Here is a 102,628-nt window from a genome sequence, read left to right on the forward strand (position 1 = left end):
CCAAAGACAAATAAGGTGGCGCCGGCTAATAAAAACCCAAGTATATTTTTATTTCTAACAGAACGCAAGACTCCCCATAAAGCGAAAAGAGCGACAAGGCCGAAAATCACAACAAGTAACATAACACAGCCCCCTTTACATTGAAAAACCTGCAATTCTTTCCAGTTTTATTCTACCTGTTTTTTATAGGTTTGTCGATAGCGTTTTCATTGCGATTGTTTGAATCTTTTTTAAAAAACCCTCATAATAAGAGCATAAAAAAAGAAAGAGGTGATAATAGTGAAATGGAGACGAATGCCAGTAGGGCCGATTCAAGCGAACGCATATTTTCTCATCAGCGATGATCAATGCCTGATTTTTGATCCGGGCGGCGAAGGACATAAAATCAATCAATACATAAAAGAAAAAGGGCTGACGCCTTTAGCCATTTTGCTTACACATGCCCATTTTGACCACATCGGGGCGCTTGATGAAGTGAGAGAAAAATGGGGTATTCCTGTTTACTTACATCAAAATGAAAAAAATTGGCTTACGGATGCCTCTCTAAACGGCTCCGGTATGCTGCGAGGGATAGAAGTTACAGCTAAGCCTGCAGATCATTTGATTGAAGGCGACGGTGAGTTGAATATCGGGCCGTTTCATTTGGAAACATTATTTACGCCGGGACATTCACCAGGCAGTGTGTCTTACTACGTGAAAGATGCAGACTTGGTGATCTCTGGAGATGTCCTGTTTCAAGGCGGTATAGGGCGTACCGATTTAATAGGCGGCGATCAGGAGACGCTGCTGACATCCATTCATGAAAAACTGCTTACACTGCCGGAGCACACGCTGGTGTTAAGCGGCCATGGACCTGAAACAGACGTACTGACTGAGCAGGATCAAAATCCGTTTTTAAATGGGTTTTCATTGTGAAAAAAGAGACAAACCGATAAGGTTTGTCTCTTTTTGCATTTAATGGCCTCCGCCGCCGGGCACCATAATAAAAATTGAGTAATATGTAAAGCCGGCGAAGAAAATCGTTAAATAAGCGCCAAAAATATAAATATACATGCGTTCAGTTAAGTTCAAATACGATAGAAACACAAATAAGATCGTCTGTCCAAAAAATAAAAGGGAAGCATCTTTCATATCACCTAAATAAAACATGACTGCAAAAATTCCCGTCCAAAATCCTAACACCCGGAACATGCGATTCATTTTTATCCCCTCCCGAGAGTCTCTCTGACTGTTATTATAATAGATCACACCTAGAAATGTAAACATTTTCATGATTAATATACAAATGGAATTTGTCCTTTTGATTGCGTTCTCTATTGTATGAATGTTTTTAAAAAAATAATCCGAAAAAAGTTCTGAAAATGGTTTAAATGAAAAATGATCCGGGTAGTTATTCTACAAAGAGATGGTTAACTGAGGAGGAAAATAAACAATGGAACAACAATTAACTTTTTACTCATATCCAAGCTGCACGTCATGCCGAAAAACAAAACATTGGCTTAAAGCACATCAAATTGAATTTAACGAACGGCACTTATTCAGAGAAACCCCGACAATAGATGAATTAAAGTACATCTTATCGTTAACGACAGAAGGCATTGACGAAATTTTAGCGACACGAAGCCAGACCTTCAAAAATTTAAATTTAAACATCGAAGAAATGACGGTAAATGAGGTGCTGGAACTTTTAATCGAGAAGCCAAAGCTTTTGCGACGCCCGATTCTAGTGGATAACAAAAAGCTGGTGATCGGTTACAACCCGGGAGAACTGTTGAAATTATCAAAGAAGAAAACGGTTCATCAATCTGCATGATGAAAAACCGAAGATCCGCTGATTTATACGAATCAGCTTATCTTCGGTTTTTCACCTGTTCAGAAACTGGGCTAGCTGGATTCGAACCAACGATCACGGAGTCAAAGTCCATTGCCTTACCGCTTGGCTATAGCCCATTGAATGTAAACATAGTATGTGTAAAGGCAGATGCGTTATACATATAAAGCATAATTTTTCAAAAACAGGAGGTAACTCATTAAGATGGTAGCTCTTGATCAGCACTTAACAGAGCACAAAGAAGATATCACGCAACAATGGCTGGAAGTTTGTACGTCAAAAGGCAGCTGGCTGTATTCAGCGACAGATCAGCAAAAACTAGCACAAAATTTAAAAGACCAGCATGAATTATTGGTGACCATCGTAGCAAAATCCCTTAGAAAAGAAGATGTAACGGATGAGCTCAATCGATGGTCTCTTCAATGCGCCAGAGACCGTGCCGTTCATGAAGTGACGGTAACAGAAAGTGTAGGCCAGTTCAACGCCTTCAGGCACATCATGTTTGAATGGATTCAGAAATTCAGCGAAGCTTCTTCTCAAGAAATCAGCATTCGGGATTTTTATGAGTGGAGCCGGATCTTGAATCAAAACATTGATAGGATCATTGAAGTGTTTACGGAAGAATATCATCAGGTGACCATGATACAATTAAACGCGCAAAAAGAAATGATTAATGAATTGAGCGCGCCGATTATGCCGATTACAGAGGGAATAGGGATTCTTCCGCTTGTCGGTGAAATTGATACCTACAGAGCGAGGACGATTTTGGAGTCGGTGCTGGAGCAGTGCTCAGCGTTAAAGCTCTCCTATTTATTTTTAGATATTTCGGGCGTTCCAATCGTTGATACCATGGTGGCCTATCAAATTTTTAAAGTGATTGACAGCACCAAATTGCTCGGCATTGAGACAATTATTTCAGGAATCAGGCCGGAAATTGCCCAAACTGTCGTGAAGCTGGGGCTGGATTTTTCGAATGTGAAGACCGAGCAAAGTCTTGCTAAAGCTCTGGCCAATAAAGGATTTAAAATAAAAGAGTGTTGATGCTTTTGTCGTTCATCCTGAAAGTAGAAGCTGAACAGCCTTTCTCGGGCTATTCAGCTTTTTTTACTTCTATAAATAAAATGTGATGGCTGTCGATGTCTTTTACCTTAAAAGAGTAGCCATCATATTCAATGACACTTTCAGGCTCAGCGTCTATGTTTTGTGTCAGAAACCAGCCGCCCAAGGTGTCTACTTCTGCGTCTGATAAATCTGTACCAAGCAGGCTGTTAACGTCGCTGATTAATAATTTTGCATTTAATATATAGTGATCCTTTCCAAGTTCGCGTAGATGAGGCACTTCATCCGCATCAAATTCATCACGGATTTCTCCTACAATTTCTTCGATAATATCCTCGACAGTGACCAAACCGGAAGTCCCGCCATATTCATCTATTAGGATCGCCATATGAGTGCGTTCCTTTTGCATTTTCAGAAGCAGTTTATAAATAGGAATCGTCTCAATGACATGGATAACAGGCTGAACAAAAGGTTCAATTTGATGCTTCTTGAGTGAAAAATCTTTCGTCAGCATGGAAAACAACACTTCTTTCATATTGATCACGCCAATGACGTTATCTTTATCTTCTCTTACAACTGGATACCGTGTATATTTTGTTTGCTTGACTGTTTCCTGAAGATTTGAAATGGAGCCTTCATCTAGTGATAAACTGACCATTTCATTTCGCGGCACCATAATTTCCTTTGCCATTCGTTTATCAAAGGTGAAGATATTATTCATGTACTTTAATTCACTTTTTCTGATCTCACCGCTTTTATAGCTTTCAGCCAATAGGACCCGCAGCTCTTCTTCTGTATATGCCAGCTCATGCTCTGATGCCGGTTTCAGTCCGAACACTCCTGTAATCAATCGGGCAGAGTGGTTCAGCAGCCAAATGAATGGAAACATGATCTTATAAAACCAAATAAGCGGTTTAGCGAACAACAAGGTAATGCTTTCTGCCTTTTGAATGGCGAAACTCTTTGGCGCCAGCTCCCCGATAACGACATTTAAATACGTAACCGCTAAAAACGCGATGACGAGTGAAAGTAGGTGGGTAAGCGATTCATTTAAGCCTGCTTTATGAAAAAGCGGCCGAAGCAGAGTTTGCACAGTCGGCTCCCCAAGCCATCCCAATCCTAAAGCTGCGACTGTGATGCCCAGCTGACAGGCTGATAAATATTCATCAAGGTGAGTGATGACATGCTTTGCCGCTTTTGCACCTTTCTTTCCTTTTGCGACAAGCTGATCAATTCTGGATCGCCGCACTTTTACAATTGAAAATTCTACGGCAACAAAAAACCCTGTTAATAAAATGAGAATAGCGACTGCTAGTAAATTGACAAGTTCCAAAACAACTGCCTTCTCCAAGGAAGGCATGCACCTCCCTTTTCCGATGTCTTTCTCCATTCCATACCACCGGAAAATGCTCATAAAACATGTGTTAAAGCCGCACGATGGTTTAGTGACGCGGTTATTGGGCAATTAAAGAATAAAGAACAAAAGTTTGGAGGAGCTTGACATGAAGGCACATACGGGAAAAGATTGGTTTTGGTACCAAATGGGGCCTCAGGAAAGAAGTAAGGCAAGGGATCTCATCCACTTTTCTCACTGGCCTCAGTGTGAAAAGTGGTTTGAAAATAACCATCACGTTAATTTTTTGCGAGTAGATACAACTGAAACGGAAAATGAAGCGGTATTTGGGTCGATTGTTTATGATCAGGGGCTTGGTGAAGAAAAAGACCATACTGTTTTTCACTTTTATATCACCAGGCAATATTTTTTTACAATCAACTTTGACTTTTCGATTTTGAGAGAGATTAAAGGAAAAGAAGTTGTTAGGCAAATGGAAAGAGCGGACAATGCGATAGAGGGGTTTTTAATTCTTCTCGGCGAACTAATGAATGCGTATTTAATCGGTGTCGATGAATTTGAAGTAAAGCTGAGAAAGCTCCGCTGGCAAATTAAAGATGACAATAGCAAAAGCATTTTAAACCGTGTCCATCTCTTGCGCCATGAACTGATGATTTGGAAAAATTTAATATTAAGCGCCAAAAAAATTGAAATGGCATTGAAAGAAACCTTTTTACCTCAAAATGAAGGGAAAAAGGATTATCAGCGGACACACCAGAAAATTGACAGGGGATTTACATACATCAGCGAATTTGAAGGGGAGCTGAACAATCTGCTGCATTCAGAGGAAGTCATTACCTCACACAGGGGAAATGAAATTGTAAAAGCATTGACCATTTTCACGACGCTATTTACGCCGATCACAGCTCTGGGCGCCTTATGGGGAATGAACTTTTCAGTGATGCCGGAGCTGAATTGGAAATACGGATACCTCTTTTCTCTATTATTGATTGTCACATCTACGGTTCTGATCTACTTATATTTGAGGAAAAAAGGCTGGACGGGAGATATGCTGCAGGAGCGGAAGAAGAAAAGGAAATCTCGAAAAAGGCGGACCTTTTAGGATGTTTCATATTTTGTGCAGCGGATAAAGAATAAATAGAAAACGGTAAAGGAGGAATGGACATGAAAATAAGAGACATCATGACGAAGAATGTAGAATGCTGTGAGCCAGACGCTTCAATCACGGAACTAGCGAAAAAGATGAGAGACTCCAATGTCGGTTCTATTCCAATCTGTGAAAATGGCACACTTCAGGGGATTGTATCTGATCGGGATCTTGTGTCGAGATCCTTAGCTGAAAATCAGATGGATGTAAAAGCAAGTGACATCATGAGCACTGACATCGTATCCGGCCACCCTGATATGTCTGCTGAAGAAGCGGGGCAGCTTATGGCTGAGCATCAAATCCGCCGTTTACCGATCCTTGAAAATGGGCACATTACCGGTATTGTTGCCTTAGGCGATCTTTCTGTTGAGAAAGATACTGATCAAAAAGCCGGAGAAGCATTAAGTGAAATTTCTAAAACAGCATAATGAAAATGGAATGAAGCAGGCATGGTGACCATGTCTGCTTTTTTATATTGGGAAAATAAATATGAAAGGGGTACATTCCAGTTGAAAGTCTTTTTTCTGCCAGCACGAATTGATTTTTCAGCCTATAACGCCTTCATAAAATCACGTTTTTCCTGTTTGATTACCGCCTCTTCTTTTTCTATAATACGCATGGAAAGGAGAGGGAATCAAATTGGATTCAATAGAAAAGATAAGCAAAAACTTGATTGAAGAGGCATATCTAACAAAGGCTTCTGATATTCACATCGTGCCGAGGGAGCGAGACGCTATCATTCATTTTCGGGTCGATCATGCCTTGCTGAAAAAAAGGAATATGAAAAAAGAGGAGAGCGTTAGACTGATTTCACATTTTAAATTTCTTTCAGCAATGGACATAGGTGAAAGGCGAAAGCCGCAAAACGGTTCGCTTACGTTAAAGCTGAAAGAGGGAAATGTTCATTTAAGAATGTCAACGCTCCCAACAATTAATGAAGAAAGCCTCGTGATCAGAGTGATGCCTCAATACAATATCCCTTCGATTGATAAACTGTCGCTATTTCCGAAGACAGGAGCTACATTACTCTCATTTTTAAAGCATTCCCATGGCATGCTCATTTTTACCGGGCCGACTGGTTCAGGGAAGACTACCACATTATACTCTCTCGTTCAATATGCAAAAAAACACTTTAATCGAAATATTGTCACATTAGAGGACCCTGTTGAAACTAGGGACGAAGACGTTCTTCAGGTTCAGGTGAATGAAAAAGCCGGAGTAACTTATTCCGCAGGTCTGAAGGCAATTTTGCGCCATGACCCCGATATGATTATTTTAGGTGAAATCAGAGATGCGGAAACAGCTAAAATTGCGGTGCGGGCAGCGATGACGGGACATCTGGTACTGACGAGCCTTCATACGAGAGACGCAAAGGGCGCAATTTACAGGCTGCTTGAATTCGGTATCAATATGAATGAAATCGAACAGACTGTCATTGCAATAGCGGCTCAGCGCTTGGTTGATTTGGCTTGTCCATTTTGTGAAAACGGATGTTCATCAGTGTATTGCCGTCAGTCACGAAATACCAGAAGAGCTAGCGTTTATGAGCTTCTTTATGGGAAAAACCTTCAGCAATGTATCCAGGAGGCAAAAGGAAATCATGCAAATTACCAATATCAAACGCTTCGTCAAATTATCAGAAAAGGAATTGCGCTCGGCTATTTAACGACAAACAACTATGACCGGTGGGTTTATCATGAAAAAGATTAGAAAAACCTGGCCGTTAAAGGATCAGGCCCGGTTATTAAAGCGGCTCGGAGAAATGTCGGCAAGCGGCTATACACTTCTGGATGGATTACGCCTGATGGAATTTCAGATGAATAAGAGGCAGACAGCTGACTTGACTGATACGGTCACTCGTTTGAGGGAAGGGGCTCCGTTTTATCAAGTATTAAAGCGTTTGTCATTTCATAAGGAAGCTGTAGGTATTTGTTATTTTGCTGAAACACATGGTGAACTGCCTGTTTCCATGATCCAGAGCGGAGAGCTGCTTGAACGAAAAATTGCACAGGCAGACCAGCTGAAAAGGGTACTGCGCTATCCGCTTTTCCTTATCTTCACGGTTGCTGTCATGTTTTATATGTTACAGTCCATCATCATTTCTCAATTTTCCGGTATCTATCAATCGATGAATATGGAAACCTCACGTTCAACCGATATGCTTTTTGCTTTTTTTCAGCATATTGATATTGTGATCATTTTACTGCTATTTTTTTCAGCTGGTATCGGGATTTATTATTGGCTGGTGTTTAAGAAAAAATCACCTGCCAGGCAAATGCTTATTTGTGTCAGGATTCCTTTTGTTGGAAATCTTGTCAGGCTGTTTAACAGCTACTTTTTTTCTTTACAGCTAAGCAGCCTTTTAAAATCAGGCCTCTCCATTTATGACAGCCTTCATGCATTTAAACATCAAACGTTTCTCCCTTTCTACCGCTGCGAGGCAGAACACGTGATTGAACGGCTAAAAGCCGGTGAATCAATTGAAGCTGCTATTTGTGGGAGCCCTTTTTTTGAAACTGATTTTTCAAAAGTCATATCCCACGGTCAGCTGAGCGGCCGTTTAGATCGTGAGCTTTTCACATACAGCCAGTTCATATTGCAGCGGCTGGAACACAAAGCGCAAAAATGGACAGGCATCCTTCAGCCGATGATTTATGGATTTGTTGCTGCAATGATCTTACTTGTGTATTTATCTATGCTTTTGCCTATGTATCAAATGATGAATCAAATGTGAAAGGAAGAGGCTGATGAATGAAAAAGGATTTACACTTGTTGAAATGTTGATCGTGCTCTTCATTATTTCGATATTGCTTTTAATTACAATACCGAACGTGACGAAACATAATCAAACCATTCAAAAAAAGGGCTGTGAAGGCTTACAAAACATGGTTAAAGCACAAATGACTGCATTTGAGCTTGATCATGAAGGACAAACTCCAAGCCTTGCCGATTTGCAGTCAGAGGGCTATGTGAAAAAGGATGCTGTCTGTCCAAATGGGAAGCGCATTATCATCACTGGCGGAGAAGTTAAGGTTGAACATTAAATTAAACGGGGAGGAGGGGTTTACCCTTTTAGAAAGTTTGCTTGTGTTAAGTATAGCCTCTATCCTCCTAATTGCCGTCTTCACCACACTTCCTCCTGCTTATAACAATACAGCTGTCCGACAGGCAGCATGGCAGCTGAAAAATGATATGATGCTCGCACAGCAGACTGCTATTTCCAGTCAACAAAGAACAAAAATTCTCTTTCACAAAAAAGAATATCAAGTAGTCATGGGTGATACGGTAATTGAACGTCCTTATGCAACGGGACTTTCTATAAAACCGCTGACATTAAAAGACCGTTTGGAATTTAATGAGAAAGGGCACCCGAATGCAGGCGGAAAAATACAAGTAAAAGGCTATGCGACTTATAACATAACAGTTTATTTAGGGAGCGGGAGAGTCAATGTGGATAGGAAGTAAAGGTTTTTCTACAATAGAAACAATGTCTGCGCTAAGCCTATGGCTGTTTGTGCTGCTGACAGTTGTCCCCTTGTGGGACAAGCTGATAGCTGATGAAAATATGGCGGAATCACGAGAAATCGGTTATCAGATGATGAATGAGGGCATTAGCAAATATGTCATGACTGGTGAAGGAGCTACGTCAAAAACGATGACAAAGAACAACCATACCTATGCTATGACGTGGGAGGAGGAGGGCGAATATCAAAACGTATGCATCTCAGCGGCAGCTTATAAAGAAAAATCATTTTGCCTCAGCATTCTGCAGACAGACTGGCTACACGCTTCTTAACGTATTATTTTCTCTCTCTGTCTTTTTGCTCATATCAGGATCGTTAGCAACGATTTTCCATTTGTTTTTATCTCGACAGCAGGATCATGACGGTTTCACACAGCAAGAATGGATGATTTCGATAGAACAGATGATGAATGAATGCAAGGAGTCACAGGCAGTTAAGACAGCCGAGCGTGGGAGCGTTTTAATTTGCACCAACCTTTCCGGGCAAGACATCCGTTTTGAAGTTTATCATTCTATGGTAAGAAAAAGAGTGGATGGCAGAGGGCATGTTCCGATTTTAGATCATATTACAGCTATGAAAGCTGATATTGAAAATGGTGTTGTTTTGCTGAAAATTGAGAGTGAGAAAAAAGTGTATCAAACTGCTTTTCCGGTTTATTCGTATTTAGGAGGAGGGTGAATGTACCGTACGAGAGGGTTTATTTATCCAGCTGTTCTTTTTGTGTCAGCGCTTGTGCTGTTAATCGTGAACTTTACTGCTGCTCAATATATTTCACGCTGCATGTTTGAGAAGGAAACGAAAGAGTTATACACAGGAGAGAATTTGCTTCAGAATGGTGCGCTTCTTTCAATTCGGCATGTTCTTGAGCAACAGAAAGGCCAGAAGGGTACGCAGCAATTTCCATATGGACAGGTTTCTTATTACATTCACGATACATCGATAAAAGAGCAAAAAGAAATCAACTTAAAAGTGTTGACGGAGTCAGGAACAGAAAGAACTGCACTGATCGTGTTTGATCAAAAACAGAAAAAAATGCTGAGCTGGACAGAATAAAGCAGTGGAAAGGGTATAAAAAAAGTCATATGAGATAACACTTCATAATAATTGAATGATGAGGTGATCACGTGAAAACGAATGATTATGTGAAATATATGACGCAGCAATTTGTCAAATATATAGATACTCCTAGAGATGAGCGAAAAGAACGAAAAGAGGTGCGGAAAGAAACAAAAACGCCTGCTTCCCAGCAGTGGTTCGGTATTTTACCCTATGGCTTCCGACTTTGGCTGAAGCGGAAAAAATAACCGCAAATTAACGAATAAGGTCCTTCAAAAAAATGGAGGACCTTATTGATATTCTTCTAATATGGCAATTTTATTGACCTTTTGGCTATAAGGATCAAATGAAATCGTCACAAAAACGCCGAATTCTTTTGATCCTTCCCTCAGAGTTAAATGGTATTGCTTCACTGCTTCATCTTTTCTTTTGCGGTCCCATACTTTTTGTTTGAACAGTACCTGTGCGAGCGGGTACCTTTTTTTTGCTTCTTTTACAGCGATTTCTTCCCATTTGGACATGTGGCGGGCGGTTACGGGCGGTGCTTCTTCTGCGTAAGCGGCAGCGGTGCCGAAGACGAGAATAGAAAGACAAATCACACATTGTTTGATCATCATGCTGTCACCCTTTCTTTGTTTATTATTACCAAATTAGAACGGGATATGCATTTAATTTCTCACATAACAATCCCAAAAATTTCAAAAAAATTGAAAACATGAGCAATACTGAGCAAGATCTTGTAATATGGCGAAAATATTCTTTTAAACGAACGAAATGGTCGATTTTGATGTTTTTAAATCTATAAATCGTTGATTATACTCTATTTGTGCGGTTCTTTAAAGAGAACGATTGTCATATCAAGTTACAGTGTTTTACAGGAGGTAAGATATGGTTCGATTGTTTCGCAATCAGCAAAAGGCGAAGACAAAACTGAAAGTGCTGCTTATCTTTCAGCTTTCAGTCATTTTCAGTCTGACTGCTGCAATATGCTTACAATTTTCCGATGATACAAGCGCTGCTTTTCATGATATTGAAACATTGGATGTCTCACTTCAAACGTGTAAAGATTTTCAGCATACAGATAAAAACTGCCATTATGATAAACGCTGGGATCAAAGTGATTTGCACATATCAGATCAAACAAATACGAAAGGGACTGTATGCTCACCAATTACCTTATTTGCTGAGCTCAAAAATACAGGCGAGAAACTTAAGAAATCAAAGTGGAAGTGGGAGCTTCATAAGCTGGAAAATGCCCGCAAACCGTTAAAGAATGGGAATGTGATCGAAAAAGGGTTTGTCTCCAATCAAATTGCCGATTCACTTTATAAAATTGAGACGAAGAAAAAAATGAAACCCGGCATTTATGCATTTAAAGTATATAAACCGGCCGGCTACCCGGCAGACGGCAGTACATTTGAGTGGTCGGAGCCTATGACGCTTGCAAAATGCGATGAACAACCGACAGTTCCTAAAAAAGAAACGAAGTCGCACGTCAAAAAGGAAACAACACAAAAGGATATACAGAAAAAAACAATGATAGAAGAAACATCTCAAGAAGCTGTAACAAAAGAAAATGAAACTCAATCAGATCAGAAGGAAAGCGGGGAAGAGGATGAAAAAAGCAATGAAGCTGATCAGTAATATTCTATACGTGATCATCTTTACTCTTATTATTGTGCTGACACTTGTCGTGATTTCAACACGTTCATCCGGGGGAGAGCCGGCAGTGTTTGGGTACACGCTGAAATCAGTTCTGTCAGGTTCGATGGAGCCGGAGTTCAATACAGGTTCCTTAATATTGGTCAAAGAAATCACTGATGTGAAAGAGCTCCAAAAAGGTGACGTTATTACATTTATGCAGGATGCAAATACGGCGGTCACCCACAGAATTGTTGACATAACTAAGCAAGGAGACCATTTGTTATTTAAAACAAAAGGTGATAATAATGCTGCAGCCGATTCAGCACCTGTATCCGACGAAAATGTTCGCGCGCAATACACAGGTTTTCAGCTTCCATATGCCGGCTATATGCTTCATTTTGCCAGCCAGCCGATTGGAACGGCAATTTTATTAATTGTTCCCGGCGTGATGCTGCTAGTGTACGCTTTTGTGACGATCACCAGCGCCATTAGAGAAATTGAAAGAAAGACAAAAGCCTTGGAAACAGATACAAAGGACAGCACCATGTCCACTTAACTTCAGTTGTAAACCTGGCAACAGGTTTCGATATAAAAACATTCAATAAAAGGGGAGTTTGCCATGGGTATGAAAAAGAAATTGAGTTTAGGAGTTGCTTCTGCGGCACTAGGATTAGCTTTAGTTGGAGGAGGAACATGGGCTGCATTTAACGATATTAAATCAAAGGATGCTACTTTTGCATCAGGTACGCTTGATTTATCTGCTAAAGAGAATTCAGCGAGTGTGAACTTATCAAATCTAAAGCCGGGAGATAAGTTGACAAAGGATTTCCAATTTGAAAATAACGGCTCACTTGCGATCAAAGAAGTTTTAATGGCGCTTAATTATGGAGATTTTAAAGCAAACGGCGGCAACAATACATCTCCGGAAGATTTTCTCAGCCAGTTTGAAGTGACATTATTGACAGTTGGAAAAGAGGGCGGCAATGGTTACCCGAAAAACATTATTTTAGATGATGCGAACCTTAAAGACTTGTATTTGATGTCTGCTAAAAATGATGCAGCGGCTGCTGAAAAAATCAAAAAACAAATTGACCCTAAATTCTTACATGCAAGCGGTAAAGTCAATGTAGCAACAATTGACGGTAAAACCGCTCCTGAGTATGATGGCGTTCCAAAAACACCAACTGACTTCGATCAGGTTCAAATGGAAATCCAATTCAAAGATGATAAAACAAAAGATGAAAACGGGCTTATGGTTCAAAATAAATACCAAGGCAACTCCATTAAGCTTCAATTCTCGTTCGAAGCTACACAGTGGAACGGCCTGACAATCAAAAAGGACCATACTGATAAAAACGGTTACGTGAAAGAAAATGAAAAAGCGCACAGCGAGGATAAAAATTAAAAACAGCAATAAAAAGAGACGGCCCAGTATATCGTATACTGGGCCGTCTCGATGTTTATTGACAAAAGAGGAGTTAGTGCCTCTGCTCAGGCACTACTCCTCTTTTTGGGATTTTCTCCATTTTTGATAATCTAAAAATTCACGAAATTGTTTTTTCGATACCCCGGATGTCATTGCATCCCGAACCAATTTCTCCCATTCACTATCTAATTGACCATCGTATTCGGTTTCATGTTTCTCATCGAGCAAAGTATGAACCGAGACGTCCAGAACAGCGGAGACTTTTTCGAGAAATTGAATGGAGGGGTTCGTTTGTAGATTTCGTTCTATTGAGCTTAAATAAGACTTCGCTACCCCAGCTTTTTCAGCTAGTTCTGATAGTGAGTAGCCTTTTTCTTTACGGTATTGTTTAATACGCTGGCCAATCAATGTCATCACCTTCCTTGTGATATTATAGCACATTCAGAAAGGATTTACGGTATGACTTCTGGCTGCCGGACCAGGATGAGCAGACTTTTTGTTTAAAAGTAAATATTTTCGTATTTCTTCCGGGCTGATATTTGCCTCTTTGGCTTCCACCATTAATTCAACCCATTCTTGATCCAATTCAAAGTGCTCTTGTTTTGCATTTTTCATGCAGTTTCTCCTCCTAAAATACTTGTTTATGTATTTCAGCCAGTCCGGCCATGACTCATTGTATGCTTCATTAGTCTCTGGAAGTCATTTGCCATTACAATTACCAGAATTTTTTTCCAATATACTTTTATTATAATCGCATTTTCTCAAAAAAAACGAGAACGGTGTCGAATGGTAAAAAAGTTAGCATGAAATATTATTTTGCAGATAAAACAATCCGCCATTTTCAATTTCAACTGAAATCTTTGGTTGATACAACGTTTTCAGCGCCTGTTTTTCTAGATGGTATTCTTCTGGTTTTTCTTCTATATGCTCGTAAAACTTATCGAGCAATGTCATATCATTTCTCCACCTGTTAACCGCCTGTTCCGCCCAGTCGGACGGCTCCTGCATAGCGGATTTGGAAATATAGTTTTCCATACGTTTAAGCCCGCTTTCTGGTTTGATCATAGGTGAAATGGTGAAGCAATAGTCACATATTTGAGACGTCAGTGAAAGCTGGGTCAGCTTGCTTTGAAAATCTTCAATAATCGTTCCAGAGACTAGGTGAAGACCTAGTGACAATAGCTTATCCTTTTTCATGTCGGACTGGTATGAAATCGTGACATTTATACCAAGCCAAGGCTGAAGTGGGACTTTGGCTCCAACTGATTCAATTTTCTCATACATTCTGGTAAATCTCCCATTTTGTTTAACAGCTTTAAATATTTGAAAAAGGCGCGGGGCCCCAAAATATATAAATTCGCCATCTAGGTCTTTTGGCGCATTTTCTTTATCTGTAATAAAGGTGATTTTCATTGGATTCGGATCACCGCCTGTCTTCTCACGCCAATGCCAATAGAAAGGGCGGTTCATGATCTGTTTGTCCATTTCAACTGTAAGCTGTACTGTCATATAGCCTAAGCCTTGATCGACGATTTGGCAGCTGTTTGCTTGAAAAAAACGCAGCAGAAAATCGTGAACCTCTTGCTGTCTCACTACTAAAACCTCCTTACAGGCTAAGATCCTCTTTTTTCAGCAGGCTGCTGTTTTTTATAAGACAAAAATGAGGTTAAGTTATCCATTTTTATTTTCATTTCTTCTTCTGTTGCTGAGTGATACAAAATGTCATGAAGGTGCTCTTCAAAATTATTCACCTGAATTTTCGTTAAAATATCATCAAGTTCGCCAACCACTTTTTCAAACAAATGAATTTTTTCATATAAAAGCTTTAGAATATGCTCTTCCACCGTATGTTTTGTTGCCATGTTATAAATGTGCACGTCACGCTCCTGCCCGAGCCTGTGAATTCTTCCGATTCTTTGCTCAAGTCGCATCGGGTTCCATGGCAAGTCATAGTTGATCATGTGATTGCAAAATTGAAGGTTAATCCCCTCACCGCCTGCTTCAGTTGCAATAAGGACTTGAATCTTTCCGCGGAAAAGATCCTTCATCCAGTCTTTTTTCCCGCGTTTAAATCCGCCTCTAAACGGCACAGAACTGATCCCGTTTTGTTGAAGAAACCACTGCAAATAAATCTGGGTTGCCCGGTATTCTGTAAAAATGATGACTTTATCGTCAATCTTTTTGATTAAATCAACGACTTGAAGCGCTTTAGAATTTTGTGTCACTTGATTGATGCGCTCTATTAAAACTGAAATCGTATGCTCATCAATGGCAGGTGCTTGTTTCTCTTTTTGATCAAGCATTTTTTTCAGCGTCATATACACTGCTTCTCTGCTCGAACAGCATTCTCTTTGCAAGGTCATAATCGAGAACATGCTGGCCGGCTTATTGATACTTTCCTTCAAGCGGGAAATTTCATCATAAAGGGCCTGCTCTGAAGGAGAAAATTCAATCGGCACTGTTTCAACATGGCGCTGTTTCCAATTCAGCCCGGTATCATGCCGCCTATTACGGATCATGACTTTATTCACAAGATCTTTTAAATGTTCATGCGCTTCTAAACTGGTTTTCTTGTTGGCGAACTCCTCCTGAAAGTGATTCTGGCTGCCTAAATGCCCGGGTTTTAGTAAGGACACCAAATTGAAAATCTCTTCGATACGGTTCTGAATTGGCGTCGCGGTAAGAAGAAGGCAATATTTTTTTACGAGATTCCGGACAAATTCATAGTTCTTCGTTTTGCTATTTTTCAGTTTGTGTGCCTCATCAATAATGACAAGATCATATGGGATTGACAGAACGATTTCGCGATGGGGCGAGCGTTTCGCGGTATCGATTGATGAGACGACAATATCGCATTGCTCCCACACATAGCTTTTCTTTTGTTCAACAGCCGGAATCAAAAATTTTTCCTGAAGCTCTTTGACCCACTGTGACACAAGGGAAGCGGGCACAAGGATCAAAATTTTTTTTGCTAATCCGCGAATCATATATTCTTTTAAAATTAAACCGGCTTCAACCGTTTTCCCGAGACCAACCTCATCTGCTAAAATCGCTTTCCCGTTCATTTTTTCAACCACTTTTTGCGCCACCTCAAGCTGGTGTGGGAGCGGCGTAAAGGAAGGCAGGTATAAAGGAGCCCGTAAGCCTTCAAACTCTGGAATTGCTAACGTTTTCTGGATTTCTGCAGAGAGTTTGTACAGCTCCCAGTTTGCCCAAGGGCCATCGTTTTTCAGCCTTTCAGCAAATTCTTCAGGCCATTTTGCATCGTAGATCATTTCTGCATTCATTGCTTTGAAACCGCCTTTCTTATTCTTCGATTCTTAAGATGAACAATATAAGAAAAATCTGCCCAAATTGCTGTTGCCCAGCATATAGTGATGATGGTAGGATATGAGTATGTATTTGATGTAAGATATTGCTATAGTATGTCCACAACAGCATGAAAATATGAGCGAATGACAGCAAGGGGAGAGACCTGACCGATAACCTCGGGATACAGGCGCCGAAGGAGCAAACTGCGGAGTGAATCTCTCAGGCAAAAGAACTCTTGCTCGACGCAACTCTGGAGAGTGTTTGCGCGGATGCGCAAACCACCAAAGGGGACGTCTTTGCGTATGCAAAGTAAACTTTCAGGTGCCAGGACAGAGAACCTTCATTTTACATGAGGTGTTTCTCTGTCCTTTTTTGTATGTTTTTAAGCTGCGCCGTTGAAAAAGGGGAGGAATTAGATGCTGAAAAGAACGCCGTTATTTAACCTGTATAAGGAATATGGAGGAAAAACGATTGATTTCGGAGGCTGGGAGCTGCCTGTCCAATTTTCTTCTATAAAAAAAGAACACGAGGCTGTCCGAACTGCAGCTGGTTTGTTTGATGTATCCCATATGGGAGAAATCGAAGTATCAGGAAACGACAGTCTGTCTTTTTTGCAAAGGCTGATGACAAATGATGTTTCCGCATTAACACCGGGACGTGCTCAATATACGGCGATGTGTTATCCGGATGGCGGAACCGTCGATGATTTGCTTATCTATCAAAAAGAAGAAAACCGCTATCTGCTTGTCATTAATGCTTCTAATATAGATAAAGATTTGGCTTGGATGAAAGAACATGCAGCAGGTGATGTGCAGATTGACAATCAGTCAGATCAAATCGCGCTCTTGGCTGTACAGGGGCCGAAAGCGGAAGCAATCTTAAAAAATCTGACAGCTGCAGATGTGTCTGCATTAAAGCCGTTTGCGTTTATGGATGAAGCTCATATCAGCGGCTGCAAAGCACTTATTTCCCGAACTGGCTATACGGGTGAAGACGGGTATGAAATTTACTGCCGCAGTGATGATGCTGTTCATATTTGGAAAAAAATCATTGATGCAGGGGATGCATATGGACTGATTCCATGCGGTCTCGGTGCACGTGATACACTTCGATTTGAAGCGAAGCTCCCGCTGTATGGTCAGGAGCTGACCCGGGATATTACACCGATTGAAGCAGGTATAGGCTTTGCCGTAAAGCACAAAAAGGAGTCTGACTTTTTCGGCAAAGCAATATTGAGTGAACAAAAAGAAAACGGAGCGAAGCGTAAACTTGTCGGTCTCGAGATGATTGACAAAGGGATACCACGGCACGGATATGAAGTTTTCCATAATGGCAAATCCGTAGGAAAGGTGACAACTGGCACGCAGTCACCGACATTAGGGAAAAACGTCGGCCTTGCCTTAATTGCTTCGGAAGCGAGTGATATCGGGACTGTTGTAGATGTAGAGATTCGCAAAAAATTAGTGAAAGCAAAGGTTGTCAAAACACCATTTTATAAACGCTAATATTTTTTCTTGGAGAGAGGAGTCAACACATGAAGCACCGTTATTTGCCCGCAACAGAAAAGGATAAACAGGAAATGCTTGCCGCGATCGGCGTAAGCAGCATCGATGATTTATTTGCTGATATACCGGAAAACGTCAAATATAAAAAAGAGTATCAAATCAAAAAAGCGAAATCAGAAACGGAATTAACAAGAGAACTGACAAAACTGGCCTCTAAAAATCGTGATACCGTACAATACGCTTCTTTCTTAGGAGCGGGTGTATATGACCACTATCAGCCTGTCATTGTGGATCATGTCATTTCTCGCTCTGAGTTTTATACCGCATATACGCCTTATCAGCCAGAGATTTCACAAGGAGAGCTTCAGGCGATTTTTGAATTCCAAACGATGATCTGTGAGCTGACAGGAATGGATATCGCCAACTCCTCTATGTATGATGGCGGAACAGCTTTGGCAGAAGCAGCAATGCTTGCTTCAGGCCACACAAAAAAGAAAAAAATCGTAGTGTCAAAAACCGTGCATCCTGAATCGCGGGAAGTGCTGAAAACGTACGCAAAAGGTCAGTATATCGAAGTTGTTGAAGTACCCGCTGCAGATGGCGTTACAGATCTTGATGCATTGCGCCAAACCGTTTGCGAGGACACAGCCGCAGTGATCGTTCAATACCCGAATTTTTTTGGCCGGATTGAGCCGTTAAAGGATATTGAGCCTATCGCTCATCAAGGGAAATCCATGTTTATTGTATCAGCCAACCCGCTTGCGCTGGGCCTTCTCACGCCACCTGGCAAGTTTCACTCTGATATCGTCGTCGGTGATGCGCAGCCTTTCGGCATTCCTTCAGCATACGGCGGCCCGCATTGCGGCTTTTTTGCCGTTACGAAAAAATTGATGAGAAAGGTGCCGGGCCGCCTCGTCGGACAAACAGAAGACGAAAACGGAAAAAGAGGCTTTGTGCTTACCTTGCAAGCCAGGGAGCAGCATATTCGCCGGGATAAGGCAACTTCAAATATATGCTCGAACCAAGCGTTAAATGCGCTGGCGGCATCAGTGGCCATGACTGCTCTCGGAAAAAACGGTGTAAAAGAAATAGCCCGCCAAAATCTCTTAAAAGCCAACTATGCAAAGCAAGAAGCAAAAAAAGCTGGCCTTACCGTTATGTTTGACGGACCGATGTTTAATGAATTTGTCATCAAACTGGAGGAACCGGTGGGAGCTGTGAACCAGCGTTTGCTGGCAAAAGGCATGATTGGCGGATATGATCTTGGACTGACGTACCCGGAGCTGGACTGTCATATGCTGGTTGCTGTAACGGAGCTGAGAACAAAAGAAGAAATTGACGCACTCATTCAGGAATTGGGGGATCGCCATGAGTAATCAGGACCAGGCAATTATTTTTGAGCTTTCCAGAGAAGGCCGTATCGGCTACAGTCTGCCGGAGCTCGATGTACCGGAAATCGAATTGGAGAACCTCTTGTCAGACACCTATATTCGTGACGAAGACGCAGAGCTGCCGGAGGTTTCAGAGCTGGATATCATGCGCCATTATACGGCTCTGTCCAAACGCAATCACGGGGTGGATTCCGGCTTTTATCCTCTCGGTTCTTGCACGATGAAATACAATCCGAAAATCAATGAGAAAATCGCGCGTATTCCCGGTTTTGCTGCGATTCACCCCCTTCAGGATGAAAGCACGGTACAAGGCGCGTTAGAGCTTTTATATGATTTAAGCAAGCACCTTGAAGAAATAACAGGAATGGATGAAGTCACGCTTCAGCCTGCTGCCGGAGCGCACGGTGAATGGACGGGGCTGATGATGATCCGCGCCTATCATGAAGCGCGCGGGGATTTCAAGCGGACGAAGGTCATTGTCCCTGATTCCGCGCACGGGACGAATCCTGCATCAGCGACAGTAGCAGGCTTTGAAACCGTTACAGTGAAATCGAATGACAATGGGCTTGTTGATTTAGAGGATTTAAAAAGAGCAGTGAATCAAGAAACTGCAGCTCTTATGCTGACGAATCCGAACACGCTCGGCTTGTTTGAGGAACAGATTACAGAGATGGCGGAAATTGTACACAAAGCGGGGGGGAAATTGTACTATGACGGCGCTAATTTAAATGCCGTTTTAAGCAAAGCGAGACCTGGAGATATGGGATTTGACGTGGTGCACCTCAACCTGCATAAAACATTCACAGGCCCTCATGGCGGCGGAGGCCCCGGCTCAGGCCCTGTCGGCGTAAAACAAGAACTGATTCCTTATTTGCCAAAACCCGTTTTAGTCAAAAAAGAAGGCCGCTTTACGTTTGATTATGACCGCCCTCATTCGATCGGCCGCGTAAAGCCGTATTACGGCAACTTTGGCATTAATGTCAGAGCGTATACGTACATTCGTTCCATGGGGCCTGACGGGTTAAAGGCTGTTACTGAGAACGCAGTGTTAAACGCCAACTATATGATGAGAAAGCTCGCGCCTTATTACGATCTTCCGTTTGACCGCCATTGCAAGCATGAATTTGTATTGTCAGGGAAGCGGCAGAAAAAGCTGGGAGTGCGTACGCTTGATATTGCAAAACGGCTGCTTGATTTCGGCTATCATCCGCCGACAATTTATTTCCCGCTTAATGTTGAAGAATGCATCATGATTGAGCCGACAGAGACAGAATCAAAGGAAACACTGGATGCTTTTATTGATGCTATGATTCAAATCGCAAAAGAAGCGGAGGAGAATCCGGAACTTGTTCAGGAGGCGCCGCATACAACGATTGTAAAAAGAATGGATGAAACAAAAGCGGCGAGACATCCGGTGCTCAGATACGAGGCGGAAGAGAAATAAATAAAAACAGCTGTCTGCCAGACAGCTGTTTTGCTTTATTTCTTCGCTTTAATCTTTCCGCCCCATTTTTTAAAGCCGCCTTTTAGGTTATAAATCTCAGTGCAGCCGTTTTTGCGCAGGGTTTGTGCTGCACGTCCGCTTCGGACACTGTTTTGGCAGTATAGGTAAACAGGCTTGTCCGGACGGATTTCATTTTTTCTCTGTTTCAGCTGGGACAGCGGGATGTTGCGGGCGCCTAAAATATGTCCGCCCTCAAACTCATTCGGTTCACGAACGTCAATAAGCTGCGCTTTGCGGTAACCCGCTCGGAATTCTTCTTCGGTAAGTGTTTTCATAATACGCTGCTGATAAACATATGAAGCAATCATATAGACAATAAATGCAGCAAAAATAATCAAAACGATCATATTAGACAATGTGATTCTACTCCTTTAGCATATAAAATCAAAACCCTGCTTCATAAAACAAGGTCATAGAGCCGTTTTCGACAAATACTATTATAGTAAAGCACAGCGTGATTGTCATCCATAATGGAACTAAAATATTTTTCATTTTCCCGGCAGTTTGATAAACTGATTCTATTAAAATGGTAAGGAAGGTCTTAAAATGCAAAAAGAAACTTGGCGATTTATAGACTCAGGCAATGCAAGTCCTGAATTCAATATGGCGCTTGATGAAGCGCTTTTATATTGGCACAGCGAGAAGAAAATTCCCCCGGTTATCCGTTTTTACGGCTGGAATCCGGCGACGCTTTCTGTAGGGTATTTTCAAAATATTAAAAAGGAAATCAATTTTGAAGCAGTACATAAGTATAATCTCGGATTCGTCAGACGCCCGACCGGAGGGAGAGGCGTTCTGCACGATCAGGAATTGACATACAGCGTGATTGTTTCGGAAGAGCACCCCGAAATGCCGGCGACTGTTACTGAGGCATACCGGGTTATTTCAGAAGGCATACTTCAAGGCTTTAGAAATCTCGGTCTGGACGCTTACTTTGCCATCCCGAGAACCGAAAAAGAAAAAGAAAGCTTAAAAAATCCGCGGTCATCCGTTTGTTTTGACGCGCCTTCGTGGTATGAGCTAGTGGTTGAGGGCCGCAAGGTGGCGGGAAGCGCGCAAACGAGACAAAAAGGCGTGATTCTTCAGCATGGCTCGATTCTTCTTGATTTGGATGAGGACAAGCTGTTCGATCTGTTCTTATATCCAAGTGAAAGAGTAAGAGAGCGGATGCAGCGCAATTTCAAAAATAAAGCGGTTGCCATTAATGAACTCACCGAAAAACGGGTGACGATGGATGAGGCTCGTAAAGCCTTTAAAGAAGGGTTTGAAACAGGTCTTAACATTCATTTGGAACCGTACGAACTTTCTCAGGAAGAGCTTGATTTTGTTCATCACTTGGCTGAAACAAAGTACGCTTCAGATGAATGGAATTATAAGCGGTAAACAGGGCTTTTGACCCGCGGAGCATCCTTGTTTTTTCAAGTTCATTAGTGTAAACTTGTAATGGTTTATAAAGTTAAGGTGCTTTTTGGGAGGGTTTCGATGACAACACCAAGTATGGAAGATTATATTGAACAGATTTATATGCTGATTGAAGAAAAAGGATATGCACGAGTTTCCGATATCGCGGAAGCATTGGCAGTCCATCCCTCCTCTGTAACAAAAATGGTTCAAAAACTAGATAAAGACGAATATTTAATTTATGAAAAATATCGCGGTCTCGTGTTAACGTCTAAAGGGAAAAAAATAGGCAAACGGCTGGTATACAGACATGAATTGCTTGAGCAGTTTTTAAGAATCATTGGTGTTGATGAAGAGAAAATATATAACGATGTCGAAGGAATCGAACATCATTTAAGCTGGAACAGCATTGATCGCATCGGGGATCTTGTTCAATATTTTGAAGAAGATGATGTCCGTAAAAAAGATCTGAAATCAATCCAAAAGAAAACAGAACATCATAATCAGTAAAAAGGCGGTCTCAAAGGAGGCCGTCTTTTTTGATGCGATGCGCCGCCCGTCATTCGTTGGTCTATTTCTTCGCGTGTTTTCTTAAAATGGTAATAAACGATCGAATGGAGGGGGAGGGAATGAGATGTATATAGACGGTGTGTTTTCCGGCGGAGGAGTAAAAGGCATTGCGCTTGCAGGCGCTTATGAAACGCTTGAAGAAAAAGGCTTCCGCTTTAAAAGGGTTGCGGGAACAAGCGCGGGCGCCATTATTGCCGCTTTCATTGCGTCAGGTTACACCAGTAAGGAAATCCACGCTTTAATTGAAGAAGTGGACGGAGAGAAATTGCTGGATCAGAGGTACTCTTTTCTCCCCTTAAAACTGCTCCAGTGGGTGTCCATCTACTGGCGTCTTGGATTATACAAAGGTGATACGATAGAAAAATGGATTGCTGATCTGTTAAGAGCGAAAGGCATAAGGGTTTTCGGCGATTTGCAGAAAGGGTCTCTGCGCCTTATTGCTTCTGATCTGACAAACGGCACCATGATTGTTTTGCCGGACGATCTGGTCCGTTACGGGTTAAATCCTGATATGTTCCCGGTTGCCAGAGCGGTCAGAATGAGCTGCAGCATTCCGTATTTTTTTGAACCGATAAAATTAAAAACGGACACAGGCACCGCCACGGTTGTCGACGGAGGTGTGTTAAGCAATTTCCCGATCTGGCTGTTTTCAAAGGAACGAAAGCGCCCTGTGATTGGTGTGACGCTTGCGCCGCGTGAAAGGGAACGTCCGAAAAAAAATATCCGCAATGCTTTCGAACTGTTCGGCGCCCTGTTTGAAACGATGAAGGATGCCCATGACGCGAGACACATTGCATCACGCTATGAACAAAATATCATTTTTCTCCCGGTTGATGACGTAATGGCGACTGATTTTCATTTAACGCAACAAAAAAAACTAGCCCTGATTGAGCTAGGTAAAAGACGGACAGAGCTGTTTTTAAAGCAGTGGACCTATTAAAAAAGCGCTCTGTTTTTCTTTTTATTTTTTTTTCCTTCTATAACAGTCAGCTGAGTCTGGCTTTTTTTCTTGAGAATCATCGGCTTAGGCTTGCTGGCGCTCGGAACGCTTCGCAGGTGGCTGACACGTCCCTTATGTCCGGCGCGGTGTTTTGCTTTTTGTTCTTTCATCCGGCGCCGCGATTGTTTCGCCGCTTTTTTAAAGGCTGCTCCTTCGCTGCCCGCATTTCGATTCATTACATATTTCACAATAAAATAAATAATGATACCTGCCACGATGACGGTTACCGCCATTTTTGCCATTTCCCCGGGATTGGTTACCAGCACATAGAGGAAACCGAACGCTCCCAGCGCAATTAATACAGCAACAATAGGTTGTACACGATGATTCATAACTGTCCACCTCCGAAAGTAGTAGCAGGGCAACGGATTTTAGATGACGTTGTGAGAAGGCTTCTGATTTTGCTCAGACAATTCTTCGAGTCTGAGAAGTTCGTTAAAGCTTTCAATGGCAACTTCAACCTGGTCATCCTTAGGTTCCTTCGTAGTTAACAGCTGAAGCCAAAGTCCCGGGTACCCTAGTAATTTCAGACCGGGAATATCACGCACTTTGTTTGTCAGCTGCAGAACTTCAAAGGATATACCAAGTACGACCGGTATCAGTGCGACACGATCTATCACACGCAGCCAAAGCGGATCTGTCGGAACGAGTAAATAAACAAACATGCCGACAATAATCGTAAATAAAATAAAGCTTGATCCGCAGCGGTAATGAAGCCGAGATTGGTTTTGGACATTCTTCACAGTAATTGGCAAATTCTGTTCATAACAGTTTATGACTTTATGTTCGGCTCCATGATATTGAAACACTCTTTTAATGAGCGGTGTCATGGACAAAAAATAGATGTAACCGAGCAGCAAAATCAATTTAAACAGGCTTTCAACCGTGATTTGAGCTATGTCCGATGAAAAAATCGGCCTTGTCAGTTCAGCTAAGAAAACTGGAACCAATGTAAATACGAATTTACTGAACAAAAATGAAAGGACGCCTATAACCGCGAGGCTGAGATACATAGACAGCCCAGATGATTTTTTTTCTTCATGCTCAAGTGTCTCGTCTTCAGATGGATCGAGCCCATAACGTTCGCTTGAAAAATTCAAATGCTTTGTGCCGTTTGCACTCGCTTCGATAATGGCCGCGATCCCCCGTAAAAACGGTATCTTTTTTACAATGTTCAGTTTCGGGTTGTGTTTGCGGGGAAGCTTAAAAAAGTTAATGCTTCCATCCGTTCTTCTGATGGCTGTAACGTAATGATGCTTTCCGCCAAACATAACACCTTCCACAACAGCCTGCCCGCCGTAAGCGGGCGGAATTTTATGTTTTGACATATTATCAACCTGCCTATTTCTTTAGGATTGCTAACCATTTCCTTTCACTCTATTGTACAGGAAACAGCGCTAAACCTCTAGATTGACAGGCTGAAAAAATTGCCATAGCCTTGCTTTTTCTACATGCATTATACCCGTTATTTTCAAATTTTACTCGCAGCTGTCAAAAAGTGTGAGCTTTTTTATTGACATTTCATTTTTTGGGCACACTTTAACTGGAGGTGCCATGATGACAAGCGAAAAAGATACAGAACAAAATGATGAAGAATTGAATGAGAAGCAAAAGCCGCCTGTTTCAATGGCCGGCAGGGTGGCGGCAACAGGTTTTTGCGGAGGCGTACTTTGGAGTTTCGTTGCTTATATCGCATATTTGTTTCATTTTTCCGAAATCAGCCCGAATATGATATTGCAGCCGTTTGTGCTCGGAGAGTGGAAAAAACATGGGCTGGGAACGGTAATCAGCATCATTTTGATTGGAGTAATTTCAATTGGCGCAGCGTTTCTTTATTTTCTTCTATTGAAACGTTTAAAAACAATGTGGCCGGGTATTTTATACGGCTTGGTGCTTTGGCTGCTCGTGTTTTTTGTTTTTAATCCGATTTTTCCAGATGTGCGCAAGGTGACCGAACTGACATCAGATACCATCATTACGACGATTTGCATTTATTTGCTTTACGGGATGTTTGTCGGGTATTCCATTTCATTTGAATACAATGAGCTGAATTCGGAAAAGCTGGCACGTGCGCTGGGAATGCATAGAGAATAGTGTATAATCCTTTTCCAGTATGATAAAATGTTCACGAGAAGTGAACATTTTTTACATGAGAAACCCTCGCGAAAAGGAGAGATTATGTGCCTCATTTTTTGATTTTGAACGGGCCGAATGTCAATCGGCTTGGGAAGCGTGAGCCTGAAGTATTCGGCCGCCAGACGCTGACCGATATTGAAACAGATTTATTTCAATTTGCTGAAGCCTTACATATCCAGCTCACTTTCTTCCAGTCTAATCACGAAGGTGATTTGATCGATGCGATTCATGAGGCAGAGGAGCAATACAGCGGGATTGTTCTGAACCCCGGCGCCTTGAGCCATTACAGCTATGCGATCAGGGATGCTGTTTCAAGCATCAATCTTCCTGTGGTTGAGGTGCATTTATCAAACTTATACGCCAGGGAAGAATTCAGGCATCAGTCGGTTATCGCTCCGGTTGCGAAAGGGCAGATTGTCGGTCTTGGAGCTGAAGGCTACAAGCTTGCTGTTCGCTACTTATTAAGCCAGCAAGGGGGAGAATAAGCATGAAGCTAGAAAAATTAAGAAACCTGTTTGAACAGCTGGGAATTGACGGCATGCTGATTACAAGCAGCACGAATGTACGCTATATGACAGGGTTTACAGGTTCTGCGGGTTTGGCTGTTATATCGGGTGACAAAGCAGCGTTTATTACGGATTTTCGTTATACAGAGCAGGCGAAGGTTCAGGTAAGAGGTTTTGAGATCATTGAACATGGCGGCAGCCTGATTCAGACCACTGCCGACACTGTGGAATCATTCGGCATCAAGCGTCTCGGCTTTGAACAGAACAGCATGACATATGGCACTTACGCTTCATACAGCGCCGTTATCAGTGATGCCGAATTAGTGCCTGTGGCTGAATCCGTGGAAAAGTTGCGCTTGATTAAGTCTAGTGAAGAGATTAAGATATTAGAGGAAGCTGCGAAGATTGCAGATGATGCCTTCAAACATATCTTGACGTTTATGAAACCCGGCATTTCTGAAATCGCTGTTGCCAATGAGCTGGAATTTTATATGAGAAGCCAGGGAGCTGACAGCTCTTCTTTTGATATGATTGTCGCCTCGGGCCTTCGGTCAAGCCTTCCGCACGGTGTGGCCAGTGACAAACTGATTGAAAGCGGAGATCTTGTTACGCTTGATTTTGGCGCTTATTATAAAGGATATTGTTCTGATATTACCCGTACGGTCGCTGTAGGTCAGCCCAGTGATCAATTGAAGGAGATCTATCAGGTTGTATTTGATGCTCAGGCGCTCGGCGTCGCACATATTAAGCCGGGAATGACAGGAAAAGAGGCTGACGCCCTCACAAGGGATCACATTGCGGCAAAAGGCTACGGTGAATATTTCGGCCATTCAACCGGACACGGGCTCGGCATGGAAGTTCATGAATCGCCGGGATTATCCGTCAGATCTTCAGCTATCCTTGAACCGGGCATGGTGGTCACAGTGGAGCCGGGCATTTACATACCAGAAACAGGCGGTGTCCGTATTGAAGATGACATCGTGATTACAGAAAACGGCAACCGGACAATCACCCATTCCCCAAAAGAACTTATTATTTTGTGATTGTAATATAGGAGGACATTAAACATGATTTCAGTTAACGATTTCCGTACAGGATTAACAATCGAAGTAGATGGCGGCATTTGGCGCGTCGTTGACTTCCAGCACGTAAAACCTGGAAAAGGTGCGGCATTTGTCCGCTCTAAACTTCGCAACCTTCGCACTGGCGCCATTCAGGAAAAAACCTTCCGCGCTGGTGAAAAAGTAGCGAAAGCGCAAATCGAAACAAAAACAATGCAATATCTATATGCAAACGGAGATCAGCACGTATTTATGGATACTTCTTCTTATGAGCAGCTTGAACTGAGCGCAACTCAAATCGAAGAAGAATTAAAATACCTGCTTGAAAACATGTCTGTGCATATCATGATGTACCAGGATGAAACACTTGGTATCGAACTTCCAAACACAGTTGAGCTGAAAGTTGTTGAAACTGAACCTGGTATTAAAGGTGATACAGCATCAGGCGGTACAAAACCTGCGAAAACTGAAACCGGGCTTGTTGTAAACGTGCCGTTCTTTGTGAATGAAGGCGACACACTTGTTGTCAATACATCAGACGGTTCTTACGTTTCAAGAGCATAGAAAGAAAAAAGAAGTCTGTTCCCAAATGGGAGCAGGCTTTTTTTGTGCCCAAAACAGAATCTTTCTTTTATACGAAAATGACAAGACTACTTCAGCAAGCTAGAGCATATCATATAAAAAAACAGGAGGTTGGGAGAGTGCTATGAAATTTTTTCTTGGAAATATCAATTCTACTGTTTTAACAATGGCGGGATTACGAGTTTTATCCTCTATGATTGAGCTGACTGCAGCAATTATCATGCTTGTGACAAACGATGTCCGGAAGGCGGTTGTGGTTAACAGCATTCTTGCTATTGTAGGGCCGTTGATTTTTATCATTACTATGACTGTCGGAATCTACCAAATTGCCGGACAGCTTTCGTATGCAAAGCTGATTCTGATTTTCACGGGTGTTGTTTTGATTTTGGCGGGTGTTCATAAATAAGGAGGGGCTTGTCATAAAGTCTGCCTTACATCATACATTTTAAAGAAGCCAATCGGTAGAAAGGAGGAGGCTCTGTTGAATGAAATCGCTGAGGTTCTCCCTGAATCCATGAAAAACGCCCTTTCTGAAATACCGGAACAACAATGGCTGGAAATCGAAGAAGTCAGAATCCGGGTCAACCGCCCTATTGAATTGATTCGAAAAGGACAACCTGTTTTTTTATCCTATGCGGGTACGGCCGAGGATGCCCATCTGATCCTGAGCCGGCTCAGCAACTATAGCATGTATACTCTTGAAGAAGAGCTGAAGAAAGGGTATGTCACGATCAGAGGCGGCCACAGAGTCGGACTGGCAGGCAGAGTCATTACGGAAAACGGAGGTGTGAAAGGACTCCGTGACATCGCATCTTTTAATATACGAATTGCCAGGCAAAAGCTGGGAATTGCGGAGCCGCTGCTTCCGTACTTATATCAAACCAGCTGGCTGAATACGCTGATTATCGGACCGCCCCAAACCGGCAAAACAACACTTCTTCGGGACCTTGCGAGGCTCTCAAGCACCGGCAAAAACCGCATGCTGCCCGTAAAGACAGGAATCGTCGATGAACGATCAGAAATTGCCGGATGTCTGCGCGGCATTCCGCAGCATCAATTTGGACAGAGAATTGACGTATTAGACGCCTGTCCAAAGGCTGAGGGGCTGATGATGATGATTCGATCCATGAGTCCTGAGGTGATGATTGTCGATGAAATCGGGCGTATGGAAGATACAGATGCGCTTCTGGAGGCGTTGCATGCAGGTGTTTCAGTAATCGTATCGGCGCATGGCTGGAGCATATCTGATCTCATGAAGCGGCCTTCATTGAAGCGTTTGTGGGAAGAAAGAGCCTTTGACCGCTATTTGGAATTATCCAGAGCAAAAGGGCCGGGCACAGTGAGCCGCATTTATGACAAAGACGGACATGTGCTGTCTAGGACGACGGGCGTGAAAACATGCTGAAGCTGCTGGGCGCAGTATTCATTGTGGTAGCGACAACATGGACAGGTTTTGAAATGGCGAAGATTTATACAGAACGGCCGCGGCAAATCCGCCAGCTGCGTGCGGCGCTTCAATCTCTCGAGGCTGAAATCATGTACGGCCATACACCGCTTCATACCGCTTCACAGCAGATTGCCAAGCAGCTCGCCCAGCCTGTTTCAGCTCTTTTTTCCGCATTCAGTGATCAGCTGGAAAAGGGAAGCGATTCCGCGAAAACGGCGTGGGAGCAAAGCTTAAAAAAGGTATGGGACACCATGTCTTTGAAAAAAAGCGAATACGAGGTGCTAAAGCAGTTTGGCGAGACGCTCGGGATTCATGATCGAATCTCACAGCAAAAGCACATCAAGCTGGCGCTGACACATTTGGAAGCCTCAGAAGCGGATGCTGAGCAGGCGCAAGCGAAAAACGAAAAGATGATAAAAAGTTTGGGCTTTTTAGCGGGCTTGTTACTCATTCTTCTATTGATGTAAACGTGAGGGGAGCAAAAATAAAATGGGAGTAGACGTGAATGTCATATTTCAAATCGCCGGAGTGGGAATCGTGGTCGCTTTTTTACACACGATATTGGATCAGATGGGCAAGAAAGAATACGCTCAGTGGGTGACGCTGTTAGGTTTTATCTATATTTTATTTATGGTCGCCACGATTGTAGATGACCTATTTAAAAAGATAAAAGCTGTGTTTTTATTCCAAGGATAGGGGGGCTTGCAGATTGACATCGTTCAAATTGTAGGTTTAGGGCTGATCGCCACCTTCCTTTCTTTAATTGTAAAAGAACAAAAGCCGACTTTTGCGTTTTTAATCGTCGTTTTTGCCGGATGTGCCATTTTTCTTTATTTAGTAGACCAAATCTACGAGATTATACGAATGATAGAAAAAATCGCGATTAATGCAAATGTCAACATGGTCTATGTTGAAACCATTCTAAAGATTATCGGAATCGCCTATATTGCTGAATTCGGGGCACAGCTCACAAAAGATGCCGGTCAAGGAGCCATCGCCTCGAAAATAGAATTGGCGGGGAAAATTTTAATTCTCGTTATGGCTGTGCCTATTTTAACCGTCATTATCGAAACGATTCTCGGACTTATACCTTCTATGTCATAACTGAAAGGAGGCGGTAGATTGAAGCGTTTTCAATGGGTTTTGCTTTTGGCCGTGCTGATCATAGCAGGGCGTGCAGAAATTGTACAAGCAGCAGGTAATGACGAACAAACGGAAGATCATGCTGAAACGGCCGAGCAATTAGCGGAAAGGACAGCAGCCTCGCTAGAAACAGATAAGATCGGGGAATTTTGGAATGATATTATGACAGAATACGGCGGACTGCTGCCGGAAAGCCAAAAAGGCAGCTTAATCGAGTTTATCAACGGCGATAAATCATTCTCACCGCAAGAATGGCTGAAAGCTCTCTTTTCTTATTTGTTCCATGAAGTGCTAGCCAATGGAAAGCTGCTGGGCACATTGATTTTGCTCACGATTTTTTGCGTCATTCTGCAGCTTCTGCAAAATGCGTTTCAGCAAAGCACTGTCAGTAAGGTCGCTTACTCAATTGTGTACATGGTGCTGATTATCCTTGCGCTGAACAGCTTTCATGTGGCAATCAATTATGCAACTGAAGCCATTCAGACGATGACCAGCTTTATCCTGGCACTCATTCCGCTCCTCTTGGCGCTTTTGGCTTCCTCAGGCGGAGCTGTATCTGCTGCCTTCTTTCATCCTGTTATCCTCTTTCTGATGAACACGAGCGGTCTTTTGATTCAAAATATCGTCATGCCGCTGATTTTCTTATCAGCGATTCTGAGCATTGTCAGCACAATGACCGAACAATACAAAGTAACGCAGCTGGCCAACCTGCTCAGAAATATCGCCATCGGAGCACTGGCTGTTTTTCTTACCATCTTTCTCGGCGTCATCTCTGTTCAGGGAGCCTCGGCTGCAGTGACAGACGGCATTACGCTCAGGACGGCTAAATTCATAACCGGAAATTTTATTCCAGTACTTGGCCGAATGTTTACAGACGCAACAGATACAGTAATCAGCGCCTCCTTACTGCTGAAAAATACGGTAGGGATTCTGGGTGTCGCTATTTTGATCTGTATCGCGGCATTTCCGGCAATCAAAGTGCTTTCCCTCGCTTTTATTTATAAGCTGGCAGCCGCGATTCTTCAGCCGCTTGGAGGCGGGCCCGTCATCACCTGCCTCGACGTCATCAGCAAAAGCGTCATCTATATTTTTGCAGCTCTCGCCATTGTGTCTCTCATGTTTTTTTTAAGCCTTACTGTCATAATCACAGCCGGGAACCTCACGATGATGATGAAATAAAGGAGGCAGGCGAATGAGTTTTTTAACGGAATGGCTTACCACCATCGTGTTGTTTATCCTATTTGCAATTGTGATTGATATGCTGCTGCCAAGCTCCAGCATGCAAAAGTACGCAAAAATGGTAGTCAGCCTGCTCTTGATTGTCGTCATGCTTACGCCAATTTTTAAACTTTTCAAGACAGACCCCGAAGTCATCTTTGAATACCTCACAAAAAACGAGCAATCAGAGTCTGCCGACATAAAAAATCAAATCAATTCAAAAAAAATAGAAATACAAGCTTCCCAGCGCGCATATATTCTAGAAGAAATGGCTGTCCAACTAAAAAAGAAAGCGGAGGAGAGATTCAGTCATGATGAATATAAAGTAGGCAGCATCAAACTCACGGCAGGAGAAAAGGTAGATTCAGAAGAGGATATTAAAACAATCAGCGTGTATATGGCCCCGTCTTCTGAAAAAACGGTCCAAACGGTCGCGCCGGTCCACATTGATACAGATCATGCATACGTAACGAAAGAAGCAGCCGAACAAAAAGAAGCCAAACAGATCCAAACCCAGCTCGCGGACATTTGGGAAATCGGAAGTAAGAAAATTACGGTTCATATGGAAGGCGGGGAGAGTGTCGGCAATGAATAAAAACGGATTATGGAATGTATTGAAAAAGCAGTTTCTTCCGAGACAAACGAAGGACGGCGAAAAGCCGAAGCTGACCAAATATCATTACTTTCTGTTCGTTTTTGTTCTCGGAGTTTCCTTTATGCTTGTCAGCCAGCTGTTTTCTTCACCCGAGAAAACAGAAAACGCCAAAACAATAACGGCCGTATCCTCACAAAATTCTGAAGGCAGCAAAGAGAAAACAGCTGAAGTGTTTAAAGCCTCAAAATCTGATGAGCCTAAAAACTCGATCGATGATTATGAAAAAGAATACGAAAATCAGCTGAAAGAAATTCTTGAAACAATCATTGGAGTGGATGATGTCTCGGTTGTCGTGAATGTTGATGCAACGTCTCTGAAAGTATATGAAAAAAACAAATCAAACAAAAATACGACCACTGAAGAAACTGACAAAGAAGGCGGAACAAGAAGCGTTACAGACCAGACGTCGGAGGAAGAAATCGTCATGATCAAAAACGGCGATAAAGAAACACCAGTCGTCGTCCAAACGAAAAAACCGGATATACGCGGTGTACTCGTTGTTGCTCAAGGAGTGGACAACGTTCAAATAAAACAAACCATTATTGAAGCGGTGACACGGGTCCTGGATGTTCCAAGCCACCGGGTTGCGGTTGCCCCTAAAAAAATAAAGGAGGATTCATAAATGCTTAAAAAACAAACCGTTTGGCTATTAACAATGCTCAGTCTTGTCGTGGTGTTAAGCGTCTACTATATCATGTCGCCGGAAAGCAAAAACGCCGTGCAAATGCAAAGTGAAAAAAGCGCGTCTGACAGTGGAGAGGTCGCAACTGAAAAAGCGCCTGCCAAACAAGACACGAAGGAAAAAAGCGGTACAGAAACTGAAAAAGGAAAAGAAGATGGAACAAAGGGGACGAAAGATTCATCAGCAGACAAGGAAACATCCGCTGAAGCCAGTGAAAAAGGAACTGTTGTTACGGAAACAGCCGATGATGATCTGTTTACGACGTACCGTCTTGATTTAGAAGATGCCAGAAGCAAAGAAAGAGAAGAGCTGAATGCCATTGTGTCAAGCGATGATGCAACAGCCAAGGAGAAAAGCGAAGCATACGATAAAATGACGGCTCTCAGTGAAGTGGAAGGGACAGAAAAACAGCTGGAAACGCTTATTAAAACACAAGGTTACGAGGATGCGCTCGTCAATGCTGAAGGAGATAAAATCAATATTACAGTCAAATCAGACAAACACTCCAAATCGAAGGCGACAGCCATTATAGACCTTGTCGCAAAAGAAATCAAAACAATGAAAGATGTCGCTGTCACATTTGAACCCTCTAAATAAGAATGAGGGGAAAAAAGCCCGCTAAACAAGCGGGCTTTTTGCGTTGCTGTCATATTAGAGTTGAATTCAAAAGTCCGCTCCTGTAAGATGAACATAGTATGTACTTTTAGTAGTAACCTATAAAAAAAGAAATTTCATACATAGGAGTGCGATTGAATGTTAAATATCAAAGAAATCCACGAGCTGATTAAAGCAATTGACGAGTCTACAATTGACGAATTCGTATATGAAAATGAAGGTGTATCCTTAAAACTGAAAAAACACGAAGCAGGCACTGTTCAAGTCATGCAGCAGGCGCCGGCAACATCTGTACAGGCACAGGCTCCGCAGGCAGTTCAGCCGCAAGCGCAGCAAGCAGCGTCTGCACCTGCCCAAGAAGCACCAAAGCAGGATGAGAATCTACATAAAATCACTTCACCAATGGTAGGAACATTTTATGCATCTTCATCACCGGAAGCTGGCCCGTATGTAACAGCCGGTTCAAAAGTGAATGAAAACACAGTTGTCTGCATTGTAGAAGCGATGAAGCTTTTCAACGAAATCGAAGCAGAAGTGAAAGGCGAAATCGTTGAAGTATTAGTAGAAAACGGCCAGCTGGTCGAATACGGACAACCTCTATTTCTTGTAAAAGCAGAGTAAGGAGACTGAACATGATTAAAAAGCTATTGATCGCCAACAGAGGAGAAATTGCTGTCAGAATCATCAGAGCCTGCAGAGAGCTCGGTATTGAGACTGTCGCTGTTTATTCAGAAGCTGATAAAGATGCCCTTCATGTTCAAATGGCCGATGAAGCTTTTTGTATCGGGCCAAAAGCATCAAAAGACAGCTATTTAAACGTTACAAATATTGTGAGTGTTGCAAAGCTGACTGGCACGGACGCTATTCATCCGGGATATGGATTTTTAGCTGAAAATGCTGATTTCGCTGAATTATGTGAAGAAGTGAATGTCACGTTTGTCGGCCCAAGCGCTGACGCCATTTCAAAAATGGGAACAAAAGACGTTGCGCGGGAAACGATGAAACAGGCTGGCGTGCCAATCGTACCGGGTTCACAGGGAATTATAGAAAATGTGGAAGAAGCGGTTTCGCTTGCTAATGAAATTGGGTATCCTGTAATTATAAAAGCCACCGCAGGCGGAGGCGGAAAAGGAATCAGAGTTGCCCGCACTGAAGAGGAACTGATTAATGGCATTAAGATTACACAGCAGGAAGCTGCAACAGCATTCGGAAATCCAGGCGTATACATCGAAAAATACATAGAAGATTTTCGCCATGTTGAAATCCAAGTGCTTGCCGATAACTACGGAAATACCATCCATTTGGGAGAACGCGACTGCTCGATCCAAAGACGCCTGCAAAAGCTTTTGGAAGAATCACCATCTCCAGCCCTTGATTCAGAAATCAGGGAGCAGATGGGAGATGCAGCAGTAAAGGCTGCAAAAGCGGTTGGCTACACAGGTGCTGGAACAGTTGAATTTATCTATGACTACAATGAACAGCGCTATTATTTCATGGAAATGAACACGAGAATCCAGGTAGAGCACCCAGTCACAGAAATGGTGACGGGCACGGACCTGATTAAGGAACAAATCAAGGTGGCATCAGGAATGGAACTGAGCCTTAAGCAAGAAGATGTTGAATTTGAAGGCTGGTCCATCGAATGCCGAATTAACGCAGAAAACCCAAGTAAAAATTTCATGCCGTCACCTGGTGAAATTAAAATGTACCTGCCTCCTGGCGGTCTTGGTGTCCGCGTCGATTCAGCTGCGTACCCGGGCTATTCCATCCCGCCGTACTATGACAGCATGATTGCAAAGGTAATCACATACGGAAAAACGAGGGATGAAGCGATTGCCCGCATGAAACGCGCATTGAGCGAATTCGTCATCGAAGGCATTGAGACAACAATCCCGTTCCATTTAAAACTGCTTGAACACGAAACATTTGTGAGCGGAGAGTTTAATACGAAATTTTTAGAAACATATGATGTAATGGGCTCATAATTTTTACGGAGGTGAATTGAATGAAAGACAACAGCTTGCTTAAAATGGATCAAGAAGATACGCATTTGGGTAAGGTTGAGATTGCACCGGAGGTCATTGAGGTCATTGCCGGCATTGCAGCATCAGAAGTTGATGGGGTTGCCGAAATGCGCGGAAATTTTGCAACAGGCGTCGTCGAGCGCTTTGGCAAAGTGAATCATGGCAAAGGTGTCAAAGTCGACCTGGCGGATGACGGAATTACGATCGATGTATACTGTGTCGTTACATTTGGCGTTTCGATTCCGAAAGTTGCAGCGTCCGTTCAGGAAAACATTCGTCAAACCTTATTAAATATGACGTCTCTTTCGATTAACGAGATTAATATTCACATCGTCGGCATTCAATTTGACACAAAAGCCCAGGAAGTCCAAATCGACGAAGAAATGTAAATGGCTTAACACGAAACCAAGGGGAGGGCGGCCCTTTGGTTTTTTTACACGTTACCCTTTATTTCAAAGCATGAAGAAAGCCGGCTCAAAAGCCGAGTTTCTTCATGATCGTGAAATCCGAATGATCATATTAAGGTTTGTGAAAATATTCGGTAATAGGGTAAAAAAACCTTGATTTCAATATGCGGATACGAAAAAAATATGTTATGATCTCTTTGTGGCTTAACGACAAGCGGATAAAGAGGATCAAAGGAGAAAGAAAATGAAAAGAAGAACAGCAAGAGAAAAAGCTTTGCAGGCACTATTTCAAATTGATGTCAGCGATATTGCAGTGAATGAAGCCATAGAACACGCACTGGATGAAGAAAAAACAGATCCTTTCTTTGAACAGCTTGTACACGGGGTATTGGAACACCAAGACCAGCTGGATGAAATGATCTCCAAGCATCTGGTGAATTGGAAGCTCGATCGGATAGCCAATGTTGACCGTGCGATTTTGCGCCTGGCAGCATATGAAATGGCATATGCCGAAGACATTCCGGTGAATGTCTCCATGAACGAAGCGATTGAGCTGGCAAAACGGTTTGGTGATGACAAAGCGACAAAGTTTGTAAACGGGGTTCTTTCTAACATTAAATCTGATATTGAACAATCATAGGAGGAAAGAAAATGACTGCAACAATCATCGACGGAAAAGAAACGGCTAGAGAAAAACGCGAACAATTGGCAAAAGAGGTAGAAGAGCTTAAAAAGCAAGGCGTCACTCCCGGACTGGCGGTTATTTTGATTGGAGATGATCCTGCTTCTCACTCTTACGTGCGAGGAAAGAAAAAAGCGGCTGAAACAATGGGAATGAATTTCAAGCTCGATCAATTTGACAGCAGTCTCACAGAAGCTGAACTGCTTTCCATTATTGATCAATATAACCAAGACCCTGAGTTTCACGGGATTCTCGTTCAGCTTCCGCTTCCAGACCATATTTCTGAAAAAGCGGTGATCGAACGTATCTCTCCTGATAAAGATGTAGACGGGTTTCATCCGTTAAACGTAGGGAAAATGCTGCTTGGTGAAGATACGTTTCTCCCTTGCACGCCTCATGGAATTGTTGAGCTTTTGAAGAAAACCAATATCGACCTTTCCGGTAAAGAGGTTGTTGTAGTCGGCCGAAGCAACATTGTCGGCAAACCTGTCGGCCAGCTTTTATTAAATGAAAACGCGACGGTTACTTACTGTCATTCAAGAACAGAAAATATTACTGAGCATACGAAAAAAGCGGACATCCTGGTGGTGGCAGTCGGAAGAGCCAACTTCATCAGTGCAGACCAGATCAAAGAGGGGGCTGTTGTCATTGACGTCGGAGTTAACCGTCTGGAAAGCGGAAAGCTTTGTGGAGACGTTGAGTTTGAAGGGGCAAAGGAAAAAGCGTCCTTCATCACGCCGGTTCCAGGCGGAGTAGGTCCGATGACCATCACGATGCTTGCGCATAATACTGTTAAATCTGCGAAACGTACGTTATCATAGATAATTGGAGATATTCACAGGCGGGGCGTGTTGCCTGCCTTGAATATGAGCACGATACCCGCTTCTTCAGGCTCCTAAAGCCAGGGCGGGTTTTCTTTAGTTATGGTGCAGGAATGCTTAGGAGAGGAGTTTTTAGACATGGGTGAAGCAGCGTATGTTACCGTCTCAGCGCTGACAAAGTATATAAAACGAAAATTCGATGTAGATCCTCACCTTGAAAATATTTGGATTAAAGGCGAATTATCGAATGTAAAGATACACACACGAGGCCACATTTATTTCACTTTGAAAGACGAAAACGCAAGAATGCAGTCGGTGATGTTCGCGAGACAAAGCGAGCGTCTGCCTTTTAAACCTGAAAACGGTATGAAAGTGCTGGTCAGAGGCGGAATTTCCGTATATGAACCGAGCGGAAATTATCAATTATATGCCAAAGAAATGCAGCCTGACGGGGTCGGAGCGCTTTATTTAGCGTACGAAGAATTAAAAAAGAAGCTTGCCGGAGAAGGTTTATTTGACGACCGCTACAAAAAACAAATCCCCGCATTTCCAGCCACAATCGGGGTTGTGACATCTCCAACGGGTGCCGCTGTCAGAGACGTTATTACAACTCTAAAAAGAAGATATCCCCTTGTGAAAGTCATTGTTCTTCCAGCGCTCGTACAAGGCGAAAATGCGAGCAAATCCATCGTTACGCGCATTGAAGAAGCAAATGAAAAAGAAATGTGCGACGTATTAATTGTCGGGAGAGGCGGCGGTTCGATTGAAGAACTGTGGGCATTCAACGAAGAAATTGTAGCTCGCGCAATCTTTGCTTCCAATATTCCAATTATATCGGCAGTTGGGCATGAGACGGATTTTACGATCAGTGATTTTGTCGCAGATATCAGAGCAGCGACGCCGACAGGGGCAGCTGAGATTGCCGTGCCTCATACCACTGATTTAATCGAAAGGACAAAAACAGCGGAAGTCAGGATGACAAGAGCGATGCAGCAGCATCTCGGCCAGAAAAAAGAACGGATTCAAACGCTGCAATCGTCCTATGCCTTTCGTTTTCCAAAGCGATTGTATGCGCAAAAAGAGCAGCAGTTTGACCTCGCGTACCAGCAGTTTCAAGCACAGCTGACCGCTCTTTTAGATCGGAAAAGCAGACAGATGGAGCGTGAAACGTACAGATTAGAGGCGCTGCATCCTCATGAACAGCTGAAGCAAGCAAAAACACGATACGAGGAACAGACTAATCAGCTGAGAAAAAATATGAATATCCAAATGAAACAGCTGCATTCCCAATTCCAAACAGTTCTTGGCAAGCTGAATGCACTAAGTCCTCTTCAAGTGATGGAAAGAGGATACAGTCTTGCTTATAAAGAAAATAAACTCATTAAAAGTGTCAGTCAGATAGAAGAGAAGGAACAGCTTGAAGTTAAGCTGAAGGATGGCGTGCTGACCTGTGAAGTATTAGAAAAGAGAGGGGAAGAAAAATGACAGACGTGAAAAAAAATGAAAACATGACATTTGAAGAAGCGATGAAAGGGCTTGAGAGCATTGTCTCAAAGCTTGAAGAGGGGGATGTGCCTCTAGAGCAAGCAATTAACTATTTCCAAGAAGGCATGGCTTTATCAAAAATGTGCCATGAAAAGCTGCAAAAAGTCGAAAAGCAAATGGACTTCATTTTAAAAGAAGACGGCGAACTGGCACCTTTCAGTGTTCAGGAGGAAGACGAAGGTGACAAATAAATTAACGAGTTTTCTGGCGGACCGGAAAAAAACAATTGAAAATCAGCTTTCTGTCTATACAGAAAAGCTTGATATGCCGGACTCATTAAAGAAATCTATGTTGTATTCTCTAGAGGCCGGCGGAAAGCGGTTGCGTCCTCTGATTGTACTGGCTGTATTAAACGCATACGGAAAAAGTGAACAAGACGGTATTCCGGTTGGCTGTGCTGTCGAAATGATTCACACGTATTCGTTAATTCATGATGATCTTCCATGCATGGATGATGATGATTTGCGCCGCGGGAAGCCAACAAATCATAAAGTATTTGGTGAAGCGACAGCAGTATTAGCGGGTGACGGACTGCTCACGGAAAGCTTTAAGCTCATCACCTCCCACGTGTCAGACGAGGTGTCAGCAGAAAAGCGCCTTCGGCTTGTCAATGAACTGATTTCAGCGGCAGGCACCGAGGGCATGGTCGGGGGACAAGTAGCTGATATGGAAGCGGAAAACCGCCAAGTCACGCTTGAAGAGCTCGAATCTATTCATGAACGGAAAACTGCCAAGCTTCTAGGTTTTTGCGTAATCGCCGGCGCGATTTTGGCGGATGCACCTGAGGAAGACATTGAAACCCTGCGTACCTTCAGCAGCCACATTGGAATCGGTTTTCAAATCAGAGACGATATTTTAGATTTAGAAGGCAGTGAAGAAAAAATCGGCAAACGTGTCGGCTCGGATACCACAAATGACAAATCGACTTACCCGTCACTTCTTTCACTGGAAGGGGCCAAACGAAAATTGGAAGCTCATATAAAAGAGGCGAAGCGATTAATCGGCGGACTCTCTCTTCAAAAAGACCTTTTGTATGAGCTTTGTGATTTAATTGCGGCAAGAGATCACTAAAACGATCCTAATTTGAAGCGGCTGCACGAGATATGGTAAAATGTAAGCAGTTTATAAGAAAAATGAAAAGGAAAGCGCGTTTGTCTTTTTTTATGTCCGAGATGATTGTCCAGATCGGCATTCTGGAAGACATGTGTCATTGCAGAAATTCATGCTGAAAGTGAGTTGATCCGCTTTGGATCTTTTATCAATACAGGACCCGTCGTTTTTAAAAAACATGTCCATTGATGAATTAGAGAAATTAAGTGATGAAATCCGTCAGTTTTTAATTACAAGTTTATCCGCTTCCGGCGGCCACATCGGCCCAAACTTAGGTGTCGTAGAGCTTACTGTTGCATTGCATAAGGAATTTAACAGCCCGAAAGACAAATTTTTATGGGATGTAGGCCATCAGTCGTATGTCCATAAGCTGCTGACAGGTCGCGGTAAAGAATTTGCGACGCTTCGCCAGTACAAAGGGCTTTGCGGATTTCCAAAGCGGAGCGAAAGCGAGCACGATGTATGGGAAACCGGGCACAGCTCGACTTCTCTGTCAGGCGCGATGGGAATGGCAGCTGCGCGTGATATTAAAGGAACGGATGAATATATTATTCCGATTATTGGGGACGGCGCGCTGACCGGCGGAATGGCGCTTGAAGCCCTTAATCACATCGGCGATGAGAAAAAAGACATGATTGTCATCCTTAATGATAATGAAATGAGTATTGCACCGAATGTCGGTGCCATTCATTCTATGCTCGGACGGCTGCGCACTGCGGGGAAATACCAGTGGGTCAAAGATGAGCTTGAATACTTATTTAGAAAGATTCCGGCAGTTGGAGGCAAGCTTGCCGCGACAGCTGAACGGGTCAAAGACAGCCTGAAATACATGCTCGTCTCCGGAATGTTTTTCGAGGAGCTCGGTTTTACGTATTTGGGCCCGGTGGACGGACATTCTTATCATGAGCTGATTGAGAATCTTCAATACGCCAAAAAAACGAAAGGCCCTGTTCTCCTGCACGTCATCACGAAAAAAGGGAAGGGGTACAAACCGGCTGAAACCGATACAATTGGAACATGGCACGGTACCGGCCCATACAAAATTAATACCGGTGACTTTGTAAAGCCAAAAGCCGCAGCTCCTTCGTGGAGCGGCCTTGTCAGTGGAACTGTGCAGCGAATGGCGCGCGAGGACGGACGCATTGTAGCCATTACGCCGGCTATGCCTGTCGGTTCAAAGCTTGAAGGTTTCGCAAAGGAATTCCCTGACCGGATGTTCGATGTAGGAATCGCAGAACAGCATGCCGCAACGATGGCTGCAGCTATGGCGATGCAGGGTATGAAGCCGTTTTTAGCAATTTACTCAACCTTCTTGCAAAGGGCATATGACCAAGTCGTTCATGACATCTGCCGCCAAAACGCCAATGTGTTTATTGGAATTGACCGTGCAGGGCTCGTTGGCGCTGATGGAGAGACACATCAAGGCGTGTTTGATATTGCGTTTATGCGTCACATTCCAAACATGGTCTTAATGATGCCGAAAGACGAAAATGAAGGCCAGCACATGGTTCATACAGCACTTAGCTATAATGAAGGTCCGATAGCGATGCGTTTTCCGCGCGGAAACGGACTCGGCGTAAAAATGGATGAACAGTTGAAAACGATTCCGATCGGTACGTGGGAGGTGCTGCGTCCAGGGAACGATGCTGTCATCTTAACATTCGGTACAACAATCGAAATGGCGATTGAGGCAGCCGAAGAGCTGCAGAAAGAAGGCTTTTCCGTACGCGTTGTGAATGCGCGTTTTATTAAGCCGATTGATGAAAAGATGATGAAGAGTATCCTAAAAGAAGGCTTGCCAATTTTAACAATTGAAGAAGCGGTCTTAGAAGGCGGTTTCGGAAGCTCGATTTTAGAATTCGCTCATGATCAAGGTGAATATCATACACCGATCGACAGAATGGGTATACCTGATCGGTTTATTGAACACGGAAGTGTAACGGCGCTTCTAGAGGAAATTGGACTGACAAAACAGCAGGTGGCAAACCGTATTAGATTACTGATGCCGCCAAAGACACACAAAGGAATTGGATCATGACGTCAAAGAAAGAACGATTAGATGTATTATTAGTGGAAAGAGGGCTGGCGGAAACGCGTGAAAAAGCCAAAAGAGCCATTATGGCGGGGATCGTCTATTCAAACGAAAACCGCTTGGACAAGCCTGGAGAAAAAATTGACCGCGACCTTCCGTTAACAGTTAAAGGAAACCCGCTGAGGTATGTGAGCAGGGGCGGTTTAAAGCTTGAAAAAGCGCTGAAGGAATTTCCCGTCTCTGTCAAAGATAAAATTATGATTGATATTGGCTCCTCCACTGGCGGTTTTACGGATTGCGCTTTGCAAAATGGAGCTAAACAGTCATACGCTGTGGATGTAGGCTATAATCAGCTTGCATGGAAGCTCAGACAGGATGAACGGGTCGTCGTGATGGAACGGACGAACTTTCGTTATGCAACACCGGCAGACTTTACAAAAGGCATGCCGGAGTTTGCCACAATAGATGTGTCCTTTATTTCCCTTCGGCTCATCCTTCCTGTCCTTAAAACATTGCTCGTACCAGGCAGCGACTGCATGGCTCTTGTTAAGCCTCAGTTTGAAGCGGGACGGGAATCTGTCGGCAAAAAAGGGATTGTCAGAGATCCTAAAGTGCATGCTGATGTGCTCAAGCGAATGATCAGTTTTTCTGCCGCTGAAGGCTATATCTGTAAAGGTCTGTCATTTTCTCCAATCACGGGAGGAGACGGAAATATTGAGTTTCTCCTTCATTTGTATTGGCCGGGAGAGGGACAGGTAGGTCAGGAACTGCCAGAAGAAGAGATCATGCGCGTTGTAGAAGAGGCACATAAGACGTTAAAAGAAAAAAAAGCAGATGTACCGGAATAATAGGGCGCTATTATTCCTTTTTTCTGCATTCATGTACAATGTGCAGAGAATCATATAACATAAAAGAACAGATAAGCTGGAAATAGAGGTGCTTACATGAACAAAGGCCAGAGGCATATTAAAATCAGAGAGATTATTACGAGCAATGAAATCGAAACGCAGGATGAATTGGTCGACATGCTGAAGCAGGATGGCTACAAAGTGACGCAAGCCACGGTATCACGGGATATTAAAGAACTTCACCTTGTAAAAGTGCCTACGAATAATGGTTCTTACAAATACAGTCTTCCGGCGGACCAGCGTTTCAATCCGCTTTCAAAGCTAAAGCGGGCATTGATGGACGCATTTGTGAAAATAGACTCAGCAAGCCATATGATTGTGCTGAAAACGATGCCGGGCAACGCCCAGGCAATCGGGGCGCTGATGGACAATTTGGACTGGGATGAAATGATGGGGACCATTTGCGGAGATGATACGATTTTAATTATTTGCCGGACTCCTGAAGATACAGAAGGCGTAAAAAACAGGCTGCTTGAACTGCTGTAACAGAAAATCTAACAAAGATAAGAGGTGTAATGCTGTTTGTTAGCTGAACTATCGATTAAAAACTTTGCCATTATTGAGGAACTGACGGTTTCTTTTGAACGCGGGCTTACGGTTTTAACAGGAGAAACCGGAGCCGGCAAATCCATCATCATAGACGCCATTTCTCTTTTAGTCGGAGGCCGCGGATCATCTGAATTTGTTAGATATGGGGAAGCAAAAGCCGAACTTGAAGGGCTGTTTCTTTTGGAGAGCGGCCATCCTGTTTTAGGCGTATGCGCTGAGCAGGGAATCGACGTTTCAGACGAAATGATCGTCATGAGAAGAGATATCAGCACGAGCGGGAAAAGCGTTTGCCGTGTCAATGGCAAGCTTGTCACGATTGCCTCGCTAAGAGAGATCGGCAGGCTTTTATTAGATATTCACGGGCAGCACGATAACCAGCTGTTAATGGAAGACGAAAATCATCTCCAGCTCTTGGACAAGTTTGCCGGAGCCGAAGTGGAAAGCGCACTGCAAGCGTATCAGGAAGGGTACCAGCGGTATACGAAGCTGCTCAAAAAGCTAAAACAGCTTTCTGAAAGCGAACAGGAAATGGCCCACCGCCTTGATCTCATTCAATTTCAGCTCGAAGAAATCGAATCAGCAAAGCTTGAGATCAACGAAGATGAACAGCTCCAAGAAGAGCGTCAGCAAATTTCAAACTTTGAGAAGATATATGAATCGCTGCAAAATGCATATAATGCGCTTCGCAGTGAACAGAGCGGATTGGACTGGGTCGGAATGGCATCAGCGCAGCTTGAAGTTATATCTGATATTAACGAACCGCTGAAAAAACTGTCTGAAAGTGTTTCGAACTCCTACTATCTGCTTGAGGACGCTACATTTCAGATGAGAAATATGCTGGATGAGCTTGAATATGATCCGGAACGCCTGAACTATATTGAGACTCGGCTCAATGAAATCAAACAGCTGAAACGAAAATACGGTGCCACTGTCGAGGACATTTTGGAATACGCTTCTAAAATTGAAGAAGAAATTGACCAAATTGAAAATAGGGACAGCCACCTCCAAAGCCTGAAAAAGGAGCTTGACTCCGTCGGCAAGGATGTCGCAGTGGAAGCGGCAAATGTTTCACAAATCCGGAAAACATGGGCGAAAAAACTGGCTGATGAGATTCATCGGGAATTAAAAAGCCTGTATATGGAAAAATCAACGTTTGATACAGAATTCAAAATCAGACAAGCGTCACACAATGAAGAGGCACCGATTGTAAACGGCCAGCCCGTTCAGCTGTCTGAAAAAGGGATCGATCTGGTGAAGTTTTTAATTTCAACCAATACAGGCGAGCCGCTGAAATCCCTTTCGAAAGTCGCTTCAGGTGGAGAGCTGTCACGGGTGATGCTTGCCATAAAAAGCATTTTTTCCTCACAGCAGGATGTGACATCGATCATTTTTGATGAGGTTGATACCGGCGTAAGCGGCAGGGTCGCACAGGCAATCGCTGAGAAAATCCATAAAGTGTCATTAGGATCACAAGTGCTGTGTATTACACACTTGCCTCAGGTGGCTGCCATGGCCGATACGCATCTTTATATTGCGAAGGAGTTAAAAGACGGCAGAACGACGACACGTGTCAAGCCGCTGTCTAAACAGGAAAAGGTAGCGGAAATCGGACGCATGATTGCAGGTGTGGAGGTAACCGATCTAACGAAACGCCATGCGAAAGAGCTTTTAAAACAAGCAGATCAAGTCAAAACAACTGGGTAAATAAGCTGCGCGAAAAGCGCAGCTTATTTTTTTGTTTACATCCATTCGTTCATCAGTATATCCAATGTTTTTCTTCATATGACAGTTATAAATAAGCCGCCAGAAGGCAAAATTAAATGATGTAGCAGCAAGTCATAAAGAAGGTGTGGGATAGGAGCGAGGAGAGTGAAGTAGTGAATGCCCGATAACATCAGAAAAGCAGTAGGTTTAATTCTCCTTGTTTCGTTATTAAGTGTAGGTTTATGCAAACCGCTAAAAGAGTATTTACTGATTCCAACGCAAATGAGAGTATTTGAAACCCAAACACAAGCGATTGAAACAAGTTTATCGGTAAACGCTCAGACATCAGAATCATCAGAAGCGTTTACAGTAAAAAAAGATCCGCACGAAATCAAGGTGACAGGTAAAAAGTCAGGTGAGTCAGAATTAGTATACGATCTTGCTGGATTTCCAATTAAAAAAACAAAAGTGCAAGTTCTTCCTGATTTAAAGGTTATACCTGGCGGACAATCAATCGGTGTAAAACTTCATTCCGTCGGTGTTCTTGTCGTCGGATTTCATCAAATCAATACAAGTGAAGGCAAAAAATCTCCGGGAGAAACGGCCGGAATTGAAGCGGGCGACATTATTATCGAGATGAATGGACAGAAAATTGAAAAAATGAACGATGTAGCCCCCTTTATCCAAAAGGCCGGAAAAACTGGTGAATCTTTAGATTTACTGATCAAACGAGACAAACAAAAAATCAAAACAAAGCTGATTCCAGAAAAGGATGAACAAGAAGGCAAATACAGAATCGGATTATATATCAGGGATTCTGCTGCCGGCATCGGCACTATGACCTTTTATGAACCGAAAACAAAAAAATACGGAGCACTTGGCCATGTGATTTCCGATATGGACACAAAGAAACCAATTGTGGTGGAGAATGGAGAAATCGTTAAATCCACTGTAACATCAATTGAAAAAGGGACAGGCGGTAATCCGGGAGAAAAACTGGCGCGATTTTCCTCAGAACGCAAAACGATCGGGGATATTAACAGAAACAGCCCATTTGGGATTTTCGGCACGCTGCATCAGCCGATTCAAAACAACATATCAGATCAAGCATTGCCGGTTGCGTTTTCTACCGAAGTCAAAAAAGGGCCGGCTGAAATTTTAACGGTCATTGATGATGACAAGGTGGAAAAATTTGATATTGAAATCGTCAGCACAACGCCGCAAAAATTCCCTGCGACAAAAGGAATGGTGTTGAAAATTACCGATCCAAGGCTGTTGAAAGAAACAGGAGGCATCGTACAGGGGATGAGCGGAAGCCCGATCATTCAAAATGGAAAAGTGATCGGTGCTGTCACCCATGTGTTTGTAAATGACCCGACAAGCGGCTACGGTGTTCATATTGAATGGATGCTGTCTGAAGCAGGAATCGATATTTACGGAAAAGAAAAAGCAAGCTGACTGCCGGAGTTTCCGGCAGTTTTTTTGTTTTGATCCCTCTTCACTTCTCAGAATACATACGGTAAAATATACAAAAGAAGATTTTTCGACAAATTCACGTTTCCTTGTTTGTCAAATTTCATTTTTAGTCGAAAAACAGAGAAAAACATAGAATAACAAAGATATGCCACTAATATTGGTGATTATGATTTTTTTAGAGGGTATATAGCGGTTTTGTCGAATGTAAACATGTAGCAAGGGTGAATCCTGTTAACTACATTTGGGGAGGAAGAAACGTGGAGAAAATTAAAGTTTGTGTTGCTGATGATAATCGAGAGCTGGTAAGCCTGTTGAGTGAATATATAGAAGGACAGGAAGACATGGAAGTGATCGGCGTTGCTTATAACGGACAGGAATGCCTGTCGTTGTTTAAAGAAAAAGATCCTGATGTGCTCGTATTAGATATTATTATGCCGCATTTAGACGGACTTGCGGTTTTAGAGAGGCTGAGGGAATCAGATCTGAAAAAACAGCCGAATGTCATCATGCTGACAGCCTTTGGACAGGAAGATGTCACGAAAAAGGCCGTCGATTTAGGCGCGTCCTACTTTATTCTCAAACCGTTTGATATGGAAAACCTTGTCGGTCATATCCGCCAGGTCAGCGGAAATGCCAGCAGTGTGACGCATCGTGCGCCATCATCGCAAAGCAGCATTATACGCAGCAGCCAGCCTGAACCAAAGAAGAAAAATCTCGACGCGAGCATCACAAGCATTATCCATGAAATCGGCGTCCCAGCCCATATTAAAGGCTATCTCTATCTGCGCGAAGCAATCTCAATGGTATACAATGACATCGAATTGCTCGGCAGCATTACAAAAGTCCTCTATCCGGACATCGCCAAAAAATTCAACACAACCGCAAGCCGTGTAGAAAGAGCGATCCGCCATGCAATTGAAGTGGCATGGAGCAGAGGAAACATTGATTCCATTTCCTCGCTGTTCGGTTATACTGTCAGCATGACAAAAGCTAAACCTACCAACAGCGAATTCATTGCAATGGTTGCGGATAAGCTTAGATTAGAACATAAGGCTTCTTAAACATGTGCATATTATGTGATGATTAAATCAAACGTCTTTTATTTATTAGTTTGCGCTGATAAATAGGAGGCGTTTTGTTTTTGGGGACATTTGTTATCATAGGTGATGGATATGAAAAATTTATTTTCCGTAAGGAGTGAGGTATGTGTTTGAAAAATATGGTCTGCTGATTGCCTTATTTATTCTTGCGCTTTGCGTCAATTCGAACATCATCACAGATTCACGCTTACTAGGCACCCTGATTGACTTTATCTCATTTACAGTCATGGTTTCATGTGTTCTCGCTGCTTGGAGAATCAAAACCAAACAATCAGAATCAAATTGAAACCTTTCTCCTGCAAAATCGTAAGTAAGGTGTATTTTATTCAAAGGAGACGTATGAATGAGCAAGAAAAAAGCAAGAAAGCGTGACGGGCTTTTGTTAGATTTGCTTTCTGAAGTGGCAGGCCATTTCCTGTTCCTGCCGTTTAGGGTTTTGCACAAACTGCTTGACTAGAGAAAAAGATCCCTTATATAAGGGATCTTTTTTTTAATAAACTTCGGCAGTCTTTGCAAATTAATCTTTATAAGGCACCCAGCCAGGCGTGTTTACAATTGCTTGCCATAGCGGCTCAGGCAAATGATATTTTTCTTTATCTGTGCCTTTGATTACTGTTTCAATTTGCTTTTCACGGCCTTCTTTTAATTTTACCGCCCAGTTAGGGTCAACTAAAATTTCACGTCCCATTGCGACTAGCGGAATACCGTTTTCGATGACGGCCAGCGCGTCATCTGCGGAATGGATGGAACCGACGGCGATCAGAGGCACCTTGTTTCCGACACGTTCATTCAATAAGTCCATGCGTGTGCGAGTTGGATCTGCACCGCGGCGTGCTTTTGAGTTCACGTCCATCAGTGAGATATGAAGATAGTCCAATTCTTTATCCCCTAAAGCGTCAACAAGCGTAAAGGTTTCAGTCATTGTCAATCCTGGTGTCTCAGGTTCTTCCGGAGACAGACGGTAGCCGACTAAGAACCCACCCTTCGCATGTTCTGAAGCGGCTTTTTTCACTTCATCGACAATAGCAAGCGGGAAGGCTAATCGTTTCTCATCGCTTCCTCCCCAGCGGTCCGTGCGCTGATTGGTTTTCGGAGAATAAAACTGCTGAATCAAGTAGCCGTTTGCACCGTGAATTTCGACACCGTCAAAGCCGGCTTCAATGGCGCGTCTAGTCGCTTCCCCAAACGCCTTCACGATGTGTTCCGCTTCTTCTTCTGTTAATGCGCGGGCGATTTGTTTGCCGTTATCAAACACGTCACTTGGCCCCACAACATCTTGTTGAGGAACGAGCTCAGACGGACATTCAATGCCGCCGTGATGAATTTGCACAACGGCTTTAGCGCCTTGTGCCTGAATGGCTTGTGCTAATGTTTTTAAACCCGGAATGTTGGAATCGTCGTGGATGGCCGGCTGCCCGGGAAATGCTTTTCCGTCCGGTGTAACATTTGCGCAGGCTGTAATCACCATTCCCATCTCTTTTGAACGAGGGATGATGTAGTCAAGCTCTGCTTCAGAAATTGTACCGTCTTCATTAGAAGCGTAATGAGTCATTGGTGCTACTGCGATCCGATTGTCAATTGTAACACCGCTTTTAAACGTGAAGGGTTCAAACAGCGGCTTATACTTAGGATTCATTTGATCATCTTCTTTCGTTTGGATTCGCACATATTCTAGCCTATATGTGAAAATTAATGCAATTGATCTGCTTTACCAGCTGAATATCTTGAGTACAGAGTGATGTTTTCGCCGCTCTTTTTCAGGGCCTTTGTAGCCGCCGCTGATTTGGTGGCCGATGGAGCATGTGATGAAAGCTGCCGCCTGCAGCAGAACGAATTTTTTCATGTCGTTAACTTCTTTCAATAAAGGAAATATCCTTTCAAAGGTTACGCCTGGCTGATCTAGCAGTCAAACCATTTGCTCACCCAATTCACAAATTTTTTAAAATGAATAAAAAGTTGCTTCTTTCCGCTAATTTTTTCTAATTGGCGCCTCATTTAGAGCCATCCTCATAGACAAAACTGCTCGTTCTCTTTCTAACAACAGGAAATGATCGGGTCGTATAGCCCTTTTGAAAATCATGGAACTTGATCGCCTGCATTCACGTTGTCTTTACAAATCCGCCATTCTGGTCAAAGATAAAAGCCAAACATCAGGAAGAGGTGATCGTGTGAAACAAACGGTTCTTTTGCTGTTTACTGCGCTTTTTCTTTCGGGATGCAGTGTAGCAAGTGCGGATGACTCAGCACCAAGGTTTACCGAAGAGGGAAAATTTATTGGCTCGGCTGATCCTCATACGATTGCGGTTTCTCTTAATGGAGAAGAAACCATGATACAAGTTCCGAAGGATAAACGTGATGAATGTGAATCACTGCCAGATCAGACAAAAGTTTTGGTGAAATATACAAAGAAGGATAATGGGACTTTACAGCTGGAAGATATTCAGCTGCGAAAGAACTCGTCATAAAAAGACCGGAGGGAGAAAGTTGAGAATGTTATGGAGGAGCTTGGCGCTGTGCGGATTGGCTTTGACGCTCGCGCCTTGTGCACAGGCAGCAGAGCCAATAGAAGGGAAAACAGTGTATATTGATGCCGGACACGGCGGTGAAGACAGTGGAGCGGTCGGAAACGGGCTCTTTGAGAAGGATATTAATTTGGCAGTCTCAGAGCATGTGACGGACAAGCTGAAAGAGGAGGGAGCCAATCCTGTTGCGTCCCGGTCTGACGATCATTTTCTGACCTTGGAGGAAAGAGTGGCTAAGGCAAGTGCCAATCAGGCTGACCTTTTTGTCAGCATTCATGTGAATTCAGGGGTTGCTTCAGCTTCAGGAACAGAAACGTATTTTCAGTCTGATTATGAAGGGGAAAACAGCCGGCGTCTGGCATCCGATATTCAGTCACAGCTCGTTTCATCCTTACAAACGAGAGACAGGGGCGTGAAAGAATCAGACTTTTACGTCATTACATATTCACAAATGCCAAGTGTGTTGGCAGAGCTTGGGTTTATCACGAACAGCTCTGACGCGGACAAGCTGGGAAATGAAGAATACCAGCAAAAGGCCGCAGATGCAATTGTTAACGGCATTGATTCTTATTATGATCATTAGATGAATACAGCCTTAATCCTAGAGTGGATCCGCCAAAATAAGTATAATGGAGAAAACTTAGGGCTTGAGGTGAAACGATGACAAAGATTTTTGCCCACCGGGGGGCATCAGGACAATTTCCCGAAAATACAATGCTTGCATTTGAAAAAGGAATTGAAGCCGGAGCGGACGGGATAGAGCTTGATGTACAGCTGACGAAAGACGGACGCATTGTTGTGATTCATGATGAAAGACTTAACCGCACGACATCGCTTAAAGGATTCGTGAAGGATACAGCCTATGATGAGATCAAGACTGCGAATGCGGCCGCTGGTCACGATCAGGCGTACAGCGATATAAAAGTGCCGCTATTAGAAGACGTGCTCTCGTGGGCGGCAAAAAAGGATTTTCTCATCAACATTGAATTGAAAAACAGCGTGATCCGCTATGAGGGAATGGAAGAAAAAGTGCTGGAGGCAGTGAAGCGATTCAATATAGAGGAGAGAGTCATCCTTTCCACATTTAATCATGAAAGCGTAGCAATGTGCGCTCGGCTTGCGCCCCATATCGAACGGGCGGTATTAACTTCAGATGTGCTTTATCAGGCAGATCGATATATCGCGTCTATTCCGGCTTCTGGCTATCACCCGAAGCTAAACAGCCCAGGGGCCACGGATGAAGTGCTAAAGAAAATGAGGGATAGTTCGATTAAGGTAAGGGCGTATACAGTCAATCGGCCGGAAGATATGAAGCGCCTCATCGAACTGGGAGCAGACGGCATGTTTACCGATTTTCCTGCAAAGGCTGCGGCATTGCTGAAAAATGAATAGTTGCTTTAGAAGGAGGCTGTTGACACAGCCTTCTTTTTTCATACATTCATGCCCGTTTCAAAGCATACATTCATAGAAGACAACTAGAAATTGTAAGCGCTGTCTATCTTCTGAATGAGGTGAAACCATGAGGAAAACAGTCATTGTAAGTGCTGCAAGAACGCCATTTGGCAAATTCGGCGGAGTATTGAAAGAGGTGAAAGCTGCCGAGCTTGGGGGCATTGTGATGAAGGAGGCGTTCCAACGGGCTGGAGTCTCTGGAGATGATGTAGAAGGAAATGTCATGGGCATGGTTGTCCAGGCCGGCTCAGGGCAGATCCCTTCCCGTCAAGCTGCCCGTCTTGCTGGAATGCCTTGGAGTGTGCCGTCAGAAACACTGAATAAAGTCTGCGCTTCGGGCCTGCGCGCTGTCACTTTATGTGATCAAATGATACGGGCGCAGGATGCAGATATACTTGTCGCCGGGGGGATGGAAAGCATGAGCAATATTCCGTACGCCATTCCCGCTGGACGCTGGGGAGCACGGATGGGGGACGGCGAGCTTAGGGATTTAATGGTGTATGACGGGTTAACGTGCGCGTTTGACGAAGTGCACATGGCTGTTCACGGAAATACAGCGGCCAAGGAATATGCAATCTCACGAAGAGAGCAGGACGAATGGGCGTTGAGAAGCCATGCGCGGGCAGCTAAAGCAGCCGATGAAGGGAAATTTCAGGATGAAATTGTTCCCGTCAACTGGATTGGTCGAAAAGGAAAACCAAACGTTGTTGATAAGGATGAAGCGATTCGCCGTGACACAAGTCTGGATCAGCTCGCGAAACTTTCTCCGATTTATACAAGTGATGGTTCGATCACAGCCGGCAATGCTCCCGGGGTCAATGACGGAGCCGGCGCGTTCGTGCTGATGTCGGAGGAAAAAGCAGCTGAGCTTGGCAAACAGCCTCTGGCTACAATTCTTGGTTTTTCAACTGTGGGGATGCCAGCGCATGAACTGGCGGCAGCACCGGGGTTTGCCATTAATAAGCTCCTGAAAAAGAACGGTTTAACTGTCCAAGATATTGACTTGTTTGAAGTAAATGAAGCGTTTGCTTCTGTTGTTTTAACATGTGAAAAAATCGTAGGTTTCGATCTTGAAAAAGTAAATGTGAACGGCGGTGCGATCGCGCTCGGCCACCCGATCGGCGCGAGCGGGGCGAGAATTCTCATGACGCTTGTTTATGAATTAAAGCGACGGGGAGGGGGTCTGGGCGTTGCTGCCATTTGCAGCGGGGCAGCCCAAGGAGATGCCGTCTTAGTGCAGGTTCATTAAAACATGATGAAAAAGGGGATGTAAATGGAAATCAAACAAATCATGGTAGCTGGCGCAGGTCAGATGGGAAGCGGCATTGCACAAACAGCTGCCGACGCAGGCTTTTATGTGCGGATGTACGATGTGAGTCCGGAAGCTGCGGAGGCAGGATTGAAGCGGCTAAAGAAACAGCTGGCCCGGGACGCTGAGAAAGGAAAAAGGACCGAGGCGGAAATGAAGAGTGTCATCAGCCGCATTTCGATTTCTCAAACGCTTGAGGAGGCAGAGCATGCGGACATTGTGATTGAGGCTATCGCTGAAAACATGGAGGCGAAAACCAAAATGTTTAAAACACTTGATCGCATTTGCCCGCCTCATACGATTTTGGCCAGCAATACATCTTCCTTGCCTATTACAGAGATCGCTGCTGTGACAAACCGGCCTCAACGAGTCATTGGCATGCATTTTATGAATCCCGTCCCTGTGATGAAGCTGGTTGAGGTGATTCGCGGCTTGGCTACATCAGAGGAAACGGCCTTAGATGTTATGGCATTAGCGGAAAAGATGGGGAAAACACCGGTAGAAGTCAATGATTTTCCGGGGTTTGTTTCCAATCGTGTGCTTCTTCCAATGATTAATGAAGCCATCTATTGCGTGTATGAGGGAGTGGCGAAGCCAGAGGCAATAGACGAGGTGATGAAGCTGGGCATGAATCATCCGATGGGTCCGCTTACATTAGCGGATTTTATCGGACTGGATACGTGTTTATCCATTATGGAAGTTCTTCACTCGGGGCTTGGCGATTCAAAATACCGCCCTTGCCCGCTGCTCCGCAAGTATGTCAAAGCAGGCTGGCTTGGCAAAAAGAGCGGACGGGGTTTTTATGAATATGAGGAGAGGACTTCCTGAAGTCAATTCCATCCGGGGGTGGCCGAGTTGCATGTAACTCAAGAGCAAGTCATGATGCGAAAAATGGTGCGTGATTTTGCACGAAAAGAAATTGCTCCCGCTGCGGAAATCATGGAGAAAACGGACGAATTTCCCTTTCAGCTGATCAAAAAAATGGGCGAACACGGCCTGATGGGAATACCGGTGCCGGAACAGTACGGCGGTGCCGGGGCGGACGTTGTTTCTTATATTTTGGCGATTCATGAGATTTCAAAAATCAGCGCGGCCGTCGGCGTGATTCTCTCCGTTCATACCTCGGTCGGCACAAATCCGATTCTGTACTTCGGCAATGAAGAACAGAAGATGAAATATATACCGAAGCTTGCTTCAGGAGACCATCTAGGCGCCTTTGCGCTGACGGAGCCTCACTCAGGATCGGATGCCGGAAGCCTTCGCACAACGGCAATCAAAAAGAATGGCAAATACTTATTAAACGGATCGAAAATATTCATAACGAATGGCGGAGCAGCTGATATCTATATCACATTTGCTTTAACAGCTCCGGATCAAGGCAGGCACGGGATTTCGGCTTTTATCGTTGAAAAAAACACACTCGGTTTTGCTGTTGGAAAAAAAGAAAAAAAGCTGGGGCTCTATGGCTCAAATACAACGGAACTGATTTTTGACAATGCAGAAGTGCCTGAAGCTAATTTGCTTGGCAAAGAGGGTGATGGCTTCAACATTGCCATGGCGAATTTAAATGTCGGCCGGATCGGCATTGCGGCACAGGCGCTCGGAATTGCAGAGGCGGCTCTTGAGCATGCCGTTGCTTATGCGAAGCAGCGAGTGCAATTTGGAAGGCCGATCGCAGCCAATCAAGGCATATCATTTAAGCTGGCTGACATGGCGACTAGGGCTGAGGCGGCAAGGCATCTTGTCTACCACGCCGCAGACCTCCATAACCGCGGCCTGCCTTGTGGAAAAGAGGCGTCTATGGCTAAACAATTTGCTTCCGATGCAGCGGTGAAGGCTGCGTTAGATGCCGTCCAAATTTATGGGGGATATGGCTATATGAAGGATTATCCCGTTGAGCGGCTGCTTCGCGATGCAAAGGTGACGCAAATCTATGAAGGGACGAATGAGATTCAAAGACTGATTATTTCCAAGTATTTGCTTGGCGGGACCTGATAACTAAAAAAACGCAAAAACGGAGGTTGAGGTTATGGTGGAAAAACTGCATTACTCTCCAGGGTTGGACGGTGTGATTGCGGCAGAAACTCACATTTCTTATCTTGACACGCAGTCCAGCCAGATTTTGATACGAGGCTATGATTTAATAGATCTTTCTAAAACAAAAAGTTATCTGGAGCTTGTCCATTTATTGCTGGAAGGGAGGCTGCCGGAAGAAAGTGAAAGGGAAACGCTGGAAAGTAAAATAAACAGTGCGTCAAGCCTGCCTGCTGGTCATCTCCGTCTGCTTGAGCTGCTCCCTGAGCACACGCATCCAATGGATAGCCTGCGTACCGGTCTGTCGGCACTTGCCGGTTATGATCGGCAAATTGATGATCGGTCCCCTTCCGCTAACAAGGAGCGCGCATATCAGCTTCTTGGGAAAATGCCTGCCCTTACTGCTGCCAGCTACAGGATCATCAATAAAAAAGAGCCGATTCTTCCGCTTCAATCCCTGTCCTACAGTGCGAATTTTTTATACATGATGACAGGGAAATTGCCGTCCTCATTGGAAGAGCAGATTTTTGACCGGTCGCTCGTCCTGTACAGTGAGCATGAGATGCCGAATTCAACCTTTGCGGCCAGAGTCATCGCATCTACCCACTCGGATCTTTATGGCGCTTTGACAGGAGCTGTCGCTTCCCTGAAAGGTAATCTTCACGGAGGGGCAAACGAAGCTGTAATGTATATGCTTTTGGAGGCAAAAACGACGTCTGAATTTGAGCAGCTTCTGCAAACAAAACTGAAAAGAAAAGAAAAAATCATGGGCTTCGGCCACCGTGTGTATATGAAAAAAATGGATCCGAGAGCACTCATGATGAAAGAGGCGCTGCAGCAATTATGCGATAAAGCCGGTGACCATCGTTTATACGAGATGTGTGAAGCAGGTGAGCGGCTGATGGAGAAGGAAAAAGGGCTTTACCCGAACTTAGATTACTATGCTGCCCCGGTTTATTGGATGCTCGGCATACCGATCCCTTTATATACGCCTGTCTTTTTCAGCGCGAGAACATCCGGTTTGTGTGCTCATGTGATTGAACAGCATTCCAATAATCGTCTCTTCCGTCCCCGTGTCAGTTACATGGGCCCGCGATATCAAACAGAATCATGAAAGGAGCTGGCAGAATGCAGAAAACGGATCGTGTTATCGAAGAAATCACAGATTATGTGCTTGAAAAAGAGATTACAAGTGCCGAAGCGTATACAACAGCAGGGCATGTATTGCTGGATACCTTGGGCTGTGGGATTTTGGCGCTGCGGTATCCAGAGTGCACAAAGCTGCTCGGCCCGGTTGTTCCAGGAACGACTGTGCCGAATGGAAGCAAAGTGCCGGGAACGTCCTATGTCCTCGATCCTGTGAGGGCAGCGTTTAATATCGGCTGCATGATTCGCTGGCTCGATTACAACGATACGTGGCTGGCAGCGGAGTGGGGGCATCCATCCGATAACTTGGGAGGCATCCTTGCCGCTGCTGATTATGTATCAAGAGTGAGGCTGTCTGAAGGAAAAGAGCCTTTAACGGTACGCGACGTACTTGAGATGATGATAAAAGCGCACGAAATTCAAGGCGTCCTTGCGTTAGAAAACAGCTTGAATCGAGTGGGTCTTGATCATGTGCTGTTTGTTAAAGTTGCGACAACTGCTGTTGCGGCAAAGCTTTTGGGTGGCGGGAGAGAAGAAATCAAAAATGCGCTTTCGAATGCATGGATTGACAATGCAGCATTAAGAACATACCGGCATTCACCAAATACAGGCTCTCGCAAATCATGGGCAGCAGGAGATGCAACGAGCAGAGGTGTTCATTTGGCGCTGATGTCGTTAAAAGGGGAAATGGGGTATCCGACAGCATTGAGCGCACCGGGTTGGGGGTTCCAGGACGTTTTATTCAATAAGAAAGAGATCAAGCTCGCCCGTCCGCTCGACGCTTATGTCATGGAAAATGTGTTATTTAAAGTGTCTTATCCAGCAGAATTTCACGCTCAAACAGCGGCAGAGTGCGCCGTCATTTTACATCCGCGGGTAAAGGACCGAATTGATGAGATCGATCGTATTGTCATCAGTACGCATGAATCCGCTATCCGAATCATTGATAAAAAAGGCCCGCTTCACAATCCAGCAGACCGTGATCACTGCCTCCAATACATTACAGCAATCGGTTTGCTTTTTGGTGATATCACCGCACAGCATTATGAGGCTGAAACTGCGAGTGATCCGAGAATAGATAAATTACGTGATAAAATGGAGGTGACTGAAAATAAAGCATATACCGAGGATTATTTGAAACCTGATAAGCGTTCCATCTCAAATGCCGTTCAGGTTTATTTTAAAGACGGAACGAGCACGGAAATGGTGGAATGTGAGTTTCCTCTCGGCCACCGTTTTCGAAGAGAGGAGGCAGTGCCAAAACTGCTGGAAAAGTTTTCTGACAATCTCAAAACCCATTTTCCTGATAAACAGTGCAAACACATTTATGAGCGCTGTACCAGCGAGACATTACAAACGATGCAAGTAAATGAATTCGTAGACATGTTCTGCATGTAAAAGGAGGATTTGTGTCATGTCGTGGATCGTCAATCAGCAATCGTCACAAGAAGAGCTTGCCGGGCGTTTCCGCAAGCTGATGTCGGCGCCGGACATTCTTCAAATTCCCGGCGCCCATGACGGGATGGCAGCGTTGCTCGCAAAGAAGGCCGGTTTTTCTGCTATATATTTGTCTGGTGCAGCTTATACAGCCAGCAGGGGACTTCCTGATCTAGGGATCATCACGTCGGCAGAAATGGCAGATCGGGCCAAAGACCTTGTGCGTGCTGCTGATCTGCCTTTGCTTGTGGATATCGATACGGGATTTGGCGGTGTGTTAAATGCCGCCCGAACCGCCCGGGAGATGCTTGAAGCCAGGGTAGCAGCCGTTCAAATAGAAGATCAGCAGCTCCCAAAAAAATGCGGGCATTTAAATGGCAAACAGCTAGTTCCGATCAAGGAAATGGCGCAAAAAATAAAAGCCATTAAACAAGCGGCACCCTCTCTTATTGTTGTTGCCCGCACTGATGCCAGGGCGCAGGAAGGGCTTGATGCTGCAATAGAACGGTCAGCGGCCTACATTGAGGCGGGAGCGGACGCGATTTTCCCGGAAGCGCTCCAGGCAGAGAATGAATTCCGCCAGTTTGCTGAGCATATCTCCGTTCCGCTCCTTGCGAATATGACGGAGTTTGGGAAAACGCCGTATTATCGTGCCGATGAATTCGAAGATATGGGGTTTCGCATGGTAATATATCCTGTCACCTCGCTTCGAGCGGCGGCAAAAGCTTATGAGCGGATATTTAATTTGATGAAGGAGCACGGCTCACAAAAAGAAGGACTTCATCATTTGCAGACACGAAAAGAACTGTACGATACCATCTCTTATTATGACTATGAAGCATTAGATAAAACGATTGCCAAGACCGTTTTGCCTGATGAATAGTACGACAAAAAAGCCGGAGCATTCTCCGGCTTTTTTTGCAGTTATCGTTTTCTGAATCGCGGGCTGACTTGATTGCGTTTTCTGTCTCTGTATAGAATGAACCCGGCCAGCACATAGAGGCCGATCGCGAAAAAGATGAATCCTGACAACCCTTGGAGCCAAAGAGCTGAAAATGGCTTTATTGCGTGGCCGAAAAGTGTATCTCTCATCAGTTTAATGCCTAAAGCGGAAATGGCCCCGGGGATGACTAATATCAAAAGCGCAAGAAGTCGGCTCATCTTCAGAAAACCCCTTTATCTTTTCATTTCCTTTATTGTCCAGCGGAAAAAATATTTTGTCAAGAGAAGAAAACGTGGTAACATAGGGTTGTGCAAATTATTGCAACGGAATAAATAGGTGTGCAAATTTTTTCATGCAAAGGGGTATCGGGATGCAAAAGGTACTGATAGTAGGTGCCGGCAAAAGGGGAACGGCGTTATTACATATTCTGATCAAAACAGCCATCATAGATATCATTGCCGTAGTTGACAAAGACCCCGAAGCGCCGGGATTGAAAGAAGCAGAACAGTATGGGATTGCCGTTTCATCTGATTGGAAACCTTACATACAACAAAAACCGGATATCGTCATTCATACCACCGGCGATCAAGCCGTGTTTGACGAACTCCTTCAAAGAAAGCATGAAGATACCATTGTCATGCCGGGAAAAATGGCATACATCGTTTTTCAGCTGATGGAAGAAAAGCAGCACCTGATTCAAATGCTAAAAGAGCAAACATACAAACACGACAGAATTTTTAATTCCACCCATGACGGGATGATTTTTATTGATATCAATGAAGAAATCATTCTCTTTAACCATATGGCCGAAAAAATGGTCGGAAAAAAACGCGAGGAAGTTATCGGGCGGCCAATAAAAGAAGTCATTCCGAGCACTAAGATGCCGCGAATTTTAAAAACAAGAGTGCCTGAATACAACCAGAAGCAGCTTTTAGGCGATCATTTGCAAATTGTGACCACAAGGCTGCCGATTATTGATGAAGGCGGACGTCTGCTCGGGGCTCTTTGTGTGTTTAAAGATATCACCGATGCAGTCGAGCTGGCGGAGGAAGTGACCAACTTAAAGCAGGTCCGTACGATGCTGGAGGCGATTATTCAATCCTCCGATGAGGCGATTTCTGTCGTTGATGAAAACGGCATCGGCCTTCTAATCAATAAAGCATATACAAAAATGACTGGGCTTTCTGAAAAAGAAGTTATAGGCAAGCCTGCAAACACTGATATTTCCGAAGGCGAAAGCATGCATTTAAAGGTGCTTGAAACAAGACGCCCTGTCCGCGGTGTCAGAATGAAGGTCGGCCCGAATGAAAAAGAGGTCATCGTCAATGTGGCACCGGTGATTGTGGACGGAATTTTGAAAGGCAGCGTCGGTGTGATTCACGATGTGTCCGAAATTAAAATGCTGACAGCGGAGCTTAACCGCGCCAGGCAAATTATTCGCACGCTTGAAGCGAAATATACGTTTGACGACATTATCGGCAAAAGTGAGCAAATGCTTGTTGCGCTTGAGCAGGCGAAGCTCGGTGCGAAAACGCCGGCAACGATTTTGTTGCGCGGAGAGTCAGGAACAGGAAAAGAACTGTTTGCCCATGCCATCCATAACGAAAGCGACCGGAAATACAATAAATTTATTCGCGTGAATTGTGCAGCCCTTTCTGAAAACCTGCTCGAATCAGAATTGTTCGGCTATGAGGATGGTGCGTTTTCAGGGGCGAAGCGAGGCGGTAAAAAGGGTTTATTTGAAGAAGCAAATAACGGCAGTATTTTCTTAGATGAAATCGGTGAGCTGACACAAAATATGCAGGCTAAATTGCTGCGCGTCCTTCAGGAAAAAGAAATCGTCAGAGTGGGCGGCACGAAAGCGATCCCTGTCAATGTCAGAGTGATCGCGGCAACAAATGTAAATATTGAAAAGGCGATGGCGGATGGAACGTTCCGCGAAGACCTGTATTACCGGATCAACCGCTATCCCATCTCCATTCCGCCTTTGCGGCAGCGGTTGGAGGACATTGAAGCACTAAGCGTAAGACTTATCCAAAAGATCAACCGGGATTACGGCAGGAATGTAAAAGGGCTCTCGCAGCAAGCCTTGCACGCCTTATCTGCTTACCATTGGCCTGGGAATGTCCGCGAGCTTGAAAATGTCCTTGGACGAGCCATGATTTTTCTCAATCCGCATATGGAATGGATTGAAAAAGATCATTTGCCTGTATTTGAACTTGAGCAAAAAGAAAATGACACGGATCAGGGGACAGGTTTTGATTTTCCGGATATTGAAGGCGAAAAGCTGTCTGTCGCAGTAGAAAAATTTGAGGCGCATTTGATCCAGCAAACGCTCGAAAAACATCATTTTAACCGGACAAAAACAGCGAAAGCCCTCGGGGTCAGCATTCGGAATTTATATTACAAAATGGATAAATATGGCCTTGCAAATGAAGGCATGCAATAATTTGCAGAATAAACGCAAACATCTGCACGAATGTTTCAATATATCTGGTATGACAGCACCCTTAAAAGCTGGCACGGAACTTGCATAATAAAAGGCGGAGTCGAAACAAGAAAGGTGGTAGCAGATGAAGCTGAAAGATTTAATCGGCAAAGCGTCGATGCACAAAAACAAGACCATTGCGGTTGCTCATGCTGAGGATGAGGAAGTGATCCGGGCTGTAAAGCTGGCTGCCGAGCACCTATCCGCCCGGTTCTTGTTAACGGGCGACAGCAAAAAACTGAACGAGCTGACATCATCCATGCAAGGGCATCAAGTGGAAATCGTCCATGCCGATACACCTGAGGAGTCGGCGAAATTAGCGGTTCGTGCTGTACATCATAAAACAGCGGACGTTTTAATGAAAGGAAATGTGCCGACTTCTGTTTTGCTTAAAGCGGTATTGAACAGACAGGAGGGGCTTCGGTCATCAAGTGTCCTTTCCCACGTGGCTGTCTTTGATATACCGGATTTTGACAGGCTGATGTTTGTGACAGATTCGGCAATGAATATTGCTCCTTCGCTGGAAGAGCTTCGGCAGATTTTGCAAAATGCCGTTCATGTGGCCCATGCAGTAGGGAACAATATGCCAAAAGCAGCTGCTCTGGCAGCGGTCGAAACGGTGAACCCAAAAATGGAAGCGACCGTGAATGCAGCAGCTCTAGCTCAAATGTTCAAGAGAGGCCAGATCAAAGGCTGTATTGTTGATGGGCCGCTTGCTTTGGATAACGCAGTTTCACAAATTGCCGCGGCTCAGAAAAAAATTTCGGGAGACGTAGCGGGCAACGCAGATATCCTTCTCGTCCCAACAATTGAGGCCGGCAACATTTTATATAAATCACTAATTTATTTTGCCAAAGCCAGCGTGGCGGCTGTCATTACAGGAGCCAAAGCACCGATTGCCTTAACAAGCAGAGCGGACTCTGCCGAAAATAAACTGTATTCCATTGCGTTGGCAATATGCGCATCCGAAGAATACACACATTAGGAGGAACGAACATGGAACTTTTTAAATATATGGAGAAATATGATTACGAACAATTGGTATTCTGCCAAGATGAACAATCTGGCTTAAAAGCAATTATCGCGATTCATGATACAACACTCGGTCCAGCACTTGGAGGAACGAGAATGTGGACATATGAAAATGAAGAAGCTGCCATTGAAGACGCGCTCAGACTGGCAAGAGGCATGACCTATAAGAATGCGGCGGCAGGCTTAAACCTGGGCGGCGGAAAAACAGTCATTATCGGTGATCCTCGCAAAGACAAAAATGAGGAAATGTTCCGCGCGTTTGGCCGCTATATTCAAGGGCTGAACGGCAGATACATCACAGCTGAAGATGTGGGTACAACGGTCGAGGATATGGATATCATTCATGATGAGACAGATTATGTCACAGGGATTTCTCCTGCGTTCGGCTCTTCTGGAAATCCTTCCCCAGTCACAGCGTACGGGGTGTACAGAGGAATGAAGGCAGCAGCTAAAGCTGCTTTCGGAACCGACTCTCTTGAAGGGAAAACCATTGCTGTACAGGGTGTTGGGAACGTAGCCTATAACCTTTGCCGCCACCTGCATGAAGAAGGGGCAAACTTAATCGTTACGGATATCAACAAACAATCTGTACAGCGTGCAGTTGAAGATTTTGGCGCCCGTGCAGTTGATCCGGATGATATTTATTCACAAGACTGCGATATTTACGCGCCGTGTGCCCTTGGTGCAACTATTAACGACGACACGATTAAACAGTTGAAGGCGAAGGTGATCGCAGGTGCGGCCAACAACCAATTAAAAGAAACACGCCATGGTGATCAAATTCACGAAATGGGCATCGTTTACGCACCGGATTACGTGATTAACGCCGGCGGTGTCATCAACGTTGCAGATGAGCTTTACGGCTATAATGCCGAACGCGCACTGAAAAAAGTAGAAGGCATTTACAGCAATATCGAGCGTGTACTCGAGATTTCTCAGCGTGACGGCATTCCGGCATATTTAGCGGCTGACCGCTTGGCAGAGGAACGGATTGAACGCATGCGCCGCTCAAGAAGCCAGTTTTTGCAAAACGGCCACAGTGTATTAAGCAGACGTTAAGAAATTGATCTGGAGGTTATGAAAGTGCTACATGACGAAAAACGCATTCTCACAATTAATCCAGGCTCAACTTCAACGAAAATCGGTGTTTTTCATAACGAACGAAGCATTTTTGAAAAAACATTGAGACACAACATAGAAGAGCTGCAGCGATTTGACCAAATTATTGATCAATATGAATTTCGCAAAAACCATATTCTCGAAACGCTTCATGAACAGGGAATCAATATTTCAAAGTTTGATGCAGTCTGCGCAAGAGGCGGCCTTCTCCGGCCGATTGAAGGCGGAACTTACGTAGTGAATGATGACATGATTGAGGACTTGAAAAGCGGCTACGCCGGCCAGCATGCTTCTAATCTCGGCGGCATTATCGCGCGGGAAATTGCTGACGGCCTGAATATCCCTTCGTATATCGTCGACCCTGTTGTCGTAGACGAAATGTCAGTGCTCGCAAAAGTTTCGGGCATGCCTGAAATTGAAAGGAAAAGCATTTTCCACGCGTTAAATCAAAAAGCTGTCGCCCGTAAAGCGGCAGCCTCTCTTGGCAAACGATATGAGAACATGAAAATGATTATTACCCATATGGGCGGAGGTATTACAATTGGCGTCCATGACCGCGGGCGAGTCGTGGATGTCAATAACGGCCTTCATGGAGAGGGGCCGTTCAGTCCTGAACGTGCAGGAACAGTGCCTGCGGGGGATCTTGTTGATCTATGTTTTTCAGGAGAATATACAAAAGAAGAAATCATGAAAAAACTGGTGGGCACCGGCGGGCTTTTAGGCTATCTCGGTACAAATGATGCAGTAAAAGTGGAACAAATGATTCAGGGGGGCGATGAAAAAGCCCGCTTCATTTATGATGCCATGGCATATCAGATAGCAAAGGAAATCGGAGCAGCCAGCGCGGCGTTAAAAGGTGAAGTTGAAGCGATTGTGCTGACGGGGGGCCTTGCGTACGGCAAAAGCTTTGTTTCTACTATAAGATCATACATAGATTGGATTTCAGACGTTTTAGTCTATCCGGGTGAAAATGAACTGCAGTCTCTTGCCCAAGGGGCGCTCAGAGTATTGCAGGGCGAAGAGCAATCCAAACAATATCGTATTGAATAGACAGACAGGAGTGAGTCACCATGGCAACTGAGTATGATGTAGTCATTCTGGGCGGCGGTACCGGCGGTTATGTTGCGGCCATCAGAGCTGCTCAGCTCGGCTTAAAAACAGCCGTTGTAGAAAAGGAAAAGCTCGGGGGAACATGTCTGCATAAAGGCTGTATCCCGAGTAAAGCGCTTCTTAGAAGCGCAGAGGTATACCGGACAGCGCGTGAAGCCGACCAGTTCGGAGTAGAGACGGCTGGCGTGTCCCTCAACTTTGAAAAAGTGCAGCAGCGTAAGCAAGCCGTTGTTGATAAGCTTGCAGCGGGTGTAAACCATTTAATGAAAAAAGGAAAAATTGACGTGTACACTGGATATGGACGTATCCTTGGACCGTCAATCTTCTCTCCGCTGCCGGGAACAATTTCTGTTGAACGGGGAAATGGCGAAGAAAATGACATGCTGATCCCGAAACAAGTGATCATTGCAACAGGATCAAGACCGAGAATGCTTCCGGGCCTTGAAGCGGATGGTAAGTCTGTACTGACTTCAGATGAGGCGCTCCAAATGGAGGAGCTGCCAAAATCAATCATTATCGTTGGCGGAGGTGTTATCGGTATCGAATGGGCGTCTATGCTTCATGATTTTGGCGTGAAGGTAACAGTTATCGAATACGCGGATCGCATATTGCCGACTGAAGATCTAGAGATTTCAAAAGAAATGGAAAGTCTTCTTAAGAAAAAAGGCATCCAGTTCATAACAGGGGCAAAGGTGCTGCCTGACACAATGACAAAAACATCAGATGATATCAGCATACAAGCGGAAAAAGACGGAGAGACCGCTACCTACACTGCTGAAAAAATGCTTGTTTCCATCGGCAGACAAGCAAATATCGAAGGCATCGGCCTAGAGAACACCGATATTATCACTGAAAATGGCATGATTTCAGTCAATGAAAGCTGCCAAACAAAGGAGTCTCATATTTATGCAATCGGTGACGTAATCGGTGGCCTGCAGTTAGCTCACGTTGCTTCGCATGAGGGAATCATTGCTGTTGAGCATTTTGCAGGTCTCAATCCGCATCCGCTTGATCCGACGCTGGTACCGAAGTGCATCTACTCAAGCCCTGAAGCTGCCAGTGTCGGGTTAACAGAAGATGAAGCAAAGGCGAACGGGCATAATGTCAAAATCGGTAAGTTCCCATTTATGGCGATTGGAAAAGCGCTTGTATACGGTGAAAGCGACGGTTTTGTCAAAATCGTGGCGGATCGAGATACCGATGATATTCTCGGCGTTCATATGATCGGTCCGCATGTCACCGACATGATTTCTGAAGCGGGTCTTGCCAAAGTGCTGGACGCTACGCCGTGGGAGGTCGGGCAAACGATTCACCCGCATCCGACACTTTCTGAAGCAATTGGAGAAGCAGCGCTTGCCGTAGATGGCAAAGCCATTCATTTTTAAAAGCATAAAGGAGGGGCTTGAATGAGTAAAAACCGACATCAAGCACTAGGGCTGACTGATCAGGAAGCCGTTGATATGTATAGAACCATGCTGTTAGCAAGAAAAATCGATGAAAGAATGTGGCTGTTAAACCGTTCTGGCAAAATCCCATTCGTAATCTCTTGTCAAGGACAGGAAGCAGCACAGGTAGGAGCGGCTTTCGCACTTGACCGTGAAATGGATTATGTATTGCCGTACTACAGAGACATGGGTGTCGTGCTCGCGTTTGGCATGACAGCAAAGGACTTAATGATGTCCGGTTTTGCCAAAGCGGCGGATCCGAACTCAGGAGGCCGCCAGATGCCGGGACATTTCGGGCAAAAGAAAAACCGTATTGTGACGGGATCATCTCCGGTTACAACGCAAGTGCCGCACGCAGTCGGCATTGCGCTTGCTGGAAGAATGGAGAAAAAGGATATCGCAGCCTTTGTTACATTTGGCGAAGGCTCTTCAAATCAAGGCGATTTCCATGAAGGGGCAAACTTCGCCGCTGTCCATAAGCTGCCGGTTATTTTCATGTGTGAAAACAACAAATACGCAATCTCAGTGCCTTACGATAAGCAAGTGGCATGCGAGAACATTTCTGACCGTGCCGTAGGCTATGGGATGCCTGGCGTAACTGTCAATGGAAATGATCCGCTGGAAGTTTATCAAGCGGTTAAAGAAGCACGCGAAAGGGCACGCAAAGGAGAAGGCCCGACATTGATTGAAACGATTTCTTACCGCCTTACACCGCATTCCAGTGATGACGATGACAGCAGCTACAGAGGCCGTGAAGAAGTAGAGGAAGCGAAAAAAAGTGATCCCCTGCTTACTTATCAAGCTTACTTAAAGGAAACTGGCCTGCTGTCCGATGAGACAGAACAAACCATGCTGGATGAAATTATGGCAATCGTAAACGAAGCGACGGATGAAGCGGAGAACGCTCCTTATGCAGCTCCTGAGTCAGCGCTTGATTATGTGTATGCGAAGTAGGGAGGAAGAACAAATGTCAGTAATGTCATATATTGATGCAATCAATTTGGCAATGAAAGAAGAAATGGAACGAGATCCCCGAGTCTTCGTCCTTGGGGAAGATGTAGGAAGAAAAGGCGGAGTGTTTAAAGCGACAGCCGGCCTCTATGAACAATTCGGGGAAGAGCGCGTGATGGATACACCGCTTGCTGAATCTGCGATCGCAGGAGTTGGTATTGGAGCGGCAATGTACGGAATGAGACCGATTGCTGAAATGCAGTTTGCCGATTTTATTATGCCAGCGGTCAACCAAATTATTTCTGAAGCGGCTAAAATCCGCTACCGCAGCAACAATGACTGGAGCTGTCCGATTGTTGTCAGAGCGCCATACGGCGGAGGTGTGCACGGGGCCCTGTATCATTCTCAATCAGTCGAAGCGATTTTTGCCAATCAGCCCGGACTGAAAATTGTCATGCCTTCAACACCATATGACGCCAAGGGCCTTTTAAAAGCCGCAGTTCGTGACGAAGACCCAGTGCTGTTTTTTGAGCACAAACGGGCGTATCGCCTGATAAAGGGAGAGGTTCCGGCAGATGATTATGTCCTGCCAATCGGAAAGGCGGACGTAAAACGGGAAGGCGACGATATCACAGTGATCACATATGGCCTGTGTGTCCACTTTGCCTTACAGGCTGCAGAACGTCTCGAAAAAGATGGCATTTCAGCGCATGTGGTAGATTTAAGAACGGTTTACCCGCTTGATAAAGAAGCCATCATCGAAGCTGCGTCCAAAACTGGAAAGGTTCTTTTGGTCACAGAAGATACAAAAGAAGGCAGCATCATGAGCGAAGTAGCCGCAATTATATCCGAGCATTGTCTGTTCGACTTAGACGCGCCGATCAAACGGCTTGCAGGTCCTGATATTCCGGCTATGCCTTATGCGCCGACAATGGAAAAATACTTTATGGTCAACCCTGATAAAGTGGAAGCGGCGATGAGAGAATTAGCGGAGTTTTAAAGACGTAAGGAGGATACAATCATGGCAATTGAACAAATGACGATGCCGCAGCTTGGAGAAAGCGTAACAGAAGGGACGATCAGCAAATGGCTTGTCGCCCCCGGTGATAAAGTGAACAAATACGATCCGATCGCGGAAGTCATGACAGATAAGGTAAATGCAGAGGTTCCGTCTTCTTTTACTGGAACGATAACAGAGCTTGTGGGAGAAGAAGGCCAGACCCTGCAAGTCGGAGAAGTGATTTGCAAAGTTGAAACAGAAGGCGCGAATCCGACCGAACAAAAACAAGAACAGCCAGCAGCACCGGAAGCCGCTGGGACGCCTGCTGCAAAAAGTGCCGAAGCAACCGATCAGCCCAATAAGAAGCGTTACTCGCCAGCTGTACTCCGTTTAGCCGGTGAACACGGCATTGACCTTGATCAAGTGACGGGAACAGGTGCCGGCGGGCGCATCACACGAAAAGATATTCAGCGCTTAATTGAAACAGGCGGCGCGCAAGAACGGAAGGCTGAGGAGCCGAACACAGCAGCTCCTGCACCGAAGTCTGCACCAAAACCTGAGCCAAAAGAAGAGACTTCATATCCTGCGTCTGCAGCAGGTGATATAGAAATCCCTGTCACAGGCGTAAGAAAAGCAATTGCTTCCAATATGAAGCGAAGCAAAACAGAAATTCCGCATGCTTGGACGATGATGGAAGTCGACGTCACAAATATGGTTGCATATCGCAACAGTATAAAAGATTCCTTTAAGAAGACAGAAGGCTTTAATTTAACGTTCTTCGCCTTTTTTGTCAAAGCGGTCGCTCAGGCGTTAAAAGAATACCCGCAAATGAATAGCATGTGGGCGGGGGACAAAATTATTCAGAAAAAGGATATCAATATTTCAATTGCAGTTGCCACAGAGGATTCTTTATTTGTTCCAGTGATTAAAAACGCTGATGAAAAAACAATTAAAGGCATTGCGAAAGATATTACCGGCCTTGCCAATAAAGTAAGAGACGGAAAACTCACAGCAGATGACATGCAGGGAGGCACGTTCACAGTCAACAACACAGGTTCGTTCGGCTCTGTTCAGTCGATGGGCATTATCAACTACCCTCAGGCTGCGATTCTTCAAGTAGAATCCATCGTCAAACGCCCGGTTGTCATGGAGAATGGCATGATTGCTGTCAGAGACATGGTTAATCTGTGTCTGTCCTTAGATCACAGAGTGCTTGACGGTCTCGTGTGCGGACGATTCCTGGGACGTGTGAAACAAATTTTAGAATCGATTGACGAGAAGACATCTGTTTACTAAATAAGAAAAAAGAGCATTTTTTGAAGTTTTGTTTCAAAAAATGCTCTTTTTCTATGCTGTATTATTCAGCGATTCGTATTTTCATTTCGACCCGATATTCTTCTTGTTTTTTCGGGGAGTAATGAATCGGTATGATTAACTCGTATACATCACTTACAACTGTTAAGTGGCGGTCTGCGATATACTTGATAAGCTTCTGTAAGTTGAGAAAATAATGTTCAGGCGAAAAGTTATACGCGATACACGCATACCTCCCTTTAGGGATTGTTGTGATTTCCATATCCGGCGTAATGGATGAAATCTGTTTATTCGTCAATACAGGCGTGAAAATATGCCGGTAAGTCATTTCATCAATGTTGGTGTAGGGCTGAAAAGAGAAAGTAGCGCCGTAGCTATTGTTCGTAAATCCATCTGCTGATTCGATAAATTTTTTTAATTTGCTGTAGGAGGCGTTGAGCACGTTTTCAGGCCCGATTCCTTCTGCCTCTGTCTGAATAATCCGTATTTCTTCTTCATCTAAAACAAATACCTCACCGAGCGCGGGATACTCCATCTGCCGTTTCATCCGCTTTTTCACCAACGAAATGGTTTGCTCCAGTGCTGATAAAAAGTCTAATTTCTCCCTGATTTGCCTCTCCTGCTCTGTATAAAAAGCAAACAGTTCTTCCATCTCTAAGTCCTGTGCTTTTTTCATCTCTTCTAAAGGAGTGCCGATATATTTCAATGATTTGATCAAATCCAGATGAACGAGCTGAGAATCTGTATAATAGCGGTAGCTGGTATCCGGGTCGACATAGGCGGGTTTAAATAAATCAATTTTATCGTAATAACGGAGCGCTTTAATCGACACGTTTGCCAGTTTTGAAACTTCTCCAATTGAGTAATACGATTCCTTCATGCCATCACTCCTTCTATCATCAGTATAAAGAAGAAGCGGATTCTTTGCAGTACACAAAGAATCCGCTTCTTATCACGTGCTGGCTTTAAGATGTGCAGGCGCTTTCCAAGCAATGGTCAGTGCAATGCCTATGGCTAAGGTGACCGTTGCAAAGTAGAAAGGATAGTTTACATCTATATCGAACAGCATTCCGCCGATAATTGGCCCGAATACATTGCCGATACTTGTAAACATTGAATTCATACCGCCGGCAAATCCTTGTTCATTTCCCGCAATCTTTGACAGGTAAGTCGTTACCGCAGGCCGCATGAGATCAAATCCGACAAATACGGTGACTGTAACCAGCAGAATCGCAATATATGAATTTACAGTTGTCAGCAAGAATACCAGACTCGTCGAGAGAATTAAGCTATACCGAATTAATTGAATTTCGCCAAACCATCTTGTGAAGCGGTCGAATAAGACGACTTGCGTAATGGCGCCAACAATCGCTCCTCCTGTAATCATAATGGCAATGTCGCTGGCCGTAAAACCGAATTTATGATCCACGAATAATGCAAATAAAGATTCAAATGATGCTAAACCAAAAGACGAAATCAAGATAATAAGAAAAGCTATGAAATACATGGGGGCAAAAATCCGTTTAAAGCCTGTCTTCTGCCCCTTTATTTCCTGATTTTCAGGGTTCCGTTCCGGCTCGCGCAGCGTGAGGATTGATAAAATGGCTGCTAACAGTGCAAAAGCTGCCGCAAAGAAAAAAGGCAGCCGGGAATGGACTTCTGCTAAAAATCCTCCGATGCCAGGGCCGATAATAAATCCTGTTGAAATAGCTGCTGACATATAACCGAGCGCTTTCGGCCGTGTTTTAATGGTCGTGATATCTGCGATAAAAGCCGTGACCCCTGGCATAATGAAGGCAGCGCTGATACCGCCCAGCATACGGGAGATAAATAACATCTCAACTGTTTTTCCAATGCCGAATAAAAACTCTGACACACTAAAGAAAAACAGGCCGATCACGATCATGATCTTGCGCCCGAAGCGATCAACCCATCGTCCAGCTATTGGTGAAACAATGAGCTGCGTAATAGCGAAGCAGGCAACCATATAGCCGACCGCTGTCCCTGATAAATGCAATTCATTCATAATGGTCGGCGTTACCGGAATCACAAGCCCGATCCCCAAAAAAGCAATAAATAAATTGGTTAATAATATAGTTAAGGTAATATTTTTCTTCTCCATATGACTTCCCCTTTTTCAAGTGTGTATCCCTTATACTGTAAGACCTCCTCCTAGGGGAGAGTCAACGGATTTGCAAAATCTTTCTAAGCCCTTGAGACAGTTATTCATTTTCGGGAACAAGCATGTCGATATGCTGAGGCAGGACCTGAATGACTGCGGGTGTATGTGTATAAACTTCTCCATCCATATCCGCCTTTTTGGCAGTGTCTGTTTCAATCTCGATACGGGAGGCCTGGACATAGGACAGCTCTCCGGTAAAACGATCAATTGAGCCCTGTTCCATGCTCATCAGCTCCCGCAACGCGGTGAGGTTGGTGTTGCGGCATATGAGGACATCGAGTAAGCCGTCTTCAATACTGGCATCGGGCAGAGGAATTCGATTCGTTCCAATGTATTGGCCGTTCATCACAAGCAGCATAACGGCTTCTTCTTTAATTTCTTCTCCATCAATTTTTAAAATCATCGGAAACGATGCAGCGGATGAGACGGTTCGCAATGCACTTGTAAAATAGCTGATTTTTCCCAATAATGCTTTTTCTGTTTCGTTAATTTGATTCGACGTTTCTGCAATTAAGCCGATCCCCCAGAAATTTAAAAAATAACGGTCATTCATCTGACATACGTCTACGCTGGTTTTTTTTCCTGACATAAGTGCTTCCGCGGCCTTTGCAAGATTTTGAGGGATGCCAAGCACTCTTGAAAAGTCATTGCATGTGCCGCCGGGCAAAATCCCGACCGCGGGTTTTCTTTCTAGAGCGCTGATAGCATTTATGCATTGATGGATCGTGCCGTCGCCGCCGAGAATGAAGACGGTGTCGACAGAATCATCAATGGATCGGCAAAAATGATACGCATCATCCTTTTTCTTTGTCTGTTTAATAATCACCTCATCTAAATAGTGAGATAAAACCGGCACCACAGCACCAAGTGCTTTTTCTATATTTTTGTTGCCGGCATTTCCGTTATGAATCAGTAACGCTTTCCGGTGGCTCATATACAACTGCTCCTTTATTTTGCTTCTGGTTATATAATCCCCTTTTTCTGTAAGCAGTAAACGAAAAGCAAAAAAAGTGCACGGCGAAGCAAAGTCATTTGCCGATATGGACGTTTCCTTGCTATCATAAGAACAGATGATGAAAAAGGAGAGGTCTTCATTGAACATGGACTTTAATTTATTTATGAATGATATTGTCCGCCAAGCGAGACAAGAAATTACAGCTGCCGGATACACCGAGCTTAAAACAGCCGAAGAGGTGGATGAGGCACTTACGAAAAAAGGAACGACGCTCGTCATGGTAAACTCTGTTTGCGGATGCGCCGGAGGAATTGCAAGACCGGCAGCCTACCACTCCGTTCACTATGATAAAAGACCTGATCAGCTCGTCACCGTTTTTGCGGGACAGGATAAAGAAGCGACAGCGCGTGCGCGTGACTATTTTGAAGGATATCCGCCATCTTCTCCGTCCTTTGCGATTTTGAAAGACGGAAAGATCATGAAAATGGTAGAGCGCCATGAAATTGAAGGCCATGAGCCGATGGCTGTAGTGGCAAAGCTGCAGGAAGCCTTTGAAGAATATTGTGAAGAAGTATAAGACGAACAACCCGGATACTCAAAGTAGCCCGGGTTTTTTTGTGCATAAATTTCCAAGGGTATATGAATAAATATTAACGGATTATTCAATCGGATTGTACATTGATTTTATTTTTATCTAGTAATATCAAAAGAGATTACTGGAAAGATAAGCTTGAAGATAATTTTTAAAAATAGTATTGCATAAAAATAAGAAACTGTTTAAAATACAAATTAACGAATAAATATTCAAATACACCAAAAGTAATGAATATGGGGGAAATGGATCATGAAAAAATGGCTCTTATTACTTGTAGCTGCTTGCATCACCTTTGCACTAACTGCGTGCGGCTCAAGCAATTCAGGTTCAGAAAGCGGAAAGAAAAAATTAATTATGGGTACTTCGGCGGATTACAAACCGTTTGAATATAAAGAAGGCGATAATATTGTCGGCTTTGATGTGGAGCTGGCAAAAGCTCTGGCGAAGAAGGCTGGCTATGAAATTGAAGTGCAGGATATGGACTTCAACAGCTTAATTACAGCGCTTAAATCAAAACAGGTGGATCTCGTTCTGTCAGGAATGACACCGACGCCTGAGCGTAAAAAACAAGTTGATTTTTCCGAGGTGTACTACACAGCGAACCATATGATTGTCAGCAAAAAAGACAGCGGCATTCAATCTTTGAAAGACCTGAAAGGAAAAACAGTTGGCGTTCAGCTTGGCTCTATTCAGGAAGAGAAGGGGAAAGAGCTTTCTCCAGAATATGGTTTTAAAACAGAAGACCGCAACAGAATTTCTGATTTGGTGCAGGAAATCAAATCTGACCGCTTCGATGCCGCGATTATTGAAGACATTGTTGCAGAAGGGTATTTCAAATCAAATGATGACCTGCAAGGCTTCGTGATTCCTGATGCGAAAGCGGAAGAAGCCGGTTCAGCAATTGCTTTCAGAAAGGACAGTGAACTGACAGACAAATTCAATAAAGCGCTCAAGGAAATGAAAGATAACGGAGAGCTCGAGAAATTGAAGAAAAAATGGTTCACTGACGAGAAGTAAAAAAAGCGGCTCAACTTTTTCGTTGAGCCTTTTTATTGAATAGGAAATCTTTTTCCTGTAAGAAAAGGAGACAAAGGCTATGAATTTGGATTTTTCAGCAACGATCCCCCAAATTCCTTTTATATTAGAAGGCTTGGCAATTACATTAAAAATTGTTGTTGTATCTGCTATTATCGGACTTATACTCGGTATTGCGCTAAGCTTATGCAAGATCAGCACATTCCGCCCGCTGATCTGGATCGCTGATTTTTATACATCAGTGTTCAGAGGCACACCTTTAGTGCTGCAGCTTATGATTGTTTATTTTGGGCTTCCTCAGCTTCTCGGATTTCAAATTGACCAGTTTTGGGCTGCGGTTGTCGCATTGTCTTTGAATTCCGCCGCTTATGTATCGGAAATTATCAGAGCCGGGATCAACGCCATTGATAAGGGGCAAAAAGAAGCTGCTGTCGCACTCGGTGTCCCATATGGAAAAATGATGAAGGATCTGCTGCTCCCGCAGGCCTTCAAAAATATATCCCCTGCAATTGTGAATGAATTAATTACGTTAACAAAAGAATCGGCGATCGTCACCGTCATCGGGCTTGGTGATGTCATGAGACGCGCATATCAAGCTGGCGCCGCCACTTACAATTACCTTGAGCCGCTTATTATCGCTGGATTGATTTATTACGTGCTTGTCTTGATTTTAACGTTTATCGGCAAGGCTGTAGAAAGGAAGCTGAAATCCAATGATTAAGGTTGAAAAGCTGTCAAAATCATTTGGGAAACACGAAGTATTAAAAAACATCTCAACAACAATCGCTGAGGGTGAGGTTGTTGCCGTGATCGGTCCTTCAGGCTCAGGCAAATCAACGTTCCTACGCTGTTTAAACCTGCTGGAAAAACCTAATGGCGGAACCATTACAATAAAAGATACAGAGATTACGAAGCCGAAAACCAACTCATTAAAGGTTCGGGAAAACATCGGGATGGTTTTTCAGCATTTTCATCTCTTTCCGCACAAAACGGTTCTCGAAAATATCATGTACGCGCCTGTCAATGTAAAAAAAGAATCAAAACAGGCTGCACAGGAGAAAGCTGAGGACCTGCTCTGCAAAGTCGGTTTGTTTGAAAAGCGAAATGACTATCCAAACCGTTTGTCAGGCGGACAAAAACAGCGTGTCGCTATTGCCAGAGCTCTTGCAATGAATCCGGACATCATGCTGTTTGACGAGCCGACCTCCGCACTTGATCCGGAGATGGTCAAAGAAGTGCTACAGGTGATGAAAGAGCTGGTCGAAACAGGCATGACCATGGTGATTGTCACACATGAAATGGGCTTCGCTAAAGAAGTGGCAGACCGCGTGCTGTTTATGGATCAAGGAACGATTGTCGAGGACGGCAATCCGAAGGAATTTTTTCTTTCGCCAAAATCCAAAAGAGCGCAGGACTTTTTAGAGAAAATATTATAGAATATAGAAAAAAAGAAGAAGGCTGATCGCTTCTTCTTTTTTATTGAAGAAACAAATAGAAATGGAGTCCGACATGTTTAAAATTGGTTACCGCACAATAAAGACCGCGCTAGGAACAGCTTTGGCTATTTATATAAGCCAGCTATTGCATTTGCAAAACTTCGCATCAGCAGGAATCATCACCATTTTGTGCATTCAAATCACACAAAAACGGTCGCTTCAGGCGTCATGGGCCCGCTTTGCGGCATGCTGTCTGGCAATTGTTTTTTCTTATCTCTTTTTCGAGCTCATTGGCTACCACCCGTTTGTGATCGGAGCGCTTCTTTTGATATTCATTCCGATAACGGTTCTGTTAAAAATTAACGAGGGTATCGTCACCAGTTCTGTTATTATCCTTCATTTATACATGTCCGGCGGCATTACGCCTGCTTTCATCTGGAATGAGGTTCAGCTGATTACGGTCGGCATCGGCATCGCTCTATTGATGAACTTGTATATGCCGAGTCTTGACCGGAAGCTGATTGCTTACCGCAAAAAGATAGAGGATAACTTTGCTGTCATTTTTGCAGAAATAGAACGGTATTTGTTAACTGGTGAGCAAGATTGGTCAGGAAAAGAAATTCCGGAAACGCACCAGCTCATTACGGAAGCCAAAAACCTGGCATATCGGGATGTGCAAAACCATATTTTGCGTTACGAAAATCTGCATTATCATTATTTTAAAATGAGAGAAAAGCAATTTGAAATTATCGAACGCCTTCTCCCTAAAGTGACATCGATCTCCATCACGGTAGATCAGGGAAAAATGATCGCTGAATTTATTCATGATTTGCGGGAGGCGATACACCCGGGAAATACGGCCTACAAATTTCTAAAAAGACTTGCTGACATGAGAAAAGAATTTGAGGAGATGCCGCTTCCGGCGACTAGAGAGGAATTTGAAGCGAGAGCCGCTCTCTTCCATCTTCTCGGCGAAATGGAACAATATTTAGTGATTAAAAGTTATTTTAAAGGAATAAAAGCGCAAAAATCACTCGGATGATTCGCATGAGCTCTTCCTTCATTGGTCAACCTAATGAAAAAGGAGGAGCTTATGCGTTTTTTCTTATGTTCAATTTTTATGATGATTTCACCGATTTGGCCGCTCGGCGAAAATCCGCTGCCGGGTGATCCGTATGTTATTGTCAACAAGCGAACAAATGCACTTGCTGTTATCCTCGACAACAAAGTAGAAGGCGTGTACAGTGTGGCGACTGGAAAAACAGATGATTTGACGCCTGAAGGAGAGTTTTCGGTAACGGTAAAAGCGGAAAATCCTTACTACAGAAAGAAAAATATTGAAGGGGGATCTCCTGACAACCCGCTTGGGGCAAGATGGATCGGATTTGACGCGAAAGGAACGGACGGGCGGATTTATGGAATTCATGGGACAAACCGAGAGGAATCAGTAGGAAAATTTGTGTCAAACGGCTGTATACGTATGCATAACGATGAGGTCGTTCATCTGTTTGAAACGATACCAGTAGGAACGAGGGTGCTGATCACGGACGATAATCGCTCTTTTGAGGAGATTGCCATCGAGCATAAAGCTCTGATAAAAAAGCAGGATGTTCCCATTGAATAAGGCTGCCCTGCTTTTTTATCGTTATAAAAACATGATGATTCCTGAGAGTACAGTTGAAAGAATAAAAACTCCCAAAATCACGATCAAAACGCTTTTCATCAGTTTTTGAGACATGATTTTCACTCCTTACACAATCTGTCTATATTTTAGCGTGTTTTGAATGGGCGGACAAGCGATATCTATTAGCGAAAGCAGGGATGCAAATGAACAGGCTTGACCATATTGGGATAGCCGTTTTTTCGATAAAAGATGCAAGACGCTTTTATGAAAATGTATTGGGACTTGCATTTCTTCATCAAGAAACGGTTGAAGAGCAAAAGGTGAATGTTGCTTTTTTTCAAGCGGGAAGCGTCAAACTTGAGCTGATAGAGCCGTTGACAGCAGACAGCCCCGTCCGTTTATTTTTGGAGAAGAAAGGGCAGGGGCTGCATCATATTGCATTTTTGTGCAATAGCCTATCTGAACAGCTCAAAAAAATGTCTGACCGGCATGTTCAATTGATTGACAGGTATCCAAGACAGGGAGCGAACGGGAAAAAGATCGCGTTTATTTCCCCTCGAGAAACAAACGGTGTTCTTGTAGAGCTTTGTGAACCGAAAGGAGACCAACACAATGAACATGAATGAGCACATTGATCATTTATACACAAAACGCAGACAGGCAGAAGAGGGCGGAGGACTGGAAAAGCAGGCTCAGCAGCGGCAAAAGGGAAAGCTCACCGCTCGAGAAAGAATCATATTTCTTCTTGACCAAGACAGCTTTATCGAATTACACCCCTTCATGGAAAGCCAAGTGTTAACAAGAGAACAGCGCATGTTAGGGGATGGGGTCGTGACAGGGTACGGCACAATTGACGGACGCTCAGTTTATGTATTTGCGCAAGACTTCACAGTGTTCGGCGGTGCGCTTGGCGAAACCCATGCCAGGAAAATCTGCGCTTTGATGGATCTGGCAGCAAAAAATAAGGCGCCGATTATCGGGCTGAATGACTCAGGTGGTGCGAGAATTCAAGAGGGTGTGGTATCATTAGATGGATACGGTCACATATTTTACCGAAACGTCTTATATTCCGGAGTCATTCCGCAAATATCGGTTATTTTAGGGCCGTGCGCTGGAGGCGCTGTATATTCTCCGGCACTCACAGATTTTATATTTATGGCTGAACAGACCGGCCGGATGTTTATTACCGGCCCGAAGGTGATTGAAAAAGTGACAGGGGAACAGGTCGATGCGGAGAGCTTAGGCGGAGCGGGGATACATAATGCCGTCAGCGGAAACGCCCACTTTTCCGGCCATACGGAGAAGGAGGTTCTGACAGGGGTGAGAAAACTGCTGTCTTATTTGCCGCTGAATGGCCGGACAACAGAGCCGAAGCCAGAGAAAGAGGACTCCAGACCGTTATTAAACCGTCTCGTGCCTGCTGACACGACAAAGCCGTATGACGTTCGGACGGTGATTAAGGAGCTGGCCGACCCACAGTCTTTTTTTGAGATTCAGCCATTTTTTGCGAAGAACATTGTCATCGGATTTGCAAGGCTGGGTGAAAAAGCAATCGGCATTGTTGCGAGCCAGCCAAAGCATCTGGCGGGAAGCCTGACGATTGACGCTGCTGATAAAGCAGCAAGGTTCATCCGTTTTTGTGACGCATTTGATATCCCGCTGTTGACTGTTGAGGATGTCCCGGGATTTCTTCCCGGTATTCAGCAGGAGCACAACGGAATCATCAGACACGGAGCAAAATTATTGTTTGCTTATGCAGAAGCGACTGTCCCCAAAATCACGCTCATTATCAGAAAAGCATATGGCGGCGCCTATGTGGCCATGAACAGCAAAGCAATCGGAGCGGACTTTGTATTTGCATGGCCGAATGCTGAAATTGCGGTGATGGGTCCAGAAGGTGCGGCATCGATTTTGTATGAAAAGGAAATCAAAGCTTCAGCTGACCCGCAAAAGACGAAACGCCAAAAAACAGCTGAATACAAAAAGCAAAACGCCGGCCCATACAAAGCGGCCGCTTGTGGAATGGTCGATGACATTATTTTGCCGGAAGAATCAAGGGGAAGACTGATTCAAGCTTTTCATATGCTTGCACATAAGACAGAAGAGAGACCGAAAAAAAAGCACGGTAACATACCGCTTTAATATGGAGGGACTTACAAATGGTGAATGAAAAACGCCTGCTGGAAGAGTTTTTAGAGCTTGTCCAAATTGATTCAGAAACAAAACACGAAGCAGAAATCTGCAAAGTGCTGAAACGAAAATTTTCTGATTTAGGGGTGGACGTTAAAGAAGACGATACAATGGATATCACTGGCCACGGAGCCGGTAACCTGATTTGCACATTAAAAGGGACAAAGCAAACAGATACGATCTATTTTACTTCTCATATGGACACAGTTGTACCCGGTAACGGCGTAAAACCGGTTGTAGAGAACGGTTACGTCAAAACAGACGGCACGACGATTTTAGGTGCTGATGATAAAGCAGGACTGGCTGCAATGTTTGAAGCGATTAAGGTGCTGAAAGAAGAAAACATTGAACATGGCACGATTGAATTCATCATCACAGTAGGAGAAGAATCTGGCCTGATCGGAGCGAAGGCGCTTGACCGTGCTATGATCACTGCATCCTACGGCTATGCTCTTGACTCAGACGGAAAAGTCGGAAATATCATTGTAGCCGCGCCGACACAGGCGAAGGTAAGAGCGGCAATTTTCGGGAAAACCGCGCACGCCGGAGTTGAACCTGAAAAAGGAATTTCAGCGATTACAATCGCTAGCAAAGCTATTTCAAAAATGCCATTGGGCCGTATCGATGAAGAAACAACAGCAAATATCGGCCGGTTTGAAGGCGGCACACAAACAAATATTGTGTGCGACGAAGTCCATATTCTTGCTGAAGCACGCTCTTTAGTTCCTGAGAAAATGGAAGCTCAGGTTCAAAAAATGAAAGCTGCTTTTGAAGAGGCTGCTGCTGATATGGGCGGACGCGCAGAAGTCGAAATTGAAGTCATGTATCCTGGCTTCAAATATCAAGATGGCGACCAAGTTGTTGAAATCGCGAAAAAAGCGGCTGCCAAAATCGGACGCTCGAGCGAGCTGCAAACAAGCGGCGGGGGAAGCGACGCGAACGTGATTGCAGGTCATGGCATCCCGACGGTCAACCTTGCTGTCGGTTATGAGCAAATTCATACAAAGAATGAAAAAATGCCGATCGAAGAACTCGTCAAAACGGCAGAAATGGTTGTTGCCATTATTGAAGAGGCGGCAAAATAAAAAAAGAAAACCCGAATGCGATTTCCCGCATCGGGTTTTTTTAGCTCCATTTCCTAAGCGGCCAAAATAACACGTCCTGTTTTTTAGCGTAATGAAGCAAGGGGTCTGCCTCTGGCAAAGTAATACCGTGAGCATCCGTCACCGTATTGAGTGAAATTTCCGCTTCAGCGTTTTGCAGCAGCCATGGGTGATGGTGGATGTCTTCGTAATAGAGTTTGTTTTGATTGGTAGTATAGAGTCTATACCGTTCTGTCAGCCAATAATCGAGCGAACCTTTTTCCGCTGTAAAAGGAGCTGAAATGGGCCGGTATGCGGCGTGGAATGCTGCTTCTTTGTCATCTCTCCGCTTGCTGACATAGTCAATGCCATCACCGTTTTTTTCGGCTTTCATATCCGCGTGAAAATAAGGCAAATGAAAGAACGTGCGAGCGCCCATAACCGCGAGCCGATGATCGGCATCTAAGCTGAAAAAATAAATGCCGGGCTTGCCTTTATACGTGACATAGGTGCGGAGGTTAAGCTCAGGAAATGCACGCGCACCGGGAAGGGCAGGAAGATAACGCGCTCTTAGGTTCGTGAGCATAAAGGGAAGCATGCTGATCCAAGCTTGCCCGTTATATGTATCTAATTCTAAAACTGGCGGTACTAAAGCGCGAAGGATAGAAACATCAACAGGCCAGTGGGCAAATAAGACATCATTCCAGGTTTGTCTCATAATCCAGATTCCTTCAGGTACAGAAATGTTTTTTTGCTGAAAGCGTTCCGCCAACATATATGCTCCTTTCGTTTGGAGGTGAGTAAAGGTATTCCCGATTTCCTTCTTTTTAAACGATACGGCTGTTTTTTAGGATGGCCAACTCTGCTTCAGCCATAACAAAAAAGGCTGCCTGGCGCGGTGAATGCTTCGCAAGTAACAAAAAAACAACCCCGGCTTTTCGCGCGGGGTTGCTTCATTATTTCACCGGCTCAGTAAGAGCGGCAGATTTTTTACTTTTATGGTGCGACATCTGCAGGACAATGTTTTGCACTGTCAAGAAAAGTCCGCTTGTGAACCAGTACAGCGGCAGTGCTGCCGGAACATTAAGCGAGAAAATCGTCATCATCACTGGGAAGATGAACACCATCATTTTTGCGGATTGCTGCGCCGCAGGGTTTTGCGGGACAGCGGAATATTTCGCGCTCAGTTTTTGAGCGACATAGGCCTGGATAAAGTACATAGCACCAGCACTAAGAGACACGAGGATGTCAGATTGTCCTAAACTGAACCATAAAAACGAGTGTGACGCAATTTCAGGTGTAGATCGAATTGCGTAATAAAATCCAATCACAATAGGAAACTGTATCAGCATTGGGAGGCATCCCATGGCAAGCGGATTGATGTTGTTCTCTTGGTACAGCTTCATCATTTCCATTTGCAGTTCTTTTTGTTTTTCAGGGTCTTTCGTTTTCTTCAATTTGGCCTGAATGCTGTCAACCTGTGGTTTAATAACTGCCATTTTCTCTTGAAACATGCGTTGTTTTTTGAACTGATTAACAAACAAAGGCAGTACAACCAAACGCACAATAATGGTTACGAGAATAATAGAGAGTCCGTATTCTCCATGAAACAGCCCGGCAACCCCCTTAAGCAGCGCGGAAAACGGTTCGATTAAATAATCGTGGAAAAACCCTACGTTGCTGAGGCCTCCCACCTGATTAGTCGCCGCAAAGGCAGCATTGCCCGAGCATAATACGATCAAAAAGATACCCATGGCCAAAAGTTTTTGATATGTTTTTAGCAAATTTGTTCTCCTCCTTTTTATAAATGCGGTTTATAAAAGAAGAGAACTGGCGTCTTCATCATCGTTCACAGGCGAATTCATGCGGAAGACTTTACGTATCCAAGTTGTAATGCGATGATATATAATAATAAGAAAGTCTGTTCGGTTAATTTGAAAGACTGTCTGATGTTCATCTGTTCGTTTGGATTTCCAATGCTCGCCGGCACGGCACTCTCGTAAGAGGAATGCAATCCCGATTGCCGTCAGAGCAGGAAGAATAATTGTGAAAAAATCGACTAAGAATAAAACGTCATTTATCGATTCCACAAACATTTTAATCACATCCATTCAGTACCTTCATTTTACTATATGTACAAGCCGTTGTCTAATGAACGAAAAGGAGATTTGTTTATGCCGGGAAAGAGCCGAATTATTTTCCATATTGATATGAATAGCTTTTATGCATCGGTTGAAATGGCATATGATCCGGCTCTCCGGGGGAAGCCGGTCGCAGTTGCCGGAAACGTAAAGGAGCGAAAGGGCATTGTGGTAACATGCAGCTACGAAGCAAGGGCGCGCGGCGTCAAAACAACGATGCCGGTTTGGCAAGCGAAGCGCCATTGTCCAGAGCTCATCGTTCTTCCGCCGAATTTTGCCCGCTATAGAAACTCTTCCAGAGCAATGTTTACCATTCTCCGTGAATATACTGACCTGGTGGAGCCTGTCTCCATCGATGAGGGCTATATGGACATGACCGATACACCATACAGCAGCCGGGCTCTGGAGACGGCAAAAGAAATCCAAAGCAGATTGCAAAAAGAGCTGCTGCTCCCATCAAGCATAGGGATCGCGCCGAATAAATTTCTCGCTAAGATGGCGTCTGATATGAAAAAACCGCTTGGAATTACGATTTTAAGAAAGAGGCAAGTGCCTGATATCCTGTGGCCGCTTCCTGTTGGAGAGATGCACGGAGTCGGCAAAAAGACAGCGGAAAAACTGAAGGGACTCGGCATTCATACAATCGGAGAGCTAGCTGCAGCTGATGAACACTCGCTGAAGCGCCTGCTTGGCATCAACGGTCCGCGCCTGAAAGATAAAGCAAACGGCATTCACCATGCGCCGGTTGACCCGGAGCGCATTTACGAATTTAAAAGTGTCGGCAACTCATCGACACTTTCACATGATTCCAGTGATGAAGAGGAGCTGTTAGGCGTGTTCAGAAAACTTGCCGCTTCCGTGAGTGACCGTTTACAGCGCAAGGAAGTCATGGCTTCGAAGCTTTTTATTATGATTAGATATGCGGATTGGAAAACCATCACAAGAAGCATCACGCTGAGAAATCCGATTGATCAAAAAAAAGAAATCTTGAAAGAAGCAGAGCACCTCTTTTTTAAACACTGGAATAAAAATCCTGTCAGACTGCTTGGCATTACCGGAACCGATTTGGTAGAAAAAGAGCAGGCCTATAAGCAGCTCGATTTGTTCAGCTTTAATGAGGATGCGAGAGATGAGCCCATTCAGCAGATAATGGAAAAGCTGAATGAAAAGTACGGATCTAAACTGATCAGAAAAGGGGCAAGGTTAAAAAAAGAGGAGAGCAAAACGAAGGGAACAAGCTTTAATAAAGATTTTTTTCAGGATGAAAAGAAAAGCTGAATCGCTTGAAAAAAAGGGTGAAAGTATGGTAATTTCTTTATTATAAATATCATTTTATTTTAATTTAAATTTTAAAATGATTAAACGTTTGCAGAAGGGACGTTAGAATATGTCAAAACAACAAATCGGCGTTATCGGACTTGCGGTCATGGGTAAAAATCTGGCTTTAAATATCGAAAGCCGGGGATTTTCTGTTTCTGTTTACAACAGGTCAAGCAGTAAGACTGAGGAGTTTTTGCAGGAGGCAAAAGGAAAAAATGTTGTTGGCACATACAGCATTGAAGAATTTGTCCAATCCTTGGAAACACCGCGCAAAATCTTATTAATGGTTAAAGCGGGAACTGCAACAGATGCGACAATTCAATCTCTTCTTCCTCATCTAGAGAAGGATGATATTTTAATTGACGGCGGAAATACATATTATAAAGATACACAGCGCCGTAACAAAGAACTCGCTGAAAGCGGCATTCATTTTATCGGAACAGGCGTTTCCGGCGGAGAAGAAGGGGCGCTTAAAGGGCCGTCTATCATGCCTGGCGGACAAAAAGAAGCACACGAGCTTGTGAAACCGATTCTTGAAGCCATTTCTGCAAAAGTTGACGGAGAACCTTGTACGACATATATCGGTCCAGATGGTGCCGGCCATTATGTAAAAATGGTGCACAACGGTATTGAATACGGAGATATGCAGCTGATTTCTGAATCTTACTTCATTCTGAAACAGGTGCTGGGCCTTTCAGCTGATGAGCTTCATGAAGTTTTCGCTGAATGGAATAAAGGAGAGCTTGACAGCTACCTGATTGAGATTACAGCTGACATCTTCACGAAAAAAGACGAAGAGACAGGCAAACCGCTTGTTGATGTGATTCTCGATAAAGCAGGGCAAAAAGGAACAGGAAAATGGACAAGCCAAAGCGCACTTGACTTAGGCGTTCCGCTTCCGATTATTACTGAATCTGTATTCGCGCGCTTTATCTCAGCTATGAAGGAAGAGCGTGTGAAAGCGAGCGGACTTCTTTCAGGACCGGAAGTGAAGCCTGTTACGGAAAATAAAGAAGAGCTGATTGAAGCGGTCAGAAAAGCGCTGTTCATGAGTAAAATCTGCTCATACGCGCAAGGATTTGCCCAAATGAAAGCTGCTTCTGAAGAATATAACTGGGATCTGAAATATGGTGAAATCGCTATGATCTTCCGTGGCGGCTGCATCATTCGTGCAGCGTTCCTTCAGAAGATCAAAGAAGCTTACGATCGCGAGCCTGAGCTTGACAACCTGCTTCTTGACAGCTACTTCAAGAATATTGTAGAAGGCTACCAAGGAGCGCTTCGCCAGGTGATTTCACTTGCAGTTGCCCAAGGTGTGCCGGTGCCATCATTCTCAAGCGCATTAGCTTATTATGACAGCTACCGTACAGCCGTACTGCCTGCAAACTTAATCCAAGCACAGCGTGACTACTTTGGCGCTCATACGTATGAGCGTACTGATAAAGAAGGTATTTTCCATACTGAATGGATGAAGTAATCATTAGAACCCCCCCGAAGCTATAGAGCTTCGGGGGGTTCTGTTATTAAAGAGAGTGCTATACCTCTGTGACAGCTGAAAAAAGCCGAAAATGCTTGTGAGCATTTTCGGCTTTTTTCTTACTTATATATTCCACCAGTGCAAGCCGTCTTTCGCCAAAAGATCATCTGATTCTTTTGGTCCCATTGAGCCTGATTCGTAGTTAGGAGATAAGGTTTTGTTTGCTGCCCATGTTTCAGAAATGGAGTCGACAAAGCTCCAAGAAAGGGCAACTTCATCCCAGTGTGCAAAGTTTGTTGCATCGCCAAGAAGACAGTCGTGAATTAGTTTTTCATATGCTTCAGGGGTGTTCAACTCGTCATTGCAATTGCTGCAATAATCGAGTTTGATTGGCTGCGCGTGTGCTGCTCCGCCAAGCTTTTTAGCATTTAAGTAAAGCGTAATGCCTTCGTCTGGCTGAATATGAATGACAAGCAAGTTCGGATTCATGTTGTTTTCATTGCCGTAGTACAGGTTCATCGGAATGTCCTTAAATTGAACGACAATTTTTGTGGACTTTTCTTTCATTCGTTTTCCAGTACGGATATAGAATGGAACACCAGCCCATCTGAAGTTGTCAATCAAGAGCTTGCCGGCAACAAAGGTTTCTGTATTGGAGTCAGGAGCGACATTATCTTCTTCTGTATAAGAAGGAACAGGCACACCGTCAATTTCACCGGCTTGATATTGTCCGCGCACAAAGTATTCATCCACTTCATCTTTTGCAATAGGGCGGAGTGCTCTCAGTACCTTCACTTTTTCGCTGCGGATTTCTTCAGTGTTCAATTTGATCGGCGGCTCCATTGCAAGGAGGGCAACCATCTGCATAATATGGTTTTGCACCATGTCGCGCAGGGCGCCTGATTTTTCGTAATATCTTGCACGGTCTTCAACGCCAAGTGATTCGCTAGACGTAATTTGAATGTTTGAGATGTAGCGGTTTGTCCAAAGCGGTTCGAAAATCGCATTGGCAAATCGAATCACTTCAATGTTCTGAACCATTTGTTTGCCTAGATAATGGTCGATTCTGTAAATTTGATCTTCCGTAAATGCTTCGCGGATTTCTTTGTTTAATGCCTGTGCGCTTGGCAGATCGTGACCGAACGGCTTTTCAATGACAAGGCGGGACCAGCCTGTTGTAGCTGTTACACCCTCTGATTTTAATGTTTTTGCAATTGTTCCGAAGAATTCAGGAGCCATTGCCAAGTAGAACATTCTGTTGTTCGGAATTTGATATGTATCTTCCAGCTGGTTAAGCAATACGTTAAGCTCTTGATAAGATCCAGGATTTGTCACGTCAAACGGGTGATAGTAAAAATGAGACGTGAAATCATCTATATGCTTATCTGCAGAAGAGGAAATGGATGTTTTAACGGTTTGGCGAAGATCCTCATTTGACCAAGGTCTTCTTCCAACTCCTACCACTGCAAACTCTTCTCCGATTTGTCCGTTTTGATATAAACGGTGAATAGACGGATACAATTTTCGTTTTGCTAAATCTCCAGTTGCACCGAATATGACAATTACTGCTTTTGGTTGTTGGTTTGTTTTCACTAAAAGTACCTCACTTTATTCGAAGCTTTATTTTAGTACACCCCGTATATTTCCTTCATTTTAAATCTAAAATTCAACGAAAGCAAACATTTAAGCCCTTTTTTAAGCAGAATGCTGAAAAAATGTTTCTAGCACGAAAGGATTGTTCTTTTCAGAGGCAAGATTCACATTTTGCGCTTGATCCTGTATTCTTGTAGGTATCTGGTTCTAGTAGGAGGAAGGAAACGTGGAATTACTTTTTTTAGGGACAGGAGCCGGCATTCCCGCCAAGGCGAGAAATGTAACGTCGGTGGCATTAAAATTGCTTGAAGAAAGGCGTTCGGTATGGCTTTTTGACTGCGGGGAAGCCACACAGCATCAAATTTTACATACAACGATTAAACCTCGTAAAATAGAGAAAATCTTTATTACACACATGCACGGCGATCATGTATACGGACTTCCGGGGCTTCTGGGGAGCCGTTCTTTTCAAGGCGGAGAGGACGAGCTGACAGTATACGGACCTAAAGGAATCAAGGCGTTTATTGAAACAAGCCTTGCCGTCACGAAAACCCATTTGACATATCCGCTTGTGATCCAGGAAATTGAAGAAGGAATCGTGTTTGAAGACGATCAGTTTATTGTCACAGCGGTTTCTGTTATTCATGGCGTAGAAGCCTTCGGGTACCGTGTGCAGGAAAAAGACGTAACGGGTGCCTTGAAGGCGGATGTATTAAAAGAAATGAACATCCCGCCCGGACCCGTGTATCAGAAAATCAAAAAAGGCGAAACGGTAACGCTTGAAGACGGACGCATCATCAATGGGAATGATTTTCTGGAGCCTCCCAAAAAAGGAAGATCTGTTGTGTTCTCCGGAGATACGAGAGTAAGCGACAAGCTAAAAGAGCTTGCAAGAGATTGTGATGTGCTTGTTCATGAAGCAACCTTTGCTAAGGAAGATCATAAACTGGCTTATGATTATTATCACAGCACAACGGAACAAGCGGCTTTAACAGCGAAAGAAGCAGGGGCGAAGCAGCTCATTTTAACCCATATCAGCGCAAGATATCAGGGAGATTCCTCTTTGGAGCTTCAAAAAGAAGCGGTTGACGTTTTCCCAAATAGTGTGGCGGCATATGATTTCTTAGAAGTAACCATCCCGCGAGGCTGAAGGCATACTTATTTGACAATTTGTCATTACGTTGTATAATAAAGCGAAATCATTACGTTTTGAAAAAGGAGATGTGAACGATGAGAGTCAATGTTACTTTAGCCTGCACTGAAACGGGAGACCGAAATTACATCACAACAAAAAATAAACGCACCAATCCGGATCGTTTGGAGCTGAAAAAATATTCACCGCGTTTGAAGAAATATACCCTTCACCGTGAAACAAAATAACATAAAAGACCGGGCGTCTCTTACGGCCCGGTCTTTTTTTACGTTAATTGACTGCCTGGTAAAGAGGAGCGGTCTGCTGGCACGCTGCGCACCATACATCATAAATAGCTAAATGAACGATATGAGGTTCATCATGATGGATGTTGTGGGAGCTGTTTTTAGCTTGAATCCAGCCGCTTTGGTTGGATAGAGACAATATGCTGCTGTGCAAGTTTTGCCACTCCTGTTCAGTAGCGAATTTCTCAGTCCGTTCTCCTGATAACAACACAAGGAGAGGCATGTTTCCTAAATGGATTTGCCGCTGTTTGAGCTCCTGCAGACTTTTTGAAAGTTCTGCAGGTGTGCCCTCAAGCATCATCTTTCTCGTATATGATTTGTGCATCTCTTCGGGTATATAGGTGAAGCTGGCGAAATCTCCTAAAGCTGGATCAAGAAGGACCATGCCGATAATATCAAACTTGTTTTTGCAGGCCCATAAGCCGGTGATGACAGCTCCGTATGAGTGTGAAACAGCCAGATAAGGAGGTTTTACATCTGCTGCTTTAAGCAAACTCTCCAATTCTTTCACTTGTTGTTCAGCTGTTCGTTTCGCTCTGCTTTGCCCGCTTTTCCCTATGCCCGCCCGATCATATGTGAAAATGCCAAATTCATCATCAATGTCCGCCATTAATGGTTTCCACGTCTCAGAAGAAGTACCGTAGCCGGCCTCAAAGACAATCGTTACACCGCTTGTTCCTTTCCGGTGCTGTGTATGAAACGCACATCCGTCAATTGTGTATGTCTTTTCCATCCAAGCTGATTTCATTGGAGTCATCTCCTCTAATTGGTTCTATTAGGGAGACGGAGAACCTGAGCCGATCGTTTCTCTAAAAATAAAAAAAGAGATATCCGGCAGTGGATATCTCTCATATGCATTACCAGCCTCTTTCGTATTGAACAGGGGCCGGAATCTCTGTATTGAGCTGTTTCGCGGCAGTTCTTGCAAAGAATGGATCCCGCAAAAGCTCTCTGCCGATAAAGATGAGGTCGGCACGTCCGTTTTGCAGAATTTCTTCAGCCATTGAACCGTCTGTAATCATGCCGACAGCACCAGTTGCCATGTCCGCCTGTTCACGGATTTTCTCGGCGAAGCTGACCTGATAGCCGGGGAATACATTAATGTCTGCGTGAACAAGGGCGCCTGAACTGCAGTCGATTAAGTCAACACCCTGCTCCTTCATCCATTTTGCAAAACCGATGTGATCGGCGATGTCCAATCCTTTATCTGTATAGTCTGAAGCAGATACACGGACAAATAATGGCCCGTCCCATACTTGTTTGACTTCATCGATGATCTCTCTCAAGAAACGATAGCGGTTTTCAGGTGAGCCGCCGTATTCATCTGTGCGATGGTTGGAAAGCGGAGATAAAAATTCGTGAATTAAATATCCGTGCGCCGCATGAATTTCAATCACATCAAAGCCGGCTTCTTTTGCGCGGGCAGCCGCTTGCTTGAACTCCTGGATCGTTTCTTTTACTTTTTCTGCTGACATTTCTACTGGTGTTGCTGATTGTTCGTCAAACGCAATCGCCGATGGAGCGAAAATATCTCCTTCAAGCTCAGCTTTACGTCCGGCATGGGCAAGCTGAATGCCGATTTTTGAACCTTGTTCTTTAACCTGCTCAGTCAGTTTGGCAAAGCCTTCAATATGCTCGTCGCTCCAAATGCCTAAGTCTTGGTCTGTGATTCGACCTTGAGGGTTAACTGCTGACGCCTCTACAATAATCAGTCCGACCTGGCCGATTGCACGCGATATGTAATGTGCCATGTGGAACGGCGTTAATTTTCCGTCCTTTTCATGAGAAGAATACATGCACATTGGCGACATAACAATGCGATTTTTTAATGTCATATCTTTAATTGTAATAGGTGTGAATAATTTTCTGACCATTTCTTTCGCCTCCCGTAAGGTTTTTAGAGATTGATTATATCAAGTCATTTCTTTCCCGTCATATAAACTGCTCAAAAGATCCGTTCTTGTCAAACATTTCTGTATAATAGACAAGAAATCATTTTATTTTTCAGTTTATCAGCGTTTTTATTCATAGGAGGGGCGGAAATCGATGAATTGGCAGACGGAGGACGAATTGCGGGCACTTTTAACTTCTCTTGTGCAATACGAAAGCATCACCGGTTCGAAGGGCGAGGCAGCACTTGCAGAATATCTTTATTTTATTTTGAAGGACAAGCCCTATTTTCAAAAACATCCTGATGATGTAACTCTTCATACGATGGAAGATGGCAGATCTTTTCTTACGGCTTTAGTCAAAAAGAAGAAAGTCAAAAAGACAGTGCTTCTGTTGAGTCATTTTGATGTTGTTGACATAGAGGATTACGGAGAATTTAAACATATGGCTTGCAAGCCTGCTGAGCTTTTGAGTTCCTTTTTAGAGAAAAAAGAGCTGCTTCCGGAACGTGTGAGAAGAGATGCTGAAAGCGGAGACTGGCTGTTCGGCAGAGGGACGATGGATATGAAAGCGGGGCTTTGTGTTCAGTTGTCGATGCTGGAGCGGGCAATGAACGGCCATTTTGAGGGCAATCTGCTGTTGCTAACGGTTCCGGACGAGGAAGCGAATTCAAGAGGCATGATTGAGGCGGTTCCTGTATTGAAGGAAATGGAGAAAAAGCATGATATCACATTAACCGCTTGCCTGAATGCTGAACCGATGTTTGAAAAATTCCCCGGCGACCAGCAGCAATATTTTTATTCAGGAAGCATTGGCAAGGTGCTTGCGGGATTTTTCTGCAAGGGGATTGAGACACATGTCGGAGAGCCGTTTTCAGGCCTAAACGCGAATTTAATGGTATCTGAGATTAACCGTTTGCTTGAACTGAATGCTGATTATTGTGAAAAGGTTGATGGTGAGGTCACTCCGCCGCCGGTAAACTTAATGCAAAAGGACTTGAAAGAGGCATATTCAGTTCAGACACCGCATACAGCTGTCACATTATTTAATGTGCTGTCAATGAAACGCTCGGCTAGTGAGCTGCATCAGATGCTGCTTAAAACCGCAAAACAGGCGGCGGAGGAAATCATGTCAAACGTTCGGAAGAAAACACAGGTTTTTCAACAATTTGAGCCATTTCAGCCGACTGAACGGGCCGTCACTGTTTTGACATTTGATGAACTGGTCGCGCGTGCAAAAAAACGTGCTGGAACTACGGAAACAAACCGAGCTCTTAATTATGCCTTTGCTAACAGGGGGCAGCTTGGAGACAGGGATTTTTCGACGAAAATTGTTTCTGAGATTGCTTCGCTTTGTAAGGAGGATGCCCCGCTTATTGTTCTTTTTTATAGTCCGCCGTTTTATCCGGCCGTCTCTTCAAAGGACGATCAATTGATTAGAAATACAGCTGATCAGCTTGTGCAGTATGCGGCTAACAGATACGGCATTGCGTTGCGGGAGGTTCAGTACTTCCCCGGACTATCGGACTTGAGCTACCTTCAGCTGGAAAAGCAGGAGGTTGACGCATACACAAAAAATATGCCGCTCTTTAACAGAGGATATTCATTGCCAAGCGGCAAAGAACAGGCTTTATACGTCCCCGTTTTAAATGTCGGTCCAGCTGGTAAAGACCCGCACAAATGGACGGAAAGATTGTATATGCCTTATTCCTTTGAAGTGCTTCCCGATTTGCTATCATTTACGATCTCCGCGCTATTAAAGCAACCGGAAAAAGCCGGCCAGCAGTTGTAGAAAAAGAAAAGACAGAAGGCCCTATCCTTCTGTCTAATGCCTCTCTAAAGCCGCTCCGGCAAACTGTTCTTTGATTTCTGCGCTCCGTTTAGCGGTCTCTTCAATACAGTGAATAATCGCTTCTTCAAAGCGGGAGTCCTGTAAAGCCCGAAGGCCTGCCTCTGTAGTGCCCCCAGGACTGGTGATTTCCTTGCGCAGCTGTGCAGGCTGTTTGCCGCTTTGAAGGAGCATATCAGTTGCCCCTGCCATTGTCTGCAAAATGAGTGCTTTTGCCGTTTCTTTATCTAGTCCTACTTTTTGCGCCGCTTTTTCCATCGCCTCAATATAACGATAAACGTAGGCCGGGCCGCTGCCTGCGATTGCAGTGACGGCGTCAAGATGACGCTCCTCAACCAGTGTGGCATCACCGATTGTTTCCAATAGAGCCTTTGCAGCAGTAATATCGTCCTGGCTTGCTTCCGCGCTTACGGAAAATCCGGTTGCTGATTTTCTGATTGCCGCTGATGTATTCGGCATGACGCGAATGACCGCGAGCTTTCTGCCGAAATAATGCTGAATGGTCTCAATGGTAAGGCCTGCAAGTACTGAAATCACTAGCTGGTCCTTGAGATATGCCCGGATGCTGTCGATGCTTTCCGCCGCGTCTTTCGGTTTGAAAGCGAGGATGATGATATCGGTGTGAGTGAAAAACTCATTTTTATCTCTGCATGGACGCACGCCGTACGTTTCCTTTAATTCAATCAGACGCTCGTCATTTGAACGGTTTGTAATATAGATATGTTCTGGTTTTGTGATGCCGCTTTGCAAAATACCGTTGATCATCGCTTCAGCCATTGACCCGGCGCCGACAAATCCTATCTTTTTCATTGATATCCTCCTTCTATCAGAACAACAAAAAAACCTTTTCATCACGTAAAGGACGAAAAGGTTCGCGGTACCACCCTCATTAGCACAAATTGTGCTCAGCTCAATTCCCGTAACGCGGGAAACGTTTAGGTTTTCCTAACCGCGACTTGAGGGCAGGTTCTACAAACAAGCGGGCCGCAACACCTTTCAGCCGGGGGTATCGCTCTCTTAGACCATTGCCTTGTATACTATTCCTCGTCATAGCGTTCCAATGTTCTCGTTTTAGTTTGTTGTTCATTATGCAATGGCGGACAAGCTAATGTCAATAGCTTTTTCAAAAAGGTCTGTTCTCATTCAGCAATAATGACATAAGACCGAGAAAAAGCTAAAATATGAATAATGAATGAAGACAAGGAGCGAAAGGATGACAACTGAAGATGTAATTGCGATCCGCATCCCGACGCCGTTTGCTGTCGGCGATGTTATCGTTTACCTCGTAAAAGGTGATGCGCTGACACTTATCGATGCCGGGCCGAATACAAAAGAGGCTGCCAGAGCCTTACAAGAGCAGCTTGCCGCTGTAAATGTGAAAATGTCAGATATCGAGCAGGTTGTACTGACTCACCATCATGCTGATCATGCAGGCTTGCTTGATGTCTTTTCAGATGAAATTGAAGTGATTGGGCATGCGTTCAACGAACCTTATATCAGCCGAAATCAAGCCTTTATGGATTGGCAAAAACGTTTTTTTCAAAAGCTGCTGCCTGAATTAGGCGTTCCATTTGATACGGGGAAGGCGGAAAAGCTGATTCGGTCAGCGTATGCATTTTCCTGTACGAGATCTCTGACAAAAACAATCAGTGAAGGTATGGGGATTGACGGGCTTGAGGGCTGGTCTGTGTTGGAGATGCCTGGACATGCTGAATCGCATATCGTTCTTTTCCATGAAAAAAGCGGAAGGATGCTTGGCGGAGATCTACTGCTGGCCAACAGCTCGTCTAATCCGATTATAGAAGCGCCGAAAGCCGGAGACGTCAGGACAAAGCCTTTAGTGGATTATCAGCGGTCATTGCGAAGGCTGTCTCAACTTGAGCCAACAATCGTATTTCCTGGTCACGGCGGGCCAATCACCAGTGTCCAAGCATTGATTGAGAAGCGTTTTGACAAGCAGAGGAATCGAACGGAGGATGTGCGTCGTATGCTGGCTGAAAAGCCGATGACCGCTTTTCAGGTCTGTCAGCAGCTTTTTCCTGCTGTATATGAAAAGGAGTTGTTTCTAACAATGTCAGAAACGGCAGGGCATCTTGATGTGTTGGAGGCTGAAGAAGCCATCACGTCATATTGGGAAGGAAACATTGCATACTTTAGAACAATGAAGAGGTGAAATGGGTGAAACATATAGCGGGAAAAAGGATTTGGATAACCGGTGCTTCAGGAGGGCTTGGTGAAAGAATCGCATACTTATGCGCGGCTGAAGGAGCCCATGTCCTGCTGTCGGCTAGACGCGAGGATCGTTTGATAGAAATCAAAAGGAAAATAACCGAGGAATGGAGCGGACAGTGTGAGATTTTTCCTCTGGATGTCGGCCGCCTAGAGGATATCGCTCAGGTCCGTGATCAGATCGGCTCGGTTGATGTCCTGATCAACAATGCGGGCTTCGGTATATTTGAAACGGTTTTAGACTCGACATTGGAAGACATGAAAGCGATGTTTGATGTAAATGTCTTCGGCCTGATCGCCTGTACAAAAGCGGTGCTCCCGCAAATGCTTGAGCAAAAAAAGGGCCATATCATCAATATCGCCTCTCAAGCGGGGAAAATCGCAACACCGAAGTCGAGCCTGTATTCCGCTACAAAACATGCCGTGCTAGGATACTCAAACGCTTTGCGGATGGAGCTGTCGGGAACCGGCATTTATGTGACAACAGTCAATCCGGGACCGATTCAGACGGACTTTTTTTCCATTGCTGATAAAGGCGGGGACTACGTCAAAAATGTCGGCCGCTGGATGCTTGATCCTGATGACGTGGCAGCTCAAATTACTGCTGCAATTTTTACGAACAAACGGGAGATCAATCTTCCGCGTTTCATGAATGCCGGCACTAAGCTGTATCAGCTGTTTCCAGCTCTAGTTGAAAAGCTGGCAGGACGCGTGCTCATGAAAAAATAATGATGGAACTGCCTGTGGTGGAATGATTGTTGTTCACGAGACAGTTTTTGATAGTGGAAGGGAGAGATTGTTGAATGTCAATTCATTCAGATGTCCTTCATGTTCTGCTCAAAGATCCGTTTATTCAGAAACTGATTGATGCAGAGCCTGTTTTCTGGGCAAATTCAGGCAAGAAGCGGCCATTACCCCATGCAGATGAGTGGGCAACCGAGATAGCGGAAGCGGAAAAAAGACTGCGGCGCTTTGCCTCTTATATTGCCGAGGTGTTTCCTGAGACGAAAGGCGCTAAAGGGATCATCGAGTCTCCGCTTTTTGAGATGCAGTATATGAAGGAAAAGCTGGAAGCGGCATATCAGCAGCCATTCCCGGGAAGATGGCTTTTAAAGTGCGACCACGAACTTCCGATTTCAGGATCGATTAAAGCCCGGGGCGGGATTTATGAAGTATTAAAGCATGCTGAAAATCTGGCGCTTCAAGAAGGAATACTTCAGGAAACCGATGATTACCGCATCTTACGGGAAGACCGGTTTGCCGCGTTTTTCTCCCGCTATTCGATTGCTGTCGGTTCAACAGGAAACCTGGGCTTAAGCATCGGCATCATCGGCGCGGCACTCGGATTTCGCGTGACAGTGCATATGTCCGCCGATGCTAAGCAGTGGAAAAAGGATCTTCTCCGCCAAAAGGGAGTCACTGTTATGGAGTACGAAACAGATTACAGCGAAGCGGTGAACGAAGGGAGACGCCAGGCGGAACAAGATCCATTCTGTTATTTTATTGATGATGAACATTCTCGTCAGCTGTTCTTAGGATATGCTGTTGCTGCAAGCCGATTAAAAGCACAGCTTGACTATATGAATATACAGCCAAGTCTTGAGACGCCCTTGTTTGTGTATCTGCCGTGCGGGGTCGGCGGAGGACCGGGCGGTGTAGCATTTGGGCTGAAGCTTTTATACAGAGATCATGTTCACGTGTTTTTCGCAGAACCAACTCATTCACCGTGTATGCTGTTAGGGCTTTATTCAGGACTTCATGAGAAGATCTCTGTCCAGGATATCGGTCTGGACAATCGGACGGCTGCTGACGGACTTGCCGTAGGGAGGCCGTCAGGATTTGTCGGCAAGCTGATTGAACCGCTTCTGAGCGGCTGTTATACGGTAGAGGACAATACGCTTTATACTTTGCTTCATATGCTGGCCGTATCTGAAAATCAATATTTAGAGCCCTCTGCTCTTGCCGGCATGTTCGGGCCGGTTCAGCTTTTTTCGACAGAAGAGGGAAGGCGCTATGCTCAGAAATATAAGATGGAACATGCCGTACATGTCGTCTGGGGAACGGGAGGAAGCATGGTTCCAAAAGAGGAAATGGCTGCGTATAACCGAATCGGTGCTGATTTGCTAAAAAACGAAATGAAAAAATAAGCAGACAGTGAAAAGGTTTTCCGTTACAATCTTTGTAAGGGTTTTAACCTACAGAGAGTCAGGTGTAAACAGTGAAAAATAAAGAGCTTAACTTACATACTTTATATACACAGCACAATCGAGAGTCTTGGTCTGGTTTTGGAGGACATTTGTCGATTGCTGTATCTGAAGAAGAGGCAAAAGCGGTGGAAGGGCTCAATGATTATCTATCTGTTGAAGAAGTGGAAACGATCTATATTCCGCTTGTTCGGCTGCTCCATTTGCATGTCAAATCTGCTGCTGAACGCAATAAGCATGTCAATGTTTTTTTGAAGCACCCGCATTCAGCCAAAATTCCGTTTATTATCGGCATCGCCGGCAGTGTCGCAGTTGGAAAAAGCACGACGGCGCGGATCTTGCAGAAGCTGCTTTCGCGTTTGCCTGACCGTCCCAAAGTGAGCCTTATCACAACAGATGGTTTTTTATTTCCTACTGCCGAGCTCAAAAAGAAAAATATGATGTCAAGAAAAGGGTTTCCTGAAAGCTATGATGTAAAGGCGCTGCTCGAATTTTTGAATGACTTAAAATCAGGAAAGGACAGCGTAAAGGCCCCGGTGTATTCCCATCTAACCTATGACCGCGAGGAAGGTGTGTTCGAGGTTGTAGAACAGGCGGATATTGTGATTATTGAAGGCATTAATGTACTTCAGTCTCCCACCTTGGAGGATGACCGGGAAAATCCGCGTATTTTTGTTTCTGATTTCTTCGATTTTTCGATTTATGTGGATGCGGAGGAAAGCCGGATTTTCACTTGGTATTTAGAGCGTTTTCGTCTGCTTCGGGAAACTGCTTTTCAAAATCCTGATTCATACTTTCATAAATTTAAAGACTTGTCCGATCAGGAGGCTGACGAGATGGCAGCTTCGATTTGGGAGAGTGTCAACCGGCCGAATTTATATGAAAATATCCTGCCGACTAAATTCAGGTCAGATCTGATTTTGCGCAAGGGAGACGGGCATAAGGTCGAGGAAGTGCTGGTAAGGAGGGTATGATATTTTGCATCATATCGAACTGTATGTCTCTGACTTGGAGACGTCTAGGCGGTTTTGGGGCTGGTTCTTAAAAGAACTTGGCTATAAAGAGTATCAAAAATGGAGCTCAGGCATCAGCTGGAAGAAAGATTGTTTTTACCTAGTAATTGTGCAGGCGAAAGAGCCTTTTTTAGAGCCTGGATACCATAGATGCCGAGTCGGGCTGAATCATCTTGCATTTCACGCTGAATCCAAGCTTCAAGTCGATCAGATGACCGAAAAACTGACGGCAAAAGGCTATCGTGTGTTGTACCGAGACAGGCATCCTTTTGCCGGAGGAGACGGGCATTATGCAGTCTATTGTGAGGATCCGGACCGGATGAAGGTAGAGCTCGTTGCCCCAAGCTGTTAATCGTGATCTTTGGACAGGCTGTTCAGCTTTTTCTCAATGCGATCCAGCTGCGCTTTTCGGTTTTTCGCATACTTGAAGCCTGTAACAGCCGCAAAGATGACAGCGGCAAATATGATAAATGCAAACAGCTGAAACATCACATCGCCTATATTCATGTTCTTCACCTCATGTTTGCGGGAGAGAGTCATTTTCTCCCGTTTTTTATTTAAAGCTGCTTTTCCAGACGGGAACCGTGTTTTGTGGTTTCCGTTTTCATCTGCCGATAGGCGACCGCTAAAAATGGCAGGCCGAGCAGGGTAATGCCGCTCAGGACAGAAAAAATAAAAATTGGCCGGCCAGCGCCAAATAGGTCTATACATATCCCTCCGACCCAGGGGCCGATGACGTTTCCGAGCTGGGAAAAACCGATTGCCCCGAAATAAGTGCCTTTTAATCCTGGTTTTGCAATCTGGTCTACAAACAAATCCATCATAGAGAACAAAAGCACTTCGCCGATCGTAAAAGTGATGACAATCATCACAAGTGATGAAACACCGTGTGATACGGTGAAAATGGCCATGCTGATACTAACCATCACATTACCGAGCATCAGAGAGCAAAGCGGCGAAAAACGTTTTGCAAAATGGACAATGGGAAATTGCGTCGCCAACACAACGATTGCGTTTAATGTCAGCATCAGTCCGTACAGCTTTGTTCCATTGCCGTTCAAGGGGTTCTGCGCCATATACTGAGGGAATGTGGAACTAAATTGTGAGTAGCCGAAGGTGCATAGCGTAATGCCAATCAAAGCAATTGTAAAAAGATAATCCTTTTGCGTGACCATAAACGCTTCGCTCACGCTCATATGTCGGGACAGGTCTGATGCTGATAAGGAGGGATGTTTTTTAAATTGGCTGGCAAGCACAAGTCCGTATAGTCCGTAAATGACTGCAGGCACCAAAAAGGACGTGGTCGATTGCGATGAGCCGAAATACAAGCCTAGCACGGGTCCGAAGACAACGCCGATATTAATAGCTGCATAGCGTAAATTAAAAACAAGCAGTCTTGTTTTTTCTTCTGTCATATCAGACAGCAAAGCCTTTGAAGCGGGCTCAAACAGTGATTTGCAAAGACCGTTTAATGCGTTGACTACAAAAAACACCCAGAGATGAGATGCTGCCGCAAACCCTATAAATACCAGCATCCATCCGAAAATGGACACAAGCATCATGTTTTTTCTGCCGAATTTATCTGAGATATATCCGCCGTAAAAGCTTGCGAGGATGCCGACTGATGAGCTCGCAGCAATGACCAGCCCTGCATAGGAAGCCGATGCACTGTGGACGGCTGTCAAATAAATCGCTAAAAAAGGAATGCTCATCGATGTTGCCATTCTGCCAAAAATGGTTCCAATTATAATTGTCCAGCTGATCGGGTGGATATCTTTCCATTGCTTCATGAATTATATTCTCTCCTGTATGTAAGATCTTTCTCTATCATATATGAAAAAATTTCCTTATCCAATAGATGATTCGAAGTATTTCGTTATTGACACGTCGTATGTCTGTGGATTGTATGGATGGCAATATACTATATGTTGAGGACGCACGTGGCTACGTATTGAAATTGAGGGTGATGCCAGAAGGAAGATCACGATATATCCGATGAAAAGCAAAGCCATTGGTCAGGTGAGGGTGTCTGTTTGAAACAGTAAAGGAGTTTAAGCCGCCGGGATGTGGATCATATTGGCAGCAAAACCGGATATGAGATCAAGATGTACGCTGAAAACCGTCATGCCGCATGACAGAAGAGAGAGCGCATCTCTTCGGTTGAATCAAGAATGGTAATCGTGTATCCACGCGTGATCGTGGACAGCTTATTCCGTTTTGCGCGAGCATTGAAGGGCTGTCGTATGACTTTGAGACTGTTTCTTTGTTATCAGGCGGTGTTTTCAAGGGAAAGCCGCATCAGCGGCTGAAAGCACTGGCAGTCATACGTTTAAGAGAACAGGCCCTGGTTTGTGACATAGTCATAAATGATATCTTCTATATGCGCATGCAAATCCTCATCTGGTTCTTCATTCCGTCTCTCTTCTAGAGCTGCTTTTAGGTTTTGTTTTTCATACGGGCTTAACGGATCTATGGCAACATTTCTGCCGTATTGACGCAGTGCCTGTCCCATCATTTTTTCGACAAATTTCTCCATCATGACTCCCCTATCCTTATGCTTCGCTTTTATTCTACTAAATGTTTTTCTTCTCTCAAACCCTTGGATCATATTTTCTGTCAGACAAGAATCATTTACCAGTATAAAACGAACATACTTTCGCATATAATGAAAAACGAACATAAGTTCTTTTTAGAGGTGTGTATGATGAAAGAAAAAGTGATTTTTCTCGTTGACATGCAATCGTTTTATGCATCTGTAGAGAAAGCGGAAAATCCAGAAGTGAAGTAGCTCTTATTTATAAATGTTTAACGTTTTCAAAATTTATGAATTTAAGTTTATCGAAGTTAAAACAAGAATTTGTGACTTACCTATATTCATGTACAGATGCTCTATTCAAAAAAAATAAAGTTGTGTCTTATTCGAATCTTTATTCTTTTGCATTTGGTGTGCAATATTTACAGTATAGTTATTTGTCTGAACCTCTAAAAAGTTTATTTACTGATTTATTAAACAATAAAAAATACTCTTTAGAGAAAAGCTTTATTGGAGTTGGCTTAGATAAATGGGTTATTGTTGATTAAGAATATACAGCAGGTTAATGTACGGGTATTAAAGTTTGAATGCTTACCAAACAATTTGAAGCTTGAGATTCAACAATATCTTTTTAATTGGTGGCAAAAAGGAGAAAGTGAAATAGCAATTGCACGGAGATACTCTAATGTAATGAGGATAGGAAATGCTCTCGTTTGCACTGGGATAAGCTTTCAATCATTGCTAGATCTAACTTATGTAAATGTACTAACTATTAATGATTTTTTGCATCAACTTAAAATTAAGGGGAAAAATAAATATTCTCTAAAAACCATTCAGGGATCTTTCTCTGAGGCTCGAATGTTTTTTGACTGGTTAAATAAAAAAAGAAACACTGATAACTCATTAAATAATCCTTTTAGACGTTTTAAGTATTACAATATAAATTCGTTTGTGAAGAATGCAAAGTATATTCCTGAAGAAATAATTGAACAGTTAACAAATGTTATTCATGAATGTTCCAGAAGTATTCAACTTATTTGGCTGATTATGATGAATACGGGAATGAGAGTTTCAGAGGTATTAAATCTAACAAAAGATTGCTTAGTTTACGACCAAAATGAAAAAACGTTATTCCTAAAGTTTTTAGCTTCAAAAAATTTAAAAGAACGTCGTAAAAAAGGTTTAGATGATTTCCATACGATTCCTTTGACTAACGCGGAACTTATAACAAAAATTCGAGAACAAATTGATAATACCTCTGGCCTTAGGGCTTTATGTAATACAAATCTTATTTTTATTCTTATCGACGATAAACACCGAAGTTCTATAAAACGTTATACTGGCAGTATGGTTTCCAATGAGATTAATAAATGTATAAAAAAATATCAGATTAAAGATCATACAGGTAATCTTTTTCACTATGCCAATCATCAATGCAGAAAAACATTAGCTGTTTCTTTATTGAGCGAGGGGAGTTCTGTCACAGATGTCTCTCAGATATTAGGACATTTAGTAGAAAAAACAACCCAACAATATTATCAAGATGTTGATTCATTAAAGATAGCTAAGCTTGATCAAAAACTTTTTGAGGAGTTATTCCATACACTTGATAAAAAAACTGTTGAGTCCTATAATCCTCATGATTTTGAGCAGCTTAAGCAAGAAATTATGTTAGGTGCTCGGGAAACGCCTGAAGGTCATGGTAGCTGCGTAAAACATGATTCTTTTGGTCCCTGCAAAAAAAGGTCCTGTGTGGGTTGCTCTTTCCTGTTAACTGGACCGCAAAAACTTCCTATGTGGAGAAAACTTTATCGAGATCAACAGAAATATGTTTGCGATTTACGTTCGGTAATGATAAGGCAGGGGATCGAAAATTATAAAGACTATAGAGATTTCCAGCATGAGAATCATCTGCTTAATCTGTACAAGAATACTATTGAACAGCTAGAAAAATTTATGAAAGAGAGGGATTTGAATTTTTAATGAATATAAAATAACAGTTTGATTTAAGAGAGAATTATTCAAAAAATCTTAAAGAATTTTTAATTCTTCGTATAGATCAACTTGGACACTTTGATTTTTCTGATGATTCTTGGTATTTGGAAAAGAGGCACAAAGATTCCCTCCCTAAAGGCGCTTACACCTTAACTTTTTATCAGATACCAATTCAATATAAAAATTGGGTGAAATATTATGCTCTCTTATGTGATAATCAAGTGAATACGATAAATAAAAAATGTTTAAGTATTGCCCGGTTTTTTAAATTCATTGTAAAGCAATTTGGTTATTTAGAACTAGGGGAAATAACCAGACAACATGTTAATGCCTTTGAATATTCATTGAACCTTTCTTCTTATTCAATGAACAACAAACAAGTGATTTATGCTTCAGTTCATGATTTCTTTACAAAGATTT

The 102,628-nt window shown here is 43.9% G+C and carries 115 protein-coding genes, 1 tRNA gene, 2 pseudogenes and 1 riboswitch (1 of these 119 cut by a window edge); of the genes and pseudogenes, 89 read left to right on the forward strand and 29 right to left on the reverse strand.

The window, feature by feature from the left end; translation table 11 throughout:
• Positions 1-122: the 5' portion of a DUF2759 domain-containing protein gene (locus BLL41_RS15830; RefSeq protein WP_003230141.1), read on the reverse strand. It extends 52 nt beyond the left edge of the window; the window shows 122 of its 174 coding nt (coding positions 1-122); its start codon is at positions 120-122; its stop codon lies beyond the left edge, outside the window.
• 157 nt (positions 123-279) lie between these two features.
• On the opposite strand from BLL41_RS15830, the gene BLL41_RS15835 reads away from it, so the two are divergent.
• Positions 280-915, forward strand: a complete 636-nt coding sequence (locus BLL41_RS15835) for an MBL fold metallo-hydrolase (protein ID WP_071578582.1) — start codon at positions 280-282, stop codon at positions 913-915.
• Between the two features lie 39 nt (positions 916-954).
• Here BLL41_RS15835 and BLL41_RS15840 read toward each other — a convergent pair whose 3' ends face one another.
• Positions 955-1,200 (reverse strand): DUF2626 domain-containing protein, encoded by a 246-nt coding sequence (locus tag BLL41_RS15840; protein ID WP_003226300.1) that lies wholly within the window; start codon positions 1,198-1,200, stop codon positions 955-957.
• A 232-nt stretch (positions 1,201-1,432) separates the two neighbouring features.
• Between BLL41_RS15840 and mgsR the strand changes: the two genes are divergently transcribed.
• On the forward strand, positions 1,433-1,813 hold the full coding sequence (mgsR, locus tag BLL41_RS15845; RefSeq protein ID WP_014664601.1) for a transcriptional regulator MgsR: 381 nt from the start codon (positions 1,433-1,435) through the stop codon (positions 1,811-1,813).
• 66 nt (positions 1,814-1,879) lie between these two features.
• Here the strand turns inward: mgsR and BLL41_RS15850 are convergent.
• Positions 1,880-1,950, reverse strand: a tRNA-Gln gene (locus BLL41_RS15850).
• 85 nt (positions 1,951-2,035) lie between these two features.
• On the opposite strand from BLL41_RS15850, the gene rsbRD reads away from it, so the two are divergent.
• Positions 2,036-2,872, forward strand: a complete 837-nt coding sequence (rsbRD, locus tag BLL41_RS15855) for an RsbT co-antagonist protein RsbRD (protein ID WP_071578583.1) — start codon at positions 2,036-2,038, stop codon at positions 2,870-2,872.
• A 49-nt stretch (positions 2,873-2,921) separates the two neighbouring features.
• Here rsbRD and BLL41_RS15860 read toward each other — a convergent pair whose 3' ends face one another.
• Entirely contained in the window at positions 2,922-4,250 is a 1,329-nt protein-coding gene (locus BLL41_RS15860; protein ID WP_071578665.1) for a hemolysin family protein, read from the reverse strand.
• 142 nt (positions 4,251-4,392) lie between these two features.
• On the opposite strand from BLL41_RS15860, the gene corA reads away from it, so the two are divergent.
• From corA to BLL41_RS15910, 10 genes are all read left to right on the forward strand, one after another.
• Positions 4,393-5,346: a magnesium transporter CorA gene (corA, locus tag BLL41_RS15865; RefSeq protein WP_071578584.1), complete on the forward strand. Its 954-nt coding sequence runs from the start codon at positions 4,393-4,395 to the stop codon at positions 5,344-5,346.
• Positions 5,347-5,408: 62 nt separating this feature from the next.
• Positions 5,409-5,819, forward strand: coding sequence for a CBS domain-containing protein (locus BLL41_RS15870; protein ID WP_071578585.1), 411 nt, complete (start codon positions 5,409-5,411; stop codon positions 5,817-5,819).
• A gap of 211 nt (positions 5,820-6,030) precedes the next feature.
• Entirely contained in the window at positions 6,031-7,101 is a 1,071-nt protein-coding gene (gene comGA, locus BLL41_RS15875) for a competence protein ComGA (protein ID WP_071578586.1), read from the forward strand.
• Positions 7,088-8,125: a competence type IV pilus assembly protein ComGB gene (gene comGB, locus BLL41_RS15880; protein WP_071578587.1), complete on the forward strand. Its 1,038-nt coding sequence runs from the start codon at positions 7,088-7,090 to the stop codon at positions 8,123-8,125. The genes comGA and comGB overlap by 14 nt, the downstream gene beginning before the upstream one ends.
• Before the next feature lie 13 nt (positions 8,126-8,138).
• Positions 8,139-8,435: a comG operon protein ComGC gene (gene comGC / locus BLL41_RS15885; protein ID WP_003230162.1), complete on the forward strand. Its 297-nt coding sequence runs from the start codon at positions 8,139-8,141 to the stop codon at positions 8,433-8,435.
• Positions 8,425-8,856: a competence type IV pilus minor pilin ComGD gene (gene comGD / locus BLL41_RS15890; protein ID WP_071578588.1), complete on the forward strand. Its 432-nt coding sequence runs from the start codon at positions 8,425-8,427 to the stop codon at positions 8,854-8,856. The genes comGC and comGD overlap by 11 nt, the downstream gene beginning before the upstream one ends.
• Positions 8,840-9,187 carry a competence type IV pilus minor pilin ComGE gene (gene comGE / locus BLL41_RS15895; RefSeq protein WP_071578589.1) on the forward strand — a complete coding sequence of 116 codons (348 nt, stop codon included), beginning with the start codon at positions 8,840-8,842 and terminating at the stop codon, positions 9,185-9,187. Before comGD ends, comGE begins: the two co-directional genes overlap by 17 nt.
• Before the next feature lie 25 nt (positions 9,188-9,212).
• Complete coding sequence (locus BLL41_RS15900; protein ID WP_071578590.1) at positions 9,213-9,593, forward strand: ComGF family competence protein; 381 nt, start codon at positions 9,213-9,215, stop codon at positions 9,591-9,593.
• Positions 9,594-9,968, forward strand: a complete 375-nt coding sequence (gene comGG / locus BLL41_RS15905) for a competence type IV pilus minor pilin ComGG (protein ID WP_071578591.1) — start codon at positions 9,594-9,596, stop codon at positions 9,966-9,968. It begins immediately after the preceding gene.
• 71 nt (positions 9,969-10,039) lie between these two features.
• Positions 10,040-10,219: a YqzE family protein gene (locus BLL41_RS15910; protein WP_014480252.1), complete on the forward strand. Its 180-nt coding sequence runs from the start codon at positions 10,040-10,042 to the stop codon at positions 10,217-10,219.
• A gap of 42 nt (positions 10,220-10,261) precedes the next feature.
• Here the strand turns inward: BLL41_RS15910 and BLL41_RS15915 are convergent, their stop codons facing one another.
• The gene (locus BLL41_RS15915) at positions 10,262-10,588 is read right to left on the reverse strand and encodes a YqzG/YhdC family protein (RefSeq protein WP_071578592.1); all 327 of its coding nucleotides are present in this window, start codon (positions 10,586-10,588) and stop codon (positions 10,262-10,264) included.
• Between the two features lie 271 nt (positions 10,589-10,859).
• Here BLL41_RS15915 and tapA point away from each other — a divergent pair, with 271 nt between their 5' ends.
• The 3 genes from tapA to tasA all read left to right on the forward strand — a co-directional run bounded on the left by tapA (position 10,860) and on the right by tasA (position 13,020).
• Positions 10,860-11,615, forward strand: a complete 756-nt coding sequence (gene tapA / locus BLL41_RS15920) for an amyloid fiber anchoring/assembly protein TapA (RefSeq protein ID WP_071578593.1) — start codon at positions 10,860-10,862, stop codon at positions 11,613-11,615.
• Positions 11,599-12,171, forward strand: coding sequence for a signal peptidase I SipW (gene sipW / locus BLL41_RS15925; protein WP_083428054.1), 573 nt, complete (start codon positions 11,599-11,601; stop codon positions 12,169-12,171). The genes tapA and sipW overlap by 17 nt, the downstream gene beginning before the upstream one ends.
• A gap of 63 nt (positions 12,172-12,234) precedes the next feature.
• Positions 12,235-13,020 carry a biofilm matrix protein TasA gene (gene tasA / locus BLL41_RS15930; protein WP_071578595.1) on the forward strand — a complete coding sequence of 262 codons (786 nt, stop codon included), beginning with the start codon at positions 12,235-12,237 and terminating at the stop codon, positions 13,018-13,020.
• Positions 13,021-13,113: 93 nt separating this feature from the next.
• Here the strand turns inward: tasA and sinR are convergent, their stop codons facing one another.
• The 4 genes from sinR to BLL41_RS15950 all read right to left on the reverse strand — a co-directional run bounded on the left by sinR (position 13,114) and on the right by BLL41_RS15950 (position 16,328).
• Positions 13,114-13,449 (reverse strand): transcriptional regulator SinR, encoded by a 336-nt coding sequence (sinR, locus tag BLL41_RS15935; protein ID WP_003226345.1) that lies wholly within the window; start codon positions 13,447-13,449, stop codon positions 13,114-13,116.
• A gap of 33 nt (positions 13,450-13,482) precedes the next feature.
• The gene (gene sinI, locus BLL41_RS15940) at positions 13,483-13,656 is read right to left on the reverse strand and encodes an anti-repressor SinI (RefSeq protein WP_003230187.1); all 174 of its coding nucleotides are present in this window, start codon (positions 13,654-13,656) and stop codon (positions 13,483-13,485) included.
• Positions 13,657-13,839: 183 nt separating this feature from the next.
• Positions 13,840-14,634 (reverse strand): YqhG family protein, encoded by a 795-nt coding sequence (locus BLL41_RS15945; RefSeq protein WP_071578596.1) that lies wholly within the window; start codon positions 14,632-14,634, stop codon positions 13,840-13,842.
• Between the two features lie 20 nt (positions 14,635-14,654).
• Positions 14,655-16,328 carry a DEAD/DEAH box helicase gene (locus BLL41_RS15950; RefSeq protein WP_069149860.1) on the reverse strand — a complete coding sequence of 558 codons (1,674 nt, stop codon included), beginning with the start codon at positions 16,326-16,328 and terminating at the stop codon, positions 14,655-14,657.
• A gap of 168 nt (positions 16,329-16,496) precedes the next feature.
• Positions 16,497-16,598, forward strand: a riboswitch (glycine riboswitch).
• A 171-nt stretch (positions 16,599-16,769) separates the two neighbouring features.
• On the opposite strand from BLL41_RS15950, the gene gcvT reads away from it, so the two are divergent.
• The 3 genes from gcvT to gcvPB are packed head-to-tail and all read left to right on the forward strand — an operon-like array spanning position 16,770 to position 20,693.
• Positions 16,770-17,858: a glycine cleavage system aminomethyltransferase GcvT gene (gene gcvT, locus BLL41_RS15955; protein WP_071578597.1), complete on the forward strand. Its 1,089-nt coding sequence runs from the start codon at positions 16,770-16,772 to the stop codon at positions 17,856-17,858.
• Positions 17,859-17,887: 29 nt separating this feature from the next.
• A complete protein-coding gene (gene gcvPA, locus BLL41_RS15960) occupies positions 17,888-19,234 on the forward strand; it encodes an aminomethyl-transferring glycine dehydrogenase subunit GcvPA (protein ID WP_071578598.1) in 1,347 nt (448 codons plus the stop codon).
• On the forward strand, positions 19,227-20,693 hold the full coding sequence (gcvPB, locus tag BLL41_RS15965; RefSeq protein WP_071578599.1) for an aminomethyl-transferring glycine dehydrogenase subunit GcvPB: 1,467 nt from the start codon (positions 19,227-19,229) through the stop codon (positions 20,691-20,693). The genes gcvPA and gcvPB overlap by 8 nt, the downstream gene beginning before the upstream one ends.
• A 35-nt stretch (positions 20,694-20,728) precedes the next feature.
• On the opposite strand, the gene BLL41_RS15970 is transcribed toward gcvPB, so the two are convergent.
• The gene (locus BLL41_RS15970; protein ID WP_014664580.1) at positions 20,729-21,109 is read right to left on the reverse strand and encodes a rhodanese-like domain-containing protein; all 381 of its coding nucleotides are present in this window, start codon (positions 21,107-21,109) and stop codon (positions 20,729-20,731) included.
• A 190-nt stretch (positions 21,110-21,299) separates the two neighbouring features.
• Between BLL41_RS15970 and lipM the strand changes: the two genes are divergently transcribed.
• The 3 genes from lipM to BLL41_RS15985 all read left to right on the forward strand — a co-directional run bounded on the left by lipM (position 21,300) and on the right by BLL41_RS15985 (position 23,664).
• Positions 21,300-22,136, forward strand: coding sequence for an octanoyltransferase LipM (gene lipM, locus BLL41_RS15975; protein ID WP_071578600.1), 837 nt, complete (start codon positions 21,300-21,302; stop codon positions 22,134-22,136).
• Positions 22,137-22,235: 99 nt separating this feature from the next.
• Complete coding sequence (gene mntR, locus BLL41_RS15980; protein ID WP_071578601.1) at positions 22,236-22,664, forward strand: transcriptional regulator MntR; 429 nt, start codon at positions 22,236-22,238, stop codon at positions 22,662-22,664.
• A 124-nt stretch (positions 22,665-22,788) separates the two neighbouring features.
• The gene (locus BLL41_RS15985) at positions 22,789-23,664 is read left to right on the forward strand and encodes a patatin-like phospholipase family protein (protein ID WP_071578602.1); all 876 of its coding nucleotides are present in this window, start codon (positions 22,789-22,791) and stop codon (positions 23,662-23,664) included.
• On the opposite strand, the gene BLL41_RS15990 is transcribed toward BLL41_RS15985, so the two are convergent.
• A complete protein-coding gene (locus BLL41_RS15990) occupies positions 23,661-24,056 on the reverse strand; it encodes an SA1362 family protein (protein ID WP_014664576.1) in 396 nt (131 codons plus the stop codon). The genes BLL41_RS15985 and BLL41_RS15990 overlap by 4 nt on opposite strands.
• Positions 24,057-24,095: 39 nt before the next feature.
• Positions 24,096-25,052 carry a DUF1385 domain-containing protein gene (locus BLL41_RS15995; protein WP_071578603.1) on the reverse strand — a complete coding sequence of 319 codons (957 nt, stop codon included), beginning with the start codon at positions 25,050-25,052 and terminating at the stop codon, positions 24,096-24,098.
• 226 nt (positions 25,053-25,278) lie between these two features.
• Here BLL41_RS15995 and BLL41_RS16000 point away from each other — a divergent pair, with 226 nt between their 5' ends.
• The 28 genes from BLL41_RS16000 (at position 25,279) to BLL41_RS16140 (ending at position 48,413) form a co-directional block, all read left to right on the forward strand.
• Positions 25,279-25,818, forward strand: a complete 540-nt coding sequence (locus BLL41_RS16000; protein ID WP_083428046.1) for a YqhR family membrane protein — start codon at positions 25,279-25,281, stop codon at positions 25,816-25,818.
• 86 nt (positions 25,819-25,904) lie between these two features.
• Positions 25,905-26,345 (forward strand): type II 3-dehydroquinate dehydratase, encoded by a 441-nt coding sequence (gene aroQ / locus BLL41_RS16005; protein ID WP_071578605.1) that lies wholly within the window; start codon positions 25,905-25,907, stop codon positions 26,343-26,345.
• A gap of 2 nt (positions 26,346-26,347) precedes the next feature.
• Positions 26,348-27,409: an aminopeptidase PapA gene (papA, locus tag BLL41_RS16010; protein WP_071578606.1), complete on the forward strand. Its 1,062-nt coding sequence runs from the start codon at positions 26,348-26,350 to the stop codon at positions 27,407-27,409.
• A 24-nt stretch (positions 27,410-27,433) separates the two neighbouring features.
• Complete coding sequence (gene efp / locus BLL41_RS16015) at positions 27,434-27,991, forward strand: elongation factor P (RefSeq protein WP_003226377.1); 558 nt, start codon at positions 27,434-27,436, stop codon at positions 27,989-27,991.
• A 142-nt stretch (positions 27,992-28,133) separates the two neighbouring features.
• On the forward strand, positions 28,134-28,415 hold the full coding sequence (locus tag BLL41_RS16020; RefSeq protein ID WP_014664571.1) for a YqhV family protein: 282 nt from the start codon (positions 28,134-28,136) through the stop codon (positions 28,413-28,415).
• A 75-nt stretch (positions 28,416-28,490) separates the two neighbouring features.
• Positions 28,491-29,414 (forward strand): stage III sporulation protein AA, encoded by a 924-nt coding sequence (gene spoIIIAA / locus BLL41_RS16025; RefSeq protein ID WP_040082660.1) that lies wholly within the window; start codon positions 28,491-28,493, stop codon positions 29,412-29,414.
• Positions 29,408-29,923: a stage III sporulation protein SpoIIIAB gene (gene spoIIIAB, locus BLL41_RS16030; protein WP_071578607.1), complete on the forward strand. Its 516-nt coding sequence runs from the start codon at positions 29,408-29,410 to the stop codon at positions 29,921-29,923. The genes spoIIIAA and spoIIIAB overlap by 7 nt, the downstream gene beginning before the upstream one ends.
• A gap of 22 nt (positions 29,924-29,945) precedes the next feature.
• Positions 29,946-30,152 (forward strand): stage III sporulation protein AC, encoded by a 207-nt coding sequence (gene spoIIIAC / locus BLL41_RS16035; RefSeq protein WP_003153142.1) that lies wholly within the window; start codon positions 29,946-29,948, stop codon positions 30,150-30,152.
• A 6-nt stretch (positions 30,153-30,158) separates the two neighbouring features.
• Positions 30,159-30,560, forward strand: a complete 402-nt coding sequence (gene spoIIIAD / locus BLL41_RS16040) for a stage III sporulation protein AD (RefSeq protein WP_071578608.1) — start codon at positions 30,159-30,161, stop codon at positions 30,558-30,560.
• Positions 30,561-30,578: 18 nt separating this feature from the next.
• Positions 30,579-31,778, forward strand: a complete 1,200-nt coding sequence (spoIIIAE, locus tag BLL41_RS16045) for a stage III sporulation protein AE (protein ID WP_071578609.1) — start codon at positions 30,579-30,581, stop codon at positions 31,776-31,778.
• 13 nt (positions 31,779-31,791) lie between these two features.
• Positions 31,792-32,412, forward strand: coding sequence for a stage III sporulation protein AF (gene spoIIIAF, locus BLL41_RS16050; RefSeq protein WP_040082662.1), 621 nt, complete (start codon positions 31,792-31,794; stop codon positions 32,410-32,412).
• Entirely contained in the window at positions 32,405-33,094 is a 690-nt protein-coding gene (spoIIIAG, locus tag BLL41_RS16055) for a stage III sporulation protein AG (RefSeq protein ID WP_071578610.1), read from the forward strand. The genes spoIIIAF and spoIIIAG overlap by 8 nt, the downstream gene beginning before the upstream one ends.
• Complete coding sequence (gene spoIIIAH / locus BLL41_RS16060) at positions 33,095-33,751, forward strand: stage III sporulation ratchet engulfment protein SpoIIIAH (protein WP_003230250.1); 657 nt, start codon at positions 33,095-33,097, stop codon at positions 33,749-33,751.
• A gap of 156 nt (positions 33,752-33,907) precedes the next feature.
• A complete protein-coding gene (accB, locus tag BLL41_RS16065) occupies positions 33,908-34,390 on the forward strand; it encodes an acetyl-CoA carboxylase biotin carboxyl carrier protein (protein WP_071578611.1) in 483 nt (160 codons plus the stop codon).
• A gap of 11 nt (positions 34,391-34,401) precedes the next feature.
• Positions 34,402-35,754: an acetyl-CoA carboxylase biotin carboxylase subunit gene (gene accC / locus BLL41_RS16070; RefSeq protein WP_071578612.1), complete on the forward strand. Its 1,353-nt coding sequence runs from the start codon at positions 34,402-34,404 to the stop codon at positions 35,752-35,754.
• A gap of 20 nt (positions 35,755-35,774) precedes the next feature.
• The gene (gene yqhY, locus BLL41_RS16075; protein ID WP_003236896.1) at positions 35,775-36,182 is read left to right on the forward strand and encodes a fatty acid biosynthesis protein YqhY; all 408 of its coding nucleotides are present in this window, start codon (positions 35,775-35,777) and stop codon (positions 36,180-36,182) included.
• A 262-nt stretch (positions 36,183-36,444) separates the two neighbouring features.
• A complete protein-coding gene (gene nusB, locus BLL41_RS16080) occupies positions 36,445-36,840 on the forward strand; it encodes a transcription antitermination factor NusB (RefSeq protein ID WP_003230256.1) in 396 nt (131 codons plus the stop codon).
• Between the two features lie 11 nt (positions 36,841-36,851).
• Positions 36,852-37,703: a bifunctional methylenetetrahydrofolate dehydrogenase/methenyltetrahydrofolate cyclohydrolase FolD gene (gene folD, locus BLL41_RS16085; protein ID WP_003226403.1), complete on the forward strand. Its 852-nt coding sequence runs from the start codon at positions 36,852-36,854 to the stop codon at positions 37,701-37,703.
• A gap of 138 nt (positions 37,704-37,841) precedes the next feature.
• A complete protein-coding gene (gene xseA / locus BLL41_RS16090; RefSeq protein ID WP_071578613.1) occupies positions 37,842-39,188 on the forward strand; it encodes an exodeoxyribonuclease VII large subunit in 1,347 nt (448 codons plus the stop codon).
• A complete protein-coding gene (locus tag BLL41_RS16095) occupies positions 39,185-39,439 on the forward strand; it encodes an exodeoxyribonuclease VII small subunit (protein WP_003226409.1) in 255 nt (84 codons plus the stop codon). Before xseA ends, BLL41_RS16095 begins: the two co-directional genes overlap by 4 nt.
• On the forward strand, positions 39,429-40,319 hold the full coding sequence (locus BLL41_RS16100; protein ID WP_071578614.1) for a polyprenyl synthetase family protein: 891 nt from the start codon (positions 39,429-39,431) through the stop codon (positions 40,317-40,319). Before BLL41_RS16095 ends, BLL41_RS16100 begins: the two co-directional genes overlap by 11 nt.
• 175 nt (positions 40,320-40,494) lie before the next feature.
• Positions 40,495-42,396, forward strand: a complete 1,902-nt coding sequence (gene dxs / locus BLL41_RS16105) for a 1-deoxy-D-xylulose-5-phosphate synthase (RefSeq protein WP_071578615.1) — start codon at positions 40,495-40,497, stop codon at positions 42,394-42,396.
• Positions 42,393-43,238: a TlyA family RNA methyltransferase gene (locus BLL41_RS16110; protein WP_071578616.1), complete on the forward strand. Its 846-nt coding sequence runs from the start codon at positions 42,393-42,395 to the stop codon at positions 43,236-43,238. Before dxs ends, BLL41_RS16110 begins: the two co-directional genes overlap by 4 nt.
• Positions 43,239-43,334: 96 nt before the next feature.
• Complete coding sequence (gene argR / locus BLL41_RS16115; RefSeq protein WP_003230265.1) at positions 43,335-43,784, forward strand: arginine repressor ArgR; 450 nt, start codon at positions 43,335-43,337, stop codon at positions 43,782-43,784.
• Positions 43,785-43,820: 36 nt separating this feature from the next.
• On the forward strand, positions 43,821-45,551 hold the full coding sequence (gene recN / locus BLL41_RS16120; RefSeq protein WP_071578617.1) for a DNA repair protein RecN: 1,731 nt from the start codon (positions 43,821-43,823) through the stop codon (positions 45,549-45,551).
• A gap of 177 nt (positions 45,552-45,728) precedes the next feature.
• On the forward strand, positions 45,729-47,009 hold the full coding sequence (gene spoIVB, locus BLL41_RS16125; RefSeq protein WP_071578618.1) for a SpoIVB peptidase: 1,281 nt from the start codon (positions 45,729-45,731) through the stop codon (positions 47,007-47,009).
• 275 nt (positions 47,010-47,284) lie between these two features.
• Positions 47,285-48,088, forward strand: coding sequence for a sporulation transcription factor Spo0A (gene spo0A / locus BLL41_RS16135; protein WP_003226427.1), 804 nt, complete (start codon positions 47,285-47,287; stop codon positions 48,086-48,088).
• A gap of 145 nt (positions 48,089-48,233) precedes the next feature.
• Positions 48,234-48,413, forward strand: a complete 180-nt coding sequence (locus BLL41_RS16140) for a hypothetical protein (RefSeq protein WP_071578619.1) — start codon at positions 48,234-48,236, stop codon at positions 48,411-48,413.
• A 231-nt stretch (positions 48,414-48,644) separates the two neighbouring features.
• On the opposite strand, the gene BLL41_RS16150 is transcribed toward BLL41_RS16140, so the two are convergent.
• Positions 48,645-49,763, reverse strand: a complete 1,119-nt coding sequence (locus BLL41_RS16150) for an NADH-dependent flavin oxidoreductase (protein WP_071578621.1) — start codon at positions 49,761-49,763, stop codon at positions 48,645-48,647.
• Between the two features lie 72 nt (positions 49,764-49,835).
• Complete coding sequence (locus tag BLL41_RS22660; protein WP_141770209.1) at positions 49,836-49,988, reverse strand: hypothetical protein; 153 nt, start codon at positions 49,986-49,988, stop codon at positions 49,836-49,838.
• 307 nt (positions 49,989-50,295) lie between these two features.
• On the opposite strand from BLL41_RS22660, the gene BLL41_RS16160 reads away from it, so the two are divergent.
• The 9 genes from BLL41_RS16160 (at position 50,296) to prpB (ending at position 58,910) form a co-directional block, all read left to right on the forward strand.
• On the forward strand, positions 50,296-50,592 hold the full coding sequence (locus BLL41_RS16160) for a hypothetical protein (protein ID WP_069150774.1): 297 nt from the start codon (positions 50,296-50,298) through the stop codon (positions 50,590-50,592).
• A 19-nt stretch (positions 50,593-50,611) separates the two neighbouring features.
• A complete protein-coding gene (locus BLL41_RS16165; RefSeq protein ID WP_083428047.1) occupies positions 50,612-51,232 on the forward strand; it encodes an N-acetylmuramoyl-L-alanine amidase family protein in 621 nt (206 codons plus the stop codon).
• A 77-nt stretch (positions 51,233-51,309) separates the two neighbouring features.
• Positions 51,310-52,041 (forward strand): glycerophosphodiester phosphodiesterase, encoded by a 732-nt coding sequence (locus BLL41_RS16170; protein ID WP_071578623.1) that lies wholly within the window; start codon positions 51,310-51,312, stop codon positions 52,039-52,041.
• Between the two features lie 127 nt (positions 52,042-52,168).
• On the forward strand, positions 52,169-53,350 hold the full coding sequence (locus tag BLL41_RS16175) for an acetyl-CoA C-acetyltransferase (RefSeq protein WP_071578624.1): 1,182 nt from the start codon (positions 52,169-52,171) through the stop codon (positions 53,348-53,350).
• Between the two features lie 24 nt (positions 53,351-53,374).
• Complete coding sequence (locus BLL41_RS16180; RefSeq protein WP_071578625.1) at positions 53,375-54,238, forward strand: 3-hydroxybutyryl-CoA dehydrogenase; 864 nt, start codon at positions 53,375-53,377, stop codon at positions 54,236-54,238.
• 27 nt (positions 54,239-54,265) lie between these two features.
• The gene (locus tag BLL41_RS16185; RefSeq protein ID WP_071578626.1) at positions 54,266-55,405 is read left to right on the forward strand and encodes an acyl-CoA dehydrogenase; all 1,140 of its coding nucleotides are present in this window, start codon (positions 54,266-54,268) and stop codon (positions 55,403-55,405) included.
• Between the two features lie 34 nt (positions 55,406-55,439).
• Positions 55,440-56,558, forward strand: a complete 1,119-nt coding sequence (mmgD, locus tag BLL41_RS16190) for a citrate synthase (protein WP_071578627.1) — start codon at positions 55,440-55,442, stop codon at positions 56,556-56,558.
• A gap of 14 nt (positions 56,559-56,572) precedes the next feature.
• Positions 56,573-57,988: a bifunctional 2-methylcitrate dehydratase/aconitate hydratase gene (locus tag BLL41_RS16195; RefSeq protein ID WP_083428048.1), complete on the forward strand. Its 1,416-nt coding sequence runs from the start codon at positions 56,573-56,575 to the stop codon at positions 57,986-57,988.
• A gap of 16 nt (positions 57,989-58,004) precedes the next feature.
• Positions 58,005-58,910, forward strand: a complete 906-nt coding sequence (gene prpB / locus BLL41_RS16200; RefSeq protein ID WP_071578629.1) for a methylisocitrate lyase — start codon at positions 58,005-58,007, stop codon at positions 58,908-58,910.
• 41 nt (positions 58,911-58,951) lie between these two features.
• Here prpB and BLL41_RS16205 read toward each other — a convergent pair whose 3' ends face one another.
• Positions 58,952-59,188, reverse strand: a complete 237-nt coding sequence (locus BLL41_RS16205; RefSeq protein WP_014664541.1) for a DUF2627 domain-containing protein — start codon at positions 59,186-59,188, stop codon at positions 58,952-58,954.
• Between the two features lie 152 nt (positions 59,189-59,340).
• Here BLL41_RS16205 and BLL41_RS16210 point away from each other — a divergent pair, with 152 nt between their 5' ends.
• From BLL41_RS16210 to bfmBB, 8 genes are all read left to right on the forward strand, one after another.
• Positions 59,341-61,419 (forward strand): sigma-54 interaction domain-containing protein, encoded by a 2,079-nt coding sequence (locus tag BLL41_RS16210; protein ID WP_071578630.1) that lies wholly within the window; start codon positions 59,341-59,343, stop codon positions 61,417-61,419.
• Between the two features lie 124 nt (positions 61,420-61,543).
• A complete protein-coding gene (yqiS, locus tag BLL41_RS16215; RefSeq protein WP_071578631.1) occupies positions 61,544-62,443 on the forward strand; it encodes a phosphate butyryltransferase in 900 nt (299 codons plus the stop codon).
• 11 nt (positions 62,444-62,454) lie between these two features.
• Positions 62,455-63,549: a branched-chain amino acid dehydrogenase gene (gene bcd / locus BLL41_RS16220; protein WP_014664538.1), complete on the forward strand. Its 1,095-nt coding sequence runs from the start codon at positions 62,455-62,457 to the stop codon at positions 63,547-63,549.
• Positions 63,550-63,567: 18 nt separating this feature from the next.
• The gene (gene buk, locus BLL41_RS16225; protein ID WP_071578632.1) at positions 63,568-64,659 is read left to right on the forward strand and encodes a butyrate kinase; all 1,092 of its coding nucleotides are present in this window, start codon (positions 63,568-63,570) and stop codon (positions 64,657-64,659) included.
• A gap of 20 nt (positions 64,660-64,679) precedes the next feature.
• Entirely contained in the window at positions 64,680-66,104 is a 1,425-nt protein-coding gene (lpdA, locus tag BLL41_RS16230; protein WP_071578633.1) for a dihydrolipoyl dehydrogenase, read from the forward strand.
• A 21-nt stretch (positions 66,105-66,125) separates the two neighbouring features.
• A complete protein-coding gene (bfmBAA, locus tag BLL41_RS16235; protein WP_071578634.1) occupies positions 66,126-67,118 on the forward strand; it encodes a 3-methyl-2-oxobutanoate dehydrogenase subunit alpha in 993 nt (330 codons plus the stop codon).
• A 13-nt stretch (positions 67,119-67,131) separates the two neighbouring features.
• Positions 67,132-68,115, forward strand: coding sequence for a 3-methyl-2-oxobutanoate dehydrogenase subunit beta (gene bfmBAB, locus BLL41_RS16240; RefSeq protein ID WP_041521371.1), 984 nt, complete (start codon positions 67,132-67,134; stop codon positions 68,113-68,115).
• A 21-nt stretch (positions 68,116-68,136) separates the two neighbouring features.
• The gene (gene bfmBB / locus BLL41_RS16245) at positions 68,137-69,411 is read left to right on the forward strand and encodes a branched-chain alpha-keto dehydrogenase complex dihydrolipoyllysine-residue (2-methylpropanoyl)transferase (RefSeq protein ID WP_071578635.1); all 1,275 of its coding nucleotides are present in this window, start codon (positions 68,137-68,139) and stop codon (positions 69,409-69,411) included.
• 61 nt (positions 69,412-69,472) lie between these two features.
• Here bfmBB and bmrR read toward each other — a convergent pair whose 3' ends face one another.
• The 3 genes from bmrR to BLL41_RS16260 form a co-directional block, all read right to left on the reverse strand.
• Positions 69,473-70,309 (reverse strand): multidrug efflux transcriptional regulator BmrR, encoded by an 837-nt coding sequence (bmrR, locus tag BLL41_RS16250; RefSeq protein ID WP_071578636.1) that lies wholly within the window; start codon positions 70,307-70,309, stop codon positions 69,473-69,475.
• Between the two features lie 72 nt (positions 70,310-70,381).
• Entirely contained in the window at positions 70,382-71,551 is a 1,170-nt protein-coding gene (gene bmr / locus BLL41_RS16255) for a multidrug efflux MFS transporter Bmr (RefSeq protein ID WP_071578637.1), read from the reverse strand.
• Between the two features lie 100 nt (positions 71,552-71,651).
• Entirely contained in the window at positions 71,652-72,545 is an 894-nt protein-coding gene (locus BLL41_RS16260) for a diacylglycerol kinase family lipid kinase (RefSeq protein WP_071578667.1), read from the reverse strand.
• 160 nt (positions 72,546-72,705) lie between these two features.
• Between BLL41_RS16260 and brxB the strand changes: the two genes are divergently transcribed.
• From brxB to BLL41_RS16290, 6 genes are all read left to right on the forward strand, one after another.
• Positions 72,706-73,143, forward strand: a complete 438-nt coding sequence (brxB, locus tag BLL41_RS16265; RefSeq protein ID WP_003226477.1) for a bacilliredoxin BrxB — start codon at positions 72,706-72,708, stop codon at positions 73,141-73,143.
• 267 nt (positions 73,144-73,410) lie between these two features.
• The gene (artP, locus tag BLL41_RS16270) at positions 73,411-74,178 is read left to right on the forward strand and encodes an arginine ABC transporter substrate-binding protein ArtP (RefSeq protein ID WP_071578638.1); all 768 of its coding nucleotides are present in this window, start codon (positions 73,411-73,413) and stop codon (positions 74,176-74,178) included.
• A 79-nt stretch (positions 74,179-74,257) separates the two neighbouring features.
• Complete coding sequence (gene artQ / locus BLL41_RS16275) at positions 74,258-74,917, forward strand: arginine ABC transporter permease ArtQ (RefSeq protein ID WP_071578639.1); 660 nt, start codon at positions 74,258-74,260, stop codon at positions 74,915-74,917.
• Positions 74,910-75,632 carry an arginine ABC transporter ATP-binding protein ArtM gene (artM, locus tag BLL41_RS16280; RefSeq protein WP_071578640.1) on the forward strand — a complete coding sequence of 241 codons (723 nt, stop codon included), beginning with the start codon at positions 74,910-74,912 and terminating at the stop codon, positions 75,630-75,632. The genes artQ and artM overlap by 8 nt, the downstream gene beginning before the upstream one ends.
• 73 nt (positions 75,633-75,705) lie before the next feature.
• Positions 75,706-76,674 (forward strand): aromatic acid exporter family protein, encoded by a 969-nt coding sequence (locus BLL41_RS16285; protein WP_071578641.1) that lies wholly within the window; start codon positions 75,706-75,708, stop codon positions 76,672-76,674.
• A gap of 51 nt (positions 76,675-76,725) precedes the next feature.
• Positions 76,726-77,256: a L,D-transpeptidase gene (locus BLL41_RS16290; protein ID WP_071578642.1), complete on the forward strand. Its 531-nt coding sequence runs from the start codon at positions 76,726-76,728 to the stop codon at positions 77,254-77,256.
• 21 nt (positions 77,257-77,277) lie between these two features.
• On the opposite strand, the gene prli42 is transcribed toward BLL41_RS16290, so the two are convergent.
• On the reverse strand, positions 77,278-77,370 hold the full coding sequence (gene prli42 / locus BLL41_RS22820; RefSeq protein ID WP_041521370.1) for a stressosome-associated protein Prli42: 93 nt from the start codon (positions 77,368-77,370) through the stop codon (positions 77,278-77,280).
• A gap of 89 nt (positions 77,371-77,459) precedes the next feature.
• Between prli42 and mce the strand changes: the two genes are divergently transcribed.
• Genes mce through BLL41_RS16310 form a run of 3 tightly spaced genes read left to right on the forward strand, consistent with a single transcriptional unit; the run spans position 77,460 to position 80,531 of the window.
• The gene (gene mce, locus BLL41_RS16300; RefSeq protein WP_071578643.1) at positions 77,460-77,882 is read left to right on the forward strand and encodes a methylmalonyl-CoA epimerase; all 423 of its coding nucleotides are present in this window, start codon (positions 77,460-77,462) and stop codon (positions 77,880-77,882) included.
• Complete coding sequence (locus BLL41_RS16305) at positions 77,875-79,398, forward strand: acyl-CoA carboxylase subunit beta (RefSeq protein ID WP_083428055.1); 1,524 nt, start codon at positions 77,875-77,877, stop codon at positions 79,396-79,398. The genes mce and BLL41_RS16305 overlap by 8 nt, the downstream gene beginning before the upstream one ends.
• Positions 79,399-79,415: 17 nt before the next feature.
• Positions 79,416-80,531, forward strand: a complete 1,116-nt coding sequence (locus BLL41_RS16310; RefSeq protein ID WP_071578645.1) for a tripeptidase T — start codon at positions 79,416-79,418, stop codon at positions 80,529-80,531.
• 40 nt (positions 80,532-80,571) lie between these two features.
• Here the strand turns inward: BLL41_RS16310 and BLL41_RS16315 are convergent, their stop codons facing one another.
• The 3 genes from BLL41_RS16315 to mifM form a co-directional block, all read right to left on the reverse strand.
• Entirely contained in the window at positions 80,572-81,300 is a 729-nt protein-coding gene (locus BLL41_RS16315) for a YqjF family protein (protein WP_071578646.1), read from the reverse strand.
• A 184-nt stretch (positions 81,301-81,484) separates the two neighbouring features.
• The gene (locus tag BLL41_RS16320) at positions 81,485-82,312 is read right to left on the reverse strand and encodes a membrane protein insertase YidC (RefSeq protein ID WP_071578647.1); all 828 of its coding nucleotides are present in this window, start codon (positions 82,310-82,312) and stop codon (positions 81,485-81,487) included.
• A 30-nt stretch (positions 82,313-82,342) separates the two neighbouring features.
• Positions 82,343-82,630: a membrane protein insertion/folding monitor MifM gene (gene mifM / locus BLL41_RS16325; RefSeq protein WP_083428056.1), complete on the reverse strand. Its 288-nt coding sequence runs from the start codon at positions 82,628-82,630 to the stop codon at positions 82,343-82,345.
• A gap of 72 nt (positions 82,631-82,702) precedes the next feature.
• Here mifM and BLL41_RS16330 point away from each other — a divergent pair, with 72 nt between their 5' ends.
• On the forward strand, positions 82,703-83,947 hold the full coding sequence (locus tag BLL41_RS16330; RefSeq protein WP_071578648.1) for a DNA polymerase IV: 1,245 nt from the start codon (positions 82,703-82,705) through the stop codon (positions 83,945-83,947).
• A 109-nt stretch (positions 83,948-84,056) separates the two neighbouring features.
• Entirely contained in the window at positions 84,057-85,466 is a 1,410-nt protein-coding gene (gndA, locus tag BLL41_RS16335) for an NADP-dependent phosphogluconate dehydrogenase (protein ID WP_071578649.1), read from the forward strand.
• A gap of 123 nt (positions 85,467-85,589) precedes the next feature.
• Here gndA and zwf read toward each other — a convergent pair whose 3' ends face one another.
• Positions 85,590-87,059: a glucose-6-phosphate dehydrogenase gene (zwf, locus tag BLL41_RS16340; protein ID WP_071578650.1), complete on the reverse strand. Its 1,470-nt coding sequence runs from the start codon at positions 87,057-87,059 to the stop codon at positions 85,590-85,592.
• 226 nt (positions 87,060-87,285) lie between these two features.
• Here zwf and rnz point away from each other — a divergent pair, with 226 nt between their 5' ends.
• Both rnz and rpmG read left to right on the forward strand, forming a co-directional pair.
• A complete protein-coding gene (rnz, locus tag BLL41_RS16345; RefSeq protein ID WP_071578651.1) occupies positions 87,286-88,209 on the forward strand; it encodes a ribonuclease Z in 924 nt (307 codons plus the stop codon).
• A gap of 80 nt (positions 88,210-88,289) precedes the next feature.
• Positions 88,290-88,439 carry a 50S ribosomal protein L33 gene (gene rpmG / locus BLL41_RS16350; protein WP_003226511.1) on the forward strand — a complete coding sequence of 50 codons (150 nt, stop codon included), beginning with the start codon at positions 88,290-88,292 and terminating at the stop codon, positions 88,437-88,439.
• 43 nt (positions 88,440-88,482) lie between these two features.
• Here the strand turns inward: rpmG and BLL41_RS16355 are convergent, their stop codons facing one another.
• Positions 88,483-89,244: an alpha/beta fold hydrolase gene (locus tag BLL41_RS16355; RefSeq protein ID WP_071578652.1), complete on the reverse strand. Its 762-nt coding sequence runs from the start codon at positions 89,242-89,244 to the stop codon at positions 88,483-88,485.
• Between the two features lie 109 nt (positions 89,245-89,353).
• The gene (gene namA, locus BLL41_RS16360; protein ID WP_071578653.1) at positions 89,354-90,370 is read right to left on the reverse strand and encodes an NADPH dehydrogenase NamA; all 1,017 of its coding nucleotides are present in this window, start codon (positions 90,368-90,370) and stop codon (positions 89,354-89,356) included.
• A gap of 172 nt (positions 90,371-90,542) precedes the next feature.
• On the opposite strand from namA, the gene BLL41_RS16365 reads away from it, so the two are divergent.
• The gene (locus BLL41_RS16365; protein ID WP_071578654.1) at positions 90,543-92,177 is read left to right on the forward strand and encodes a M20/M25/M40 family metallo-hydrolase; all 1,635 of its coding nucleotides are present in this window, start codon (positions 90,543-90,545) and stop codon (positions 92,175-92,177) included.
• A gap of 33 nt (positions 92,178-92,210) precedes the next feature.
• Here BLL41_RS16365 and proC read toward each other — a convergent pair whose 3' ends face one another.
• Positions 92,211-93,044, reverse strand: a complete 834-nt coding sequence (gene proC, locus BLL41_RS16370) for a pyrroline-5-carboxylate reductase (protein ID WP_071578655.1) — start codon at positions 93,042-93,044, stop codon at positions 92,211-92,213.
• Between the two features lie 403 nt (positions 93,045-93,447).
• Between proC and BLL41_RS16375 the strand changes: the two genes are divergently transcribed.
• The 5 genes from BLL41_RS16375 to BLL41_RS16395 all read left to right on the forward strand — a co-directional run bounded on the left by BLL41_RS16375 (position 93,448) and on the right by BLL41_RS16395 (position 98,032).
• Complete coding sequence (locus BLL41_RS16375) at positions 93,448-94,407, forward strand: MBL fold metallo-hydrolase (RefSeq protein WP_071578656.1); 960 nt, start codon at positions 93,448-93,450, stop codon at positions 94,405-94,407.
• A 5-nt stretch (positions 94,408-94,412) separates the two neighbouring features.
• Positions 94,413-95,192, forward strand: coding sequence for an SDR family NAD(P)-dependent oxidoreductase (locus tag BLL41_RS16380; protein ID WP_071578657.1), 780 nt, complete (start codon positions 94,413-94,415; stop codon positions 95,190-95,192).
• Between the two features lie 74 nt (positions 95,193-95,266).
• Positions 95,267-96,610: a D-serine ammonia-lyase gene (dsdA, locus tag BLL41_RS16385; protein ID WP_071578658.1), complete on the forward strand. Its 1,344-nt coding sequence runs from the start codon at positions 95,267-95,269 to the stop codon at positions 96,608-96,610.
• Positions 96,611-96,681: 71 nt separating this feature from the next.
• The gene (gene coaA / locus BLL41_RS16390; protein WP_003245966.1) at positions 96,682-97,641 is read left to right on the forward strand and encodes a type I pantothenate kinase; all 960 of its coding nucleotides are present in this window, start codon (positions 96,682-96,684) and stop codon (positions 97,639-97,641) included.
• A gap of 4 nt (positions 97,642-97,645) precedes the next feature.
• The gene (locus BLL41_RS16395; RefSeq protein WP_083428049.1) at positions 97,646-98,032 is read left to right on the forward strand and encodes a VOC family protein; all 387 of its coding nucleotides are present in this window, start codon (positions 97,646-97,648) and stop codon (positions 98,030-98,032) included.
• Here the strand turns inward: BLL41_RS16395 and BLL41_RS22825 are convergent.
• The 3 genes from BLL41_RS22825 to BLL41_RS16410 all read right to left on the reverse strand — a co-directional run bounded on the left by BLL41_RS22825 (position 98,029) and on the right by BLL41_RS16410 (position 100,216).
• Positions 98,029-98,187, reverse strand: coding sequence for a hypothetical protein (locus BLL41_RS22825; RefSeq protein ID WP_071578660.1), 159 nt, complete (start codon positions 98,185-98,187; stop codon positions 98,029-98,031). The two genes, BLL41_RS16395 and BLL41_RS22825, sit on opposite strands and share 4 nt — an antisense overlap.
• Positions 98,188-98,237: 50 nt before the next feature.
• Entirely contained in the window at positions 98,238-99,470 is a 1,233-nt protein-coding gene (locus tag BLL41_RS16405) for an MDR family MFS transporter (RefSeq protein ID WP_071578661.1), read from the reverse strand.
• Positions 99,471-100,009: 539 nt separating this feature from the next.
• The gene (locus tag BLL41_RS16410) at positions 100,010-100,216 is read right to left on the reverse strand and encodes a YqzH family protein (RefSeq protein WP_071578662.1); all 207 of its coding nucleotides are present in this window, start codon (positions 100,214-100,216) and stop codon (positions 100,010-100,012) included.
• Positions 100,217-100,381: 165 nt separating this feature from the next.
• Here BLL41_RS16410 and BLL41_RS23140 point away from each other — a divergent pair.
• The 3 genes and pseudogenes from BLL41_RS23140 to BLL41_RS22905 all read left to right on the forward strand — a co-directional run.
• Positions 100,382-100,465 (forward strand): annotated as a pseudogene (locus tag BLL41_RS23140) (hypothetical protein); the annotation flags it as partial.
• 288 nt (positions 100,466-100,753) lie between these two features.
• Entirely contained in the window at positions 100,754-102,196 is a 1,443-nt protein-coding gene (locus tag BLL41_RS16415) for a tyrosine-type recombinase/integrase (protein WP_083428051.1), read from the forward strand.
• A gap of 116 nt (positions 102,197-102,312) precedes the next feature.
• Positions 102,313-102,628: pseudogene (locus BLL41_RS22905) on the forward strand (site-specific integrase); the annotation flags it as partial.

Origin of the sequence: Bacillus sp. FMQ74 (assembly GCF_001875785.1) — a bacterium.
GTDB lineage: Bacteria > Bacillota > Bacilli > Bacillales > Bacillaceae > Bacillus > Bacillus stercoris.

What these genes read in the sequence shown, in the direction of transcription:
- BLL41_RS16000 (WP_083428046.1), top strand. Translation starts at nt 25,279, where the DNA reads ATGATGACAAGCGAAAAAGATACAGAACAAAATGATGAAGAATTGAAT.
- spoIIIAC (WP_003153142.1), top strand. Translation starts at nt 29,946, where the DNA reads ATGGGAGTAGACGTGAATGTCATATTTCAAATCGCCGGAGTGGGAATC.
- accC (WP_071578612.1), top strand. Translation starts at nt 34,402, where the DNA reads ATGATTAAAAAGCTATTGATCGCCAACAGAGGAGAAATTGCTGTCAGA.
- papA (WP_071578606.1), top strand. Translation starts at nt 26,348, where the DNA reads ATGAAGCTAGAAAAATTAAGAAACCTGTTTGAACAGCTGGGAATTGAC.
- corA (WP_071578584.1), top strand. Translation starts at nt 4,393, where the DNA reads ATGAAGGCACATACGGGAAAAGATTGGTTTTGGTACCAAATGGGGCCT.
- spoIIIAH (WP_003230250.1), top strand. Translation starts at nt 33,095, where the DNA reads ATGCTTAAAAAACAAACCGTTTGGCTATTAACAATGCTCAGTCTTGTC.
- BLL41_RS16260 (WP_071578667.1), bottom strand. Translation starts at nt 72,545, where the DNA reads ATGAGCCACCGGAAAGCGTTACTGATTCATAACGGAAATGCCGGCAAC.
- buk (WP_071578632.1), top strand. Translation starts at nt 63,568, where the DNA reads ATGAAAGTGCTACATGACGAAAAACGCATTCTCACAATTAATCCAGGC.
- bmrR (WP_071578636.1), bottom strand. Translation starts at nt 70,309, where the DNA reads ATGAAGGAATCGTATTACTCAATTGGAGAAGTTTCAAAACTGGCAAAC.
- prpB (WP_071578629.1), top strand. Translation starts at nt 58,005, where the DNA reads ATGTCGTGGATCGTCAATCAGCAATCGTCACAAGAAGAGCTTGCCGGG.
- BLL41_RS15990 (WP_014664576.1), bottom strand. Translation starts at nt 24,056, where the DNA reads ATGAATCATCGTGTACAACCTATTGTTGCTGTATTAATTGCGCTGGGA.
- tapA (WP_071578593.1), top strand. Translation starts at nt 10,860, where the DNA reads ATGGTTCGATTGTTTCGCAATCAGCAAAAGGCGAAGACAAAACTGAAA.
- BLL41_RS15950 (WP_069149860.1), bottom strand. Translation starts at nt 16,328, where the DNA reads ATGAATGCAGAAATGATCTACGATGCAAAATGGCCTGAAGAATTTGCT.
- sinI (WP_003230187.1), bottom strand. Translation starts at nt 13,656, where the DNA reads ATGAAAAATGCAAAACAAGAGCACTTTGAATTGGATCAAGAATGGGTT.
- BLL41_RS16175 (WP_071578624.1), top strand. Translation starts at nt 52,169, where the DNA reads ATGAGGAAAACAGTCATTGTAAGTGCTGCAAGAACGCCATTTGGCAAA.
- BLL41_RS22825 (WP_071578660.1), bottom strand. Translation starts at nt 98,187, where the DNA reads ATGAATATAGGCGATGTGATGTTTCAGCTGTTTGCATTTATCATATTT.
- BLL41_RS16170 (WP_071578623.1), top strand. Translation starts at nt 51,310, where the DNA reads ATGACAAAGATTTTTGCCCACCGGGGGGCATCAGGACAATTTCCCGAA.
- BLL41_RS16305 (WP_083428055.1), top strand. Translation starts at nt 77,875, where the DNA reads ATGAATGAGCACATTGATCATTTATACACAAAACGCAGACAGGCAGAA.
- BLL41_RS16095 (WP_003226409.1), top strand. Translation starts at nt 39,185, where the DNA reads ATGACAGACGTGAAAAAAAATGAAAACATGACATTTGAAGAAGCGATG.
- BLL41_RS16020 (WP_014664571.1), top strand. Translation starts at nt 28,134, where the DNA reads ATGAAATTTTTTCTTGGAAATATCAATTCTACTGTTTTAACAATGGCG.
- rpmG (WP_003226511.1), top strand. Translation starts at nt 88,290, where the DNA reads ATGAGAGTCAATGTTACTTTAGCCTGCACTGAAACGGGAGACCGAAAT.
- proC (WP_071578655.1), bottom strand. Translation starts at nt 93,044, where the DNA reads ATGAAAAAGATAGGATTTGTCGGCGCCGGGTCAATGGCTGAAGCGATG.
- spoIVB (WP_071578618.1), top strand. Translation starts at nt 45,729, where the DNA reads ATGCCCGATAACATCAGAAAAGCAGTAGGTTTAATTCTCCTTGTTTCG.
- mgsR (WP_014664601.1), top strand. Translation starts at nt 1,433, where the DNA reads ATGGAACAACAATTAACTTTTTACTCATATCCAAGCTGCACGTCATGC.
- BLL41_RS16405 (WP_071578661.1), bottom strand. Translation starts at nt 99,470, where the DNA reads ATGAAGCAATGGAAAGATATCCACCCGATCAGCTGGACAATTATAATT.
- tasA (WP_071578595.1), top strand. Translation starts at nt 12,235, where the DNA reads ATGGGTATGAAAAAGAAATTGAGTTTAGGAGTTGCTTCTGCGGCACTA.
- gndA (WP_071578649.1), top strand. Translation starts at nt 84,057, where the DNA reads ATGTCAAAACAACAAATCGGCGTTATCGGACTTGCGGTCATGGGTAAA.
- dsdA (WP_071578658.1), top strand. Translation starts at nt 95,267, where the DNA reads ATGTCAATTCATTCAGATGTCCTTCATGTTCTGCTCAAAGATCCGTTT.
- BLL41_RS15870 (WP_071578585.1), top strand. Translation starts at nt 5,409, where the DNA reads ATGAAAATAAGAGACATCATGACGAAGAATGTAGAATGCTGTGAGCCA.
- BLL41_RS16330 (WP_071578648.1), top strand. Translation starts at nt 82,703, where the DNA reads ATGCCGGGAAAGAGCCGAATTATTTTCCATATTGATATGAATAGCTTT.
- artP (WP_071578638.1), top strand. Translation starts at nt 73,411, where the DNA reads ATGAAAAAATGGCTCTTATTACTTGTAGCTGCTTGCATCACCTTTGCA.
- xseA (WP_071578613.1), top strand. Translation starts at nt 37,842, where the DNA reads ATGGGTGAAGCAGCGTATGTTACCGTCTCAGCGCTGACAAAGTATATA.
- yqhY (WP_003236896.1), top strand. Translation starts at nt 35,775, where the DNA reads ATGAAAGACAACAGCTTGCTTAAAATGGATCAAGAAGATACGCATTTG.
- accB (WP_071578611.1), top strand. Translation starts at nt 33,908, where the DNA reads ATGTTAAATATCAAAGAAATCCACGAGCTGATTAAAGCAATTGACGAG.
- sipW (WP_083428054.1), top strand. Translation starts at nt 11,599, where the DNA reads ATGAAGCTGATCAGTAATATTCTATACGTGATCATCTTTACTCTTATT.
- prli42 (WP_041521370.1), bottom strand. Translation starts at nt 77,370, where the DNA reads ATGTCTCAAAAACTGATGAAAAGCGTTTTGATCGTGATTTTGGGAGTT.
- rsbRD (WP_071578583.1), top strand. Translation starts at nt 2,036, where the DNA reads ATGGTAGCTCTTGATCAGCACTTAACAGAGCACAAAGAAGATATCACG.
- BLL41_RS16195 (WP_083428048.1), top strand. Translation starts at nt 56,573, where the DNA reads ATGCAGAAAACGGATCGTGTTATCGAAGAAATCACAGATTATGTGCTT.
- BLL41_RS16410 (WP_071578662.1), bottom strand. Translation starts at nt 100,216, where the DNA reads ATGGAGAAATTTGTCGAAAAAATGATGGGACAGGCACTGCGTCAATAC.
- mntR (WP_071578601.1), top strand. Translation starts at nt 22,236, where the DNA reads ATGACAACACCAAGTATGGAAGATTATATTGAACAGATTTATATGCTG.
- spoIIIAB (WP_071578607.1), top strand. Translation starts at nt 29,408, where the DNA reads ATGCTGAAGCTGCTGGGCGCAGTATTCATTGTGGTAGCGACAACATGG.
- BLL41_RS15915 (WP_071578592.1), bottom strand. Translation starts at nt 10,588, where the DNA reads ATGATGATCAAACAATGTGTGATTTGTCTTTCTATTCTCGTCTTCGGC.
- gcvPB (WP_071578599.1), top strand. Translation starts at nt 19,227, where the DNA reads ATGAGTAATCAGGACCAGGCAATTATTTTTGAGCTTTCCAGAGAAGGC.
- BLL41_RS16210 (WP_071578630.1), top strand. Translation starts at nt 59,341, where the DNA reads ATGCAAAAGGTACTGATAGTAGGTGCCGGCAAAAGGGGAACGGCGTTA.
- yqiS (WP_071578631.1), top strand. Translation starts at nt 61,544, where the DNA reads ATGAAGCTGAAAGATTTAATCGGCAAAGCGTCGATGCACAAAAACAAG.
- BLL41_RS16355 (WP_071578652.1), bottom strand. Translation starts at nt 89,244, where the DNA reads ATGAAATCAGCTTGGATGGAAAAGACATACACAATTGACGGATGTGCG.
- lpdA (WP_071578633.1), top strand. Translation starts at nt 64,680, where the DNA reads ATGGCAACTGAGTATGATGTAGTCATTCTGGGCGGCGGTACCGGCGGT.
- mmgD (WP_071578627.1), top strand. Translation starts at nt 55,440, where the DNA reads ATGGTGGAAAAACTGCATTACTCTCCAGGGTTGGACGGTGTGATTGCG.
- comGE (WP_071578589.1), top strand. Translation starts at nt 8,840, where the DNA reads ATGTGGATAGGAAGTAAAGGTTTTTCTACAATAGAAACAATGTCTGCG.
- BLL41_RS16110 (WP_071578616.1), top strand. Translation starts at nt 42,393, where the DNA reads ATGACGTCAAAGAAAGAACGATTAGATGTATTATTAGTGGAAAGAGGG.
- lipM (WP_071578600.1), top strand. Translation starts at nt 21,300, where the DNA reads ATGCAAAAAGAAACTTGGCGATTTATAGACTCAGGCAATGCAAGTCCT.
- folD (WP_003226403.1), top strand. Translation starts at nt 36,852, where the DNA reads ATGACTGCAACAATCATCGACGGAAAAGAAACGGCTAGAGAAAAACGC.
- BLL41_RS16150 (WP_071578621.1), bottom strand. Translation starts at nt 49,763, where the DNA reads ATGAATCCTAAGTATAAGCCGCTGTTTGAACCCTTCACGTTTAAAAGC.
- efp (WP_003226377.1), top strand. Translation starts at nt 27,434, where the DNA reads ATGATTTCAGTTAACGATTTCCGTACAGGATTAACAATCGAAGTAGAT.
- BLL41_RS16310 (WP_071578645.1), top strand. Translation starts at nt 79,416, where the DNA reads ATGGTGAATGAAAAACGCCTGCTGGAAGAGTTTTTAGAGCTTGTCCAA.
- namA (WP_071578653.1), bottom strand. Translation starts at nt 90,370, where the DNA reads ATGGTCAGAAAATTATTCACACCTATTACAATTAAAGATATGACATTA.
- artQ (WP_071578639.1), top strand. Translation starts at nt 74,258, where the DNA reads ATGAATTTGGATTTTTCAGCAACGATCCCCCAAATTCCTTTTATATTA.
- BLL41_RS15985 (WP_071578602.1), top strand. Translation starts at nt 22,789, where the DNA reads ATGTATATAGACGGTGTGTTTTCCGGCGGAGGAGTAAAAGGCATTGCG.
- BLL41_RS16290 (WP_071578642.1), top strand. Translation starts at nt 76,726, where the DNA reads ATGCGTTTTTTCTTATGTTCAATTTTTATGATGATTTCACCGATTTGG.
- gcvPA (WP_071578598.1), top strand. Translation starts at nt 17,888, where the DNA reads ATGAAGCACCGTTATTTGCCCGCAACAGAAAAGGATAAACAGGAAATG.
- BLL41_RS15995 (WP_071578603.1), bottom strand. Translation starts at nt 25,052, where the DNA reads ATGTCAAAACATAAAATTCCGCCCGCTTACGGCGGGCAGGCTGTTGTG.
- comGC (WP_003230162.1), top strand. Translation starts at nt 8,139, where the DNA reads ATGAATGAAAAAGGATTTACACTTGTTGAAATGTTGATCGTGCTCTTC.
- nusB (WP_003230256.1), top strand. Translation starts at nt 36,445, where the DNA reads ATGAAAAGAAGAACAGCAAGAGAAAAAGCTTTGCAGGCACTATTTCAA.
- spoIIIAF (WP_040082662.1), top strand. Translation starts at nt 31,792, where the DNA reads ATGAGTTTTTTAACGGAATGGCTTACCACCATCGTGTTGTTTATCCTA.
- mce (WP_071578643.1), top strand. Translation starts at nt 77,460, where the DNA reads ATGAACAGGCTTGACCATATTGGGATAGCCGTTTTTTCGATAAAAGAT.
- BLL41_RS16180 (WP_071578625.1), top strand. Translation starts at nt 53,375, where the DNA reads ATGGAAATCAAACAAATCATGGTAGCTGGCGCAGGTCAGATGGGAAGC.
- argR (WP_003230265.1), top strand. Translation starts at nt 43,335, where the DNA reads ATGAACAAAGGCCAGAGGCATATTAAAATCAGAGAGATTATTACGAGC.
- bfmBB (WP_071578635.1), top strand. Translation starts at nt 68,137, where the DNA reads ATGGCAATTGAACAAATGACGATGCCGCAGCTTGGAGAAAGCGTAACA.
- bfmBAA (WP_071578634.1), top strand. Translation starts at nt 66,126, where the DNA reads ATGAGTAAAAACCGACATCAAGCACTAGGGCTGACTGATCAGGAAGCC.
- BLL41_RS16365 (WP_071578654.1), top strand. Translation starts at nt 90,543, where the DNA reads ATGAATTGGCAGACGGAGGACGAATTGCGGGCACTTTTAACTTCTCTT.
- comGG (WP_071578591.1), top strand. Translation starts at nt 9,594, where the DNA reads ATGTACCGTACGAGAGGGTTTATTTATCCAGCTGTTCTTTTTGTGTCA.
- bcd (WP_014664538.1), top strand. Translation starts at nt 62,455, where the DNA reads ATGGAACTTTTTAAATATATGGAGAAATATGATTACGAACAATTGGTA.
- BLL41_RS16285 (WP_071578641.1), top strand. Translation starts at nt 75,706, where the DNA reads ATGTTTAAAATTGGTTACCGCACAATAAAGACCGCGCTAGGAACAGCT.
- BLL41_RS16205 (WP_014664541.1), bottom strand. Translation starts at nt 59,188, where the DNA reads ATGAGCCGACTTCTTGCGCTTTTGATATTAGTCATCCCCGGGGCCATT.
- BLL41_RS16375 (WP_071578656.1), top strand. Translation starts at nt 93,448, where the DNA reads ATGACAACTGAAGATGTAATTGCGATCCGCATCCCGACGCCGTTTGCT.
- BLL41_RS15860 (WP_071578665.1), bottom strand. Translation starts at nt 4,250, where the DNA reads ATGCCTTCCTTGGAGAAGGCAGTTGTTTTGGAACTTGTCAATTTACTA.
- gcvT (WP_071578597.1), top strand. Translation starts at nt 16,770, where the DNA reads ATGCTGAAAAGAACGCCGTTATTTAACCTGTATAAGGAATATGGAGGA.
- comGB (WP_071578587.1), top strand. Translation starts at nt 7,088, where the DNA reads ATGAAAAAGATTAGAAAAACCTGGCCGTTAAAGGATCAGGCCCGGTTA.
- bfmBAB (WP_041521371.1), top strand. Translation starts at nt 67,132, where the DNA reads ATGTCAGTAATGTCATATATTGATGCAATCAATTTGGCAATGAAAGAA.
- artM (WP_071578640.1), top strand. Translation starts at nt 74,910, where the DNA reads ATGATTAAGGTTGAAAAGCTGTCAAAATCATTTGGGAAACACGAAGTA.
- bmr (WP_071578637.1), bottom strand. Translation starts at nt 71,551, where the DNA reads ATGGAGAAGAAAAATATTACCTTAACTATATTATTAACCAATTTATTT.
- BLL41_RS15840 (WP_003226300.1), bottom strand. Translation starts at nt 1,200, where the DNA reads ATGAATCGCATGTTCCGGGTGTTAGGATTTTGGACGGGAATTTTTGCA.
- spoIIIAG (WP_071578610.1), top strand. Translation starts at nt 32,405, where the DNA reads ATGAATAAAAACGGATTATGGAATGTATTGAAAAAGCAGTTTCTTCCG.